Source organism: Pseudomonas sp. GL-R-19, assembly GCF_019956375.1.
Taxonomy (GTDB): Bacteria; Pseudomonadota; Gammaproteobacteria; order Pseudomonadales; family Pseudomonadaceae; genus Aquipseudomonas.
Window position 1 is genome coordinate 1 of the sequence record NZ_JAHBDJ010000008.1, and the last position, 115,343, is coordinate 115,343.

The 115,343-nt window shown below is 60.8% G+C and carries 104 protein-coding genes and 4 pseudogenes (1 of these 108 running past the window's edge); 51 read left to right on the forward strand and 57 right to left on the reverse strand.

All coding sequences use genetic code 11. The features are described 5' to 3' along the window. The 7 genes and pseudogenes from KGA83_RS04565 to KGA83_RS04595 all read right to left on the reverse strand — a co-directional run. Positions 1-133, reverse strand: a pseudogene (locus KGA83_RS04565) (IS4 family transposase); the annotation flags it as partial. Between the two features lie 215 nt (positions 134-348). Next, positions 349-3,006 (reverse strand): aminopeptidase N, encoded by a 2,658-nt coding sequence (gene pepN / locus KGA83_RS04570; protein ID WP_223528743.1) that lies wholly within the window; start codon positions 3,004-3,006, stop codon positions 349-351. A 10-nt stretch (positions 3,007-3,016) separates the two neighbouring features. Then, the gene (locus KGA83_RS04575; RefSeq protein ID WP_223528746.1) at positions 3,017-3,847 is read right to left on the reverse strand and encodes a DUF2797 domain-containing protein; all 831 of its coding nucleotides are present in this window, start codon (positions 3,845-3,847) and stop codon (positions 3,017-3,019) included. Then, positions 3,844-4,104: a YeaC family protein gene (locus KGA83_RS04580; protein ID WP_108215875.1), complete on the reverse strand. Its 261-nt coding sequence runs from the start codon at positions 4,102-4,104 to the stop codon at positions 3,844-3,846. Before KGA83_RS04580 ends, KGA83_RS04575 begins: the two co-directional genes overlap by 4 nt. A 32-nt stretch (positions 4,105-4,136) precedes the next feature. Further along, complete coding sequence (locus KGA83_RS04585) at positions 4,137-5,006, reverse strand: rhomboid family intramembrane serine protease (RefSeq protein WP_108215876.1); 870 nt, start codon at positions 5,004-5,006, stop codon at positions 4,137-4,139. After that, positions 5,003-5,974 carry a metallophosphoesterase gene (locus tag KGA83_RS04590; RefSeq protein ID WP_108215877.1) on the reverse strand — a complete coding sequence of 324 codons (972 nt, stop codon included), beginning with the start codon at positions 5,972-5,974 and terminating at the stop codon, positions 5,003-5,005. The genes KGA83_RS04585 and KGA83_RS04590 overlap by 4 nt, the downstream gene beginning before the upstream one ends. Next, on the reverse strand, positions 5,974-6,864 hold the full coding sequence (locus KGA83_RS04595; protein WP_108215878.1) for an NAD(+) kinase: 891 nt from the start codon (positions 6,862-6,864) through the stop codon (positions 5,974-5,976). Before KGA83_RS04595 ends, KGA83_RS04590 begins: the two co-directional genes overlap by 1 nt. Before the next feature lie 117 nt (positions 6,865-6,981). Here KGA83_RS04595 and KGA83_RS04600 point away from each other — a divergent pair, with 117 nt between their 5' ends. Further along, positions 6,982-7,932: a DUF1853 family protein gene (locus tag KGA83_RS04600; RefSeq protein ID WP_108215879.1), complete on the forward strand. Its 951-nt coding sequence runs from the start codon at positions 6,982-6,984 to the stop codon at positions 7,930-7,932. A 184-nt stretch (positions 7,933-8,116) separates the two neighbouring features. On the opposite strand, the gene KGA83_RS04605 is transcribed toward KGA83_RS04600, so the two are convergent. After that, on the reverse strand, positions 8,117-8,677 hold the full coding sequence (locus KGA83_RS04605; protein ID WP_108215880.1) for an NADPH-dependent FMN reductase: 561 nt from the start codon (positions 8,675-8,677) through the stop codon (positions 8,117-8,119). Positions 8,678-8,852: 175 nt separating this feature from the next. Here KGA83_RS04605 and KGA83_RS04610 point away from each other — a divergent pair, with 175 nt between their 5' ends. Both KGA83_RS04610 and KGA83_RS04615 read left to right on the forward strand, forming a co-directional pair. Further along, positions 8,853-9,080, forward strand: a complete 228-nt coding sequence (locus KGA83_RS04610; protein WP_108215881.1) for a hypothetical protein — start codon at positions 8,853-8,855, stop codon at positions 9,078-9,080. A gap of 88 nt (positions 9,081-9,168) precedes the next feature. Then, a complete protein-coding gene (locus KGA83_RS04615) occupies positions 9,169-10,062 on the forward strand; it encodes a LysR family transcriptional regulator (RefSeq protein WP_108215882.1) in 894 nt (297 codons plus the stop codon). On the opposite strand, the gene KGA83_RS04620 is transcribed toward KGA83_RS04615, so the two are convergent. The 5 genes from KGA83_RS04620 to KGA83_RS04640 form a co-directional block, all read right to left on the reverse strand. Beyond that, positions 10,028-10,642 carry a GNAT family N-acetyltransferase gene (locus KGA83_RS04620; RefSeq protein WP_108215883.1) on the reverse strand — a complete coding sequence of 205 codons (615 nt, stop codon included), beginning with the start codon at positions 10,640-10,642 and terminating at the stop codon, positions 10,028-10,030. The genes KGA83_RS04615 and KGA83_RS04620 overlap by 35 nt on opposite strands. Before the next feature lie 14 nt (positions 10,643-10,656). Next, complete coding sequence (locus KGA83_RS04625) at positions 10,657-12,912, reverse strand: Orn/Lys/Arg decarboxylase N-terminal domain-containing protein (protein WP_223528749.1); 2,256 nt, start codon at positions 12,910-12,912, stop codon at positions 10,657-10,659. Between the two features lie 235 nt (positions 12,913-13,147). Next, complete coding sequence (gene dnaQ, locus KGA83_RS04630; protein ID WP_046037200.1) at positions 13,148-13,906, reverse strand: DNA polymerase III subunit epsilon; 759 nt, start codon at positions 13,904-13,906, stop codon at positions 13,148-13,150. 195 nt (positions 13,907-14,101) lie between these two features. After that, positions 14,102-14,554 carry a ribonuclease HI gene (gene rnhA / locus KGA83_RS04635; RefSeq protein WP_108215886.1) on the reverse strand — a complete coding sequence of 151 codons (453 nt, stop codon included), beginning with the start codon at positions 14,552-14,554 and terminating at the stop codon, positions 14,102-14,104. Positions 14,555-14,646: 92 nt separating this feature from the next. Continuing rightward, positions 14,647-15,405, reverse strand: coding sequence for a class I SAM-dependent methyltransferase (locus KGA83_RS04640; RefSeq protein WP_108215887.1), 759 nt, complete (start codon positions 15,403-15,405; stop codon positions 14,647-14,649). Between the two features lie 65 nt (positions 15,406-15,470). Here KGA83_RS04640 and gloB point away from each other — a divergent pair, with 65 nt between their 5' ends. The 8 genes from gloB to fabI all read left to right on the forward strand — a co-directional run bounded on the left by gloB (position 15,471) and on the right by fabI (position 26,178). Beyond that, positions 15,471-16,238 (forward strand): hydroxyacylglutathione hydrolase, encoded by a 768-nt coding sequence (gloB, locus tag KGA83_RS04645; RefSeq protein WP_223528760.1) that lies wholly within the window; start codon positions 15,471-15,473, stop codon positions 16,236-16,238. 99 nt (positions 16,239-16,337) lie between these two features. Continuing rightward, on the forward strand, positions 16,338-17,768 hold the full coding sequence (locus tag KGA83_RS04650) for a transglycosylase SLT domain-containing protein (RefSeq protein ID WP_108215889.1): 1,431 nt from the start codon (positions 16,338-16,340) through the stop codon (positions 17,766-17,768). Positions 17,769-17,993: 225 nt separating this feature from the next. Beyond that, the gene (locus KGA83_RS04660; RefSeq protein WP_411741901.1) at positions 17,994-19,814 is read left to right on the forward strand and encodes an extracellular solute-binding protein; all 1,821 of its coding nucleotides are present in this window, start codon (positions 17,994-17,996) and stop codon (positions 19,812-19,814) included. Next, the gene (locus KGA83_RS04665) at positions 19,811-21,652 is read left to right on the forward strand and encodes an extracellular solute-binding protein (protein ID WP_223528766.1); all 1,842 of its coding nucleotides are present in this window, start codon (positions 19,811-19,813) and stop codon (positions 21,650-21,652) included. The genes KGA83_RS04660 and KGA83_RS04665 overlap by 4 nt, the downstream gene beginning before the upstream one ends. 4 nt (positions 21,653-21,656) lie before the next feature. Beyond that, positions 21,657-22,730, forward strand: a complete 1,074-nt coding sequence (locus KGA83_RS04670; protein WP_008051869.1) for a microcin C ABC transporter permease YejB — start codon at positions 21,657-21,659, stop codon at positions 22,728-22,730. A gap of 1 nt (position 22,731) precedes the next feature. After that, on the forward strand, positions 22,732-23,751 hold the full coding sequence (locus tag KGA83_RS04675) for an ABC transporter permease (protein WP_108215892.1): 1,020 nt from the start codon (positions 22,732-22,734) through the stop codon (positions 23,749-23,751). Position 23,752: 1 nt separating this feature from the next. Then, positions 23,753-25,363 (forward strand): ABC transporter ATP-binding protein, encoded by a 1,611-nt coding sequence (locus KGA83_RS04680; RefSeq protein ID WP_108215893.1) that lies wholly within the window; start codon positions 23,753-23,755, stop codon positions 25,361-25,363. Between the two features lie 20 nt (positions 25,364-25,383). Then, positions 25,384-26,178 (forward strand): enoyl-ACP reductase FabI, encoded by a 795-nt coding sequence (gene fabI / locus KGA83_RS04685; RefSeq protein WP_108215894.1) that lies wholly within the window; start codon positions 25,384-25,386, stop codon positions 26,176-26,178. 194 nt (positions 26,179-26,372) lie between these two features. On the opposite strand, the gene KGA83_RS04690 is transcribed toward fabI, so the two are convergent. Beyond that, the gene (locus tag KGA83_RS04690; protein ID WP_108215895.1) at positions 26,373-27,233 is read right to left on the reverse strand and encodes a LysR family transcriptional regulator; all 861 of its coding nucleotides are present in this window, start codon (positions 27,231-27,233) and stop codon (positions 26,373-26,375) included. Between the two features lie 113 nt (positions 27,234-27,346). On the opposite strand from KGA83_RS04690, the gene KGA83_RS04695 reads away from it, so the two are divergent. Further along, positions 27,347-27,772 carry a VOC family protein gene (locus KGA83_RS04695; RefSeq protein ID WP_108215896.1) on the forward strand — a complete coding sequence of 142 codons (426 nt, stop codon included), beginning with the start codon at positions 27,347-27,349 and terminating at the stop codon, positions 27,770-27,772. Between the two features lie 138 nt (positions 27,773-27,910). Here the strand turns inward: KGA83_RS04695 and KGA83_RS04700 are convergent, their stop codons facing one another. From KGA83_RS04700 to KGA83_RS04720, 5 genes are all read right to left on the reverse strand, one after another. Next, positions 27,911-28,492: a GGDEF domain-containing protein gene (locus KGA83_RS04700; protein ID WP_108215897.1), complete on the reverse strand. Its 582-nt coding sequence runs from the start codon at positions 28,490-28,492 to the stop codon at positions 27,911-27,913. A 73-nt stretch (positions 28,493-28,565) separates the two neighbouring features. Continuing rightward, the gene (locus KGA83_RS04705) at positions 28,566-29,147 is read right to left on the reverse strand and encodes a hypothetical protein (protein WP_115947482.1); all 582 of its coding nucleotides are present in this window, start codon (positions 29,145-29,147) and stop codon (positions 28,566-28,568) included. A 1-nt stretch (position 29,148) separates the two neighbouring features. Next, positions 29,149-31,317: a xanthine dehydrogenase family protein molybdopterin-binding subunit gene (locus tag KGA83_RS04710; RefSeq protein WP_223528769.1), complete on the reverse strand. Its 2,169-nt coding sequence runs from the start codon at positions 31,315-31,317 to the stop codon at positions 29,149-29,151. Positions 31,318-31,324: 7 nt separating this feature from the next. Beyond that, positions 31,325-31,780, reverse strand: coding sequence for a (2Fe-2S)-binding protein (locus tag KGA83_RS04715; RefSeq protein ID WP_223528772.1), 456 nt, complete (start codon positions 31,778-31,780; stop codon positions 31,325-31,327). Between the two features lie 171 nt (positions 31,781-31,951). Continuing rightward, entirely contained in the window at positions 31,952-33,106 is a 1,155-nt protein-coding gene (locus tag KGA83_RS04720; protein WP_223528775.1) for an NnrS family protein, read from the reverse strand. Positions 33,107-33,446: 340 nt separating this feature from the next. Here KGA83_RS04720 and KGA83_RS04725 point away from each other — a divergent pair, with 340 nt between their 5' ends. Together KGA83_RS04725 and KGA83_RS04730 are read left to right on the forward strand one after the other, a co-directional pair. Further along, the gene (locus KGA83_RS04725; protein ID WP_223528778.1) at positions 33,447-33,950 is read left to right on the forward strand and encodes a VOC family protein; all 504 of its coding nucleotides are present in this window, start codon (positions 33,447-33,449) and stop codon (positions 33,948-33,950) included. A gap of 33 nt (positions 33,951-33,983) precedes the next feature. Next, a complete protein-coding gene (locus tag KGA83_RS04730; protein WP_223528780.1) occupies positions 33,984-34,817 on the forward strand; it encodes an AraC family transcriptional regulator in 834 nt (277 codons plus the stop codon). Between the two features lie 17 nt (positions 34,818-34,834). Here KGA83_RS04730 and KGA83_RS04735 read toward each other — a convergent pair whose 3' ends face one another. Next, positions 34,835-35,422 carry a LysE family translocator gene (locus tag KGA83_RS04735; RefSeq protein WP_223528783.1) on the reverse strand — a complete coding sequence of 196 codons (588 nt, stop codon included), beginning with the start codon at positions 35,420-35,422 and terminating at the stop codon, positions 34,835-34,837. A 102-nt stretch (positions 35,423-35,524) separates the two neighbouring features. Beyond that, positions 35,525-36,856 (reverse strand): PLP-dependent aminotransferase family protein, encoded by a 1,332-nt coding sequence (locus KGA83_RS04740; protein ID WP_223528786.1) that lies wholly within the window; start codon positions 36,854-36,856, stop codon positions 35,525-35,527. An 89-nt stretch (positions 36,857-36,945) separates the two neighbouring features. On the opposite strand from KGA83_RS04740, the gene KGA83_RS04745 reads away from it, so the two are divergent. Further along, positions 36,946-37,842, forward strand: coding sequence for a DMT family transporter (locus KGA83_RS04745; RefSeq protein WP_223528789.1), 897 nt, complete (start codon positions 36,946-36,948; stop codon positions 37,840-37,842). Positions 37,843-37,957: 115 nt separating this feature from the next. Here KGA83_RS04745 and merR read toward each other — a convergent pair whose 3' ends face one another. After that, positions 37,958-38,347 carry an Hg(II)-responsive transcriptional regulator gene (gene merR / locus KGA83_RS04750; protein WP_263292501.1) on the reverse strand — a complete coding sequence of 130 codons (390 nt, stop codon included), beginning with the start codon at positions 38,345-38,347 and terminating at the stop codon, positions 37,958-37,960. A 149-nt stretch (positions 38,348-38,496) separates the two neighbouring features. Between merR and KGA83_RS04755 the strand changes: the two genes are divergently transcribed. The 5 genes from KGA83_RS04755 (at position 38,497) to KGA83_RS04775 (ending at position 42,980) form a co-directional block, all read left to right on the forward strand. Then, a complete protein-coding gene (locus tag KGA83_RS04755; RefSeq protein ID WP_223528792.1) occupies positions 38,497-38,763 on the forward strand; it encodes a GDCCVxC domain-containing (seleno)protein in 267 nt (88 codons plus the stop codon). A gap of 1,032 nt (positions 38,764-39,795) precedes the next feature. Then, positions 39,796-40,878 carry a bifunctional transcriptional activator/DNA repair enzyme AdaA gene (locus KGA83_RS04760; protein ID WP_223528794.1) on the forward strand — a complete coding sequence of 361 codons (1,083 nt, stop codon included), beginning with the start codon at positions 39,796-39,798 and terminating at the stop codon, positions 40,876-40,878. Positions 40,879-40,912: 34 nt separating this feature from the next. Continuing rightward, a complete protein-coding gene (locus KGA83_RS04765; protein WP_115947480.1) occupies positions 40,913-41,725 on the forward strand; it encodes an isocitrate lyase/phosphoenolpyruvate mutase family protein in 813 nt (270 codons plus the stop codon). Positions 41,726-41,729: 4 nt separating this feature from the next. Beyond that, positions 41,730-42,347, forward strand: coding sequence for a DNA-3-methyladenine glycosylase family protein (locus KGA83_RS04770; protein ID WP_223528797.1), 618 nt, complete (start codon positions 41,730-41,732; stop codon positions 42,345-42,347). 144 nt (positions 42,348-42,491) lie between these two features. After that, positions 42,492-42,980, forward strand: a complete 489-nt coding sequence (locus KGA83_RS04775) for a GFA family protein (protein ID WP_223528800.1) — start codon at positions 42,492-42,494, stop codon at positions 42,978-42,980. Positions 42,981-43,029: 49 nt separating this feature from the next. On the opposite strand, the gene KGA83_RS04780 is transcribed toward KGA83_RS04775, so the two are convergent. Continuing rightward, complete coding sequence (locus tag KGA83_RS04780; protein ID WP_007986374.1) at positions 43,030-43,638, reverse strand: tRNA-(ms[2]io[6]A)-hydroxylase; 609 nt, start codon at positions 43,636-43,638, stop codon at positions 43,030-43,032. Positions 43,639-43,800: 162 nt separating this feature from the next. Here KGA83_RS04780 and KGA83_RS04785 point away from each other — a divergent pair, with 162 nt between their 5' ends. Further along, entirely contained in the window at positions 43,801-44,664 is an 864-nt protein-coding gene (locus KGA83_RS04785) for a universal stress protein (protein WP_223528803.1), read from the forward strand. A gap of 83 nt (positions 44,665-44,747) precedes the next feature. On the opposite strand, the gene KGA83_RS04790 is transcribed toward KGA83_RS04785, so the two are convergent. Continuing rightward, entirely contained in the window at positions 44,748-45,218 is a 471-nt protein-coding gene (locus KGA83_RS04790; RefSeq protein ID WP_108215912.1) for a DUF1289 domain-containing protein, read from the reverse strand. 457 nt (positions 45,219-45,675) lie between these two features. Here KGA83_RS04790 and acnB point away from each other — a divergent pair, with 457 nt between their 5' ends. Next, positions 45,676-48,276 (forward strand): bifunctional aconitate hydratase 2/2-methylisocitrate dehydratase, encoded by a 2,601-nt coding sequence (gene acnB / locus KGA83_RS04795; RefSeq protein WP_108215913.1) that lies wholly within the window; start codon positions 45,676-45,678, stop codon positions 48,274-48,276. A 153-nt stretch (positions 48,277-48,429) separates the two neighbouring features. On the opposite strand, the gene KGA83_RS04800 is transcribed toward acnB, so the two are convergent. Next, positions 48,430-49,710 carry a serine/threonine transporter gene (locus KGA83_RS04800; protein ID WP_223528806.1) on the reverse strand — a complete coding sequence of 427 codons (1,281 nt, stop codon included), beginning with the start codon at positions 49,708-49,710 and terminating at the stop codon, positions 48,430-48,432. 359 nt (positions 49,711-50,069) lie between these two features. On the opposite strand from KGA83_RS04800, the gene KGA83_RS04805 reads away from it, so the two are divergent. From KGA83_RS04805 to KGA83_RS04820, 4 genes are all read left to right on the forward strand, one after another. Further along, positions 50,070-50,453, forward strand: a complete 384-nt coding sequence (locus tag KGA83_RS04805; protein ID WP_108215915.1) for a tautomerase family protein — start codon at positions 50,070-50,072, stop codon at positions 50,451-50,453. 175 nt (positions 50,454-50,628) lie between these two features. After that, a complete protein-coding gene (locus KGA83_RS04810) occupies positions 50,629-51,594 on the forward strand; it encodes a 2-hydroxyacid dehydrogenase (protein WP_108215916.1) in 966 nt (321 codons plus the stop codon). 144 nt (positions 51,595-51,738) lie between these two features. Next, positions 51,739-52,806: a phosphotransferase family protein gene (locus tag KGA83_RS04815; RefSeq protein WP_223528809.1), complete on the forward strand. Its 1,068-nt coding sequence runs from the start codon at positions 51,739-51,741 to the stop codon at positions 52,804-52,806. 133 nt (positions 52,807-52,939) lie between these two features. Then, the gene (locus KGA83_RS04820) at positions 52,940-53,707 is read left to right on the forward strand and encodes an SDR family oxidoreductase (RefSeq protein ID WP_223528812.1); all 768 of its coding nucleotides are present in this window, start codon (positions 52,940-52,942) and stop codon (positions 53,705-53,707) included. Between the two features lie 121 nt (positions 53,708-53,828). Here the strand turns inward: KGA83_RS04820 and KGA83_RS04825 are convergent, their stop codons facing one another. Next, positions 53,829-54,854 (reverse strand): hypothetical protein, encoded by a 1,026-nt coding sequence (locus KGA83_RS04825; RefSeq protein WP_223528815.1) that lies wholly within the window; start codon positions 54,852-54,854, stop codon positions 53,829-53,831. A gap of 240 nt (positions 54,855-55,094) precedes the next feature. Between KGA83_RS04825 and KGA83_RS04830 the strand changes: the two are divergent. Next, positions 55,095-55,237: pseudogene (locus KGA83_RS04830) on the forward strand (short-chain dehydrogenase); the annotation flags it as partial. A gap of 183 nt (positions 55,238-55,420) precedes the next feature. On the opposite strand, the gene KGA83_RS04835 reads toward KGA83_RS04830, so the two are convergent. The 4 genes and pseudogenes from KGA83_RS04835 to KGA83_RS04855 all read right to left on the reverse strand — a co-directional run bounded on the left by KGA83_RS04835 (position 55,421) and on the right by KGA83_RS04855 (position 61,394). Continuing rightward, entirely contained in the window at positions 55,421-57,970 is a 2,550-nt protein-coding gene (locus KGA83_RS04835; RefSeq protein WP_223528818.1) for a hypothetical protein, read from the reverse strand. A gap of 635 nt (positions 57,971-58,605) precedes the next feature. After that, a pseudogene (locus KGA83_RS04840) lies at positions 58,606-58,896 on the reverse strand (LuxR C-terminal-related transcriptional regulator); the annotation flags it as partial. Between the two features lie 175 nt (positions 58,897-59,071). After that, positions 59,072-60,121, reverse strand: a complete 1,050-nt coding sequence (locus KGA83_RS04850; RefSeq protein ID WP_223528821.1) for a hypothetical protein — start codon at positions 60,119-60,121, stop codon at positions 59,072-59,074. 172 nt (positions 60,122-60,293) lie between these two features. Next, positions 60,294-61,394 (reverse strand): PAS domain S-box protein, encoded by a 1,101-nt coding sequence (locus KGA83_RS04855; protein WP_223528824.1) that lies wholly within the window; start codon positions 61,392-61,394, stop codon positions 60,294-60,296. A gap of 280 nt (positions 61,395-61,674) precedes the next feature. Here KGA83_RS04855 and KGA83_RS04860 point away from each other — a divergent pair, with 280 nt between their 5' ends. Beyond that, positions 61,675-62,133: an REP-associated tyrosine transposase gene (locus KGA83_RS04860; RefSeq protein ID WP_223528827.1), complete on the forward strand. Its 459-nt coding sequence runs from the start codon at positions 61,675-61,677 to the stop codon at positions 62,131-62,133. A 114-nt stretch (positions 62,134-62,247) separates the two neighbouring features. On the opposite strand, the gene KGA83_RS04865 is transcribed toward KGA83_RS04860, so the two are convergent. Both KGA83_RS04865 and KGA83_RS04870 read right to left on the reverse strand, forming a co-directional pair. Next, positions 62,248-63,528, reverse strand: a complete 1,281-nt coding sequence (locus KGA83_RS04865) for a Zn-dependent hydrolase (protein ID WP_108215923.1) — start codon at positions 63,526-63,528, stop codon at positions 62,248-62,250. A 141-nt stretch (positions 63,529-63,669) separates the two neighbouring features. Next, positions 63,670-65,154, reverse strand: a complete 1,485-nt coding sequence (locus tag KGA83_RS04870) for an NCS1 family nucleobase:cation symporter-1 (protein ID WP_115947467.1) — start codon at positions 65,152-65,154, stop codon at positions 63,670-63,672. A 540-nt stretch (positions 65,155-65,694) separates the two neighbouring features. Here KGA83_RS04870 and hydA point away from each other — a divergent pair. From hydA to preA, 3 genes are all read left to right on the forward strand, one after another. After that, positions 65,695-67,134, forward strand: coding sequence for a dihydropyrimidinase (gene hydA, locus KGA83_RS04875; protein WP_223528830.1), 1,440 nt, complete (start codon positions 65,695-65,697; stop codon positions 67,132-67,134). A 164-nt stretch (positions 67,135-67,298) separates the two neighbouring features. Continuing rightward, positions 67,299-68,666: an NAD(P)-dependent oxidoreductase gene (locus KGA83_RS04880; protein WP_223528832.1), complete on the forward strand. Its 1,368-nt coding sequence runs from the start codon at positions 67,299-67,301 to the stop codon at positions 68,664-68,666. Continuing rightward, positions 68,667-69,941, forward strand: coding sequence for an NAD-dependent dihydropyrimidine dehydrogenase subunit PreA (gene preA / locus KGA83_RS04885; protein ID WP_223528835.1), 1,275 nt, complete (start codon positions 68,667-68,669; stop codon positions 69,939-69,941). 115 nt (positions 69,942-70,056) lie between these two features. On the opposite strand, the gene KGA83_RS04890 is transcribed toward preA, so the two are convergent. Further along, entirely contained in the window at positions 70,057-70,677 is a 621-nt protein-coding gene (locus KGA83_RS04890) for a TetR/AcrR family transcriptional regulator (protein WP_008017494.1), read from the reverse strand. A gap of 210 nt (positions 70,678-70,887) precedes the next feature. Here KGA83_RS04890 and KGA83_RS04895 point away from each other — a divergent pair, with 210 nt between their 5' ends. From KGA83_RS04895 to KGA83_RS04925, 7 genes are all read left to right on the forward strand, one after another. Next, positions 70,888-72,183, forward strand: a complete 1,296-nt coding sequence (locus KGA83_RS04895) for an OprD family porin (protein WP_223528838.1) — start codon at positions 70,888-70,890, stop codon at positions 72,181-72,183. A 269-nt stretch (positions 72,184-72,452) separates the two neighbouring features. Beyond that, positions 72,453-73,277, forward strand: coding sequence for an NAD-dependent epimerase/dehydratase family protein (locus tag KGA83_RS04900; protein ID WP_223528841.1), 825 nt, complete (start codon positions 72,453-72,455; stop codon positions 73,275-73,277). Between the two features lie 52 nt (positions 73,278-73,329). After that, on the forward strand, positions 73,330-74,217 hold the full coding sequence (locus KGA83_RS04905; RefSeq protein ID WP_115947463.1) for an SMP-30/gluconolactonase/LRE family protein: 888 nt from the start codon (positions 73,330-73,332) through the stop codon (positions 74,215-74,217). A gap of 77 nt (positions 74,218-74,294) precedes the next feature. Then, positions 74,295-75,266 (forward strand): TRAP transporter substrate-binding protein, encoded by a 972-nt coding sequence (locus KGA83_RS04910; RefSeq protein ID WP_108215930.1) that lies wholly within the window; start codon positions 74,295-74,297, stop codon positions 75,264-75,266. A gap of 78 nt (positions 75,267-75,344) precedes the next feature. Further along, positions 75,345-75,872 (forward strand): TRAP transporter small permease, encoded by a 528-nt coding sequence (locus KGA83_RS04915; RefSeq protein WP_108215931.1) that lies wholly within the window; start codon positions 75,345-75,347, stop codon positions 75,870-75,872. Next, positions 75,873-77,153: a TRAP transporter large permease gene (locus KGA83_RS04920; RefSeq protein WP_046037280.1), complete on the forward strand. Its 1,281-nt coding sequence runs from the start codon at positions 75,873-75,875 to the stop codon at positions 77,151-77,153. Positions 77,154-77,264: 111 nt separating this feature from the next. Next, positions 77,265-78,149 carry an aldose 1-epimerase gene (locus KGA83_RS04925; protein WP_223528843.1) on the forward strand — a complete coding sequence of 295 codons (885 nt, stop codon included), beginning with the start codon at positions 77,265-77,267 and terminating at the stop codon, positions 78,147-78,149. Here the strand turns inward: KGA83_RS04925 and KGA83_RS04930 are convergent. The 13 genes from KGA83_RS04930 to pedF all read right to left on the reverse strand — a co-directional run bounded on the left by KGA83_RS04930 (position 78,125) and on the right by pedF (position 91,676). Beyond that, on the reverse strand, positions 78,125-79,861 hold the full coding sequence (locus tag KGA83_RS04930; RefSeq protein WP_223528846.1) for a NahK/ErcS family hybrid sensor histidine kinase/response regulator: 1,737 nt from the start codon (positions 79,859-79,861) through the stop codon (positions 78,125-78,127). The genes KGA83_RS04925 and KGA83_RS04930 overlap by 25 nt on opposite strands. Beyond that, entirely contained in the window at positions 79,845-81,008 is a 1,164-nt protein-coding gene (gene ercA / locus KGA83_RS04935; RefSeq protein WP_223528848.1) for an alcohol dehydrogenase-like regulatory protein ErcA, read from the reverse strand. Before ercA ends, KGA83_RS04930 begins: the two co-directional genes overlap by 17 nt. Before the next feature lie 203 nt (positions 81,009-81,211). Next, the gene (gene pqqE, locus KGA83_RS04940; RefSeq protein WP_223528850.1) at positions 81,212-82,354 is read right to left on the reverse strand and encodes a pyrroloquinoline quinone biosynthesis protein PqqE; all 1,143 of its coding nucleotides are present in this window, start codon (positions 82,352-82,354) and stop codon (positions 81,212-81,214) included. After that, entirely contained in the window at positions 82,332-82,604 is a 273-nt protein-coding gene (gene pqqD, locus KGA83_RS04945; protein ID WP_103393708.1) for a pyrroloquinoline quinone biosynthesis peptide chaperone PqqD, read from the reverse strand. The genes pqqE and pqqD overlap by 23 nt, the downstream gene beginning before the upstream one ends. Continuing rightward, positions 82,601-83,353 (reverse strand): pyrroloquinoline-quinone synthase PqqC, encoded by a 753-nt coding sequence (gene pqqC, locus KGA83_RS04950; RefSeq protein WP_223528852.1) that lies wholly within the window; start codon positions 83,351-83,353, stop codon positions 82,601-82,603. Before pqqC ends, pqqD begins: the two co-directional genes overlap by 4 nt. A 118-nt stretch (positions 83,354-83,471) precedes the next feature. Next, positions 83,472-84,386, reverse strand: a complete 915-nt coding sequence (gene pqqB, locus KGA83_RS04955) for a pyrroloquinoline quinone biosynthesis protein PqqB (RefSeq protein WP_108215937.1) — start codon at positions 84,384-84,386, stop codon at positions 83,472-83,474. Between the two features lie 55 nt (positions 84,387-84,441). Continuing rightward, positions 84,442-84,513 carry a pyrroloquinoline quinone precursor peptide PqqA gene (gene pqqA / locus KGA83_RS04960; protein ID WP_003253598.1) on the reverse strand — a complete coding sequence of 24 codons (72 nt, stop codon included), beginning with the start codon at positions 84,511-84,513 and terminating at the stop codon, positions 84,442-84,444. Positions 84,514-84,775: 262 nt separating this feature from the next. After that, complete coding sequence (locus KGA83_RS04965) at positions 84,776-86,296, reverse strand: aldehyde dehydrogenase family protein (protein WP_115947458.1); 1,521 nt, start codon at positions 86,294-86,296, stop codon at positions 84,776-84,778. A 238-nt stretch (positions 86,297-86,534) separates the two neighbouring features. Then, positions 86,535-88,310 (reverse strand): PQQ-dependent methanol/ethanol family dehydrogenase, encoded by a 1,776-nt coding sequence (locus tag KGA83_RS04970; protein ID WP_108215939.1) that lies wholly within the window; start codon positions 88,308-88,310, stop codon positions 86,535-86,537. 286 nt (positions 88,311-88,596) lie between these two features. Further along, positions 88,597-89,532: a quinoprotein relay system zinc metallohydrolase 1 gene (locus tag KGA83_RS04975; RefSeq protein ID WP_115947457.1), complete on the reverse strand. Its 936-nt coding sequence runs from the start codon at positions 89,530-89,532 to the stop codon at positions 88,597-88,599. A gap of 31 nt (positions 89,533-89,563) precedes the next feature. Then, the gene (locus KGA83_RS04980; protein WP_223528855.1) at positions 89,564-90,325 is read right to left on the reverse strand and encodes a quinoprotein dehydrogenase-associated SoxYZ-like carrier; all 762 of its coding nucleotides are present in this window, start codon (positions 90,323-90,325) and stop codon (positions 89,564-89,566) included. 10 nt (positions 90,326-90,335) lie between these two features. Continuing rightward, positions 90,336-91,211 (reverse strand): substrate-binding periplasmic protein, encoded by an 876-nt coding sequence (locus KGA83_RS04985; RefSeq protein ID WP_223528858.1) that lies wholly within the window; start codon positions 91,209-91,211, stop codon positions 90,336-90,338. A gap of 3 nt (positions 91,212-91,214) precedes the next feature. Beyond that, positions 91,215-91,676, reverse strand: coding sequence for a cytochrome c-550 PedF (pedF, locus tag KGA83_RS04990; protein ID WP_108215943.1), 462 nt, complete (start codon positions 91,674-91,676; stop codon positions 91,215-91,217). Positions 91,677-91,886: 210 nt separating this feature from the next. Here pedF and KGA83_RS04995 point away from each other — a divergent pair, with 210 nt between their 5' ends. The 6 genes from KGA83_RS04995 (at position 91,887) to KGA83_RS05020 (ending at position 97,082) form a co-directional block, all read left to right on the forward strand. Then, positions 91,887-93,071, forward strand: coding sequence for an ABC transporter substrate-binding protein (locus KGA83_RS04995; protein WP_223528860.1), 1,185 nt, complete (start codon positions 91,887-91,889; stop codon positions 93,069-93,071). 30 nt (positions 93,072-93,101) lie between these two features. Further along, the gene (locus KGA83_RS05000) at positions 93,102-94,061 is read left to right on the forward strand and encodes a YVTN family beta-propeller repeat protein (RefSeq protein WP_223528863.1); all 960 of its coding nucleotides are present in this window, start codon (positions 93,102-93,104) and stop codon (positions 94,059-94,061) included. Next, positions 94,058-94,789, forward strand: coding sequence for an ABC transporter ATP-binding protein (locus KGA83_RS05005; RefSeq protein WP_223528866.1), 732 nt, complete (start codon positions 94,058-94,060; stop codon positions 94,787-94,789). The genes KGA83_RS05000 and KGA83_RS05005 overlap by 4 nt, the downstream gene beginning before the upstream one ends. Beyond that, positions 94,786-95,577, forward strand: coding sequence for an ABC transporter permease (locus tag KGA83_RS05010; protein WP_108215947.1), 792 nt, complete (start codon positions 94,786-94,788; stop codon positions 95,575-95,577). Before KGA83_RS05005 ends, KGA83_RS05010 begins: the two co-directional genes overlap by 4 nt. 225 nt (positions 95,578-95,802) lie before the next feature. Next, positions 95,803-96,360: a PQQ-dependent catabolism-associated CXXCW motif protein gene (locus KGA83_RS05015; protein ID WP_223528869.1), complete on the forward strand. Its 558-nt coding sequence runs from the start codon at positions 95,803-95,805 to the stop codon at positions 96,358-96,360. Positions 96,361-96,416: 56 nt separating this feature from the next. Further along, a complete protein-coding gene (locus KGA83_RS05020) occupies positions 96,417-97,082 on the forward strand; it encodes a response regulator transcription factor (protein ID WP_108215949.1) in 666 nt (221 codons plus the stop codon). Positions 97,083-97,190: 108 nt separating this feature from the next. Here KGA83_RS05020 and nahK read toward each other — a convergent pair whose 3' ends face one another. The 6 genes and pseudogenes from nahK to KGA83_RS05050 all read right to left on the reverse strand — a co-directional run bounded on the left by nahK (position 97,191) and on the right by KGA83_RS05050 (position 103,982). Next, a complete protein-coding gene (gene nahK, locus KGA83_RS05025) occupies positions 97,191-99,824 on the reverse strand; it encodes a hybrid sensor histidine kinase/response regulator NahK/ErcS' (protein ID WP_223528872.1) in 2,634 nt (877 codons plus the stop codon). After that, on the reverse strand, positions 99,754-100,911 hold the full coding sequence (gene nosP / locus KGA83_RS05030; protein ID WP_115947451.1) for a nitric oxide-sensing protein NosP: 1,158 nt from the start codon (positions 100,909-100,911) through the stop codon (positions 99,754-99,756). Before nosP ends, nahK begins: the two co-directional genes overlap by 71 nt. Before the next feature lie 154 nt (positions 100,912-101,065). Beyond that, positions 101,066-102,250 carry a porin gene (locus KGA83_RS05035; RefSeq protein ID WP_115947450.1) on the reverse strand — a complete coding sequence of 395 codons (1,185 nt, stop codon included), beginning with the start codon at positions 102,248-102,250 and terminating at the stop codon, positions 101,066-101,068. 250 nt (positions 102,251-102,500) lie between these two features. Further along, the gene (locus KGA83_RS05040; RefSeq protein WP_108215953.1) at positions 102,501-103,307 is read right to left on the reverse strand and encodes a sulfite exporter TauE/SafE family protein; all 807 of its coding nucleotides are present in this window, start codon (positions 103,305-103,307) and stop codon (positions 102,501-102,503) included. Positions 103,308-103,319: 12 nt separating this feature from the next. Further along, positions 103,320-103,466, reverse strand: a pseudogene (locus KGA83_RS05045) (FAD/NAD(P)-binding protein); the annotation flags it as partial. A gap of 174 nt (positions 103,467-103,640) precedes the next feature. Further along, positions 103,641-103,982: an ArsR/SmtB family transcription factor gene (locus KGA83_RS05050; RefSeq protein WP_108215954.1), complete on the reverse strand. Its 342-nt coding sequence runs from the start codon at positions 103,980-103,982 to the stop codon at positions 103,641-103,643. Between the two features lie 103 nt (positions 103,983-104,085). Between KGA83_RS05050 and KGA83_RS05055 the strand changes: the two genes are divergently transcribed. Then, entirely contained in the window at positions 104,086-104,949 is an 864-nt protein-coding gene (locus KGA83_RS05055) for an MBL fold metallo-hydrolase (RefSeq protein WP_115947449.1), read from the forward strand. 112 nt (positions 104,950-105,061) lie between these two features. Here the strand turns inward: KGA83_RS05055 and bkdR are convergent, their stop codons facing one another. Further along, positions 105,062-105,550: a Bkd operon transcriptional regulator BkdR gene (bkdR, locus tag KGA83_RS05060; protein WP_007976593.1), complete on the reverse strand. Its 489-nt coding sequence runs from the start codon at positions 105,548-105,550 to the stop codon at positions 105,062-105,064. 185 nt (positions 105,551-105,735) lie between these two features. Between bkdR and KGA83_RS05065 the strand changes: the two genes are divergently transcribed. The 5 genes from KGA83_RS05065 (at position 105,736) to KGA83_RS05085 (ending at position 111,920) form a co-directional block, all read left to right on the forward strand. Next, positions 105,736-106,971 (forward strand): 3-methyl-2-oxobutanoate dehydrogenase (2-methylpropanoyl-transferring) subunit alpha, encoded by a 1,236-nt coding sequence (locus tag KGA83_RS05065; RefSeq protein WP_108215956.1) that lies wholly within the window; start codon positions 105,736-105,738, stop codon positions 106,969-106,971. A 1-nt stretch (position 106,972) separates the two neighbouring features. Continuing rightward, on the forward strand, positions 106,973-108,031 hold the full coding sequence (locus KGA83_RS05070) for an alpha-ketoacid dehydrogenase subunit beta (protein WP_108215957.1): 1,059 nt from the start codon (positions 106,973-106,975) through the stop codon (positions 108,029-108,031). Then, entirely contained in the window at positions 108,032-109,306 is a 1,275-nt protein-coding gene (locus KGA83_RS05075; RefSeq protein ID WP_115947447.1) for a dihydrolipoamide acetyltransferase family protein, read from the forward strand. A 3-nt stretch (positions 109,307-109,309) separates the two neighbouring features. Then, the gene (lpdA, locus tag KGA83_RS05080) at positions 109,310-110,692 is read left to right on the forward strand and encodes a dihydrolipoyl dehydrogenase (RefSeq protein ID WP_115947446.1); all 1,383 of its coding nucleotides are present in this window, start codon (positions 109,310-109,312) and stop codon (positions 110,690-110,692) included. A gap of 208 nt (positions 110,693-110,900) precedes the next feature. Further along, on the forward strand, positions 110,901-111,920 hold the full coding sequence (locus KGA83_RS05085; protein ID WP_108215960.1) for a branched-chain amino acid aminotransferase: 1,020 nt from the start codon (positions 110,901-110,903) through the stop codon (positions 111,918-111,920). 161 nt (positions 111,921-112,081) lie between these two features. Here the strand turns inward: KGA83_RS05085 and KGA83_RS05090 are convergent, their stop codons facing one another. Further along, positions 112,082-112,846, reverse strand: a complete 765-nt coding sequence (locus KGA83_RS05090) for an ArsR/SmtB family transcription factor (RefSeq protein WP_223528875.1) — start codon at positions 112,844-112,846, stop codon at positions 112,082-112,084. Between the two features lie 79 nt (positions 112,847-112,925). Between KGA83_RS05090 and KGA83_RS05095 the strand changes: the two genes are divergently transcribed. Continuing rightward, entirely contained in the window at positions 112,926-114,035 is a 1,110-nt protein-coding gene (locus tag KGA83_RS05095) for a cytochrome P450 (protein WP_223528878.1), read from the forward strand. Positions 114,036-114,046: 11 nt separating this feature from the next. Here KGA83_RS05095 and dmeF read toward each other — a convergent pair whose 3' ends face one another. From dmeF to KGA83_RS05110, 3 genes are all read right to left on the reverse strand, one after another. Continuing rightward, complete coding sequence (gene dmeF / locus KGA83_RS05100; protein WP_223528881.1) at positions 114,047-114,964, reverse strand: CDF family Co(II)/Ni(II) efflux transporter DmeF; 918 nt, start codon at positions 114,962-114,964, stop codon at positions 114,047-114,049. A gap of 13 nt (positions 114,965-114,977) precedes the next feature. Beyond that, on the reverse strand, positions 114,978-115,253 hold the full coding sequence (locus KGA83_RS05105) for a metal/formaldehyde-sensitive transcriptional repressor (RefSeq protein ID WP_108215964.1): 276 nt from the start codon (positions 115,251-115,253) through the stop codon (positions 114,978-114,980). Between the two features lie 68 nt (positions 115,254-115,321). Next, on the reverse strand, positions 115,322-115,343 hold the 3' end of the coding sequence (locus tag KGA83_RS05110; protein WP_150673256.1) for an FKBP-type peptidyl-prolyl cis-trans isomerase. Its footprint extends 317 nt past the window's final position; the window shows 22 of its 339 coding nt (coding positions 318-339); its start codon lies off the right edge, out of view; its stop codon occupies positions 115,322-115,324.

Consider the following 115,343-nt stretch of genomic DNA (forward strand, 5'->3'; position numbering starts at 1 on the left):
ATGAAACAAGGGACATCAGCTCAACGATGGTCGAAAACAAAAGCTCACGCGGGTACTGGCGTTGACGGTGTTCTTCAAACACCTGATCAACCCATTCGGCAGGAACAGCCTGCTCCAGTATCAATTTCGTCATGACACTGGCCGGTGTCTTTTTTTCAAACCGCGCTAGAACTTCTGTCCACATCGTTTTCGTCACCCTGACTGGTTTTTAGGGGATTCTAAACGAAGACCTTGAAAGGGCTGGCCGTAAGGGCGAAACCGCCAGTCGCCGTTACCGCAGGAATGGATATGTACCCAATCAACCCATGACCCTGGTCGGCCCGAAGGCCGCCAAGGTCACCAGCAGACTCAGGCCAAACTCTTGCTGACCACCTCAAACACATCACTGGACAACTGCCCCGAAGCCCGAATCCGCTCCAGCTCCCCCTTCATCAAAGCCTGACGAGCACTGTCGTACTTGCGCCAGCGAGTCAAAGGCGCCAACTGGCGAGAAGCAATCTGCGGGTTAAAGCCATTCAACTCGATCACCAGATCCGCCAGGAAGCGATACCCGGAACCGTCGGCCGCGTGGAAGTTGATCAGGTTCTGCCCGGCAAACGCACCAACCAGTGCCCGCACCTTGTTCGGGTTCTTGATTTTGAACGCCGGGTGCTGCATCAACGCCTTGACTCTCTCCAGGCCACCGGGCAACACGCTGCCGGCCTGGACACTGAACCACTGATCCATGACCAGCGGGTTGTCCTTGAAGTGTTCGGCGAAGCTGGCCAGTGCCTTGGCCTTCTCGGCTTCGAACGGCGAATTGACCAGCACGGCGAGTGCGGTCAGGCGCTCGGTCATGTTGTCGCACGCGTCGAACTGCTCCAGCGTCGCCGCCAGGACTTGCGGCTTGCCGCTGAGCATCAGGTAGGACAACGCGATGTTCTGCAAGGCACGACGGGCGAAATGCTCGGCTTCGGCCACATACGGCGTCTGCTTCGACAATTCGCGATTGGCCTGATAACGCAGCCACAGGCCATCGAACAGCGCGTCAGCCAGTTGCTTGCGGGCAAACTCGCGGGCGACATGGATCGACTCGACGTCCGCTATTTCGCTGATCTCGGTCAGGTACGCCTCGCTTGGCAGCGAGAGCATTTCGGCGACCATGGCCTGATCCAGCGACTCGTCCGAGAGCACCGTGCGCAGTGCCGACACCAGCCGCTGATCGAGTACCAGCGCTTCGCCCTTCTGCTGCTGGCCGATCAACTCCTGCAGCACCTGCACCGACAGCTGCTGGCCGGCATCCCAGCGGTTGAAGCCGTCGCTGTCGTGCTGCATCAGGAACATCAGCTGATCACGGTTGTACGGGAAGCTCAGCTTCACCGGCGCCGAGAAGCCGCGCAGCAACGATGGCAACGGTTGTTCGGCAATGTCGACGAAGGTGAAGGTCTGCTCGGCCTCGGTTACCGAGATCACGCGGGTCGTGCCTTGGGCGGCGGCCTCACCGGCAAGACGCAGGGCAATCTCGCCGCCCTTGCTGTCCAGCAGCCCCAGTTCGACCGGGATCACGAACGGCAGTTTTTCAACCTTGTCCGGGGTTTCCGGGCAGCTCTGGCGGAAGGTCAGGCTGTAGGTTTTTGCCGCCGCATCAAAGGACTCGCTCACCGCCAGGCGCGGTGTACCCGCCTGGCTGTACCAGCGTTTGAACTGGGTCAGGTCGACGCCATTGGCATCTTCCATGGCCTTGATGAAGTCATCGCAGGTCACGGCCTGGCCGTCGTGGCGTTCGAAGTACAGGTCGCTGCCTTTGCGGAAACCTTCGGCGCCGAGCAAGGTGTGAATCATGCCGACCACTTCCGAACCCTTTTCGTACACGGTCAGGGTGTAGAAGTTGGAAATCTCGATGAAGCTGTCCGGGCGCACGGCGTGGGCCATGGGGCCGGCGTCTTCGGCGAACTGGTGGGTGCGCAGGTACGCCACGTCCTGGATGCGCTTGACCGTGGCCGAGTTCATGTCCGAGGAGAAACCGGCATCGCGGAACACGGTGAAGCCTTCCTTGAGCGACAGCTGGAACCAGTCGCGGCAGGTCACGCGGTTGCCCGACCAGTTGTGGAAATATTCGTGGGCGACGATCGCTTCGACCCGTTGGTGCGCGGCGTCGGTGGCGGTTTCGGCCTTGGCCAGCACGGCGCTGGAGTTGAAGATGTTGAGGCCCTTGTTTTCCATGGCGCCCATGTTGAAGTCATTCACGGCGACGATCATGAAGATGTCCAGGTCGTACTCGCGACCGTAGACCTCTTCGTCCCAGCGCATGGATTTCTTCAGGCTGTTCATGGCGTGCTGGCACTTATCGATGTTTTCCGGCTCGACGTAAATGCGCAGCGCCACGTTGCGCTCGCTCATGGTGGTGAAGCTGTCTTCGACGCACCACAGGTCGCCGGCCACCAGCGCGAACAGGTACGCCGGTTTCTTGAACGGGTCTTCCCAGGTCGCCCAGTGCCGGCCTTCTTCACCAGGACCGGAGGCGATCGGGTTGCCGTTGGACAGCAGCACCGGATAGCTGTGTTGTTCGGCGACCACCGTGGTGGTGAAGGTGCTCATCACGTCGGGGCGGTCGAGGTAATAGGTGATCTTGCGAAAACCCTCGGCCTCACACTGGGTGCAGAACATCGTGCCGGACTTGTACAGGCCTTCCAGCGCGGTGTTGGTTTCCGGGTGGATCCGGACGCTGGTATCGACCGTGAAGGTGGTGCTGGTCGGGTGCAGGGTCAGGTGATTCTCGCTCAACTGGTAGTCGGCGGCGCTCAGTTCACGGTCGGCCAAAGTGACCGACAGCAGTTCCAGCTGCTGGCCGTCCAGCACCAGCGGCGGCAGGCCCGGGCCTCGCTCGGGGTTGCGGCGCATCACCAGTTGCGCATGGACCAGGCTGTGGTCCTCGTACAACTCGAAGGTCAGGTGCGTTTCGTCGATCAGGTACTCGGGCGCCTGATAGTCCTTGAGGTAGATCATCTTCGGTTGTTCGGTGCGCATGCTGGAGTCCTTACTGATGCACGGCGAGCTGGTAAGCCGTGTATTTACGAATGTTGATCACGCCGGTGTCGAAGATCAGGTATTGACCCTTGACCCCCATCAGCGTGCCTTCGGCAATCGGGTTCTTGTCCAGGTTGAAGCTGACGATCTTCGCCGGGTACTGCTCGACCGGGTAGCGGATTTCCAGCGGTTCGGCATCGGTCACCGGCTGGATCGCCTGCAAGCCAAATCGCTGCTGCAACCCCAGCAGACCTTCAGCGCAGCTGTCGAACAATTGATCGCGAACCTCGGCCAGGTTCACGGCTACCGCATCGCCCTTGAGTAAAGCACGCCAGTTGGTCTTGTCGGCCACCTGGCTGCGCAGCAGATCCTCGACGAAACCGGATTGTTGCCGGGTCGATACGCGCATGATCGGCAACGCCTGGCTCGCACCCTGGTCGAGCCAGCGGGTCGGCAACTGGGTGGCGCGGGTAATGCCGACTTTCACCCCTGACGAGTTGGCCAGGTACACCACGTGATCGGTCATGCAGAACTTCTCGCCCCATTCCGGCTCGCGGCAGGTGCCGGCGTCGTAGTGGCAACGCTCCGGGCTCATGATGCAGACGTCGCACTGGGCCAGTTTGGTCATGCACGGGTAGCAGTAGCCCTGGCTGAAACTGGTCTTGGTCTTGCGTCCGCAATGGATGCAGTGGATCGCACCCAGGTATTCCAGACGCACCGTGGTGCCGATCAACGGATTGACCGGGACCTCGGTTTCGCCCAGACGCAAAGCGTATTGCACGTTCGGCCCGTCCAGGCGCGCCGACATTTTGCTGATTGCACCGCGGCCAATCTCGATCAATGGATGGCATCCGACTTGAACAGGATGTTCGGTACTTCGATCGACTTCGAAGCGCATTCCTGCGGCCCCATGTAGCCGGTACGCTGGTCCTCGGGCAGGTTCTGCATTTCCCAGGCGATCATCGCCTGCAGCGACAGCTCGCGTTGCTCGGCGGTGAGTTTGCCACCGTCGGACCATTTGCCGATTTCCACGGCCAGTTTCAGGCTCTCGTAGATATCGGAGGTAATGTTGTTGATCATTTCGTTAAAAGAGGACATTGGGTCTCCGTCTCTTTATTGCATGTTCTGAGTTAGGCGGCCAGTTTACGGCGGTTATACAACCCGCCCAACAAACCGGTGAAGCATCCGATGAGTAACCCGCTGACATGGGCCGCGTTGGCGATTTCGCCGAAGCCGATCATCGAGACCAGTCCGGACAGGCACAGCAACAACCACACCAGCATCATCACCAGCACGCCTCGCGGCAGGCGATAAGCCCGGTTCGGCGCCAGTAGCTGGAAAATCCAGCAATGCCCGAGCAGGCCGTACAGTACACCGGACAAACCACCGAACAAGGTCGGACCGCTGAAGTAATATTGGGCATAGTTGGACACCAGGCTGAACAGCAGGGTCAAGCCGATCAGGTTGATACTGCCCTGACGCGACTCGATGCGCCGCCCCAGCTCCCAGTACCACATGCCGTTCATCGCCAGGTGCAGGATGCCGAAGTGAATCAGCATCGGCGTGAACAGGCGCCACCACTGCCCCGCCGCCAGGCTGTCGGCCAGTGGCGTGAAGTGGAGGTACTCGCCGACCACGCGGAATTCGAGGAAGGTCAGCCAGCGCATCGTTTCAAGGTTGTCGCCGAGCAGGGTCACTGCACCGACAATCACGCTCAGCAACAGCACCAGCGCGGTGGCCCTGGCGTATTTCAATTGCTCGACGAACCCCGGACGCTCGATGGTCTGCGCCAGCGGAATGTCCAGCTGCTGATCGGGATCGCCCGCCGGAAAGCGTTCGTAGAGCGCACGCACGTCTTCGCTGATGTTCTGCGGCACCCACAGCACCTGTTCGCCAGCTTCTTCGCTGACCCGATGGGGCACTTGCATGCGCTTGAGCAAGGTGACGAACCCGCTCAAGTCCACCGCCAGGGGCAGACGCAATACCGCTACAGCACTCATTGCAGCACCTCCGGCCGCTCGACATCGACCCAGACGAATTTATGCGGATCCAGGCGGGTTTCCTGATCCAGGCGATAGGCAACCAGCTTGCCGTACAGCACCGCGCTGTAATCCAGACAGGCCAGGTTCGGCCGGATCGGTGCCGGCTTGCCGCTGCGCCAGTAATGACCGACGAACAACAACGGCTCATCGATGCCATAACGCAGCAAACTGTTCTTTTCGGTGGACGTCAGCGGCGTCCGGGCCACGGGTTCCGGCAGTGCATCGGGCTGGAACACGATATCGCCGTAGGTTTTCGGATCGTCTTCCCAGAACTTGGTGCGGAAGAACGAACGCACCAGCCCATCGCCGCTGGTCATGGTCAGGCCATGGGGCAAGCGCATGTCCGTGCCACGCAAAAGGCGATCGAATACGGTGCAGGCAAACGATCCCGACTGCGCCGAAGCCTGGAGAAAAGGCTCGTCGACGCAACCGTTGGGGAACAACGCCCGCAGCGGCTCGATCAGCCCGGCATCCCAGCAGGCGTGGACCACGCGAAAACGCCCGGCATCGACGAACAATGGCAGCTTATAGAACCATTGCTGGAAGTCGTGCCAGTCACCCGGATGGTGTTCGAACTGGGTCAGGGTTTCATGCAACAGGCGGGCATGGCGCGGCGTGTGCTCGCGCACGAATTGCTTGCCGCTGCCGGGTAGCGCCGGCGTGCTCCAGCCCAGCGCATTGAACTCGTGGTTGCCCATGATGCACAGTGCCTGACCGGCCTCGACCATGTCGTGGACGATATGCAGCGCCTCGCGAATCCGCGGGCCGCGATCGATGATATCGCCGACGAACACCGCCATGCGCGAGGCGTGGCGCCAGACGCCGCCCTGTTTGTGATAACCGAGTCGGTCGAGCAAGTGCTCCAGGGTCAGAGCGCAACCGTGCACGTCACCGATCAGGTCGTAGCTACGCGCGGGATCGAGCATCAGTCGCCTCCACCCCCCAACTTGCTGCCCCAGCCGAGCTTGGTCCGGCAGACTTCATAGTAGTTGTGGTCGAGCGGGTGAATCAGCCGCAGTTTCTGGGCTTTCTTGCTCACGGTAATGGTGTCGCCGGGCGCGCAGGTAAAGTGGTTCTGCCCGTCACACGAGACTTGCGGGTAAATCTGCATATCCTTGGACACGACGATTTTCAGCTCACTGTTGCCATCGACCACGATCGGTCTACCTGACAAGGTATGGGGGTACATCGGCACAATCACAATAGCGTCGAGCTTGGGATGCATGATCGGCCCGCCGGCAGACAGTGCATACGCGGTGGAACCTGTCGGCGTCGCAACGATCAGGCCGTCGGCCTTCTGGCTGCAGACGAACTGGCCGTCGATGTACAGCTCGAATTCGATCATTCGCGTGGATTTGCCAGGGTGCAGCACCACATCGTTCAGTGCATCGCCCTGGCCGATGGCCTCGCCGTGGCGGCGGACTTCGGCTTGCAGCAGGAAGCGGTTTTCCACCAGAAAGTGGCCATCCAACACTTCGGCGACCTTGGTTTCCAGCTCGTCGGGACGAATATCGGTTAGGAAACCCAGGCTGCCCCGGTTGATGCCGAGCACCGGAATATTGTGCCTGGCCAGCGCCCGGGCGGCACCGAGCAGGCTGCCGTCACCACCGACCACAATGACCATGTCGCAGACTTCGCCGAGCATCTTGCGCGACGAGGTTTGCAGGCCGTGCCCTGGCAGCACTTCGGCGATGGTGTCTTCGAGGATCACGTGCAGGTGACGATCGAGCAGAAACCGTTTCAGTCGGCGGACGGTATCCAGCACCTGGGAACTGCCCAGGCGACCGATGATGCCGATATTGCGAAATTGCTCCATGGGGCTCCTGCGGGGATCTGTGTGGCGGCGAAAACCACGATTATGGGCGAAAGCCGCCCGTAGACAAAATCCTTTCAGCTTCAAGGGTGTGCCCGGGTTTCGGGCTATGCTCGCAAGATGATGCTATTTCCGGATTTGCTCCACCTGCCCCATCAATTACGCCATCCCGAAGTGCGTGACCTGGCGTGGGTCATCCTCGCGCCGCCCATGCTGGACGATACCCCGTGGCCGCAGCGTCACCCGCTGGCCGGCAGCGACTGGGTGCAGGCACCGGATCGGCTGGAGCATTGGCTGCGGCAATTGGACCGAGACAGTTATGGCTTGCTGCACTGGCTGGCCCAGGCCCGGACCCGGCGTCTGGGCCTGTATTACGAACGCCTCTGGCAATTCGCCGTGCAGCATGCGCCCGGCATTGAACTGATTGCCGCCAACATGCCGATTCGCCGCGAGGGGCACACCCTGGGTGAACTGGACATGCTGCTGCGCGACCGCGACGGCGTGCATCACCTGGAACTGGCGATCAAGCTCTACCTCGGCCCGCAATCCGGCGACGGACACGACACCGCCCAGTGGCTGGGTCCGGGATGCCACGACCGGCTCGACCGCAAACTGGCGCACCTGAGCCAGCATCAATTGCCGATTTCCGCTCGCCCCGAAAGCCGTGAAGTGCTCGCGGCGCTGGATATCCAGGCGTTCAGCGCGCATTTGTGGCTGGGGGGGTATTTGCTGTACCCGTGGCCGGGACAGGCCGCTGCGCCGCTGGGTGCACATCCGCAGCATTTGCGGGGGCGCTGGCTGCATCAAAAGGATTGGCCGGCGTTAGTAGCCCAGAGCGCGCCCGGTCGCTGGCAACCTCTGCCCCGCCATGCCTGGCTGGCGCCGGCGCATTACTCGGCGGAACACACCTGGACCCCTGAGCAGATGCAGGCATGGCTCAATGACCTGGACCCGCTGGCGCCGGCACAACTGCTGGTGCGCCTGACGGAAAATGCCAATGGCGACTGGGAAGAAGCCGAGCGATTGTTTCTGGTGTCGGACCTTTGGCCGAATGTGCCGGGTAATGCCTGAGTTTTGCTGTGTCTGAGCCGGCCCCATCGCGAGCAGGCTCGCTCTCACATTGGGTCCCAGCCGAACACAAATCTTGTGTCCACTGAGGATCCCTGTGGGAGCGAGCCTGCTCGCGAAGGGGCCAACCCGGCCTGAAGAGATAACCTCCCAGCGCCTGGCAGGACAATACGCTGATCAATGAACATCAAACTTTCTTGTGCTGCTCGACCCATTGCCCATAGGCATTGATGAAACTTTGCAGGAACGGCTTGACCGACTCGGACAACTTGCCCGCCTCGTCGAACGCCGAACCGGCGTTCCCCAGATAGGCCTCTGGCTGCTGCATCATCGGCACATTCAGAAACACCATGGATTGACGCAGGTTGTGATTGGCGCCAAACCCGCCGACGGCCCCCGGCGAAGCACTGATAACTGCGCCGGGCTTGCCATTCCACGAACTCTTGCCATAAGGGCGAGAACCGACGTCAATCGCATTTTTCAACGGCGCCGGCACCGAACGGTTGTATTCCGGGGTCACGAACAGCACCGCGTCGGATGAGCTCACCTGTTGTCGGAAAGTGCTGTAGGCTGCCGGCGGTGAAGCGCCATCGATGTCTTCGTTATAGAGCGGCAGGTCGCCAATTTCGACGATGTTGAGCTTGAGATTGGCCGGCGCCAGCTCTATCAGGGCCCGTGCGACCTTGCGGTTGATCGATTCCTTTCTCAAGCTGCCGACCAGGACGGCGATCGTATAGACGTTGCTCATAAGAGTTTCTCGACTGTCCGATAGGAAGAGCTTGTAGTTATAGATGACGATTCAAGCAGCGGGCGACTGAAAACGCCGTCCCTGACTATTTTTTTCCTGTAGGAAAACTTACCTCGCCCAAGCGCGGTCTACAGAGCCGCAAATTGAGTGATTTATCTCCAGAGGTTCCAAGCAGATGGCAGCAGTACTCGTCGGTCAGTTCCATGCAAGAGATGCGCAAGGCCGTATTTATTCGGTGCACGAGTTCCAGGACTCCACCCCGGCGGTAGACGGATCAGGCCCTGTCACCACCTACAAGCTGGCCATTGGCGACCGTGTCAACAAGGTCGACGACAATCAATTCATGCTGGTGCAAACCGGCGTGACCATTACCCGCGAACCGCAAACCGCAAGCGTTTCATAACCCGTCGTTATGAGCAGAAGTCATATGCGCGGACTTGGGGTAGGATTCAGCCACTGACTCCTCCACCTGCTGAACATGGACTTCACGCATGCGCTTACGCCATATCGAAGTGATCCAGGCGCTCTTGCAGACCGGTCACCTGGGCACCGCCGCCGAATGGCTGCAGTTGCCGGTGACCGAAGTCGAGCGCTTGCTGCGCGATGCCGAGGATCAGTTGGGTTTCATGCTATTCGCCAGCGTACGCGGGCGTTTGCAGGCCACCCGCGAGGCTCGGGAACTGCAAGTGGAAATTGCCCGGGTCTACGACGCGCTCGAACCCGTGCAGCGCCTGGCCAACAGCCTCAGGCAATACCTGGCGCCGCCGCTACGCATCATCTGCACCCCGCCCCTGGCCAATCAATTGTTGCCACACAGCATCGCGGCCCTGCGCCGACGCCTGCCCGACGCGCCTTGCACACTGCTGAGCCAGCCCACCCGCGACATCGTCAGAAGCCTGCTGCTGCGTGAAAGCGATCTGGGGCTGAGCCTGCACGACCCTGATCACGCCGATCTCGATTGCCAGGTGATTGCCCAGGGCAAACTTCAGTTGCTCGCACCCCATGGCTGGCTGCAACCGAAACAGAAATACATTTCACTGCAGGATCTGGCCGGTCAATCGATGATCGGCCTGGAGGGGCACGATCCGCTGAGCCCGGCACTGGAAAACAAACTGCACGGCTTGCGCCCTGCCCCGGTGATTCAAACCCGGGTCCAGACGCATCAGATGATGCGCAGCATGGTCGAGGCCGGCGAAGGTCTGGCCATCGTCGATCCCTTCACCGCCCTCGGCGCCAAAGCCTCGGGACTGGACACCTGCCCGTTGGCGCCAGCCGTGCCGATCAGTCTCTACGCCCTGTCCCTGAAAAACGTCGAACCCTCTCCGGCGGTTCAGGCACTGTTGGCCATCGTCACGGAACAAGCCGCGGCGATGCTGACGAACTGAACGGGTTTTCCAGCGGATTTTCGAACAGTCGATACCAGAACAGCGCCACTTCGGCAGTGTTCGGGTCAATGCCGCGATAGCGCAGCTGGTCGATCCCGCCCATCACGTATCCGCAACGCTCATAGAGCCGGCAGGCCCCCAGGTTGTTGTTCTGGGTTTCGAGCATGATGCCCGGGAGCTTTTTCTTGCGGCTCCAGAATTGCGCCACATCCAGCAGGGCCTTGGCCACTCCATGCCGTCGGGCCGGTGCATGCACCGCCAGTTCGTCGATATGGGCAAAGCCGTTCCAGTTGGTACTGACCACCAGATGCCCCACGGGCTGGTCATCCAGATAGGCCATGAAAATCGCGCTGTCGGCACCATCGCGAAAGCTGCTGAATTCCTCGGGGTCGATGCCGTAGCACTTGCGATAAGGCGTGATCGGGGTGACCGGCCACTGTGCCACCGGCTTGCCTATTTCGGCCGCACCATAGGCCGCGACTTCAAAACTGAAATCACTGCCCCAGATATAGGCGGCAAAACCCTCGTCGGCAACCCGTACCGACAACCCTGGATAATTCGGATTTATTACCGGTTGCATACTGGGAAAGGTCCTCATTCCTTGATGCAATCGACGGTGTAGCACCGCCCACCGCTCTGATCTTCGTGTTGCAATCCGTGCACATCAGCGACGAACCCCGGGAAACTGCTATCGAACGTGCGGGCAAACGCCAGGTAATCGATGATCGAGCGGGTCGATTCGGTAAATCGCTCACCCGGCATGATCAACGGAATGCCGGGCGGGTACGGCACCAGCATGACGGCGGCAATCCGCCCGTCCAGCGCATCGATCGACACCGCTTCGACTTCACCCCGCACCAATTGATCATAGGCGTCCGCCGGTTTCATCGCGACTTCCGGCAGTACGGTGTACATGCGCTTGAGGTGCCTGGCGGTAGCATTGCTGCGATAACAGGCATGCAACTGATCGCATAAATCACGCAGGCCCATGCCCTGATAGCGCGCGACATTCTCTTGCGCCACGCAAGGCAGGCAACTGGCCAGACTGACGTTGGCGTCATAGCTGCGCTTGAACTCCAGCAATTCGGTGAGCAGCGTGCTCCACTTGCCCTTGGTGATGCCCATGGAAAACAACACCAGGAACGAATACAGACCGGTCTTCTCAACCACCAGGCCACGCTCCCAAAGGAACTTGCTGACCACCGCCGCCGGAATCCCGCGCTCGCTGAGGGCGCCACCGGCCGTCAGCCCCGGCATCACCAGCGTGACCTTGATCGGGTCGAGCAGCACATAATCGTCGGTCACGCCGCCAAAGCCATGCCAGTCGGCATCGGGCTGCAGCAACCAGTCCTCGGTGACGACCCGCTCGATGCCTTGCGCCGACGGCGGTTGCCAGATCGAAAACCACCAGTCATCCGCGGCAATGTGCTGGCGCAAGTTAGCCAGCGCCCGGCGAAAACTCAGGGCTTCGTCGAACATTTCCTGCAACAGCGAACGCCCGGCCGGCCCTTCCATCATCGCCGAAGCCACATCCAGCGAGGCGATGATGCCGTACTGCGGCGAGGTCGAGATGTGCATCATGAACGCTTCGTTGAAGCGATCCCGGTCCAGTTGCCGCGCGCCGCCATCGCGCACGTGAATCATCGACGCCTGACTGAAAGCCGCCAGCAACTTGTGGGTGGAGTGGGTGGTGAATACCAACGGGCTGTCTTCATCACGGGACGTACCCATGCCGTAGCGCCCGGCAAAAAACTCATGAAACGCCGCATAGGCGTACCAGGCCTCGTCGAAGTGCAGCACCTCAACACTGTTGCCCAGTTGCTGCCTGATCAGCTCTGCGTTGTAGCAGAGGCCGTCATAGGTCGAATTGGTCACTACAGCGAGCTTGACCTTCGGCGAACGCCCCTTGGTCAGCGGACTGGCGTCGATCTTGGCCTGGATCGATTCGCGGCTGAACTCGCTCAGGGGAATCGGGCCAATGATCCCCAGTTCATTACGCTCCGGACACAAGTACAGCGGGATCGCGCCGGTCATGATGATCGAGTGCAGCACCGACTTGTGGCAATTGCGATCCACCAGCACCAGGTCATCGCGGGCGACCACCGAGTGCCAGACAATCTTGTTGGCCGTGGACGTGCCATTGATCACGAAAAAGGTGTGATCGGCGCCAAAATTACGTGCTGCACGGGCCTCGGCTTCAGCCAGGGGACCGGTGTGATCAAGTAAAGAGCCGAGCTCAGGCACCGACACCGAAAGATCCGAGCGCAGGGTGTTTTCCCCGAAAAACTGGTGAAACGCCTGCCCGACCGGACTCTTGTGATACGCCACGCCACCGCCGTGACCGGGGGTGTGCCACGAATAATTGGAGTCCGCCGTGTGTTGCACCAACGCCTTGAAAAACGGCGGCAGCAGGCCATCGAGGTATTTGCGCGCGGCGCGGGCCACCTGCCGGGCGAGAAAGGGCACCGTGTCTTCAAACAGGTAAAGAATGCCGCGTAACTGATTGAGCTCGGCCATGGCGTCGGCAGGCGCATTTTCCAGGGTCACTGTTTCGCCCAGGGCGAAGATCGGCAGATCCGGTGCACGCACTCGCGCCAGACCAATCAGTTCGGCCATGTTTTGCAATAAATGGGAATGGGCGCTGGCGTCCTCAGAGGCAATCAACATGCAGGACAGGCCATGGTAGGTCGACGCCACCAATCGTCCTTCGGTGTAGTCCACCGCCGAAACGACGCTGAACCCTTCCTGCTCCAGTTCCCGGGCAATTCCCCGCACACGGTCGCCGGCAACGCTGTCGGACTTGATGTCGCGATGGACAATCAGGACCGGGAATTTCAAATCTTTATACATGAGGCTCAGTGTCCTGAGGCGGCAGACCAGAGCCTGCCAATTACCTCAGGGTAGAGTGTTGCAGCGGATGTGGCGAGCGTCGCGCCCTGAAATGGGTCATCGGATGCATGCCAGCGGCGCGGCTATTCGAAGATCAAAAGATCGCAGCCTCGTTTCACTCGACAGCTCCTACAAGGGAATGTGTAACCCTGTAGGAGCTGTCGAGTGAAACGAGGCTGCGATCCTTAAGAAACATCTACGCCTGCGCTTCAGCCTCAGCCAACTGCACCCACAACGCCGGAGCACCCGCGGATTTGCCGATGATTTCCAGGCGCGCCGCGTGGCGGGCCAGGTCGTCTTCGCTGGCGCGGATGATGCGCGTCGGCTGGCGATCTGCTGGCAAACGGCGAATCTCGGTGGCCGAATTGTCCGCCCCTTCACCGGAGCCATTGCCATCGGAGGCGTTACCGGCCAGGGACAGACTGGTCTGCCCCCCGGTCATGGTCAGGTAGACGTCGGCGAGAATCTCGGAGTCGAGCAAGGCGCCGTGCAGTTCACGGCCGGAGTTGTCGACGCCATAGCGCTTGCACAAGGCATCGAGGCTGTTGCGCTGCCCCGGGTGACGTTCCCGGGCCATCATCAAGGTATCGAGGATCGAGCAGTGCTGCGTGATGTCCGCGCGGTCCTGCTGCCCCATCAGGGCGAATTCGTTGTTGATGAAGCCAACGTCGAACGCCGCGTTATGGATGATCAGCTGCGCGCCCTTGATGAACTCGAAGAACTCTTCGGCCACTTCGGCAAAACGCGGCTTGCCCACGAGGAATTCGTTGGTGATGCCGTGGACGCCGATGGCGCCCTCGTCACTCTCGCGATCGGGTTGCAGGTACACATGAAAGTGCCGGCCCGTCAGGCGTCGGCCGATCAACTCGACACAACCGATTTCGATAATCCGGTGGCCGTCGGTCACCGGCATGCCGGTGGTTTCGGTGTCGAGTACTACGGATCTGGTGGCCATCAGCGCTCAGCTCTCAATCGGTCAATCGTGCAAAAGCGGCGATGTTAACACGCTCGCAGGGGTCTTTCAGGCGGACCGTGTTGCGCCCTTCGCGAGCAGGCTCGCTCCCACAAGGAATCTTCGGCATATGGAGCTCAACTGTGGGAGCGAGCCTGCTCGCGATTGGCCGCAACCCGGTGTATCGGTTGAACCGAATCAGCCCTGCTTGTACCCGCGCACTTCATCGACGCCACGGTTGGCCAACTGGTCGGCTCGCTCGTTGCCGTGATGGCCAATGTGTCCGCGCACCCATTTCCAGGTGACCTTGTGGCGGTTGACCTGCTCGTCGAGCAACTTCCACAGGTCAGCATTCTTCACCGGCTCCTTCGCCGCGGTTTTCCAGCCGCGCTTCTTCCAGTTGTCCATCCACTCGTTGATGCCTTTCATCACGTACTGGGAGTCGGTCACCAGCAGCACATCGCAGGGACGCTTGAGCTCTTCCAGGCCGCGGATCGCGCCCATCAGCTCCATGCGGTTGTTGGTGGTATTGGCTTCGCCGCCCCAGAGTTCCTTTTCGACGCCCTTGCACACCAGCAGCGCGCCCCAGCCGCCAGGGCCAGGATTGCCCTTGCAGGCGCCGTCGGTGAACAGTTCTACGCTATCGCTCATGCCAATCTATCCAGAAAATGCGCTGGCCCGCCGATCGCTGATCGACAACGGCCGAAGCCGGGACAGGCCCGGCCGCAAATAAAAAGTATGTATTACGGTTCGATGTTGCGCCGGTTGACCTTGGCCATCGGCAAAGGAATCAGCTTGCCCATCGGCTCGCGCCGCTCCTGACGAACTGGTCGCAGGCCCACCACGATCTTGCGCGCCACCAACAGATAGAAGCCGCCGCCCGACAGTTGCCAGTCACCTGCCTTGCGCTCCCAACCGGCCAGGCGGGTCTGCCATGCCGGTGACGCAAGCGGCGGACGATAGCACCCGAAGCGGCGTTTCTCCAGCGCGAAGCCCAGCAGGTTCAGCCAGTCCGCGACCCGCGACGGCGAAATGCAGCGCGCCTTGCGCAGCGCATCCTGGGCAAACACATGCCGCAGCCCCCAAGTGCTCCAGGGATTGATGCCGACGATCAGCAAATGCCCCCCGGGCCGCACGCTGCTTGCCGCCTCGCGAAGCAGACCGTGGGGCGACAGACAGAAATCCAGACCATGCTGCAGCACCACCACGTCGGCAGCATGTTCACTCAACGGCCAGGCCTGTTCCTCACAGACGATCTCGACCCCCGGCAACGGCGCGCCAAGGCGCACATTACGCTGCACCTGCGGGGCTGACGGCGGGGTCTGGGCCGAGGGGCCGTAATGCACCAGATAACCACCAAAGAACCGCCCGAGTTCGTCTTCGAGCATGCGCCGCTCTTCGTCCAGCAGAAATTGCCCGATGGGACCGGCCAGCCACTCGCGGGCGGCGCTGATCAACGCCAGCCAGTCAGGATCGGCTTGTGCGAACGCTTTATCAGTCATTGCATTCTCCAACGCGCCAGGAAGTTCTAAGATGCGCCAATGTTTTCCGCTTGGCGAATCCGACGATGATACAGATCACTGCCCTGCCCGCCTTCACCGACAACTACATCTGGTTGTTACAAGACCACGACAGCAAACGCTGCGCGGTCGTCGATCCGGGTGATGCCGCCCCCGTGCAGGCCTGGCTCGGTGCCAATCCGGGCTGGGTACTGAGTGATATTTTGATCACTCATCACCATCATGACCACGTCGGCGGCGTCGAGTTGCTGAAAAAAGCGACGGACGCGAAAGTCTATGGTCCGGCCAGCGAAACGATCCCGGCGCGGGACGTTGCGCTCAAGGACAACGACAAGGTCAGTGTGCTCGGCCTGGACTTCGATATCTTCACGGTCCCTGGCCACACCCTGGGGCATATCGCCTATTACCATCACGGCTTGCTGTTCTGCGGCGACACCTTGTTTGCCGCCGGCTGCGGGCGGTTGTTCGAAGGCACGCCACAGCAAATGTACAGCTCGCTGACACGCCTCGCCGCGTTGCCGGAAGACACACTGGTCTACTGCACCCACGAATACACCCTCGGCAATCTGAAGTTTGCGGCGGCCGTCGAACCGAACAATCCGCACACCGCCGAGCGCCTGGCCAAAGTTACCCGCCAACGGGAATCCGGGATCATGACGCTGCCGTCGACACTGGCACTGGAAAAGCTCACAAACCCGTTTTTGCGCTCCGGTGAAACATCCGTTAAAGAAAAAGCGGACGAACGGACCGGCACCGATAACTCGGCGCCCGATATGGTTTTTGCTGCTATTCGAGCGTGGAAAGACACGTTCTAAAGGGATCTCGCAAGGTTGCAACAATTCTGAAAGGTTGACCGCGCAGGGTGCCCTTTCTAGAATCGCCCGACATTTTTGCCCGGAACTTACTTCCAGCCAATGTCGTCACCTATTCGCAAAGCCATCAGTTCAGACGCATTGACCCGCTTGGCTCAAGCCATTGCGGTGGCTGTGTCCGCCACCCTGGCGGGCTGTTCCAGCCATGCGCCGCAGACCGATGCGGCGCACGCGCAGAACATCGCCGCGCGCGCCAAGCAGAAGCCGATCTGGCTCAGCGAAAAACCCAGCCCGCAAATTCCGCAGGACGTCTGGGAGCGTATGCGCCAGGGCTTCCAGTTGCAGGACGGGCTGGGCGTCAACCCGCGCATCGAGCAACAGCGCCTGTGGTTCGCCAGCAATCCATCTTTCCTCGAAAACGCCGGCGAACGTGGCAGCTTATACATTCATTACATCGTCGAACGCCTTGAAGAGCGCAACATGCCACTGGAACTGGCACTGCTGCCAGTGATTGAAAGTGCCTACAACCCGATGGCCTATTCCCGGGCCGACGCGGTGGGTCTTTGGCAATTCATCCCCTCCACCGGGCGTTACTTCAACCTGCGTCAAACCCGTTTCTATGATGGCCGTCGCGACATCACCGCCTCGACCACCGCCGCGATGGATTACCTGAGCCGCCTGCACGACATGTTCAATGGCGACTGGTTGCTGGCCCTGGCGGCCTACAACGCCGGCGAAGGCACCGTCAGCCGGGCCATCGAGCGCAACGAGCGTCTCGGCCTGCCGACCGACTACTGGAACCTGCCGCTGCCCGCCGAAACCCAGGCCTATGTGCCAAAGCTGCTGGCACTCTCGCAAGTGGTGATGGCGCCGGAAGCCTACGGCGTGAACCTCAACCCGATCGCCAACGAACCCTACTTCCAGGTCGTCGAAATCAACCAGCGCATGGACCTGTCCAAAGTTGCTGAAGTCGCCAACATCGATGAAGACGAACTGTTCCAGCTCAACCCGGCCTTCAAGCAGCGCACCACCATCGACGGCCCGCAGCACCTGCTGGTGCCGACGTCCAAGGCGCAACTGCTGACCAGCAGCCTGCAGACCATGCGTCCTGAAGAGTTGATCAGCAAAAAATCGCTCAAGCCGGTCTTCGAAGGTGCCGACGACACTCAGGTCGCCAGCGTCAGGCGCTCCTACCGGGTCAAGCGGGGTGACAACCTCGGCGCCATTGCCAAGGCCAACGACGTTGACGTGAAGGACCTGCAACGCTGGAACAAACTGACTGGCAAGAACCTCAAGCCCGGCCAGACCCTGGTCATGCAGGACAACAGCAAACGCAGCTCCGGGCGCGTCAACACCGTGATTGCAGCCAATACCAAAAAACAGCAGACCACGTACAAGGTCCAGCAAGGCGACTCGCTGTACATCGTGGCCAAGCGCTTCAACGTGGAGATGCAGCACCTCAAGCGCTGGAACCCGCGTGTCGGCCAGGCGCTGAAGCCTGGCCAGATGTTGACGGTGGCCAATCCGCACTAAAACTGTAGGAGCAGCCGGTCGACGCTCGATTGCTCGCGAAAGTCGCCAACGATAACGCAGGCATTCTGGATAAATGCCGCGCCCTCAGGTTCTTCGCGAGCAAGCTCGCTCCTACAGGATTGCGACCGCCCAAATCTCCCGTCTTTTTCCTGTCCATACAAGCTGTTACTGTACGGTCCACAAAGCCCAAGCCGCCTGGATCGGATCTCCTATTTGAAGCGTCCCCTGCCCCTGCTCCTGATCAGCCTGGCGTTGAGCTCCACCGCAAGCGCGACGATCAGCGAAAGCCATGGTTATGCGCAATTCGGCACGCTCAAGTACCCGGCCCGATTTACCCACTTCGACTGGGTCAACCCGCAAGCGCCCAAGGGCGGTACGTTGCGGGTCATGGCGTTTGGCACCTTCGATACGCTCAACCCCTACACCTTCAAGGGCACCAGCCCGGTCACCACAGCGAATTTCCTGCAATACGGCATCAACGAGCTCAACGAACCGCTGATGGTCGGCACCGGGCAGTACGCGCCGTCAGGTGACGAGCCCGCGTCCAGCTATGGCCTGATTGCCCAGTCCGTGGAGTACAGCGAGGACCGCAGCTGGGTGGTGTTCAACCTGCGCCCCGAAGCACGCTTCCATGACGGTACGCCGATCACTGCCTACGACGTCGCGTTCTCATATCGTGTGCTGCTCAAGGAAGGCCATCCGCTGTACCGCACCAGCCTTCAGGAAGTGCTGCGGGTCGACATCCTCAACCCGCAGCGAATCCGTTTCGTGTTCAAGCGCGCCGGCAATCCGCTGCTGATCCTGCGCCTGGGTGAAATGCCGGTGCTGGCGCAGCACTACTGGGAGGGTCGCGACTTCAAGGCCACTACGTTCGAGCCGCCGTTGGGCAGCGGGCCATATCGCATCACCTCGGTCACGCCAGGACGGCAGATCGTCTTCGAACGGGTCAAGGATTACTGGGGCAAGGACCTGCCGGTCAATCGCGGCAAGTACAACTTCGACCGCATGGAAGTCGAGTTCTACCGCGACAGCGACGTGGCGTTCGAGGCATTCAAGGCCGGTGAATTCGACATCTACATCGAGCATCAGGCGAAGAACTGGGACACCGGCTACAACTTCCCGGCCATACGCCGCGGTGACGTGATCAAGGCGCAGATCCCCCACCAGATCCCGACCCAGACCCAGGGCCTGTTCATGAACAGCCGTCGCCCGGCATTCTCGGACGCCAGGGTCCGTGAAGCGCTGGGGCTGATGTTCAACTTTGAATGGACCAACCGCACGCTGTTCAGCGGCGCCTACCATCGTGCCATGAGCTACTACCCCAACAGCGAATTCTCGGCCAGCGGTTTGCCGGTCGGGCACGAATGGCTGTTGCTCAAGCCTTATCGTGAACAGCTGCCGGCCAGGCTCTTTACCGAGCCGTTCAGTCTGCCGCAGACCGACGGGCACGGCATCCCCCGAGAGACCTTGCGCAAAGCCCTTGACCTGCTCGCCGAAGCCGGCTGGAAGCTCAATGGCCAGCGTATGCAAAACGCCACCGGGCAACCCTTGCGGCTGGAGTTGCTGCTGGTCAACCCGAATCTGGAACGCATCCTCCAGCCTTACGTCGAGAACCTCGCCAGCATCGGCATCGACGCTCAGCTGCGCACCGTCGATCGCGCGCAATACAAGCAGCGCCTCGATCAATTCGATTTCGACATGATTCTGATGACCCTCAACCAGACACTCAGCCCGGGCCTGGAACAGTGGCAGTATTTTCACTCCAGCCAGGCCGGGGTCAAGGGCAGCAAAAACTACGCCGGCATTGCCGACCCGGTGGTCGACCATCTGCTCGAGCAGTTGCTGGCCGCCCGGACCCGCGATGAACAGGTCGCCGCCGGCAAGGCCCTCGACCGCGTGCTGTTGTGGCAGCACTACATCGTTCCCAACTGGTACCTCAATTATCACCGCCTGGCGTACCGCAACCGGCTCGCCTTCGTCACCACGCCGCCCTATACCCTGGGCCTGAACGCGTGGTGGCTGAAATCTTCGGAGAAAGATCAATGAAACCCATCCGCACCCTGCTCTTGCAGGCCAGCGGCCTGTTGTTCGCCGGGCTGGCCTGCGCCGCCCCGCAACACGCCTTGACCCTGTACAACGAGCCGCCGAAATACCCGGCCGACTTCAAACACTTCGATTACGTCAATCCCGACGCGCCCAAGGGCGGGATTTTCCGTCAGGCCGGTTTCGGCGGTTTCGACAGTCTCAACCCGTTCATCAGCAAAGGCGTGCCGGCGGAAGATATCGGCATGATCTACGACACCCTGGCCAAGCAAGGGCTGGACGAGCCGTTCACCGAGTACGGTTTGATCGCCCGCCTGATCGAGAAAGCCCCGGACAACGCTTGGGTGCGCTTTTACCTGCGCCCCGAAGCACGCTTCCATGACGGCCATCCGGTACGCGCCGAGGACGTGGTATTCAGCTTCCAGATGCTGACCAAGGACGGCGCGCCGATGTACCGCGGCTACTACAACGACGTGGCCGAAGTGGTCGCCGAAGACCCGCTCACCGTGTTGTTCAAGTTCAAGCACACCAACAACCGCGAGCTGCCGCTGATCCTTGGCCAGTTGCCGGTGCTACCCAAGCATTGGTGGGCCGACCGCGACTTCAACAAGGGCAACCTGGAAATCCCGCTGGGCAGCGGCCCGTACAAGGTCAGCGAAGTGAAGGCCGGACGCTTGGTGCGTTACGAGCGCGTCAAGGATTACTGGGGCAAGGACCTGCCGGTCAATCGCGGTTTCTACAACTTCGACGTTATGACCACCGACTATTACCGCGACAACACCGTGGCCCTGGAAGCGCTCAAGGCCGGGCAGTTCGACTATTGGCTGGAAATGAGCGCGAAAAACTGGGCCAACGCCTACAACACTCCGGCGATCACCGAAGGTCGACTGGTCAAGGAACAGATTCCCAACGGCAATCCGACCGGCATGCAAGGTTTCGTCTTCAACCTGCGCCGCCCGGTGTTCCAGGACGTGCGCGTGCGCCAGGCCTTGTCGCTGTTGCTGGACTTCGAATGGACCAACAAGCAACTGTTCAACGGTGCCTATGTGCGTACCCGCAGTTACTTCGAGAACTCGGAAATGGCCGCCACCGGCCTGCCTGATGCCGAACAGGTGGCGATCCTCGAGCCTTTGCGCAGCAAGCTGGCGCCGCAAGTGTTCAGCGAAGCGTTCCAGAACCCGACCACCGACGGTAGCGGCATGATCCGCGCCCAGCAACGGCAAGCCTATCAACTGCTGCAAGAGGCCGGCTGGCGCATCGTCGATGACAAAATGGTCGATGCCACCGGCAAACCGGTGGTCATCGAATTCCTGTTGGCCCAGACCGAGTTCGAACGGGTGCTGCTGCCGTTCAAGCGCAACCTGAGTGACCTGGGCATCGATCTGGTGATCCGCCGGGTCGATGTCTCGCAATACATCAACCGCGTGCGTTCCCGGGACTTCGACATGATCGTCGGCAGCTTCCCGCAATCCAACTCGCCGGGGAACGAACAACGGGAATTCTGGATGTCGGCCGCTGCCGACAAACCCGGCAGCCGCAATTCCATGGGCCTGAAAGATCCGGTGGTCGATCAACTGGTCGAGCAATTGATCAACGCCGATTCGCGCAGCAGCCTGGTGGCCCACGCCCGCGCGCTGGACCGCGTTCTGCAATGGGGCTATTACGTAATACCCAACTGGCACATCAAGACCTGGCGCGTGGCGTACTGGAACCACATCGGCCATCCAAAGGTCTCGCCTAAATACGACATTGGCACGGCCACCTGGTGGATCAAGCCCGACATCAAGCCGGCGATAGAAGTCGAAACCACACTGCAGGCCGATCCTGCAGGCACGGAGTAATCAGATGCTGGCGTATATTTTTCGGCGACTGCTGCTGATCATTCCGACCCTGTTCGGCATCTTGCTGATCAACTTCGTGATCATCCAGGCCGCTCCGGGCGGGCCGGTGGAACAGATGATCGCCAAGCTCGAAGGCTTCGAAGGTGCCACCAGCCGCATCGCCGGCGGCGGTGCCGAAGTTTCGGTGGCCGGCTCGGCCTATCGCGGTGCCCAGGGCCTGGACCCGGCGCTGATCAAGGAAATCGAGCACATGTACGGCTTCGACAAATCGGCGCCGGAACGCTTGTGGATCATGGTCAAGAACTATGCGTCCCTGGATTTCGGCGATAGTTTCTTCCGCGACGCCAAGGTCATCGACCTGATCAAGGAAAAGATGCCGGTCTCGATCTCCCTCGGACTATGGAGCACGCTGATCATGTACCTGGTGTCGATCCCGCTGGGGATCGCCAAGGCCAAGCGGCACGGCAGCCACTTCGACGTCTGGACCAGTTCGGCGATCATCGTCGGCTACGCGATCCCGGCATTCCTGTTCGCCATCCTGTTGATCGTGGTGTTCGCCGGCGGCAGTTACCTGGACTGGTTCCCGTTACGCGGGCTGACCTCGAACAACTTCGATGAACTGAGCATGGGCGGCAAGATCCTCGACTACTTCTGGCACCTGGCGCTGCCGGTGACCGCACTGGTGATCGGCAACTTCGCGACCATGACCCTGCTGACCAAGAACAGCTTCCTCGACGAAATCAACAAGCAGTACGTGATCACCGCCAGAGCCAAGGGCCTGACCAACCACCGCGTGCTTTACGGCCACGTGTTCCGCAACGCCATGCTGTTGGTGATCGCCGGCTTCCCCTCGGCCCTGATCGGCATCTTCTTCACCGGCTCGTTGCTGGTGGAGGTGATCTTCTCCCTCGACGGCCTCGGCCTGATGAGTTTCGAAGCGGCGATCAACCGTGATTACCCGGTGGTGTTCGGCACGCTGTTCATCTTCACTTTGCTGGGGCTGGTGGTGAAACTGATCGGCGACCTCACCTACACCTTTGTCGATCCGCGCATCGATTTCGAAAGCCGGGAGCATTGAGATGAACCTGTCCCCTCTCAATCGCCGACGCTTCGAACTGTTCAAGGCCAACAAGCGTGGCTGGTGGTCGCTGTGGCTGTTCCTGATCCTGTTTGGCGCAAGCCTGGGTGCGGAGCTGATCGCCAACGACAAGCCGCTGGCGGTGCATTACGACAACAACTGGTACTTCCCGGCGCTCAAGCGTTACCCGGAAACCACCTTCGGCGGCGAATTTCCACTGGAAGCCAACTACAAGAGTCCGTACATCCGCGAACTGCTCAAGGCCAAGGACGCCTGGGTGCTGTGGGCGCCTATTCCCTACAGCTACCAGAGCATCAACTACGACCTGAAAGTCCCGGCCCCGGCACCGCCCTCGACGGACAACCTGCTGGGCACCGACGATCAGGGCCGCGATGTGCTGGCCCGGGTGATCTACGGCTTCCGCATTTCGGTGCTGTTCGCCCTGACCCTGACCGTGCTCAGTTCGATCATCGGCGTGTTCGCCGGGGCCTTGCAGGGTTTCTACGGTGGCTGGGTGGATCTGGCCGGGCAACGCTTCCTGGAGATCTGGTCCGGGCTGCCGGTGTTGTACCTGCTGATCATCCTCGCCAGTTTCGTGCAACCCAATTTCTGGTGGTTGCTGGGGATCATGCTGCTGTTCTCGTGGATGAGCCTGGTGGACGTGGTACGCGCCGAATTCCTGCGCGGGCGTAACCTGGAATACGTACGCGCCGCCCGCGCCCTGGGCATGCAGAACGGTGCGATCATGTTCCGCCACATTTTGCCCAACGCGATGGTCTCGACCATGACCTTCATGCCGTTCATCCTCACTGGCGCCATCGGCACATTGACCGCCCTGGACTTCCTCGGTTTCGGCCTGCCGGCGGGCAGCCCGTCCCTGGGTGAACTGGTGGCCCAGGGCAAGTCCAACCTGCAGGCGCCCTGGCTGGGCATCAGCGCGTTTGCGGTGCTGGCCTTGATGTTGAGTTTGCTGGTGTTCATCGGCGAGTCAGCTCGCGATGCCTTCGACCCGAGGAAGTGAAATGAATCAGCACAATCTGATCGAAGTGCGCAACCTGGCCGTCGATTTTGTCGTCGGCAATCGCTGCCAGCGGGCGGTCGAAGGCGTCAGCTTCGACATCAAGCGCGGTGAAACCCTGGCGTTGGTCGGCGAGAGCGGCTCCGGTAAATCGGTCACCGCACATTCGATCCTGCGCCTGCTGCCCTACCCGCTCGCCCGGCACCCGTCCGGCACCATCGAATATTCCGGACAGAACCTGCTGGACCTGAAAGAAAAAACCATCCGCCACATTCGCGGCAACCGCATTGCGATGATCTTCCAGGAGCCGATGACCTCGCTCAATCCCCTGCACTCGATCGAAAAGCAGATCAACGAGGTGCTGGGCATCCACAAGGGCCTGACCGGCAAGGTCGCGACCAAGCGCACCCTGGAGCTGCTGGAGATGGTCGGCATTCCCGAGCCGCACATGCGCCTCAAGGCCCTGCCCCACGAGCTGTCCGGCGGCCAGCGTCAGCGGGTGATGATCGCCATGGCCCTGGCCAACGAGCCGGAACTGCTGATCGCCGATGAGCCGACCACCGCGCTGGACGTGACCGTTCAGCTGAAAATCCTCGAATTGCTCAAGGAACTGCAGGCCCGATTAGGCATGGCGCTGCTGCTGATCAGCCACGATTTGAACCTTGTGCGAAGAATTGCGCATCGCGTATGTGTCATGCAGCAAGGTTGCATCGTCGAACAGGCATCGTGCGAAGAGCTGTTCCGCGCGCCGCAGCATCCGTACACTCGGGAGCTGCTGGCAGCGGAGCCCGGCGGCAAGCCTGCAAGCAACGTGATCGGCCCGCCCTTGCTGGCGGTCGAGGACCTGAAAGTCTGGTTTCCGATCAAGAAAGGCCTGCTCAAACGCACGGTGGATTACGTCAAGGCGGTCGACGGCATCAATTTCAATCTGCTCCAGGGCCAGACCCTGGGGATCGTGGGCGAAAGCGGTTCCGGCAAATCGACCCTGGGCCTGGCGATTTTGCGCTTGATCGCCAGTAAAGGCGCGATTCGTTTTGAAGGCCAGCAGCTGGACTGCCTGACGCAGCAACAGGTCCGGCCGCTACGGCGGGAGATGCAAGTGGTGTTTCAGGATCCGTTCGGCAGCCTGAGCCCACGGATGTGCGTGAATGACATCGTTGGCGAAGGCCTGCGAATCCACAAGATGGGCACCGGGGCGGAACAGGAACAAGCGATCATTGCAGCACTCAAGGAGGTAGGCCTGGATCCGGAAACCCGGCACCGCTACCCCCACGAATTTTCCGGCGGGCAACGGCAGAGAATCGCCATTGCCCGGGCATTGGTGTTAAAACCGGCGTTGATTTTGCTGGACGAGCCGACTTCGGCCCTCGACCGCACGGTACAACGCCAGGTAGTGGAGCTTTTGCGTTCGCTGCAAACCAAGTACAACCTGACGTATCTGTTTATCAGCCATGACCTGGCTGTGGTGAAAGCGCTGAGCCACCAGTTGATGGTGGTCAAGCATGGCCAAGTGGTCGAACAGGGAGACGCGCAAAGCATTTTTGCCGCCCCCCGACATCCGTATACACAGCAGTTGCTGGAAGCCGCTTTTCTGGCTCCGGCCACTGCGCAATAACCTGAAAAGAGGAGCAACACATGGGTTTTCTCGCCGGTAAGCGCGTACTGATCGTCGGTGTCGCCAGCAAGCTGTCCATCGCATCCGGCATCGCTGCCGCCATGCATCGCGAGGGCGCTGAGCTTGCCTTCACTTATCAGAACGACAAACTCAAGGGTCGTGTCGAAGAGTTCGCACAAGGCTGGGGGTCGAGCCCTGAGCTGTGCTTCCCGTGCGACGTGGCCAGCGATGAAGAAATCGCCAAGGTCTTCGAAGCACTGAGCAAGAAGTGGGACGGCCTGGACTGCATCGTGCACTCCGTAGGCTTCGCACCGGGCGACCAACTGGACGGCGACTTCACCGAAGCCACCACCCGTGAAGGTTTCCGCATCGCTCACGACATCAGCGCCTACAGCTTCGTGGCCCTGGCCAAGGCTGGCCGCGAAATGATGAAAGGCCGCAACGGCAGCCTGCTGACCCTGTCGTACCTGGGCGCCGAGCGCACCATGCCGAACTACAACGTCATGGGCATGGCCAAGGCTTCCCTGGAAGCCGGCGTACGTTACCTGGCCGGCTCCCTGGGCCCGGAAGGCACGCGCGTCAACTGTGTATCGGCTGGCCCGATCCGCACCCTCGCCGCTTCCGGCATCAAGAACTTCCGCAAGATGCTGGCCGCCAACGAAGCGCAAACCCCGCTGCGCCGCAACGTCACCATCGACGAAGTCGGCAACGCCGGCGCCTTCCTGTGCTCGGACCTGGCGTCCGGCATCAGCGGTGAAATCATGTACGTGGACGGTGGCTTCAACACCACGGCCATGGGCAGCCTCGAAGAGTAATCTTCGGTCAGCCAAAAAACCCGCCTCTTTTGGCGGGTTTTTTATGCCTGCGATTTCCCCGGGCGATGCAGCCCCCCTGTAGGAGCGAGCTTGCTCCGGGCGGCGTTCCGACGAAAAACCCGGGCACGCCGCGTTCATCCAGACTGCGCGCGTTATCGTTGACGACCTTCGCGAGCAAGCTCGCTCCTACAGGGTTAGTGTTGTGTCAGACATTGCGCAAACAACTGCTGAATCGGCTGCATTCGCTGGCTGTACCGCTGCAACAACACAATCTCCCGATAGAACGTCAACTCGCCCAAGGGGATGACTCGCACCCTGGCCCCGTGCTCAAGCCACAACCCGGCTTCGGGCAATAGCGAAACCCCCAACCCACATTCGACCATTTTCACGATGGCCTCCAGTTCATCCAGCTCCAGCGCCACCTGCACCTCAATCTTCTGTTCGCGCAGAAATCGCGTCACCAGCCGCCCGCCAAACGAATTGCGGTCGTAGCGCACATGCGGGTGCCGGGCGAGCAGTTGCAACGGATCATCACCGTCCAGATCCGCCGGTACGATGAGCACGAATGGCTCCCGGCGAATCACCTGCGCGGACAATTCCTTGGGCAACTCGAACGGCGGTTTGATCAGGATCGCCAGGTCCACTTCTCCGGTGTCCACCTGACTCAGCAGGTTCAGTGACACCCCGGGCACCAGCTTGGGCTCCAGCAAGGGCGCCTGTTGGCGCAAGCGCACCAGCGCCTGGGGCAGCAGCCCGGTCTGGGCGGTCGCCACCGCGCCGATTTTCAGTTCGCCACGGTACTCACTGACATCGTCACTGACGGCCATACGACTGAAGGTCTCGAGCATTTCCCTGGCCATCGGCAACGCACGCTGCCCCGCCGCGTTGAGCAGCGCCTGACGCCCGGTGCGGTCGAACAGACGGATGCCAAGGGCCTGTTCCAGGTTGCGAATCTGCGCGCTGACCGCCGATTGCGTCAAGCCGATGTGCATGCCCGCAGCGGCAAACGTGCCGTAACGCGCCACCGCGATAAAGGTTTTCAGTTCTCGCAGCATGGCGGCCTCGATTGATCGAAATAATTTGAGCTCGACGCAAAAATTATCGTCTTTCAATCAAAAAGCACAGAGCTAAACTCGACACGTCCACACCCACCAACGAGGTTCGCCTGATGCAACTGTCCCCTTTTCACTTGGCCATCCCGGTCCACGACTTGCCGGCCGCCCGACATTTCTATGGTTCAGTGTTTGGCCTGGAAGAAGGTCGCTCCAGCGACCATTGGGTGGATTTCAATTTCTTCGGCCATCAACTGGTGATTCACCTTGCACCGAAAACCCCTGCGCAAGTAGCCGCGCACACCAATGCCGTGGATGGTCACGATGTGCCAGTGCCGCATTTTGGCGTGGTGCTCGGGATGGCGGAATGGGAGGCGCTGGCCGAGCGGCTGAAGTCACTGCAGACACGCTTCGTGATCGAACCGGGAATCCGTTTTCAGGGGTTGGTGGGCGAACAGGCGACGATGTTTCTGTTTGATCCATGCGGGAATGCACTGGAGTTCAAGGCGTTCAAGGACATTGGGCAGTTGTTTGCCAAGTGAGGATATGCGGTGCCTGTCAGGCCGCCTTCGCGGGCAAGCCCGCCCCTACAATGGCCGGCGTTGTTCGCAAATTGCCGGTTCACTATAAAACCCTGTAGGAGCGAGCCTGCTCGCGATGAGGCCCGCCAACACAACTGCCTAACGGCTCATCACCCGCTCGGCCTCACCCAGCAGCTCCTCGACCGAGTCATGAACAACGGGATCATATTCAACCTGGGTAACACTGAACCGAATGTCATAACTGCGATGGGCCGCGGCATTGCGCTCATCGAGAATCTCATTGAGCCGGGCCTTGATCGCCTCAATCTCCACGACGCTGGAACCGGTCAGCAACGCCACGAACCGGTCGCCTTCGAGTCGGCCGACCACATCGCTTTCACGAAAACCAATACGCAGGACATCGGCGAATGTCTTGAGCGCATCGTCTCCTTTGGTCCGGCCATACAGATAGCAGATGTGTTTGAATTCATCGAGGGTGAAGTACAGCAGCGTCGCCGGCGTCTCCAGCTCCCGGCAGGCGTCCAGCCCAAGTTGGGCCAGTGCGGTGAAGCCATGGCGATTGGAGAGCAGCGTCAGCTCGTCCATGCTCGCCATCTGCACCCCCGCCAGCTCTTGCTCGGCCTGACGCGCCAGATCCCGCAGCCGTTCACGTTCCTGCTGTGGCGTGAGCAACGGGTTTGCGGATCGACCCGATTTGCCCGCTTTACCTGAAATCAACATCGTTCACTCCTTGGCGGGTATGCACATTAGAGTCGCCCATACCCGCATTGACTCCCTGTTAGTGTGCCACTGGTCAGCTACCCGCCACAGGGCACGGCCCTCCTGCATCGGCCCAGCGCTTGAACCGGGTGACGAAGATATCGTGTGGTACCGGCACCGGCGCGCGATTGCCGCCCGGATTCCAGCCCCACAGCACCAGTTTGTCGTCGCTGACGTGTTTGATCAGCGCGGCGAAATCCCGATCGCCATTGCTGGAGCGATCCTTGATCATCGCGCACAGCCGGTCGGCCGGCAGGCCAATCCAGGCCATCCGCTGTGCTGCCGGCGGCAGGCTCCAGTGTGGCGCCCCGGGCGGCGCGTGCGGACCGTAACTGGCCGGCGGATTGCTTTGGGCATGGCACGTTGCACAGGGCAACCCGGCCGAGCCCTTGCCGTCCATGCCGCGCACGACATTCATCGCGTGGGGCACGCCGGCATCGAATTGCAGCGGCGAATCACCGGGAATGTGGCAGTTCTGACAACGCGGGCTCTGGAAGACTTTCTGCACGGTGTCGAACGCCTGCAAGGCCTCGCGGTCTTCGGCGAACACGTGCGATGCGTAGGCGATGAGACAGATCAGGATCACCGTCCCAAGCAACCAATGATGTCGTTTCATCTCACACCCCCGACAGCTGCAACGGCAGCTCCCGCAGGCGCTGCCCGGTCAGGGTAAACACCGCGTTGGCCACCGCCGGTGCCGTGGGAGGCACACCGGCTTCGCCGATACCGCCGGGTTTGTCGCTGCTGGGCACGATATGCACTTCAACCACCGGCATTTCGTTGAGCCGCAGCACCTGATAGTCGTGATAGTTGGACTGCACCACCTGCCCGTCCTTGAGCGTCAGTTTGCTGTGCAAGGCGAAGCTCAGGCCAAAGGTGATACACGACTCCATCTGCGCAGCGATGCTCTGCGGGTTGACCGCAATGCCGCAGTCCACCGCACACACCACCCGGTGCACGCGAATGGCGAGGTTGTCCTGGGACACCTCGGCCACCTGGGCCACGTAACTGCCGAACGATTCATGCACCGCCACGCCCAGCGCATGGCCGTCCGGCAGCGGCGCCGTCCAGTTGGCCTTCTCCACCGCGAGGTTCAGCACACCGAGGTGACGCGGATGGTCCCTGAGCAAGGTGCGTCGATATTCCACCGGATCCTTGCCGGCCGCCGTGGCCAGCTCATCGATCAGCGATTCCATGACAAACGCGGTATGGGTGTGCCCCACCGAACGCAGCCACAACACGCTGATCCCGGTTTTCGGTGAGTGCAGTTCGATCTGGTGATTGGCCAGTCCTTCAAAGTAAGGGCTGTCGGCCACGCCTTCGACGGAGGTCTTGTCGATCCCGTCCTTGACCATGCTCGCTTCAAGGGAAGTCCCGGCCATGATCGACTGCCCGACCAGCACATGTTTCCAGGCCAGCGGCAGGCCGTCGGCACCCAACCCGATGCGCGCATGGTGTAGGAACGCCGAGCGGTAATAGCCACCGCGAATGTCATCCTCCCGCGCCCATACGGTTTTCACCGGTGCACCGGCGGCCTTGGCGACGTACACCGCTTCGCTGACGAAGTCCGAGGTCGGATTGGCCCGACGCCCGAAGCCGCCACCGAGAAACTCGGTATGGATTTCGACCTGCTCGGGTTTGAGCCCGGTGATTTTCCCGGCGACCATTTGGTCCAGGGTCTGGAACTGGGTGCCGGTCCAGATTTCGCACTTGTCCTTGGTGACGCTCACCGTGCAGTTCAGTGGCTCCATCGGCGCGTGGGCCAGATAAGGCACGCTGTATTCAGCATCAATCGTCTTGGCCGCTTTCGCCAGCGCAGCCTGGGTATCGCCGGCCTGACCGGCGTTCAGGCCGGGGGTGGCAGCAAGTTTGCGAAAGCTTTCCAGCAGCGCCTGGCTATTGAGCCCGGCATTCGGCCCCGGGCTCCACTCGATTTTCAGCGCATCGCGCCCCAGCTTCGCCGCCCAAAAATGATCGGCGATCACCGCGATGCCCGTCGGTACTTGCACCACTTTGTGCACCCCCGGAATCGCCAGCGCCTCGGCGCCTTCAAAGGATTTCACGCTGCCGCCGAAGGTGGGTGAACGGGCGACCATCGCAGTCATCAGCCCGTCGAACTGCACGTCCATGCCGAATTTCGCCCGGCCAGTGATTTTCTCCGGCGTGTCCAGACGCTTGGTGGGTTTACCGATCAGCCGCCAGTCTTTAGCGTCCTTGAGTTTGATCGAGGCCGGGTCCGGCCGTGGCAATTGCCCGGCGTCATCGGCCAACTCGCCATAAGTTGCACGATGCTCACCGGCAATGACTACGCCCGATTCGGTATGAATCTCGGATGGAGCGACGTTGAAACGCTTGGCCGCCGCGTCGATCAGCATCAAACGTGCCGCCGCGCCGGCCTGGCGATAGCGGTCGAACTCCATCCAGGTCGAGGTCGAACCACCGGTGATCTGCATCCCGCCAAACCCGGGCATGCCGTATTCGGCGGCCGATGCCGGGGAATGCTCGACGCGGATTTTCGACCAGTCGGCGTCGAGTTCTTCGGCGACCAGCATGGTCAGGCCGGTCCAGATGCCCTGGCCCATTTCCGAATGGCCGAGCAACACGGTGACGCTGTTGTCATTGCCAATGCGCAGGAAGGCATTGGGCGCAAACACATTGCCCTGGTTCTCTGCGCCCATGGCGAACCGATGAGCGCCAGGAATGACAAAGGCGACCACCAGTCCACTACCCAGCAACGCACTGCCCTTGAGAAAACCACGGCGCGATAACGCGTTGATGCTGTTCATGGCCACCTCAACCCAGCGCGGCGGCGCGCTTGACCGCCGCGCGAATCCGCGGGTAAGTGCCGCAGCGGCAGATGTTGCCGGACAGTGCCTGATCGATGTCGCTGTCGGTCGGTTGCGCAATTTTCGCCAGCAACGCCGCCGCCGACATGATCTGCCCGGACTGGCAGTAACCACACTGGACCACGTCAAGTTCCGCCCAGGCCTTTTGCACCGGGTGCGAACCGTCCGCGGACAGGCCTTCGATGGTGAGAATTTTCTGTCCATGGGCCACGGCGGTGGCCGGTGTGATGCAGGAGCGTAGCGGAGCGCCATCGACGTGCACGGTGCAGGCTCCGCATTGGGCTATGCCACAGCCGAATTTGGTGCCGGTGAGGTGGGCGACATCGCGCAAGACCCAGAGCAGCGGCATGTCGGCGGGGACATCCAGCTCCTGATCCTGGCCATTGATGTTCAGGGTCAGCATGGCGCAATTCCTCAGACTCAGGGTGATCTGAAGGGGCGTCGCCGCGGCCTTGTACTGCCTGTGCGCGCCTCGGGTTCTCCCTTCAGCTAAGCGCAGATTTGCAGGCAGACCGTTGTGCATCGACCACCGGTCATCAAAAGGCCGCCTCGATGGGCGGCCAGGAAACATTCGCTAGAGCCTTGGCCCCATTAAAATGCCGGTGTAGCGCCAGACAAAAACTGCAAAGGCGCTACACCACAACAGTGCCGACAGCGCCAATCCGAAACCGGAAAAAGGCACTAGCCATACCCGACACGCACTCGCCAGCAACAACAGGACAAACCCCGCAACGATCGCCCTGGACGGCTGCAACATTCGCCCGGTATGCCCCAGGCTAACCCGCGCGATCATCGCCAGAATCAACCCGCCGATACCGCCGACGGCCAGCGAATGGGTGGCCAGGCTTTGCTGCGGCATCCAGCCCAGGTGCCACAGCGCCATCGCCAGCGTCGCCACCGCGAGCCAGGCGTAAGCCAGGTACAGCGACCACAGCAGCGGCACGCGCCACAGGCCACGATCATGCCAGCGCCACAATCGCAGCAGATGCAAACCGCTGATCAACGCAAACAACAGCGCCAGCCACACACGGGCGACGTCGTTCAATCCGGCGGCAAAGGACACCGCCGCCAACATGGCGCTGACCAACAACACCTTGCCCGGCAACGAATGGGCCGCAGGCGTTGCGGGCCGGTTCAGGCCGCGCTGAATGAAGAACGGGATCACCCGCCCGCCGATCACGCTCATCAGCGCGCCCACCAGCCACAAGGCAGCCAGCACGCCATGGCGTTGCAGATTGGCGTCATCGACGGCGAACCCCAACAACGTGAGCGCCTGGCACCCGGCCAGCAGCGTCACCATCAACAGAATCGGATAATTCTCGCGCTTGCCCGCAGCCAGCAGATCGCGCCCCAACACCCACCCCAACAGCGGCAGAAACGGGACTTGCAAGGCCAGCAGCAAGGGCGCCGGCACGGGCAACCACCAGGCCAGCCGCGCCAGCAGCCACACCAGCACCAGGCCGATCAGCGGCCAGCCCTTGAGCCCCGGCCGGCCGGTCCAGTTGGGCACCGCGGTCAGGAGGAACCCGGCAATGATGGCCGAGGCAAATCCGAAAGGCATTTCATGTCGATGCCAGGCGAGCATACCGCCCAGCGGTTGCGCACCGGGCAAGTGGCCGTACAACCACAAGGCCCAGATCGCTACGGCGATGGCGGCGAAACCGGCCCCAACCAGAAAGAACGGTCGAAAGCCCAGACTGAAAACCGGTGCAACGGCAAACCGGCGCATCAAGCCACCACTCGGGCCGGGACTTGGCTCGACAGATGAAGAACGTTCTGAGGGTTGCTGAAGAAATTGAACATTTTGCGTACTCCTGAAGGCGTTCAGTTGTGCGTTTATCTGTTCAAGTCCCGTGCCAGCTCTTTACCCCTTCAGATCCAGGCGTTCGCGCTCATACGAGTCATAAAGACTCGACACGCAAATAGTCTGTTTGACTCAACACAAAGTCATTTCGACTACACCTTCGCGACCCTGCGGCAATTTTATCGATCTACGGTACGGCCGAGCGACCAGAGGCTGACTACGCTGAAAGTCCGGGACATGCGCAATCTGCAGAGGAGTTGGCACCATGCAACGCGTACAAAAACTCACACCCTGCCTGTGGTTCGACGATCAGGCCGAAGAGGCAGCGAAATTCTATTGTTCGATCTTCGACCATTCGAAAATCACTGCCGTCACCTACTACGGCCATGCCGGTTTCGAGCTCCATGGCCGGCCGGAAGGTTCGGTCATGACCGTCAGCTTCGAACTCGACGGGCAGAGTTTCACCGGTCTCAACGGCGGGCCGTTATTCAAGTTCAGTGAGGCGGTGTCGTTTCAGGTCAATTGCCTGACCCAGGAAGAAGTCGACCATTACTGGGGCAACCTGTCGGCCGGTGGCGCGCCTGAGGCCCAGCAATGCGGTTGGCTCAGGGACAGGTTCGGGCTGTCATGGCAGATCGTGCCCGTGGCGATGATGGACATGATCAAAGACCCCGACACGAAAAAATCCCAACGGGCCATGCAGGCGATGATGCAGATGAAAAAACTCGATATTGCGGCATTGCAGCGCGCCTTTGACGGCGAGAGCTAATACACTCGAGCGCTGACCTGCCGAGGAGTGAGCATGAAGCACGCAGTTGCCAAGAACGCCGACCAGGCCCCGCGCTTCTGGCGCGATGACGCCCTGCCCTTCATCGAAGCCCGCTCCATCGCCGACGGGCGCGAAGTCTGCTACACCAGGCACGCCCATGAGCACTTTTCCATCGGGGCGATCACCGCCGGGCGCAGCACCTATCTCCATGAGCAGTCGGCCTTCGAGATCAGCGTCGGCACGGTCGTGCTGATGAACCCCGGCGACGTCCACGCCTGCAACCCGATCGAAGACCAACCCTGGTCGTACCTGATGCTGTACGTCGACACGCCGTGGCTGGCCGATTTGCAGCATCAGCTCGGGTTCAGCGATGACACTGCGTTTCGCCGTTTCTCGGTCACCCATACGCGGGACACCGACCTGTTTGCCGGCCTCGCGGGCCTGTATGAAGTGTTGGTCGATCCGCAGCACGATGTCTTATGCAAGCACGGCGCGGCCGTGGAGTTTTTCACTGATGTGCAGCAGCGATTGAACCCGATCGACCCACCGCTGCGTGAACCCAATTTCAAGCTGGAGCGTGCTGCCGATTACATCCGCGAGCACTGCACGCAAACCCTCAAGCTCGAAGACATCTGCGAGGCGGCGCAACTGTCACCGTCCTACCTGATCCGCGCCTTCAAACAGCATTACGGCATGACGCCCCACGCGTTCCTGGTAAACCGGCGCATCCAGTTCGCCCAGGACCAATTGCGCAACGGCAAGCTGATTGCAAACGTGGCACTGGAAGCGGGGTTCGCCGATCAGGCGCACTTTCAACGGGCGTTTAAACAGCATCTGGCGGCGACACCGGGGCAGTATCGGGGCTGATGCTGTAGTGAGCACAGCTACGGCAGCAACAGATACACCGCACTCACCACCAGCAACAACGCCATCAGCCGATTGAACAGACGCATCCCCGCCGGGTTATTCAGAAAACCGCGCAAAAACGTCCCGGCGTACGCCCAGCAACCGACCGACACATAGCAGATCACCAGATAAATCGCCGCGAACTGCCACACCAGCCGCGCCTCGCCATCGGCGACAAACGCGCCCATGCCGGCCACGCAGGCGAGCCAGGCCTTCGGGTTGAGCCATTGCATGATGGCGCCATACAACATCGACGGGGCCTGCGCCGCTTCCCTGGCTTGCACCTGCCCGTTGTCAGCCGCCAGCCTGAAGGCCATGTACAGCAGAAAGGCCACGCCCGCCCATTGCACCCCCTGTGTCAGCGCCGGCCAGCGTTGCAACAACTCATGCAAGCCCAACCCCATCAGCACCAACAGCAAGACAAACCCCAGCGTGGCCCCGGCCACATGACGCTGGCTGGCCCGAAAGCCAAAGCGCGCGCCGGAGCTCAACGCCACAATATTGACCGGCCCCGGCGTGATCGAGGCGACCAGCGCAAACGCCGCCATGGACATCATCAGACTCATTGCACACCTTCTTCCATCGAGTTGAACAAGGTCCTCAAGGTAAAGAGCCGAGCGGCTCGCGTATTGAAGAAAACTGCCCTGTATCGCTATGACCCTATATCGCTATGAGTAATAACCCACGACGCTTTTCACTTTGCTCAATGCAATACGCAGCGAGTCCATGTCCACGGAGCCCAATGCCAGGCGTATCGCGTGGGGCACATGGGTTGATATCGCAAAGGGTTCGGCCGGCGACACCGACACCTGCTCGCGCATCAGCGCCATGGCGATCTGGTCGGCCCGGGCGTCATCCGCCAACGGCAGCCAGATGAAGTAGGAATTCGGGTGACCGATGGTCCTGAGCCCCGCCAACACCTCGCGGGCCAGGGTTTGCCTGGCCTGGGCATCCGCTCGTTTTTGCGCCTCGAGCTGGCTGACGGTGCCATCGTCGAGCCAGGCCGTGGCGATGGCGGTCATCACGCCGGGAGTGTTCCAGGTGGTCGCCATGACGGTGCGCTCGAAGGTGACGATCCATTGCGCGGGTGCGGCAATGAACCCGACGCGCAGCCCGGTGGCGACATTTTTCGACAGTCCCGACACGTACACCGTCCGCTCCGGCGCCAGCTCGGCCAGCGGTGGCGGTACGTTTTCGGCCAGGAACGCGTAGGCGGCGTCCTCGATGATCGTCAGGTCATGCCGGCGCGCAATCGCCACCAACTGCTCGCGCTGATCGAGGTCCATCACCCAGCCCAGCGGGTTATGCAAGGTCGGCATCGAGTAGACGGCTCGCACCGATCGGCTGCGGCAGAGTTTTTCCAGGGCGGGCAGATCAGGCCCGGTATCGGTGACCGGAATCGGCAAGATTTCCAGATGCAGGGTTTCGGCCAGCGTCTTGAAACCGGGATAGGTCAGCGCATCGGCGGCGATCACATCGCCGGGTTTGAGCAGCGTCATCATCGCTACCGCCAGGCCATGCTGGGCGCCGCTGACGATCAACACCTGCTCGGCCGGCACACTCAGCCCGCGTTCAAGCAGATGACGCGCGACCGAAGCCCGCTCATGCAGGCGCCCCGCGTGGGGCTGATAGCGCAGGAGGGATTCCAGGTCACCGGACAACGCCAACTGACGCAAGGCAGTGCGCAACAGGTCGGCCTGACCGGGCAATGACGGATAGTTGAAATTCAAGTCGATCATCCCCGCCGCCACCACGTGCTGCGAGATGCCTTGCCCCGGCGGCAGCGAGGTTTCCCTGACAAAGGTCCCGCGACCGGTTTCGCCGCTGACCAGCCCCATGCCTTCCAGCTCGGCATACACCCGGCTGGCGGTGACCAGCGCCAAACCGTGCTCGGTGGCCAGTTGCCGGTGAGTCGGCAGGCGCGTGCCGGGCGGCAGACGCCCGGAACGGATGTCGGCGGCAAAGGCATCCACCAGGGTTTTGTAGCGGGATCGAGGCATGTCGAGATGTATCCATGACAATTTTTTGATTGTATCGATAGTCGCTCATAGGATGAGTTTCGTGCAATCAGACAATGAGCGTGAGCCAAATGGAACGGACCTCGAACCTGCAACACCAGACGCTGGAAAACAGCACCGGCGGCTGGATCAACGGCCTGATCGGCGTGGTGATTTTCAGCGGTTCGCTGCCGGCGACACGGGTGGCGGTGCTGGAGTTCGATCCGCTGTTCCTGACGGTCGCGCGCGCGACGATCGCGGCGATCCTGGCGCTGTGCCTGCTGGGGTTATTCAAGGAAAAACGTCCGGCGCGCCAGCAACTGATACCGCTGCTCATCGTTGCCATGGGCGTGGTCATCGGTTTCCCACTGCTGACAGCGCTGGCACTGCAATACGTGACGTCCGCGCACTCCATCGTCTTCGTCGGCCTGCTGCCCCTGGCGACGGCGGTGTTCGGCGTCCTGCGCGGCGGCGAGCGGCCACGGGCGGCGTTCTGGATTTTCTCGGTGCTGGGCAGTTTGCTGGTGGTCGGGTTTGCCCTGTCCCAAGGCCTGACCGCCTCCCCGCAAGGCGATATTCTGATGCTGCTGGCCATCCTCGCCTGCGGCCTGGGTTATGCCGAAGGCGCGAAGCTGTCGCGCACGCTGGGTGGCTGGCAGGTGATTTGCTGGGCGCTGGTGCTGTCGCTGCCGGTCGTGGCGGCGCTGAGCTGGATGCGCATGCCGGCTTCGTTCACCGGCATCAGCGCGCCGGCCTGGTTCAGCCTGGCTTACGTCTCGCTGTTCAGCATGCTGATCGGTTTCGTGTTCTGGTATCGCGGACTGGCCCAAGGGGGCATCGCCGCCGTTGGGCAATTGCAGCTGCTTCAGCCGTTTTTTGGGCTTTCCCTGGCCGCCACCCTGCTGCATGAGCATGTCAGCCTCGGCATGCTGGGCGTCACCATTGCCGTGATCCTCTGCGTCGCCGGGGCGAAAAAATTCGCCAGATAGCCCGGTATACGGTGGTTTGCGCCCATGACTGGACGGGGCTGACCACCGCTGAAGCGCGATAACAACGGCACGAATTGCTGGCCTGACGCCTATGCAGCGGCCCCGCAACCAGACATCACTCCCTGTTCAGCGCATCGATGATAGGGCAAATGGCTCCGCCACCTGCATCGCATTGGCGCACCAGTTCGCCCAGCACCTGCTGCATGGCTGCAAGGTTGGCCATCTTTTTCTCGATCATGGCCAGCTTTCGCACGGCCAGTGCCCGAGTCTCGCTACAAGCGCTGGCCGCATCCAGTGTCAGCAGTGTACCCACCTCATCCAGTGTGAATCCCAGCGCCTGTGCCCGCTTGATAAAGCGCAGCCGTTTGACCTGCTCCGGTAGATAGTACCGATAACCAGCGAGCGGCTTTGGCGGCTCATCCAGCAAGCCGCGTCGCTGGTAATAGCGAATAGTCTCGATGTTCACTCCGGCAGCTTCCGCCAATTTGCCGATACTCATTCCCATCGCTATCACACGCTCCTTGATTCTGTACCTAGGTACGGAGTGTAGAGTGACTCTAGGTTAGACCGATTCAATGGAGATGACGATGGTTCAACAAATCGGCAAGGGGACGAATGCGGGCGATCCCTCCACCGTGCACAAATGAGGCCGCCATGAGAGCCATCATCCTCGAATCCGTGTTGACCTGCCCGCATTGCAATTTCGCCAAACAGGAAGCCATGCCCACAGATGCCTGTCAGTTTTTCTATGAATGTGGCAATTGCAGGACTCTGCTACGCCCAAATCCCGGTGACTGCTGCGTGCTCTGCTCGTTTGGTTCGATGAAGTGCCCGCCGATCCAGGAGCGGCGCGGATGCTGTGGCATCGGGATGGATGCTCCCCCACATCTGGGAAAGCCCATTTTTGGGGGGGAGATTTAGGGTCAGCTTTCGTCTGGAGGAAGTAGCGTGGAACGCAGCGCTAAAGGCCCAGGGCTTGCGGCCAGCGTCTTTCATTCAAATGGCGTGATTATTGCTCTATCGCTCATACGAGCTCCCAATTTACCAGGCACCCATGTAAACACAGCGGTTACGGGAGGTGTGTCATGTGGAATCAACCCCTGATGCTTATGGCGATCTACCTTACGATCACCCTCAGCATCGGCTGGTTGTGGTCCATTGCTATCCTGTATTGGCTTTGATCCAGGGGAAAATTGAATCACTACCTGATTTTATAAACACAAATGACTGGCAGCTTCACGCTGTGAAGAAGTCAGTCAACCAGAATCGAGGTTCGAGGTTCTCGAGGAGCGACTGTTTTACTCGTTCAACCTTGAAGATCACATCCCCGCCAATCACCTTCTGCGCAGCATTGTGTAGTGGACATCTGACACCTCGGTCTGGCGAGCATTCTCGCCTATATGAGTTTCCGGTTTCATCAGACCACTTCACCCATCGAAGGGATGACAGGTGTAGACATAAAAAGCAAGATTTTTACTGTATTAATAAACAGATTGCAGAAAACTCATGCTTCATGTATGAAAAAAGTGCCTTGGCGGGACTTGCAGGGAGCATCTGCAGGGACCGCGACCGGGCTGGATGATGATGCATCAGCCCGGTCGCTCTTTTCACTTCGGTGCCGAGACTGCTTTGGCGCAGGCTCCACAGGCCGCCAGAGCATTCAGTCCTTGGTCGGCGCCATTGGCGACGATGCGAAACCTGGGGGTCATGGAATTTTCCCCCAAAAAAAACCCGCACAAGGCGGGTATGAAAGTAAGGAGCTTGAGTTATCAAGCGGCACGAGTGTAGACCATCAATCCCATAGCGTGACCTGTTTCTGTGCAGCAGCGGCTTCGGTGCTGCTGAGGGCTCGTCGTGCCTGAGGGATTTTTTTGTGGTCGATTGCTTTGCGGTCCGAAATTCGCTGTCGATTTTCCGGTGGAGGCCGCCCGTGACGCGATCTATGCTGCGCCCATGAACCTACAAAAAACGCTGCTTCCACCCCGTGCCGAGATGGTTCGCGCCATGCTCGAGCGAGACACCTCCTACGAGGGCGTGTTCTTCACGGCGGTCAAGACCACAGGCATCTTCTGCCGCCCCGGTTGCACCGCCCGCAGCCCGAAGCCTGCAAACGTCGAGTTCTTTGCCAGCGCCGAACAGTGCCTGGCGGCGGGTTACCGCGCCTGCCTGCGCTGCAAGCCGATGGACACCGCCGCCAGCGCGCCGGACTGGGTGCAGAAACTGTTCAAATCGGTAGACGCCGACCCGGAACAGCGCTGGACCGACGCCCATCTGCTGGCCGAAGGCATCGAACCGCTGAAACTGCGCCGCTGGTTCAAGCAGCATTTCGGCATGACCTTCCACGCGTGGCTGCGCGCCCGGCGCCTGGGCATGGCGCTGGGCGGGATCAAACAGGGCGACTCCATCGACGACGTAGCTTTCGATTCCGGCTACGAGTCCCTGAGCGGTTTTCGCGACGCCTTCCAGAAGTCGTTTCACATCACCCCGGGCCGCGCTGCCAACAGCGAGCCGCTGCTGTACACGCGCCTGACCACGCCGCTGGGGCCGATGATCGCCATGGCCGAACGGCGTGGACTGGTGCTGCTGGAGTTTCTCGATCAGGCATCGCTGAACCCAGCGGTCGAAGCGCTGCAAAACCGTTTCGGCTATGCCGTGGCGCCGGGGCACAACGTGCATTTGCAGCAGATCGAAGCGCAATTGTCCGCGTATTTCGCCGGCACACTCACTGAGTTCAGCATTGCCCTGCACATGCCCGGCAGCGAATTCTCCCGCCGGGTCTGGGCCGAGCTGGCGAAGATCCCTTACGGCCGGACCACCACCTACGGCGCCATCGCGGCGAGGCTGGGCAAGCCCGGTGCCAGCCGCGCAGTGGGCCTGGCCAACGGGCATAACCGCTTATCGATTGTCGTGCCGTGCCACCGTGTGATCGGCGCCGATGGCTCGTTGACCGGCTACGCTGGAGGCCAGCCGCGCAAGGCGTTTTTGCTCAGGCTGGAGAACGCGGCGGTGCAGCTCACGGAGCAACTGGCGTTCTGATCCCCCACGTCTTTTTCAAAAGGAAGGAAGCTCGATGGACAGGCTCGACAATCAACTGCACCAACTGCATCACGAGGGTTTGCTGATCCTCACCAACGTCGCCGATGCCGCCGGGGCGCGGCTGGTGGAGCAACTGGGCAACAAGGCCGTGGCCACCAGCAGCGCGGCGGTGGCCTGGGTGCACGGCTATCCGGACGGCAACACCCTGCCCCTTGAGCGCCTGGTCTCGACCGTCGAGTCGATTGCCCGGGTCATTTCGGTGCCACTGACCGTGGACATCGAAGCCGGCTATTCCGATGACCTGGAACGGGTGGCACAGGTGGTTGACGCAGTCATCGCCGCCGGTGCGGTCGGGATCAACATCGAGGACGGTTCCTCGCCGCCGGAGTTGCTGGTACGCAAGATTGAAATCGCCCGCCAGGTGGCCGATCGACGCAATGTAAACCTGTTCATCAATGCGCGCACCGATGTCTACCTCCGGGGCCTGGTACCTGCCGAAGATCGCGTCGCCGAAACCCTCAGGCGCGCTACGCTGTATCAGGCGGCCGGTGCCAATGGTCTGTTTGCCGCCGGCGTTACCTCGGAGTACGAGATCAAGGCGCTGTGCCAGGGCACCTCGTTGCCACTGAATGTGCTGGGGTTCCCGGGCCTGCCGTCCCCCGAAGTGCTCGAGGCACTGGGCGTACGCCGTCTGACCGCCGGTTCGGGCATCGCCGAATTCCTCTACGGTGCCATGGCCGGCATAGCCAAGAGCTTTATGCAAACCGGCAAGTTCGATAGCCACGACCTGAAGGCTCTGACCTATGGCGAAGTGAACGCCCTGTTGAAACCGTCCGGGAAAGCCTGAGCCCATGGCCGACGGCTATCAGGCGGCCAGTGCGTTCCTGGCGGCCATCGATGACGACTGGCGCCGCCACATCGACGCCATCGGTCCGTGCCTGCACCAGCCGCATGCGGCGCATGATCCGTATGAGTCGCTGGTGCGGGCGATTGCCTATCAGCAACTGCATGCCAAGGCCGGCGATGCGATTGTCGGCCGACTGCTGGCTTTGTTCGGTGCGGATTCGTTTCCCAGGCCTGAACAGATCGTCGCGACAGATTTCGAGCAACTGCGCAGTTGCGGCTTTTCCGCGAGCAAGATCGCGACCATTCAGGGTATCGCCCAGGCGTCGCTGGACGGCGTGGTACCGGATTACGCCACGGCGCTGGCCATGGACGATGAAGCGCTGATCGAACGCCTGATCACTCTGCGCGGTGTGGGCCGATGGACCGTGGAGATGCTGCTGATCTACAGCCTGGAGCGGCCGGATATCCTGCCGGCCGATGACTTTGGCGTGCGTGAGGGTTATCGACGGCTCAAAGGCCTGGAGGTGCAGCCGACGCGCAAGCAGATGATCGAGATCGGCTCGGCGTGGAGCCCTTATCGGACAGTGGCGTCGTGGTATTTGTGGCGGGTGCCCGGGCGGTAGACCGCGTTATCGTTCTTCGCTGGCAAGCCAGCTCAGGTCTTATGTCGAACACAAAAACTGTGGGAGCCTGCTCGCGAAGGCGTCGGCACTGTTGGCACAAATATTCCAGACTGCACGAGATCACTTCAGCCCAAGGAGAACAGCATGCAACTCGAAGGTTCCTGCCATTGCGGCGCGGTGTCGTTCAGTCTGACCAGCGCCCACCCCTACCCTTACCAGCGCTGCTACTGCTCGATCTGCCGCAAGACCCAGGGCGGTGGCGGTTATGCAATCAACCTCGGGGGCGATGCCGCCAACCTCAAGGTTCGTGGGCGCAAGCACATCGCGATCTACCATGCACGGCTCAAGGAAGAAGGCGACAAACGCACCCACAGCAGCACCGCCGAGCGGCACTTCTGCTCAGTCTGCGGCTCGGGTCTGTGGTTGTTCAGCCCGGAGTGGCCGGAGTTGATTCACCCGTTCGCTTCGGCCATCGATACACCGCTGCCGGTGCCGCCGGAGCACACGCACCTGATGCTCGGCTCAAAAGCGCCGTGGGTGGAGGTTCAAGCGCAGCCAAGGGATAAACAGTTCGATGTGTACCCCGAAGAGTCCATCGCTCAATGGCATGAACGGCTGGGTTTGAGCCGTTAGCTTTTGTGTTGCTGATGGCCTCTTCGCGAGCAAAAACAACACCGAATAATCAGGCCGCTGCCGGTACGCCGCTATGAAAACGGAACTCCACGTCCGGCGATTCGATCAGTTCCTGCTCGGCGGCACGGACCTTGTCGATCACCTGGGCGATGTCCTTGGCGTCCCCATATTGATAAGCCAGTTTCAGGTAACCCTGGAAATGCCGGGCCTCGCTCTTGAGCAGGCCGAAATAGAACTTGCCCAGTTCTTCGTCCAGATGCGGCACCAGCGCTTCGAAACGTTCGCAACTGCGGGCCTCGATGAACGCCCCCACCACCAATGTGTCCACCAGTTTCACCGGCTCGTGACTGCGTACCACCTTGCGCAGCCCCGACGCATAGCGCCCGGCGGACAGCTGGCGCAGTTCGATCTTGCGGCGTTTCATCAGGCGCATGACCTGTTCGTGGTGCACCAGCTCTTCCCGGGCCAGACGCGACATCATGTTGATCAGATCGACGTGGGAGTGATACTTGGCGATCAGGCTCAACGCGGTGCTGGCGGCCTTGAATTCGCAGTTCTTGTGGTCGATCAGCAGGGTTTCCTGATCGGCCAGCGCGGCCTGGATCCAGCCGTCGGGGGTGCGGCAGCCAAGGAACTCGTGAATTTCGGGAAGGATCATGGGGCTCACGGACAAATAGGTTCAAACGAAGGGCGCCGATTATACCGGCCTGCCCGCAGACCACCAGTCTGCCAACCGTTGATATGCATCAAGTCCCCGAATTGCAGACAGCAACTATAGTTGTGCAACGCCGTGCTTTTTTATTTTCAGGAGATCGCGCTCATGCAAGCCGTACGCAGCATTCTGGTGGTCATCGACCCCGAACACTCCGAAAGCCTGGCGCTCAAACGGGCGAAGTTGATCGCCGGTGTCACCCAGGCGCAGTTGCATCTGCTGGTGTGCGACCCCAAGCATGATCACAGCGGCATGCTTGGGGTGCTCAAGGCGGCTTTAGTGGAGGACGGTTACAACGTCACCACCGAGCAGGCCTGGAACAAGAGCCTGCACGAAACCATCATCGATGTGCAGCAGGCGGAAGGTTGCGGCCTGGTGATCAAGCAACACTTTCCCGACAGCGCGCTGAAAAAGGCCCTGCTGACACCCGAGGACTGGAAATTGCTGCGCCAATGCCCTTCCCCGGTACTGCTGGTAAAAACCGCTGGCTCATGGAAAGACAAAGTGATCCTGGCAGCCGTCGACGTCGGCAACACCGACCTCGAACACCGCCACCTGCACGACACCATCATCGATCATGGCTATGACATCGCCACCCTGGCCAAGGCCCACTTGCACGTAATCAGCGCCCACCCGTCGCCGATGCTGTCGTCGGCCGACCCGACGTTTCAACTCAGCGAAACCATCCAGGCGCGCTACCGCGAGCAATGCAAGTCGTTCCAGGCTGAATTCGACATTGACGATGATCACCTGCACATCGAGGAAGGCCCGGCGGACGTGCTGATTCCGTTCATGGCGCACAAGCTGCAAGCGGCAGTGACGGTGATCGGTACCGTGGCACGTAGCGGGTTGTCAGGGGTGTTGATCGGTAATACGGCGGAAGTGGTGCTCGATTCGGTCGAGAGCGATGTGCTGGTGCTCAAGCCGCAGGAGATCGAGGATCATCTGGAGGAAATTGCCGGCAACCATTGAGGACCGGTCAAAAGATCGCAGCCTGCGGCAGCTCCTACAATGATCGTGTTTCCCTGTAGGAGCTGCCGCAGGCTGCGATCTTTTCAACCACCAAAGGCGTCTTTCAGGAACCCCGGCGCAATGTAGCGCTGGTAATGGGCCTCGGAGAGCAGGAAAAATTCCCGATCGATGGCATCGCGCAATTCCGGCAGGTTCCAGCCGCGAAACTCCGGCAGCAACACCATCCCGTAGGCTTCCAGGTTGTTGATCACCCGTGCGCCCCGGGCGATCAACTGGTAGGCCCAGCAATATTCCGACTGATGGGGCACGAAGCGGATCTTGCGTTGCTCCAGCTGCATTCGGAGCAGTGCCGGGTCGAAAATTTCCACCTTGGCGGCCATCACCTGGGACAGCAACTGCTCAAGTCGCAGCCATACCGCGCGCTTTTCCTCCTCGTTGTAACCGTTCCAGTGGATCACTTCGTGGTGGAAACGCTTGCAGCCACGGCACACCAGGTCACCGTAAACAGTGGAGCAGAGGCCGACGCAGGGTGTCTTGATGGTCTGATTGGGCATAGATAGGCAAAACGCGAAAAAGCAGAACAGGCCGGCATGTTAGCCCTTTGTCGCCCATTGATCACCCCTCAAAGTTCTAGGCCTTGGGTGAATAGGGGTTTGCCGGCGGCCTCCACCAAAGTCCAATAAAACCTGACTTACCTTTAATTTTTTTTTGCCGTAGAATCAGCCTGCCTTTTTAGGCGCCAATGTCCGTTAGAAGCTGTTTTCAAAGCGTCACGAGCACAGTCGTTCCTTCAGAGCGGTGTTGGCGAGGGGTTTTTCCAGCGGGGAAAAGCCCAACGCCAACCCTCATCAGCTCCCGTTCTGCAGGCGTAAAACTTTGAAAGCAGCTTCTGTAAGGAATTGCCGGTAATTCTGGCCAAGTGGCTCACAACGCCATGCAGCGCATGAGTACGGCAATTTCGGGATGAGCGTCCCGGACACCCATTTGGGACCACTGATGAGGGTAATAACTGTGCTTGAAGCCTACCGCAAACATATCGAAGAGCGCGCAGCACTGGGAATCGTTCCCCAGCCGCTAAACGCCGAACAAACTGCAGGCCTGGTCGAGCTGCTGAAAAATCCCCCGGCTGGCGAAGAAGCATTCCTCGTTGACCTGATCACCAATCGCGTTCCACCAGGCGTGGACGAAGCTGCCTATGTCAAGGCCGGCTTCCTGTCCGCCATCGCCAAAGGCGAAGCCAAATCCCCCCTGATCGACAAGAAGCGTGCTGTTGAACTGCTCGGCACCATGCAGGGTGGCTACAACATCGTGACCCTGGTAAACCTGCTGGACGACGCCGAACTGGCGCCAGTGGCTGCCAAAGAACTCAAGCACACCCTGCTGATGTTCGACGCCTTCCACGACGTCGCTGAAAAAGCCAAGAACGGTAACGTTCACGCCCAAGGCGTGCTGCAATCCTGGGCTGACGGCGAGTGGTTCGTGAAGCGCCCGACCCTGGCCGACAAGATCAGCCTGCGCGTGTTCAAGGTGACTGGCGAGACCAACACCGACGACCTGTCCCCTGCCCCTGATGCCTGGTCCCGTCCAGACATCCCGCTGCACGCCCTGGCCATGCTGAAAATGGCTCGCGACGGCATCGTGCCTGACGCACAAGGCGTCACCGGTCCGATGAAGCAGATCGAAGAAATGCGCGGTCAAGGCTTCCCTATCGCCTACGTCGGCGACGTGGTCGGTACCGGTTCGTCGCGTAAATCGGCGACCAACTCCGTACTGTGGTTCTTCGGCGACGACGTTCCTTACGTGCCGAACAAGCGTGCCGGCGGTTTCTGCTTCGGCAGCAAGATCGCTCCGATCTTCTACAACACCATGGAAGATGCCGGCGCACTGCCAATCGAATTCGACGTATCCAACATGCACATGGGCGACGTGATCGACCTGTACCCGCATGCTGGCAAAGTCTGCAAGCACGGCACCGACGAAGTCCTGACCACCTTCGAAATGAAGACCCCGGTCCTGTTGGACGAAGTGCGTGCCGGCGGCCGTATTCCGCTGATCATCGGCCGCGGCCTGACCGAGAAGGCTCGCACCGAGCTGGGTCTGCCACCTTCGACCCTGTTCAAGAAGCCTGAAGCACCGGCTGAAAGCACCAAGGGTTTCACCCTGGCGCAGAAAATGGTCGGCAAGGCTTGCGGCGTGACCGGCGTTCGTCCGGGCACCTACTGCGAACCGAAGATGACCACCGTGGGTTCCCAGGACACCACCGGTCCAATGACCCGCGACGAACTGAAAGACCTGGCGTGCCTGGGCTTCTCGACCGACCTGGTGATGCAGTCCTTCTGCCACACCGCGGCCTATCCAAAGCCGATCGACGTGACCACCCACCACACCCTGCCTGACTTCATCATGACCCGCGGCGGCGTTTCCCTGCGTCCGGGCGACGGCATCATCCACTCGTGGCTGAACCGCATGCTGCTGCCAGACACCGTCGGTACCGGTGGTGACTCCCACACCCGTTTCCCGATCGGCATCTCGTTCCCGGCCGGTTCCGGTCTGGTTGCGTTCGCCGCAGCCACTGGCGTCATGCCGCTGGACATGCCTGAGTCGATCCTGGTTCGCTTCAAAGGCGAACTGCAGCCAGGCGTCACCCTGCGAGACCTGGTTCACGCCATTCCTTACTACGCGATCCAGGCTGGCCTGCTGACCGTAGAGAAGAAAGGCAAGAAGAACGCCTTCTCCGGTCGCATCCTGGAGATCGAAGGTCTGCCTAAACTGACCGTCGAGCAAGCGTTCGAACTGTCTGACGCCTCGGCTGAACGTTCGGCTGCCGGTTGCACCATCCAGCTGTCCAAAGAGTCGATTGCCGAATACCTGCAGTCCAACATCACCCTGCTGCGCTGGATGATCGGCGAAGGCTACGGCGATGCACGTACTCTGGAACGTCGCGCTCAAGCGATGGAAGCCTGGCTGGCCAACCCTGAGCTGCTGCAAGCGGACAAAGACGCCGAATACGCTGAAATCATCGAGATCGACCTGGCCGACATCAAGGAGCCTGTGCTCTGCGCGCCGAACGACCCGGACGACGCCCGCCTGCTCTCCAGCGTTGCTGGCGAGAAGATCGACGAAGTGTTCATCGGTTCGTGCATGACCAACATCGGTCACTTCCGCGCTGCCGGTAAACTGCTGGAACAGGTCAAGGGTCAGCTGCCAACCCGTCTGTGGCTGTCGCCGCCGACCAAGATGGACGCTCACCAGCTGACCGAAGAAGGCTACTACGGCATCTACGGCAAGGCCGGCGCGCGCATGGAAATGCCGGGCTGCTCGCTGTGCATGGGTAACCAGGCACGTGTAGAGCCGAACTCGACTGTCGTGTCGACTTCGACCCGTAACTTCCCGAACCGTCTGGGTGACGGCGCGAACGTCTACCTGGCTTCGGCTGAGCTTGCGTCCGTGGCTTCCATCCTGGGTCGCCTGCCGACCGTCGAGGAGTACATGGAATACGCTGGCAAGATCGACAGCATGGCGGCCGATGTCTACCGCTACCTGTCCTTCGACCAGATCGCCGAGTTCCGTGAAGCTGCTGCGAACGCCAACATTCCGGTCGTTCAAGCCTAACGTTGCAACGCAATGAAAAACGCCGCCCATCGTGAGATGGGCGGCGTTTTTTTATGCCTTTGAATCAAAAGATCGCAGCCTGCGGCAGCTCCTACAAGGAAACGCATTCCAATGTAGGAGCTGCCGCAGGCTGCGATCTTTTGATCTTTGCTATCAGGCCGTCAACGAATAGATCAACGCCGTAATCGCCACCAGACCCACCGCCGTCACGAAGACGTTGGATGCCTGACCGCGATAGCGCGCCATGGCCGGCACCTTGCGGATGGCGTACATCGGCATCAGGAACAGGATCGCCGCAATCACCGGGCCACCCAGGGTTTCGATCATGCCGAGAATGCTCGGGTTGAGCGTGGCGACTATCCAGCACACCACCAGCATGAACGCGGCGGTCATGCGGTCCAGGGCCTTGGCCGACGGGCGCTTGCCGCTCTTGACGATCAGGCCCTTGAGGCCTTCGCTGGCGCCGATGTAGTGACCCAGGAACGACTTGGAAATGGCCACGAAGGCAATCAACGGCGCCGCAAAGGCGATAGTCGGGTTGCTGAAGTGGTTGGCCAGGTACGACAGGATCGACAGGTTCTGCGCCTTGGCTTCAGCCAGCTGCGCTGGCGACAGGGTCAGCACGCAACTGAAGACGAAGAACAGCACCATCACCACCATCAGCAGGTGGGCGCGGGACAGGATCTGCGAGCTGCGCTCCTCGGCGTGCTCACCATAGCGACGCTTCTGGTCCACGGCGAACGCCGAGATGATCGGCGAGTGGTTGAACGAGAACACCATCACCGGAATCGCCAGCCACATCGTGTGCAGCAACGCCGAAGGCGCCGGTACGCTGCTGGCGGTGGCCAGGATCCCGCCGTTCCAGTGCGGAACCAGGTACACCGCCAGGAACAGCAGGGCGACGATGAACGGGTAGACCATCAGGCTCATGGCCTTGACGATCAATTGCTCACCGCAACGTACCACTGCCAGCAGGCCCAGGATCAGCACCAGCGACAGCACGGCGCGCGGTGGCGGCATGATGTGCAGTTGATGCTCGAGGAAACTGCCCACAGTGTTGGTCAGGGCCACACTGTAGATCAGCAGGATCGGGAAAATCGCGAAGAAATAAAGCAAGGTGATCAGCGCGCCGGCCTTGATGCCGAAATGCTCTTCCACCACTTCGGTGATGTCGGCGCCTTCGCGACCGGACAGCACGAAACGGGTCAGCCCGCGGTGTGCGTAGAACGTCATCGGGAACGCCAGCAACGCCAGGATCAGCAGCGGCCAGAAACCGCCCAGGCCTGCGTTGATCGGCAAAAACAGGGTTCCCGCACCAATCGCCGTGCCAAACAGGCCCAGCATCCAGGTGGTGTCTTGGCGATTCCAGCTCGACAGTGTTGCTGGTGTCGCGTCTACATAGCGTTCGTTAACGCTATTGGCCTGATCATTCATCCGGTGGGATCTCCACATTCCGGTCACTTGCCACCCGACCAGGACGCGTCGGAATACCCGACAGGCGGCGCCCTGGCCGGAACAGGGGCGCGATTCTGGAGGATTCGTGAGCAGAAGCAAAGACTTAGGTGAGGAACGGTGGTGCCAGATAGACGAAAATCCCCTGTGGGAGCGAGCCCGCTCGCGATAGCGGTGTATCAGTCGGAGAATATGTTGGATGTGCCGCAGCCATCGCGAGCAGGCTCGCTCCCACAAGGATCTGCAGTGCACCTGCGCGTCATCGCCAAAGCGAAGTCCGCACTTGATAAAGGTCCAACGCAATGTATTTTTAACTGACCTGTATCCTCCGGAGTCTTCCCATGCCACTGGTTCGCGTCGACATCAAAAAACATCAGGACCCCACCCACGCCAAGCGCATCGGCCAACTGATCTACGCGGCCATGCACAGCACCATTGGTGTGCCGGAGAACGATAATTTTCAGATTCTCGCCGAACACGATGCGCAGCATTTCATCTTCGATCCCGGTTATCTGGGTATCAACCGCACGGACCAGTTGGTGGTGATCCAGATCACCATGAGCGAAGGCCGGACCGTCGAGCAAAAAAAACTCCTCTACAAAACCATTGCCGAGAGCCTTCATGCAGAGCTGGCTGTGCGTCTGGAGGACGTTTTCATTAATCTGGTGGAAGTGAAAAAAGAGAACTGGTCGTTCGGCAACGGGATTGCCCAATACGCCCTCTGAAGTTCAACCTGCAGACCCGAGAGTGACCTATGCCCCGAGTTTCCCGCAAACAAGCCAGCGAAAGCCGGGGCCACCCGCTCTCGGACGAGATTCTCGAAGCCGCCCGCGCCACTCTCGTGCCGTCGAAACAAAGCGGCGCTCGATCTGACTTTACGATGCCCACAGGGAGCCAAGCATGCCCGTAACCGTTCTGGTACTGGTTGAAACCATCAATGATTACCTGCCCATCCTCGAACATCAGGGCTTCCATCTGATTCTGGCCCCGACGCCCGCCGAGCGCGCCGAAGCCATCGCTCGTCACGCCGGGCAGATCGACGCCGTCCTCACCCGCGGCCCATTGGGGCTGTATGCCGATGAAATCGCCGCGCTGCCCCACCTCAAGATCATCTGCGTGATCGGCGCCGGCTATGAACACGTCGACCTGCAGGCCGCCGCCGACCGGGGCATCACCGTCACCAATGGCGCCGGGGTCAACGCCTCGTCCGTCGCCGACCATGCCATGGCGCTGCTGCTGTCGCTGGTGCGCGACATACCCCGCTGTGATGCTGCCGTACGACGCGGCGAGTGGCCGAAGATCATGCGCCCTTCCCTGGCCGGCAAACGCCTGGGCATCCTTGGCCTCGGCGCGGTCGGCATGGCCATCGCCAAACGCGCCGGCGCCGGTTTCGACATGAGCATTTGCTACCACAATCGCCAGCTTCGCAGCGATGTGCCCTACACCTTCTGCTCGACCCCGACCGAACTTGCGCGTACCTCGGACTTCCTGATCGTCGCCACGCCTGGCGGCCCGGCCACCAGGCATCTGGTCAATCGCCAGGTGCTCGACGCGCTGGGCCCCAAGGGGTTTATCGTCAATATCGCCCGGGCCAGCGTGATTGCCACCGCTGACCTGATCAGCGCCCTGGAGCAACGCCGGATCGCCGGTGCCGCGCTGGATGTATTCGACGCCGAACCGAAGGTGCCGGATGTGCTCAAGACCCTGAGCAATGTGATCCTCACGCCCCATGTCGCCGGCCTGTCCCCGGAAGCCACCCAAGGCACCGTCGAACTGGTGGGCAAGAACCTCGTGGCGTTTTTCTCCAGCCAACCGGTGCTGACGCCGATCGACTTGCCACCCGCCACGAGCCATGTCGCCCAGTGACGGCGATTCAAACAGCTGTATCAAAAACAATGATTGGCCGGCAACACGCTCGCCTATAAGAGCCATTCGCGGTTGTGGGTGCGCCGTGTGGGCATTAGATTAGCCAATAGTTTAAGGCCTCCAGAATAAGCAGAAGGGATAAGCATGGCGCTTAATGACCAGTCCACCCGTATCCGCACCGGCGAAGAACTCGATGCCAGCCTGATCGATCCGTACCTCAAGGCCCATATTCCGGGGATCAGCGGCTTGCCACGGATCAGCCAGTTTCCGGGCGGCGCTTCCAACCTCACCTACCTGCTGGAATACCCCGAACAGGAATTCGTCCTGCGTCGCCCCCCCTTTGGCCACAAGGCCAAGTCGGCCCACGACATGGGCCGTGAATTCCGCATCCTCAATCAACTGCGCGACGGCTTTCCGTACTGCCCGAAAGCCTATGTGCACTGCACTGACGAATCGGTGATCGGTGCCGAGTTCTATGTCATGGAACGGGTCAACGGCATCATCCTGCGCTCGGACCTGCCGCCGGAACTGGGCCTGGATCCGGCGAAAACCGAAGCCTTGTGCAAGAATTTCATCGACAAGTTCGTGGAATTGCATCGAGTCGACTACAAGGCCTACGGCCTGGGCGACCTGGGCAAACCCGAAGGTTACGTGGCGCGGCAAATCAAAGGCTGGAGCGATCGCTACGAAAAAGCCCTGACCCCCGATGCGCCACAATGGGCAACGGTCAAAGCCTGGCTCAACGACAAGATGCCGGCCGACCATCCGACCTCCAGCATCGTGCACAACGACTACCGCTTCGACAACGTGATCCTCGACCCGAACAACCCGATGCAGATCATCGGCGTGCTCGACTGGGAACTGACCACCCTGGGCGATCCGCTGATGGACCTGGGCAACACCCTCGCCTACTGGATCGAAGCCGATGATCCGGCGCCGGTGCAGATGATGCGCCGCCAACCAAGCCACGCGCCGGGCATGTTGACCCGCCGCGAATTCGTCGACTACTACGCCGAACGCTCAGGCATCCGCATCGACAATTTCGACTTCTACTACACCTACGGCCTGTTCCGCCTGGCCGGCATCGTGCAGCAGATCTACTACCGCTTCTACCACGGCCAGACCCAGGACAAACGCTTCGCGCAGTTCATCCACATGAACAAGCTGCTGGAGCAGATGAGCTTGCAGGTCATCAACAAATCCAGCCTGTAGGAGCGAGCTTGCTCGCGAAGGTCGTAAACGATAACGCTCGCTCACTGACCAACGCAGCAAGCCCGCCCACAAGATGTCACTCGCCACCCCCCGGCATTTGACTCAACAACAAGACTTTTCATAAGGGAATCCCATGTCCAAGACTCAGTTGTTCGACCTCGACGGCAAGATCGCTTTCGTCTCCGGCGCCAGCCGTGGCATCGGTGAAGCCATCGCCAAACTGCTGGCCCAGCAAGGCGCCCACGTGATCGTCTCCAGCCGCAAACTCGAAGGCTGCCAACACGTCGCCGACGCGATCGTCGCCGCCGGCGGCAAAGCCACCGCCATCGCCTGCCACATCGGCGAAATGGAACAGATCAGCCAGGTCTTCTCCGGGATCAAGCAACAGTTCGGCCGCCTCGACATCCTCGTCAACAACGCCGCGACCAACCCACAGTTCTGCAACGTGCTGGACACCGACCTCAGCGCCTTCCAGAAAACCGTCGACGTGAACATCCGCGGCTACTTCTTCATGTCGGTCGAAGCCGGCAAGCTGATGCGCGAAAACGGTGGCGGCAGCATCATCAACGTCGCCTCGATCAACGGTGTTTCGCCGGGCATCTTCCAGGGCATCTACTCGGTGACCAAGGCCGCCGTGATCAACATGACCAAGGTGTTTGCCAAGGAATGTGCGCAGTTCGGGATTCGGTGCAATGCGTTGTTGCCGGGGCTGACCGATACCAAGTTCGCTTCGGCACTGGTGAAGAACGAAGCCATTCTGAACACTGCTTTACAGCAGATTCCACTGAAGCGGGTGGCGGATCCGAGTGAGATGGCGGGGGCGGTGTTGTATCTGGCGAGTGATGCTTCGAGTTATACGACTGGGGTTTCGTTGAATGTGGATGGGGGTTTCCTGTCCTGATTGGGTAGTTTAATGAAAAGCAGGGCAGCGATTGCTGCCTTGCTTTTCATTCTCAACCAATGCTATCCGCATACATATCTAAGTAAGGGTTCCAAGAGGAAGTAATTAACTAATTTTTTTGTCATTGCACCAAAATGGTCAATATTGAGGATGCGGAATATGCCCCCCCTCGAATAAAGAACCGCATGGAAAACTCGCCGGACTGAAGAAACTTCATATTCCAATCCCATTTCCCTCCAGGTGGCCGATGCCTTTCGACCCCGAGGGCCGGCTCAATTTCTACAACATTACCCGTGGGCGGACTGACCCATTCCAGTTTGGCAAACAGGTCAGTAGAAGGTACCGAAGAATGACTCGCGAACCTAACGAGATACGTAACGTTTCGAGTGACAACCATGCGCTGGACATTCCCCAAAAACTCATCACCTCTATAAAGAATATAGATATTCGGACTGTCGTTTATCATCAGTACCTTGCAAACAGGCGCGAGCAAAGCTTGGGTCATGCCTCTGCCTGCCAGACTTAGCTGAAACTTACCAACGCCTCCCAAACCGGTAACAGCCCACCGGTGCTCAGTCTGTTCCTGATCGAAAGGCGGTTCACACTTTAAATCTTCAGGCTTGAGGCCCTCAATTATTGATCGTTTCAACGCCACAGGAAGCCCTGCTACAGGGCTGTTGTTTTTGGGTCGGAGTGAAACGATATGAGGTTCCCCATGGTAGAAATCGATACCAGTGGGCGGAACAGCCTTTTCATCTATCAAGAGGTCTGCCTCATCCGCCAAATTGCTCGAAATTACCAGGCTTCGATGCTCCCACGCCTCATCCACTTCCCTGCTGAAAAACACCAGGGTGATACGACCGCTCTTGCCAGCGGCCGGCGTAATCTTCCAATTGAACTGGCCATTGACGGGCTCCACCCAATCGCCAAAATCCGGCGATGCTTCGATGGTCAAACCGCCATTCTCTACCTGCCCCAGGTTGAGCTCCCGGGCAATTTCCGGTGGAGCCTCCACCGTCACATCGTTTGCCTGCCCACGGAGCAAAACGAGCTCCGCCCCCCGCTTCACCTCCTTGCCGTTGATCGACAATGTGGCTTGTTCCCAAGGGCTTGCCGCAACAGTTGCAACGTTTAGTTCGGCGGTCATGACGACGATTCCTTTTCAGTGATGGACATAAAAACAGTCCGTTAACTATCAGGAAAAATCGGCACGCTGGAAACTGTCATAACTGACAGGCCAGCTAGAACATGGTGCGATAAAAACCCCAATTTTCGTATCAAAAGTCATATAGAGAATGCAATCAGCGCTCCACTCGACAGCGGACTCACTCTCGTATTCAGTGCCTGCCACATCGGCGAACCGGAACCGATCAGCCAGGTCTTCGCCGGCATCAAGCAACAGGCGTTGTTGCCGGGGCTCACCGACACTGAATTCGCCTCGGCGCTGGTGAAAAACGAAGCCATTCTGAACACGGCGTTGCAGATGCTTCGAGTTACACGACAGGGGTTTCGTTGAATGTGGATGGGGGTTCTTGTCTTGAACGGCTACACTGGATGAACAAAAGGCAGTCTCTGACTGCCTTTTGTTATTTGCCGTCGATCAATGACATAGGTGAATCCGGCGGATCGATACTTTCCAGTGTCTGATACACCTCCAGCCCTAATAATCCTGCGAAATTTGGTGTTAATCCTTTTTCCGAAAATGCATCTAAATTACCAATTCCGCACATCCAAACGTAACGATGCCGTGTACGGTTTTCCATCCAGTGTCGATGCTGCTGATAGGTCATATTCACCAATGTCTAAAAATAAGTTGCCGTTCATGATCCCGTCGACATTAGTTATGCCCGTTACTGGCGAGGAGATGGGGCCATCAACCGTCACTGAAACACCCGCTACGGGGGAGTTGTCCGGTCTTGTAACCCGAACATGCGTGAAATAAACACCCCACGGGAGTTTCACCACGGCTGGGGGAACAGGTAGTTCCACGAATTCACCGTCAAGCGCCCTCATGAACCTCAGCTTATAAACCCCTTCCAATAATCTGTTAGTCGGCGTAACAAGCCCCGCTGCTTCCCCCTCGCTAGACAACTTCAACTTGAACGTTCCATTCTTCACTGCGCCTGTGAGCGCCCACTCGTGCGTTGTGGATAGCTGGCGAAGAGGCGGCTGACTGGCAAGATCGCCATGTACAAGAGGGCTATCAGGAGCCCAGTCAAGAGTCAAGGGAACGCCCCTCAACAACCCTGCGTTCTTGTAATCCAAAGTGAGTGTTTTGGCTTTCCCCCCAATGAAGTCTTCCCCGTTCGCCGGTATCGGAACGCCGTCCAACAAAACTGTCGCCTCATCAGCCAGGTTGCTCGACAGCAATTTACTCACCGCCACCGTAATCGCCGTGGTCATGCCCTCGCCCGCCACGCTTAACTGGAAGGTGCCGCTGTTGGTCGAGCCGGTGACGCTCCAGCTGTGCACGACTTGCTTAGTACCGAACGCAGGCGCACTCACCACGTTGGCAGCAACAAGACCACTTTTGACCTCGCACGTCAGCGTTACCGGATGCCCGGCGATCGGACTGCCAGCTTTGGGCGTCAGCGTAACGACCTGAGCCTGTCCGCGGAAAAACACATTGCCCCCGGCCGGTACCGGAGCGTTGCCAATCTTAACCTCCCCCTCGTCTGCGAGGTTAGTCGACAGCAATTTGCTCACCGCCACAGTGATCGGGCGAGTCATGCCCTTCCCCGCGAGGCTCAGCTGGAAGGTCCCACTTTTGGTCGAGCCGGTGACGCGCCAGCTATGAGTTGTTTGCTCACTGCCAAATACAGGCGCACTCACCACATTGGCCGCAACAAGACCACTTTTGACCTCGCACGTCAGCTTCACCGGATACCCGGCGATCGGACTGTTCGGTTTGGGCGTCAGCGTGACGGTCTTCGCCTGTCCCCTGAAAAACACATTGCCATCGGGAGGAACCGGTACGCCATCGATCTTGACGTCCGCCTCTTCCGTCAGGTACCGCGACATTACCTTGCACACGGGCAGCGTAATGCCAGTGGGCATGTCCGCACCGCTCAACTCCAGTTTGAACGTGCCGCTGTTGGTATGGGAGTTGACTGCCCAGGTATTCTTGCCTGACGCGGTGACCGTCAGATTGCCAGGTTGCACGCCCGTGAGCGGCGTGCCTGTCAACGCCAGCGGGTAGTCTGGCAGGGGGCTGCCTGGTTTGTAGGTCAAGGTGACGGTCTGCGGCTCATTCCTGAAAAACACGGCACCACCGGCCGGGGAAGGAACACCGCTCACCAGGACCTGATCCACTTCATCCGAAAGATTGCTCGAAATCACCAAGCTTCGGTGCTCCCACGGCTCAACCACTTCCCTGCTGAAAAACACCAGGGTGATACGACCGCTCTTGCCAGCGTCCGGCGTAATCTTCCACTTGAACTGGCCATCGACGGGAGCCACCCAATCGCCAAAATTCGGGGACGCTACGATGGTCAAACCGCCATTCTCTACCAGCTCCAGGTTGAGCTCCCTGGCAATTTCCGGTGGAGCCTCCACCGTCACATCGCTCTCCTGTCCACGGAGTAAAAAGAGCTCCGCCCCCCATTCCACTTTCTTGCCGTTGATCGACAATGTGGCCCGCTCCCAAGGACTCTCCACATACACATTGATCGTAAAACTCTGCTCTGCCGTTGTGTCGTCATAAGGGCTATGAACCTTTGCAGTCATCGTATGCTCACCCGCGGTGGTAACGACATGTTCGAACTTGCTCCACCCCAGACCGGTAGTCGGCACCTTCTGCACAATCTCCCCGTCGTAGTACCACTCGACCTCAACGCCCTCCAGTTCCTTGCCTGTATAAAATGAACCGATTTGAACCTCCGCTGCCACTTTGTCCCCCACCACCGGAGCGCTGATCGGGTCACGTTTACTGAGAATGGCTCGCCGATAGTCCCCCAATTTCAATGCGACTTTGCAAGGCGCGGCGGTAAATTCACTTTGCAGTTGAAGATTGAAATCGATGTCCGTTCCATTCGCCGGGCAATTCAACTTCCACTCACTGCCCGCCGCCAGAAGCTTCTGATACTTGCCCAATTCAGGATCGATAGTGATCGGAGAGGATTCCCCCGGAACCTGATTGAAACTCACCCCCTGATTCACCCACGGGCTATCCGCCCCGGCCGCAATCTTGAAGTCATGTTCAGCTCCGTGACAGATGTACACGGGCTCGATTCCTGTAGCTCCGGCTTTAAATTCGATGGTCATGGCGTGCTCTCGATGCTGGCAAGTGAATGATCAGGGATGGTCATTCAACTATCGGGAAAAATGGGCACGCAAGAAACTGTCAGAGTTGACAGTTTTTCTAGAACAATTGGCGATAAAGAAGTGCTTCAAAAGACCGATAGCTTTCGGCAACTGCCAGCCGAACGGCACCGACAGCACTCGCAATGACCAACACGACGGCACGCACGACCGGCGGCAGCATCCGCGCATCGCGCGGTTCGCGCCTTCGGTTTCCTCAACACGGGCCGACTGAAGGCCGCTTTGGGGTTTACTGTGTGACGCAGCGAGTCGTGGTGGTGACTCGGGTCACCTCCCCGTCTTCGCCCCGTACATCGCCCAGGACATCGGTTTTATCCATGGCCTGGCAGGTGCGCTCTGGAGGAGGTGAAGTGACCGCTGGAGGAGATGCCGGACTGGCACAGCCGCCGAGAATCGCTACGCACAACGCCAGCGACAAAGATGAGATAACGCGTTTCCCAAGAGTTTTCATCGATTGACCCGCGATAAGTGATCGACACATTTTTTGTGACAACAGAACCGGCGTGCAAAATCCATACACCTGTCACAAAAATAAAAACCTGCGAATCACTTATGGCCCGGCCGGTGGAATTTGCGCCTTACCGCCGCTCCTTTGGCCGCCACTCTTTCGAGAACAGTCCCCGCTCCCGCGCCCAGATAACCGCTTCACTGCGGCTGTGCACATTGAGCTTGGAATACGGCGCCAACACATGGATACGCACTATATTCGGCGCGAGTTTCAGGCGCAGGGCGATTTCGGCTTTGTCCCGTAACTCAATGTCGACAAAGGAAAACAGCATGCAGGCTTCGTCGTTGAGCACCAGCGGCTGGCCGGTGACGATGACCTGCTTGCTGTCGCCATCGGCCAGGCGCAACTGGGCCTGCATCCTCGATCAACGGCGTCTCGTCGGGCATCTTCCAGGGCATCTACTCGGTAGATCATGGCTGCGTTGCAACATAACCAAGGTGTTTATCAAGGAATGTGTGCCGTTCGGGACCCGTTGCAATGCCCTCTACCCGGGTTGACCTATACCAGGCTTGCCTCGGCGCTGGTGAAGAACGAGACTATTTTGAATACGGCGTTGCAGCAGATTCCGCTCCATCGGCGTTTTTCGCCAGAAAAAAACGAGTATATTCATCCAAACCCGTCTGTTCATTTCCTCCACCAAAAATAAACATAGCCGGGCGAGGGCCCGACTCGGAGTGGATAAATTTAACCTGCCATGTTGCACCATGAACTGGATCGATCACCTGTTGAACCCAGGCGTCTGGAGATACTGTTGACGGCCCAAAATATAAGACCGTGGCTTCACGGGGCTTCAATTTGCCATGTTTAATTGTGACAGTATGCTGACTGTTATCGGGAACCAAGAATATATCATTGTAACGAACCTGCTTACCATCGAACAGGATGATCAACGGTTCATCTTCATCATCAGAAGTCATCCTGCAATCCGGCATATACAGCACTGAACTCATACCGTCAGCTTCAACTCCCAGTTTAAACGTGCCGTTCCCGGTTAGCCCCATGACGTCCCACTTGTAATCTGTTAGCGGCACACCAAAATCAGGTTCACTGACAAGTTGGAGATCGTCTCCTTCAACAACCCGATAGGTCAGCTTCAACGGAACAGCCGCCAATGGACTGCCGTCCTTGACTCTCAGTGAAACCGGTTTTTTTTCACCCAATCTGAAAACAAAACCTTCAGGAAAGACTTCACCGTCAATCAGGGCATCAGCCTCGTCGACCAGGTTGTTCGAAATCACCAGGCTTTGGTGCTCCCACGGTGCCAGCACTTCCCGGCTGAAAAACACCAGGGTGATACGACCGCTCTTGCCAGCGTCCGGCGTAATCTTCCAATGGAACTGGCCATTGACGGGTACCACCCAATCGCCAAAATTCGGCGATGCTACGATGTTCAAACCGCCACCCTCAACCAGCCCCAGGTTGATCGCCCCGGCAATTTCGGGTGGGGCTGCCACTGTCACTTCGTTCTCCTCCCCACGGATAAAAACAGGTCCCACACCCCATTCAACTTTTTTGCCGTTGATGAACAACGTGGCTTGTTCCCAAGGGTTTGATGCAGCGGTTGCAGCGTTTTGTTCGGTGGTCATGACGGCGCTTCCTTATTCAGCAGCAGACAAAAAACAGTCCGTTGACTATCAGGAAAAACCGACACGCCGGAAACTGTCATAACTGACAGTTCAACTAGAACAAATTGCGATAAAAGCCGCTTATGATCCGCCAATCACTCAGTTTTTTAAGTTACCGCTGCCCCTTTGGCCGCTACTTTTTCGAGAACAGTCCCCACTCCCGCGCCCAGACAATCGCCTCACTGCGGCTATGCACATTGAGTTTCAAATACACCGCCGCCACATGGTTGCGCACTGTATTCGGCGCGAGTTTCAGGCGCGCGGCGATTTCCTTGTCGGCCCGGCCTTCACATATCAGGCCCAGCACATCACGCTCACGGGCAGTCAGGTCGGTGAAGGACACGCTGGGCAACTTCGGTGAATTGACGTTCTTCACCCTGGACAGTTTTTCGATCAGCGTGCGGCTGAACCATGAGGCGTCCTTCATCGCTTCCTCGATGGCCGACACCAGTTCCAGCTCGGTGCGCCTGCGCTCGGTGATGTCCACCAGCACCAGCAGATAGCACGGGTTGTCTTGAATGTTCACCGTGTCCGCCGACACGGTGCAATCGATCAGCCCGGCGTCTTTTCTGCGCACGCGCACATCGATGCGGTCCAGGCTGCCGGATTTCTCCAGCGCGGCGAACAGCCAGATGCGCGCGTTTTTGTCATCGATGAAATCGATTTGCGCAATGCTGATCCCAAGCACTTCCTCACTGGGATAACCGAGGGTATCGAGGAACGCTTCGTTGACGTCCAGCACCCGTTGATCAGCCGCGCCACACAGCAGAATCGGCACCGGGGACAGGCGAAACGCTGTGGCAAAGCGTTGCTCGGCGCTGACCCGGTCGGTGACATCGTCCATGATCAACACCAGCAATTGCGGTTTGCCATGGCTGTCGGTCAATACCAGGCTGCGCACGCGGTGGACCCAGGTACGCTCTTCGTCCGCCGCCGAGGAAACCTCCACCAGCACATCACTGAACGTCTCGCCACGGGCCACACGGTTGATCGGATAGCTGTTGGCTGGCACCCCATGGTTGTTGTTATGGCGCAAGGCGAAGCGTTTGGCATAGGCCTCGGCGTTGGCACCCAGATCGCTGACTTGCGAGACACCGTGCATGGCCAGCGCTGCCTCGTTGGCCCACAGGATGCTCTGGTCGGGATCCAACAGAATCACCCCGTCGGACAGGCCGGCGATGATTTGCTGCAGCTGACGGCGATTGGTTTCGGTGGTCAGGACGTCCTGGCTCATGGGATCTCCACGCGTGCGGCGGCGCAGTCATGCGCCGGCCTGTGAAGAATACGACCACAGGCGTTCATGATCGTGCAGATGTGCACGTGTAGGAGCTGCCGAAGGCTGCGATCTTTTGATCTTCAGCCACTCAACTGACGTCGAAAATCAAAAGATCGCAGCCTTCGGCAGCTCCTACGGGGATTGTGTACTCCCGAAATATTCTGAAAATGCCTTCATCCATGGCGTCCACGCTAACGGCTAACGTTCATTTGCCAATACATTTCAAGGAGGGCAAGGAATGCCTGTCGCTGCAAATGGATGTCGCCTGCGCAATGCTCGATTTTCGGAACCTGGTCGTATTTATCTGCTGACCGCCGTCGCCCATCGACGAGAGCCTGTGTTCGCAGATAGGCGGATGGGCAGGCTCGTGGTTGAGCAGTTGCGTTGTGCCGATGAAGCCTCGCTGGTGACCTCCATGGCCTGGGTTTTGATGCCGGATCATCTGCATTGGTTGATGGAATTGAAGCACGGCACGTTGGCCGAGCTGATGTGCCGAATCAAATCCAGAAGCAGCCGTTCGATCAATCTCATGCGCGGCGATCAAGGTCGTCTGTGGCAGCGGGGGTATTACGACCGGGCATTACATCGTGATGAAGACATCAAGGATGCGGCCCGGTACATCGTCATGAATCCTTTGCGGGCCGGATTGGTGAAACGGGTGGGTGATTATCCTTTGTGGGATGCCATTTGGATTTGATGGGGCAAGATCAAAAGATCGCAGGCTGCGCCAGCTCCTACGGGGAACGCGCACATCCACAAGGGTTGTACTCGGTCAATGTAGGAGCTGGCGCAGCCTGCGATCTTTTGACTTTCAGGCTGCCGATTGACTGGCAATCGTCGCCGACGCCGCCAGCATCGCCCGCAACAGCACCGCACACCCGGCCGCCAGGTCATCCGGCGCGGCGTTTTCGATTTCGTTGTGGCTGATGCCGCCTTCGCACGGCACGAAGATCATTCCGGCCGGGCCGAGTTCGGCGAGGAAGATCGCATCGTGCCCTGCTCCGCTGACGATGTCCATGTGCGACAGGCCCAGGCTTTGGGCGGCGCCGCGCACCGCTTCGACGCAGCCCTTGTCGAAGTACAGCGGTGGGAAGTCGGCCGTTGGCGTGAGCTCGAAGGTCAGGCCGTGCTCATCGCAGGTGGTTTCGATCACTTCACGCACTTCGGCGATCATCGAGTCCAGACGCGCCGGTTCCAGGTGCCGGAAGTCCAGGGTCATGCGCACTTCGCCGGGGATGACGTTGCGCGAGCCGGGATAGGCTTGCAGGCAACCGACGGTGCCGCAGGCATGGGGTTGGTGGCTGAGGGCAGCGCGGTTGAGCGCTCCGACGATCACCGCGGCGCCGACCAGGGCGTCCTTGCGCAGGTGCATCGGGGTCGGGCCGGCGTGGGCTTCGACGCCGCGCAGCTTGAGGTCAAACCATTTCTGCCCGAGGGCGCCCATGACCACGCCTATGGTCTTGCGTTCGTCTTCAAGGATCGGGCCTTGCTCGATGTGGGCTTCGAAATAAGCGCCCACGGCATGGCCGGTGACCTGACGCGGACCGGCGTAGCCAATGGCATTCAACGCTTGCCCTACGGTGACACCGTCGGCATCAACCTTGGCCAGGGTTTCTTCGAGGGTGAATTTTTCCGCGAACACGCCGGAACCCATCATGCACGGCGCGAAGCGCGAGCCCTCTTCGTTGGTCCAGACCACCACTTCCAGCGGCGCTTCGGTTTCGATGTTCAAGTCATTGAGGGTGCGCAGCACTTCGACACCGGCCAATACACCGAAGCAGCCATCGAACTTGCCGCCGGTGGGCTGGGTGTCGATGTGGCTGCCGGTCATCACCGGTGGCAGGTCGGGATTGCGCCCGGCTCGACGGGCGAAGATGTTGCCGACGGCGTCAATGCTGACAGTGCAACCCGCCTCCTCGCACCATTTGACGAAGATGTCCCGGGCCTGGCGGTCGAGGTCAGTCAGGGCCAGGCGACACACGCCGCCCTTGACCGTGGCGCCGAGCCTGGCCAATTCCATGAGCGATTGCCACAGGCGGTCGCGGTTGATGTGCTGATGGCTGGACTGCAGAACGTCGACGGCCGCGTTCATGATGATCTCCTCAGGCTGTTCTTATGGATTTCTTCAGGTGTTTCGTCGGTGGACTCAAAGGCCTCATCGCGAGCAGGCTCGCTCCTACAGGGGAATGCATTCCAAATGTAGGAGCGAGCCTGCTCGCGATGGGGCCAGTGTTCACACCGCAGATTTCGCGACAGACGGGCTGGGCCGCATCACACTCAACCCGTAATAAATAACCCCACCCAGCGCCGAACCGGTGAACCAGCCATAGCTGTAGAACCAGCTGAAGGCATCGCTGCCCAGGGACAGCAGCGTCAACACCACCGGCACACCGAAGGCCAGGAAACCGCTCCAGTTCCACGCCGGATAAACGTCATCGCGGTACAGGCCGGCAAGGTCCAGTTGCTGTTTCCTGATCAGGAAATAGTCCACCACCATGATCCCGGCGATCGGCCCCAGCAGGCTCGAATAGCCAAGCAACCAGTTGGAATATACGGATTCCAGACTGACGTCCGAGACGATCAAACCGAGTTTTTTCAGCAGCTCATGGGCCATCAATGCCAGGCCGACAAACCCGGTGAGCAATACTGCCTTGGTACGGTTGATGGCCTTGGGCGCGATGTTCTGGAAGTCATTGGTCGGCGACACGATGTTGGCTGCGGTGTTGGTCGACAGCGTGGCGATGATGATCAGCGCCATCGCCAGTGCGACCCAGACCGGGCTCTGGATATGACCGATCAGGGTCACCGGATCGGACACCGTCACCCCCACCAGTTTCACCGAGGCGGCGGTCATCACCACGCCCAGGGACGCGAACAGGAACATGGTCAGCGGCAAACCGATGATCTGCCCGACGATCTGGTCCTTCTGGCTTTTTGCGTAGCGACTGAAGTCCGGAATGTTCAGTGACAACGTAGCCCAGAAGCCGACCATCGCCGTCAGCCCGGCGGCGAAGTAGCTGGCCACGCCGGCACCTTCGGGGCGCTTGGCCGGGATCGCCAGCAATTCGCTCATCGACACGTTGGGCATGGCCCAGACCAGCAGGCCTACGCCCACCAGCACCAGCAGCGGTGCCGACAGGGTTTCCAGCCATTTGATCGACTCGGCGCCGCGGATCACCACCCACAGGTTCAGCGCCCAGAACACCATGAAGCCGATGACTTCGCCGGTGCCGCCCAGGGATTTCCAGCCCTCGAACACAGAGCCGAGGAACAGGTGAATCGCCAGCCCGCCGAACATGGTCTGGATGCCGAACCAGCCACACGCCACCACGGCGCGGATCAGGCACGGAATGTTGGAACCGAGCACGCCGAAGGACGAGCGCAGCAACACCGGAAAGGGAATGCCGTACTTGGTGCCGGGAAAGGCGTTAAGCGTCAGGGGAATCAATACGATGATGTTGGCGAACAGGATCGCCAGCAGCGCTTCGCCGACGGTCAGGCCAAAGTACGCGGTCAGCACGCCACCGAGGGTGTAGGTCGGCACGCAGATCGCCATGCCCACCCACAGCGCGGTGATGTGCCATTTGTTCCAGGTGCGTTCGTGCACCCTGGTCGGTGCAATGTCGTGGTTGTAACGGGGACTGTCGAGGACATCGCTGCCGGCTTCGAGCTCGAACAAGCCGTCGCGCTCGGTCACTTGCGATCTGATCTGTTGCATGGCCGCTCCACTGTTCTTTTGATTATTGTTGCTCATCAGGGGCTGGCGGCATCAATAAACGTGCCGAGTGCCCCGATTACGCATCGGGCAGTTCCATAAACACATTGCAACCAACTGATGTTTATCGCTTTTATTCACTGATTCGACTATTTGTCAGGTCACTCAGGCCGAATGCCAGGCAAGTTGTCGAAACAGTCAGGGCTCAATCTGGTGCGTTGATCTTTTTTTCAATGGCTGCGCATCAACCATAGACCATACTCAAACAGCTGATTTCACATAGGAAATCTTGACCATTTTTAGATCCTGTCAAGTGCGTCAAAATGGTGAGCGGCCTCACCATTTTGGTGATCGTTGTATTTATTCGTTGAATATCAAATAGTTAACAACTGAATAAGCTTATAAAAAATATTCTTGCCGATTCTGATAAGTGCAGCTAGCGTTTAATCCTGACAGCGTTGACAGGATTGGTTCTGTGCGGGCTGTTTTGAATAAAACATCTAGAACCGGCATAAGCCGGTCATTGCCTGCGAGGAACTCGGAATGTCTCTGTTGATCCGTGGCGCCACCGTAATTACCCATGATGAAAGTTATCGCGCCGATGTGTATTGCGCAGACGGCGTGATCAAGGCCATCGGCGAAAAGCTCGATGTTCCTGCCGAGGCCGAAGTGCTCGACGGCAGCGGCCAATACCTGATGCCCGGCGGCATCGATCCGCACACCCACATGCAACTGCCGTTCATGGGCACCGTGGCCAGCGAAGACTTCTACAGCGGCACGGCGGCGGGACTGGCCGGCGGCACCACCTCAATCATCGACTTCGTGATTCCCAATCCACAGCAATCCTTGCTCGAAGCCTTCCATCAGTGGCGCGGCTGGGCCGAGAAGTCCGCGTCGGACTACGGCTTTCACGTCGCCATCACCTGGTGGAGCGAGCAGGTCCGCGAGGAAATGGCCGAGCTGGTCAGCCAGCACGGCGTCAACAGCTTCAAGCACTTCATGGCCTACAAGAACGCGATCATGGCCGCCGACGACACCCTGGTGGCGAGTTTCGAACGTTGCCTGGAACTGGGCGCGGTGCCGACCGTGCACGCGGAAAACGGTGAACTGGTGTATCACCTGCAACGCAAGCTGATGGCCCAAGGCATCACCGGGCCGGAAGCCCACCCACTGTCGCGGCCGTCGCAGGTTGAAGGCGAGGCCGCGAGCCGGGCGATCCGCATCGCCGAAACCCTGGGCACGCCGCTGTACCTGGTCCACGTCTCGACCAAGGAAGCGCTCGACGAAATCACCTACGCACGGGGCAAGGGCCAGCCGGTGTACGGCGAAGTGCTGGCCGGGCACCTGCTGCTGGACGACAGTGTCTACCGCGATCCGGACTGGCAGACCGCCGCCGGTTATGTGATGAGCCCGCCGTTCCGTCCTCGCGGCCATCAAGAGGCGCTTTGGCATGGCCTGCAATCAGGCAATCTGCACACCACCGCCACCGATCACTGTTGCTTCTGCGCCGAGCAGAAAGCCGCGGGCCGCGACGACTTCAGCAAAATCCCCAACGGCACCGCCGGCATCGAAGACCGCATGGCGGTGTTGTGGGATGAAGGCGTGAACAGCGGACGCTTTTCGATGCAGCAATTCGTCGCGCTGACGTCCACCAACACGGCGAAGATCTTCAACCTCTACCCACGCAAAGGCGCGATTCGTGTGGGCGCCGATGCCGACCTGGTGCTGTGGGACCCGCAGGGCACGCGGACCATTTCCGCCAAGACCCACCATCAGCAGGTGGACTTCAACATCTTCGAAGGCAAGACCGTGCGCGGCGTACCCAGCCACACCATCAGCCAGGGCCGCGTGGTCTGGGCCGACGGCGACCTGCGGGCCGAGCGCGGGGCCGGGCGGTATATCGAACGGCCGGCGTACCCGGCGGTGTTTGATTTGCTGAGCAAGCGGGCTGAGCTGCACAAGCCTGTTGCTGTGAAACGCTGAGAGCGGCCTTCGGCCTATCGCGAGCAAGCTCGCTCCCACAAGGACTTTTGAACACTGAAGATCCCCTGTGGGAGCGAGCCTGCTCGCGAAGAGGCCCGCACAGACAACACAAAAAACAATGCCCATTCAGAGGCAGCACCTCAAATAACCGTGAGGCCAAAACCGTGATCAAGACCCTGGACCACCTCCCGCATCCCATTGAGAATGCGGCCGCCCTCGCCGGCCATTTCACCGATCTGGCGCCGCCGCTCAACGAGCGTCAGGCGCACCTGGAAGCCTCGCGCTGCCTGTATTGCTACGACGCGCCCTGCGTGAATGCCTGTCCGAGCGAGATCGACATTCCCTCGTTCATCCGCAACATTGCACAGGACAACGTGCAAGGCGCCGCGCAGAAGATCCTCTCGGCCAACATCCTCGGCGGCAGTTGCGCCCGGGTGTGCCCGACGGAAATTCTTTGCCAGCAAGCCTGCGTGCGCAACAACGCTCACGAATGCGCGCCGGTCTTGATCGGCCTGTTGCAACGCTACGCCGTGGACAACGCCCACTTCAGTACGCACCCCTTCCAGCGCGCTGCCGCCACCGGCAAACGCATCGCCGTGGTGGGTGCCGGTCCGGCCGGTTTGTCCTGCGCCCACCGCAGCGCCATGCACGGGCATGACGTGGTGATCTTCGAGGCACGGGAAAAGGCTGGCGGCCTCAACGAATACGGGATCGCCAAATACAAACTGGTGGATGACTACGCGCAAAAGGAGCTTGAGTTCCTGTTGCAGATTGGCGGGATCGAAATCCGCCACGGGCAGAAACTCGGAGAGAACCTGACCCTCAGTGAACTGCATCAACAGTTCGATGCGGTGTTCCTCGGCCTCGGGCTCAACGCCAGCAAACAACTGGGCCTGGCCCACGAAGACGCGCCCGGCCTGCTCGCCGCCACCGACTACATCCGCGAACTGCGCCAGGCCGATGACCTGAGCCAACTGCCCCTGGCCGACCATTGCATCGTCCTCGGCGCGGGCAACACCGCCATCGACATGGCCGTGCAAATGGCCCGCCTCGGCGCCCACGACGTGAATCTGGTGTACCGCCGCGGCACCGAAGACATGGGCGCCACCCATCACGAACAGGAGATCGCCAAGGCCAATCAGGTGCGGCTGATGACCTGGGCACAACCCGAAGAAGTGCTGCTCGATGACCACGGCCGCGTGCGCGGCATGCGTTTCGCTCGCACCCATCTGGTGGAAGGACGCCTGCAAACCACCGGTGAAACCTTCGAACTGGCCGCCGACGCAATCTTCAAGGCCATCGGCCAGGCCTTCGACGGCAGCGCCCTCGCCGATCCGCTGGCCCGTGAACTCAAGCGCCAGGGCGAGCGTATCGAAGTCGATGAAAACCTGCGCACCAGCATCCCCGGCGTGTATGCCGGCGGCGACTGCACCAGCCTCGACCAGGACCTTACCGTGCAAGCGGTGCAACACGGCAAACGCGCCGCCGAGGCGATCAACGCTCAACTGATGCTCAATGTGGAGGCTGCGTAAATGGCCGATCTGTCGATTGTCTTCGCCGGCATCAAATCCCCCAACCCGTTCTGGCTGGCCTCCGCGCCGCCGACCGACAAAGCCTACAACGTGGTCCGCGCCTTCGAGGCCGGCTGGGGTGGCGTGGTCTGGAAAACCCTGGGGGAAGACCCGGCGGCGGTGAACGTGTCATCGCGCTACTCGGCGCACTTCGGGGCGAACCGGGAGGTACTGGGTTTTAACAACATCGAGCTGATAACCGACCGCTCTCTGGAGATCAACCTGCGGGAAATCACCCAAGTCAAAAAGGACTGGCCGGACCGTGCGCTGATCGTGTCGTTGATGGTGCCCTGCGTCGAAGAGTCCTGGAAAAACATCCTGCCGCTGGTGGAGGCCACCGGCGCCGACGGCATCGAGCTGAACTTCGGTTGCCCCCACGGCATGCCGGAACGTGGCATGGGCGCAGCGGTCGGCCAGGTGCCGGAATACGTGGAACAGGTCACCCGCTGGTGCAAGACGTATTGCTCGCTGCCGGTGATCGTCAAGCTCACGCCGAACATCACCGACATCCGCGTCGCCGCCCGCGCCGCCCACCGTGGCGGTGCCGATGCGGTGTCGTTGATCAACACCATCAACTCGATCACCAGCGTCAACCTCGAACGCATGGTTGCCAACCCCATGGTCGGCAGCCAAAGCACCCATGGCGGTTATTGTGGTTCGGCCGTCAAGCCGATTGCCTTGAACATGGTGGCTGAAATCGCCCGCGACCCGCAGACCCAGGGCCTGCCGATCAGTGGCATCGGCGGCATTGGCAACTGGCGCGATGCTGCGGAATTCATCGCGCTCGGCAGTGGCTCGGTGCAGGTATGCACGGCGGCGATGCTGCATGGTTTCCGGATTGTCGAAGACATGAAGGACGGTTTGTCACGCTGGATGGACAGTCAGGGCTACGCCAGCATTTCGGAGTTTTCCGGGCGCGCGGTGGGCAACACCACGGACTGGAAGTACCTGGACATCAACTATCAGGTGATCGCGAAAATCGATCAGGACGCGTGCATCGGTTGCGGTCGTTGCCATATCGCGTGTGAGGACACCTCGCACCAGGCCGTGGCCAGCCTCAAGCAAGCGGACGGCACGCACAAATACCAGGTGATCGATGAGGAGTGTGTGGGCTGCAACCTGTGCCAGATCACCTGCCCGGTGCAGGATTGCATCGAGATGGTGCCGGTGGAGAACAGCAAGCCGTTCCTGGACTGGAATCATGATCCGAGGAATCCGTATCACGTCGGCCCTTGAGATCACAGGCGTTTGAGCTGGCCCCATCGCGAGCAGGCTCGCTCCTACATTGGAATGCATTTCAACTGTAGGAGCGAGCCTGCTCGCGATGGGGCCAGCCGCAACAACACAAATCTCAGGGCTCCAACCCAATCCCCCGCAAAATCACACTGGTCACCGTCTGCACCGCTTTTTCAAATTGCATGTCCGACAACGGCTGGTGATCATTGAGAATATTCACCTGGTGATCGAAGTCGGCATAGTGCTGGGTCGAGGCCCAGATCATGTACAGCAGGCTCGACGGCTCCACCGGCAGGATGCGTTTGTCGTCCACCCACTGGCGGATTTTCGCTTCCTTCATCTTGGCCCAGTCATACAGGCTCGCGTCCAGCGCTGCGCCGAGGGTCGGCGCGCCATGGATGATTTCGTTGGCCCAGACTTTCGAACCGTAGGGCCGGCTGCGGGAATGGTTCATCTTGGCGCGAATGTAGCTGCTGAGCACCACACGCGGGTCATCGAACATCTCGAAGCACAGCGCGTCCTGCTTCCAGACTTCCAGCAAGTCGAACAGCACGGCACTGTACAGTTCGGTCTTGGTGCTGAAGTAGTAGTGCAGGTTGGAACGCGGCAGTTGCACCTCGGCGGCGATGTCGGCCATGGCGGTGCTGCCGAAGCCCTTTTCAGCGAAGACCTTTTCCGCCCCCAGCAGAATTTTTTCGACGTTACTGCGACGAATCTCGATCTTGTGATTGCCCATAAGGGCTCCCTGACAACAGCGTTGAACAAGACTAGCACCCGCTCTAGCTCGCGGCGACAGGGTCAAACCAAACATTTCACTCCCCCGCCTCCCGGACAGGTCATCGTATAACTTCCGATTGACAACCTCGGAAAATCCCGCAAATATCGCCGCCAATGTTGTACGACGACGTATGACAACTATAAAAACAAGAAACAAGGGAGCGTCACAGTGAGCAAGCTCGTCCGCAATTCGTCCATCCGTGGTTCACGCCCTACCCTCACCCGTTGCCACACTCTCAGCCTGATCGGCTGCAGCGGCCTGGCTCTCGTCCTGCCCATCACCTGCCAGGCCGCAGGTTTCACTGACGACGCCAAGGCCACGCTGAACCTGCGCAACGCCTACATCAATCGCAACTACACCAACCCGGCCTATCCCCAGGGCAAGGCTGAAGAGTGGACGCAAAACTTCATTCTCGACGCCCGGTCCGGGTTCACCCAGGGCACCGTGGGTTTCGGTGTCGATGTACTGGGCCTGTACTCGCAGAAGCTCGATGGCGGCAAAGGCACCGGCGGCACGCAGCTGTTGCCGATCCACGACGACGGCCGCCCCGCCGACAATTTCGGCCGGCTCGGCGTGGCGCTCAAAGGCAAGATTTCGAAAACCGAATTGAAGGTCGGCGAATGGATGCCAGTGCTGCCGATCCTGCGTTCCGACGATGGCCGCTCACTGCCGCAGACCTTCCAGGGCGCGCAAGTGACCTCCACCGAAATCAGTGGCCTGACGCTGTATGGCGGTCAATTCCAGCAAAACAGCCCGCGTAACGACGCGAGCATGGAAGACATGTTCATGAACGGCAAAGCGGCGTTTACCTCGGACCGTTTCAATTTCGGCGGCGGTGAATATGCGTTCAATGACAAGCACACGCAGGTCGGCGTCTGGTACTCGGAACTCAGTGACATCTACCAGCAGCAATACTTCAACCTGACCCACAGCCAACCCCTCGGCGACTGGACCCTGGGCGCCAACCTCGGCTACTTCATCGGCAAGGAAGACGGCAGTGCCAAGGCCGGTGACCTCGACAACAAGACCGCGTTCGCCCTGCTCTCTGCCAAGTACGGCGGCAACACCTTCTACGTCGGCCTGCAAAAACTCACCGGTGACGACGTCTGGATGCGGGTCAATGGCACCAGCGGCGGCACCCTGGCCAACGACAGCTACAACTCCAGCTATGACAACGCCCAAGAGAAATCCTGGCAGGTGCGCCACGACTACAACTTCGCCGCCTTGGGCGTTCCGGGCCTGACGCTGATGAACCGCTACATCAGCGGTGACAACGTGCACACCGGCGCCATCACCGACGGCAAGGAATGGGGCCGCGAATCGGAACTGGCCTACACGGTGCAGAGCGGCCCGCTGAAAAACCTCAACGTGAAATGGCGTAATGCGAGCATTCGCAAAAGCTTCAGCACCAACGAATTCGATGAGAACCGGGTGTTCATCAGCTATCCGATCAGCCTGCTGTAAACACAAAGCCACTGTAGGAGCGAGCCTGCTCGCGATGACGGAATGTCAGTCAACTTCGATGTTGAAAGTTAGACCGCTATCGCGAGCAGGCTCACTCCCACAAGGTGCGCGGGAGTTTTAAGAACTGCATCAGACCTCCAGGAAACGACCCTCCGTCAATTTCCACCAATGTCGCGTTGACAAGCAGCGGAAACCCTAACGATACTCCAGCACAGTCGTACGACAACCTACAACAAATCAATAACAACGACCACGCGTCCAGGATTCCCATGACGACCACCACAACCGCCCGCCCCCCTTTCAATCGCCTGCTGCTGACCGGCGCCGCCGGTGGCCTCGGGAAAGTCCTGCGCGAAAGCCTGCGCCCCTACGCCAATGTGATTCGCCTGTCGGACATCGCCGACATCGCGCCGGCCATCGATGATCGCGAAGAAGTGATGCCGTGCGACCTCGCCGACAAGCAGGCGGTGCATCAACTGGTCGAAGGCGTGGACGCGATCCTGCACTTTGGCGGCGTGTCGACCGAGCGCTCGTTCGAAGAGATCCTCGGCGCCAACATCTGCGGCGTGTTCCACATCTACGAAGCTGCGCGCCGTCACGGCGTGAAGCGGGTGATCTTCGCCAGCTCCAACCATGTGATCGGCTTCTACAAGCAGGACGAAGTGATCGACGCCCACTCCCCTCGCCGCCCGGACAGCTACTACGGGCTGTCCAAGTCCTACGGCGAAGACATGGCCACGCTCTACTTCGACCGCTATGGCATCGAGACCGTCAGTGTGCGCATCGGCTCGTCGTTCCCGGAACCGCATAACCGCCGGATGATGAGCACCTGGCTGAGCTTCGGCGACCTGACCCGACTGCTCGAACGCGCCTTGTACACGCCGAATGTCGGCCACACCGTGGTCTACGGCATGTCCGACAACAAGGACATCTGGTGGGACAACCGCTACGCCACGGCCCTGGGTTTTGTCCCGCAGGACAGTTCCGAAGTGTTCCGCGAAAAAATCGAAACCCAGCCGATGCCAGCCGCCGACGACCCGGCGCGGCTCTATCAGGGCGGCGCCTTCTGCGCAGCCGGCCCGTTCGGTGACTGAGCCCTCGCGCCCCGCTTGATCCCCACAACAAGAACCAAGGGAATGAGTTGCCATGCAAGCCGAATTGATTGTCGACGCCCGCAACGCCGTCGGTGAAAGCCCGGTCTGGGTGCCTGAGGAAAACGCGCTGTACTGGGTCGATATTCCCGCCGGCGGTTTACAGCGCTGGAGTGCCGATTCCGGCCTGGTGGATGCCTGGAAAACCCCGGAGATGCTCGCTTGCATTGCACGTCATCGCGATGGCGGCTGGGTCGCCGGCATGCAGAGCGGGTTCTTCCGCCTGCATCCGCACAACGACGGCAGCCTCGACAGTGAACAGTTGGCCCATGTCGACCATGCCCGCACCGACATGCGCTTGAACGACGGCCGTTGCGATCGTCAGGGACGCTTCTGGGCCGGCAGCATGGTGCTGGATATGGGCGCCAACGCCGCCGAGGGTACCTTGTATCGCTACAGCGCCGGACAACGCGGGCCACTCGAAGCGCAACTGAGCGGTTTTATCGTGCCCAATGGCCTGGGTTTCAGCCCGGACGGCAAGACCATGTACCTGTCGGACTCACACCCCAGCGTGCAACTGATCTGGGCCTTCGACTACGACATCGAAACCGGTACGCCGTCGAACCGCCGTGTGTTCGTGGACATGAATCAGTACGCCGGTCGCCCCGACGGCGCGGCAGTCGACGCCGATGGCTGCTACTGGATCTGTGCCAACGACGCAGGCTTGATCCACCGCTTCACCCCCGACGGCCGACTCGACCGCTCCCTCGCCATACCGGTGAAAAAACCCACCATGTGCGCCTTCGGTGGCCCTCGACTGGACACGCTGTTCGTGACCTCGATCCGCCCCGGCGACGACCATGACCCGCAATCACTGGCCGGTGGCGTGTTCGCCCTTGACCCCGGCGTCAAAGGTCTACCCGAACCCTGTTTCAACGACTGAGCAACCTCGACAGAAAAGCGCTCCTGCTGCATCGCTGTGCCTTGAATATAAAAACAACAAAACTGGAGACACCCCCCATGGACTTCAAACGCACCTTGCTCGCCGCTGCACTTCCATTAGCCTTCTCCCTTAGCAGTGCCGCCCAGGCACTGGAAATCAAATTCGCCGACATCCACCCCGCCGGTTACCCGACCGTGGTGGCTGAAGAGCAACTGGGCAAAACCCTGGTGGCCGACAGCAACGGCGCGCTGACCTTCAAGATGTTCGCCGGCGGTGTGCTCGGCTCGGAAAAAGAAGTGGTCGAACAGGCCCAGGTCGGTGCCGTACAGATGGCCCGGGTCAGCCTCGGCATCGTCGGTCCGGTGGTACCGGATGTGAACGTGTTCAACATGCCATTCGTGTTCCGCGACCAGGCGCACATGCGCAAAGTCATCGACGGGGCGGTCGGCGACGAAATCCTCGACAAGATCACCCATTCCGAATTCAACCTGGTCGCCCTGGCCTGGATGGACGGCGGCACGCGCAACCTCTACACCAAGAAACCGGTACGCAGCATCGAAGACCTCAAGGGCATGAAGATCCGCGTGCAAGGCAACCCGATGTTCATCGAAACCATCAACGCCATGGGCGGTAACGGCATTGCGATGGACACTGGCGAAATCTTCAGTGCCCTGCAGACCGGCGTGATCGACGGCGCGGAAAACAACCCGCCGACCCTGCTCGAACACAACCACTACCAGAACGCCAAGTACTACAGCCTGACCGGTCACCTGATCCTGCCCGAGCCGATCGTGATGTCGAAAATCACCTGGAACAAACTCACCCCGGAGCAGCAAGCCCTGGTGAAGAAAACCGCCAAGGCGGCCCAGGCCCAGGAACGCACCCTGTGGGATGCGAAATCGGCCAGCAGTGAAGAAAAACTCAAGGCTGCCGGCGTCGAGTTCATCACCGTCGACAAGAAACCTTTCTACGAGGCAACCGCCTCGATCCGCGAGAAATACGGCGCGCCCTACGCCGACCTGATCAAGCGTATCGAAGCCGTTCAGTAACCCTCCCTGCATTCAAGAAAGGCCCGGCGCCACTGACGTTGCTGTACATCAGTGCGCGCCCGGTTACGGTGGAACCCGATGAAGAATCTGCTGCTAGGCATCAATGACAAGCTCTACATGACCTGTATCTGGGTCGCCGGGCTCTCCGTTCTGGCCATTGCGTTAATCATTCCCTGGGGCGTGTTCGCCCGCTACGTCCTCGGCACCGGCTCAAGCTGGCCGGAGCCCACCGCCATTCTGCTGATGATGGTGTTCACCTTCATCGGCGCAGCCGCCAGCTACCGCTCCGGCTCGCACATGGCGGTGGCGATGCTCACCGACCGCATGCCGCTACATCTGCGCAAGGCCGCGGCCATTGTCGCGCAACTGCTGATGGCGACCATCTGCCTGTTCATGGCCATCTGGGGCAGCAAGCTGTGCCTGTCGACCTGGAACCAGTTCATGAGCGCCCTGCCGACCTTGCGCGTAGGTATCACCTACATGCCGATTCCGATTGGCGGCGCGCTGACACTGGTGTTTGTCCTGGAAAAACTCTTGCTCGGTGACCAGAGCAACCGTCGGGTCGTGCGTTTCGACCTCGTTGAAGAAAACGAAGGGGCTGCCTGAATGGACGCTTTTATTCTGTTGGGCAGTTTTATCGCGTTGATCCTGATCGGCATGCCGGTCGCCTACGCCCTGGGGTTTGCCGCACTGATCGGTGCCTGGTGGATCGACATCCCGTTCCAGGCGCTGATGATTCAGGTGGCCGGGGGCGTGAACAAGTTCTCGCTGCTGGCGATTCCGTTCTTCGTCCTGGCCGGCGCGATAATGGCCGAGGGTGGCATGTCCCGGCGCCTGGTGGCGTTCGCCGGGGTGCTGGTGGGCTTCGTGCGTGGCGGCTTGTCGCTGGTCAACATCATGGCCTCGACCTTCTTTGGCGCGATCTCCGGTTCCTCGGTGGCGGACACCGCCTCGGTCGGTTCGGTGCTGATTCCGGAAATGGAACGCCGTGGTTATCCCCGGGAATTCGCCACGGCGGTGACCGTCAGCGGCTCGGTACAAGCGCTGCTGACACCGCCCAGCCACAACTCGGTGCTCTACTCCCTGGCCGCCGGCGGCACGGTGTCGATCGCCTCGCTGTTCATGGCCGGCGTAGTGCCGGGCCTGTTGATGAGCGCGTGCCTGATGGTGCTGTGCCTGATCTTCGCGAAAAAGCGTGACTACCCGAAAGGCGAAGTCATCCCGATGCGCGAAGCGCTGAAGATCTGCGGCGAAGCGCTGTGGGGCCTGATGGCCATGGTGATCATCCTCGGCGGCATTCTGTCCGGCATTTTCACCGCGACCGAGTCGGCGGCGATTGCCGTGCTGTGGTCGTTCTTCGTGACCATGTTCATCTACCGCGACTACAAGTGGAGCGAGCTGCCGAAACTGATGCACCGCACGGTGCGCACGATCTCGATCGTGATGATCCTGATCGGCTTCGCCGCCAGCTTCGGCTACATCATGACCCTGATGCAGATCCCGGCGAAGATCACCACGCTGTTCCTGACCCTGTCCGACAACCGCTACGTGATCCTGATGTGCATCAACGTCATGCTGCTGTTGCTCGGTACGGTCATGGACATGGCGCCGCTGATCCTGATCCTCACGCCGATCCTGATGCCGGTGATCCTCGGCATAGGCGTGGACCCGGTGCAGTTCGGCATGATCATGCTGGTGAACCTGGGCATCGGCCTGATCACGCCACCGGTGGGTGCGGTACTCTTTGTGGGGTCGGCCGTAGGTAAAGTCAGCATTGAATCCACCGTGAAAGCCCTGCTGCCGTTCTATGGCGTGTTGTTCCTGGTGCTGCTGGCCGTGACCTACATTCCTGCACTGTCGCTGTGGTTGCCGCATCTGGTGTTGTAAGCCTTTAAAAAAGATCGCAGCCTTCGGCAGCTCCTACGCCGGGTACGGGATCCTGTAGGAGCTGCCGCAGGCTGCGATCTTTTCCACCATTGAGCGCGAATCGATAAAACCATGAACCTTCTGCAACTCGAAGACGAATTCACCCTCCTCACCCTCGCCCCGGAACTCGGCGCCAGCATCGCCAACTGGACCGTGCGCAGCACTGGCCAACCCTTGCTGCGTCATGCCGATGCCCATGCACTCGACACCGGCCTGCCCGGCAAACTCGGTTGCTTCCCTTTGGTGCCCTGGTCCAACCGGATAGCCGAAGGCGGCTTCGACTGCCCGGACGGCTGGCTGGCACTGACGCCCAACAGCCTCACCGATCCCCTGCCGATTCACGGCAGCGCCTGGCAGCAGCCGTGGCGCGTGGTTTCCCAGACTCAGGGTGAAGTGATCCTGCAACTCGACAGCACAACGCCCTTCGCTTATCGCGCCCGGCAACGGTTCCATTTGCGCGCGGGCAGGCTGAGCATCGAACTGCACGTCACGCACCTGGCTGAACACGCTGCGTGGCATGGTCTGGGACTGCATCCGTATCTGCCGCGCACCGCAAACACCCGACTGCAGGCACCCGCCCGGCACGTGTGGTTGTGCGACGGGGCAAAACTGCCGACAGAACTCAGCGCATTGCCGGTCGAGTGGGATTTTCAGCAACTCAAGTCATTGCCCGAAGCGCTGGTGGACAACGGTTTCTGCGAATGGGACGGCCACTGCCTGATCCGCCAGCCCGACCTCGGCTATGAACTCGACTGCCAGGCCACCGGCAGCGATTACTACCTGCTCTACTGCCCTGTGGGCCTGGGGTTTTTCTGCATCGAACCGGTGAGCCACCCGGTCAACGCGCATCACCTGCCCGGTCGGCCAGGCTTGCGTTTGCTGGAACAGGGTCAAGCCACCGAACTGGGCTTCACCCTGCAGTACCGGTCGCTTCAGGCAGAGGCCCCCAACAGTTGACTCAACACCGCGCGCAATTTGCCGGGCTTCACCGGTTTGTTCAGCAAGGGTGCGTTGAGCCGCTGCAACGCACGCCGACAATGGTCGGTGCGGTCGGCAGTAATGATCACCGCGGGAATGTTCTGGTGGAAATGCTCACGCAAATGTCGCACCACATCACAGCCGACCACCCCGTGGTCGAGATGATAGTCCGCAAGAATCAGTTCCGGCGCCTGCCCGTGCAGCGCCGCCAGCGCAGCCGCTTCATCGGTGGCGGTTACAACGTCGCAGCCCCACTGCCCGAGCAACGCGCCCATGCTTTCAAGAATGCTCACTTCGTTGTCGAGCACCAGTAAACGGCGGCCCGGCAGCGGGTTGCCGGTGCCCGGTTGTGGCACCGCCTGGCTCACGGGTAACGGAACCTCGTCGGAGATCGGCACCTCGATGCTGAACATCGAACCGCGCCCCGGCAACGAGTACACGCCGATTTTATAGCCAAGGATCTTGGCGATGCGCTCGACGATCGCCAGCCCCAGGCCCACGCCCTTGCGGTCGGCGGCGCGGCCGACATCCAGCTGGTTGAACTCGAGGAAAATCGAATCGAGCCGGTCGGCGGCAATGCCACGCCCGGTGTCCCAGACCTCCAGGCGCAACATCTCGCCCCGACGCCTTGCCCCCAGCAGGATGCTGCCTTCGTCGGTGTAGCGGCAGGCATTGCTGAGGAAATTGCGCAGGATCCGCGTCATCAGGCGCAAGTCGGTGCTGATGGCGTAATCGGCCATGCGCACCCGCAGGTTCAAGCCGGCCGCCTGGGCGACGGACTGAAACTCCGACACCAGCGGCCCGAGCAATTCGTCGAGGCGGTACGAGGCGATGTCCGGCTTGACCGCGGCCTGATCGAGCCGGGAAATATCGAGCAGATCCGTCAACAGGTCTTCGGCCCCTTCCAGGGCCTGGTGAGTACGTTCCACCAGCACCTGTTCGGCTTCCGGCAATTGGCGTTCGCGCAAGGTCGAGATCAGCAACCGCGCGGCGTTCAGCGGTTGCAGCAGGTCGTGGCTGGCGGCGGCGAGGTATTTGTCCTTGCTGTGATTGGCCGCCTCGGCGGCATCGCGGGCGACGCGCAAGGCCTGGGCGATCTGTTTACGCTGGGTGATCTGCTGCTGAAGATTACGGTTGGCTTCGAGCAATTCATTGGTGCGCGCGACGACGCGCAGCTCCAGTTCGTCATTGAGTTGCTGCAGGCGTTGCTGGGCCAGTTTGCGCTCGGTGATATCGGAAACGAACCCTTCCACCAGCCCTTCCTGGCCGGGCTTGAGCAGCAGGTTCATCAACACATCGAGGTAACTGCCGTCCTTGCGCCGCAAGCGGGTTTCATAGCCGTGCAGGCTGCGCTGGTGCCTGAGGATTTCGCCGATGTTTTCCAGCTCCTGCGCGCCGTCGACGAACAGGGTGCTGGCAAGGTCAGTCAGGGAGAACAGCACCTCCTGCGGGTCCTGGTAGCCGAGCATGCGTGCCAGCGCCGGGTTGGCGGCGCGCATGCCATCGTGCAGGCTGACCTGGAAGATCCCGTGTACCGCGTTTTCGAACAGCCACTTGTAGCGGTTACGCTCGGCTTCCAGATCATCCAGGCGCGCGGCCAGTTCCGGGTAATGACTCTTGCGCGCCGAATGGCTGCCGAGCCCCAGCAGCCCGGCCAGGGCCCGTTGTTGTTCGTCAGAGGGCTTCGCCATAGACGACCTCGACATCACGCTGGCTGGACTCGCGCGGGTTGGTCAGGATGCACGGATCGTGCATCGCATGCTGCGACAGGAACGGAATGTCCGAGGTCCGAACGCCATGCAAACCGAGGGTTTCGTGAAAGCCGATGGCGTGCTTGAGGGCGATCAGGTGTTCGACCAGACGCCCGCAGATCTGCCGGTGATTCAGGCCCCGGCAGTCGATGCCAAAGGTCTCGGCGATCACCTTGAAGCGCTCCGGTGCCGAGTTGTAATTGAAGGCCACCACGTGCTCGACCAGCACCGCGTTGCACAGCCCGTGGGGCAGATCGAGAAAGCCGCCGAGGCTGTGGGACATGGCATGCACGGCGCCCAGGATGGCGTTGGAAAACGCCAGCCCGGCCTGCATGCTGCCGAGCATGATCTTCTCGCGCAGGGCGATGTCGCTCGGATTGGCGATCATTTGCACCAGGTTGCCATTGATCAGGCGCATCGCCTCCAGCGCGTGGGGGTCGGTCAGCGGCCCGTGGCCGGTGGACACGAAGGCTTCGATGGCATGCACCAACGCGTCGATACCGGTACAGGCCGACAGGAACGGGTCCATGCTCAGGGTGGTTTCCGGGTCGATCAGCGAAACGTCCGGCACCACGGCCTTGCTGACGATGGAGAACTTCATGCGTTCCTGCTGGTTGGAAATGATCACGAATTGCGAGACGTCGGCCGAGGTGCCGGCGGTGGTCGGAATCAGGATCAGCGGCGGGCTGGGCACGCGGATGGTGTCCACGCCCTCGAAATCGAGAATGCTGCGGCCATGGGCGACGACGATGCCAATGCCTTTGCCGCAGTCCATCGGGCTGCCGCCACCGACGGCGACGATCACGTCGCAGTGGTTTTCCCGGTACATCTCGGCGCCGAGCATCACCTCTTCGACCCGCGGGTTGGGCGAGACATCACTGTAAAGGCAGTATTCGATGCCCAGGGCCTGCAGGCTGGCTTCGACATCGGCGACCCAGCCGGCGGCGATCACGCCGGGATCGCTGACCACCAGGATCTTGCGTGCGCCAAAGGTCTTGGCGTAATTGCCGACACTGTGCCGGCTACCGGCACCGAAGATGATTTCAGGTGAAACGAATTTGCGCAGCTGGTTGAGACTCTGGCTCATTTGAAAGCCTGTTTTTATTGTTTTGGAAGGTAGAAACCACACTAAACCATCCAGCTGCGAATGCAATCAGACCAAAGATCAAAGCGCCGCCCTTGTAGGAGTGAGCCTGCTCGCGATAGCGGTTCAACATTCAACATGTTTGTTGGCTGACACTCCGCCATCGCGAGCAGGCTCGCTCCTACAGGGGATTTGTGTCGCCAGGCTTATCCGCGGTAGATCAGCTGTGAGGCCTTTTCATTACGCAGTGTCAGATGTTCCATCCCCAACCCCGGCGCCTCCGCTTCCTCGCGAGCCTTGAGGATCACCCCGTGGTGCGGCGACTTGCTGCACACCGGGTCGGCATTGGCGGCATCACCCGTCAGCATGAAAGCCTGGCAGCGGCATCCTCCCAGGTCCTTGTGCTTTTCGTCGCAGGAGCGGCACGGCTCCTTCATCCAGTCATCGCCGCGAAAACGATTGAAGCCGAACGAGTCGTTCCAGATGTGCGAGAGGCTGTGCTCGCGCACGTTGGGAAACGCTACCGGCAATTGCCGGGCGCTGTGGCAAGGCAAGGCTGTGCCGTCGGGAGTGATGTCGAGAAACAGGTTGGCCCAGCCGTTCATGCAGGTCTTGGGACGTTCCTCGTAGTAGTCCGGGGTGACGAAGATCAGCTTGCACGGGTGGCCCTGAGCTTCAAGGCGTTCACGGTACTCATTAGTAATGCGTTCGGCACGCTGCAATTGCTCGCGTGTAGGCAACAGCCCGACGCGATTCAGTTCGGCCCAGCCGTAGAACTGGCAGGTGGCCAATTCGACGAAGTCCGCTTCCAGCTCCAGGCACAGCTCGATGATCTGCGCGATCCGGTCGATGTTGTGCCGATGGGTGACGAAGTTCAACACCATCGGATAGCCCTGGGCTTTCACGGCCCTGGCCATGGCCAGTTTCTGGGCAAAGGCCTTGCGCGACCCCGCGAGCATGTTGTTCACCGCCTCGTCGGCGGCCTGGAAGCTGATCTGGATATGATCCAGCCCGGCCACCTTGAAATCGCGCACCTTCTGCTCGGTCAGGCCGATGCCGGAGGTAATCAGGTTGGTGTAGTAGCCCATGTCCCGGGCGGCCTTGATCAACTCGGCGAGGTCCTGACGAACCAGTGGCTCGCCACCGGAAAAGCCCAATTGCGCGGCGCCCATGTCCCGCGCTTCGCGGAATACGCGAATCCATTCTTGCGTGCTCAGTTCCTCGCCGTGCCGGGCAAAGTCCAGCGGGTTGGAGCAATAGGGACATTGCAGCGGACAGCGGTAGGTCAGCTCGGCGAGCAGCCACAACGGCGGTCCGGGCTGCGTCTCACTCGATCCAGAACTGCGCATGGGCCACCTCCAGAAACGCCAGCACGTCTTCGTCGATCCCCGGTACGCCGGGGAAATTCGCACTCAATCGATCAATGATCGCCGCCACGCTGCGCTGGCCATCGACCAGATCGAGAATCTGTCCGGCACTGGCGTTGAGCTTGATCATGCCTTCGGGGTACAGCAGCACGTGGCAGTCCTGACGGGGCTCCCATTGCAGGCGAAAGCCGCGGCGCAAGGCCGGTGACTGCTGGCGATCGATCAGGCTCACAGGGCGATCCCCCGGTGCCAGACGTTATCGCCGGTGACCGTGTGATACGGCGGGCGCGCAAGCTCGTAGGCCATGCTCATGGCATCGAGCATGCTCCACAGCACGTCGAGCTTGAATTGCAAAATGTCCAGCATGCGTTGTTGCCCCTCGGCCGTCACGTAGTGCGCCAGGGTGATGCGCAAGCCATGCTCGACATCGCGCCGCGCCTGGCTCAGGCGCGTGCGGAAGTAGTCGTAGCCGACGACGTCGATCCACGGGTAATGAGTGGGCCAGGCGTCGAGTCGCGATTGATGGATCTGCGGTGCGAACAACTCGGTCAGCGAACTGCTGGCCGCTTCCTGCCAGCAGGCGCGACGGGCGAAATTGACGTAGGCGTCCACCGCAAAACGCACCCCGGGCAGCACCAGTTCCTGGGACAGGATCTGCTCGCGATCCAGGCCCACTGCTTCACCCAGGCGCAGCCAGGCTTCGATACCGCCCTCGCTGCCGGGGACGCCGTCGTGGTCGAGAATCCGTTGCAGCCATTCCCGGCGCACGTCGCGGTCCGGGCAGTTGGTGAGAATCGCGGCGTCCTTGAGCGGAATGTTGATCTGATAGTAGAAGCGATTGGCGACCCAGCCCTGGATCTGCTCGCGGCTGGCGCGGCCGGCGTACATGGCTTGGTGGAAGGGATGGTGGATGTGGTAGTAGGCGCCCTTGGCGCGCAGGGCGGTTTCGAATTCTGTGGGGGACATGGGGGTGTCAGTCATTTTGTTCTCCGGGAATTTTTGCGGTGCCTGCGCTGGCCCTATCGCGAGCAGGCTCGCTCCTACATTGAATCGGCGGTGTCCCCTGTGGGAGCGAGCCTGCTCGCGATAGGGCCATCAGCTACAGCTCAATACTCATGCCGTCATGGGCGACCTCGATCCCCCGCCGTTCCAGCAAAGCCCGCTCGGCCGAGTCTTCATCCAGGATCGGATTGGTGTTGTTGATGTGGATCAGCACCTTGCGCTGGCGGTTGAACCCTTCCAGCACTTCCAGCATCCCGCCGGGGCCGCTTTGCGGGAGGTGCCCCATTTCGCTGCCCAGGCTCTGGCCGACTTCGCAGATACGCATTTCGTCGTCGCGCCACAGGGTGCCGTCCAGCAGCAGGCAATCGGCACGCTGCATCCAGCCCAGCACTTCATCATCGATTCGGCCAAGCCCCGGGGCATAGAACAGCGAGGCGCCGTTGCGCAGGTCTTCGATGAACAGGCCTATGGTGTCGCCCGGTTGCGGGTTGCCGCGATTGGGTGAATACGGCGGCGCGTTGCTCACCAGGGGAATCGCGCGAAATTGCAAATGCTCGCAGGCCGGGATGCTGAACGGCTGGCGCTCGAGGCCGACCGGTTGCCAGTGCAATCCGCCGTTCCAGTGCTCCAGCATGTTGAACAACGGGAAACCACTGCTCAGGTCCTGATGCACGCGCTCGGTGCACCACACTGCATGCGGACAGCCTTCGCGCAGGCTGAGCAAACCGGTGCAATGGTCGATCTGGCTGTCAAGCAGCACGATGCCGGCGATGGCGCTGTCACGCAGGCGCCGCGCCGGCTGCATGGGCGCAAAACTCTCGAGTTGCGCACGGATGTCCGGTGACGCGTTGCACAGCACCCACTCCACACCGTCGTCGCTCAGGGCAATCGACGACTGCGTACGGCGCTGTGCCCGCAGGCTGCCATTGCGCACACCGGCGCACTGGCGGCAGTTGCAGTTCCACTGCGGGAAACCACCGCCGGCGGCGGAACCGAGAACGCGAATGTGCATGGCGGATGCTCCAGAAGGCAGGCCCGGCCAACGCAGCGGCTGGCCGGGTGATCAATCAACGGTTGGCGAAATACATCGTAACTTCGAAGCCAATACGCAGATCGGTAAACGCGGGTTTAGTCCACATGGGTCATTCCTCTTCTTGTGCCGGGTGATTCCGGTAGAGCCATTAATGCACGGGGCATCGAGTGCCCGAATGCTACTTTCGAAGGAGCTTTGGGGGTGATTTGGTAGGGGGGTGCGCGATCGTCATGCACACACAAATACTGTAGGAGCGAGCTTGCTCGCGATGATCCCGAGAACGCCACGGGCACCAGGCTTCCCGCGTTATCGTTGACGACCATCGCGAGCAGGCTCGCTCCTACAGAGTGCTTGCCATCAGTGCGAAATCAGAAGAACCCCAGCGGATTGATGTCGTAGCTCACCAGCAGGTTTTTGGTCTGCTGGTAATGATCGAGCATCATCTTGTGGTTTTCCCGGCCGACGCCGGACTTCTTGTAGCCACCGAACGCGGCGTGTGCCGGGTACAGGTGGTAACAGTTGGTCCACACACGCCCGGCCTTGATCGCCCGCCCCATGCGGTAGGCGCGGTTGATGTCGCGGGTCCAGAGGCCGGCGCCGAGGCCGAACTCGCTGTCGTTGGCGATGGCCAGGGCTTCGGCTTCGTCCTTGAAGGTGGTGACGCCCACCACCGGGCCGAAGATTTCTTCCTGGAACACACGCATCTTGTTGTGACCCTTGAGCAACGTCGGCTGGATGTAGTAACCGCTGGACAGGTCGCCCTCCAGTCGTTCGGCCGCGCCGCCGGTGAGCAGCTCGGCGCCCTCCTCCTGGGCAATCGTCAGGTACGAGAGGATCTTGTCATATTGCTGCTCGGACGCCTGGGCGCCGACCATGGTCTCGGTGTCCAGCGGGTTGCCGCGCTTGATCTTGACGATCTTCTTCATCACCTCGGCCATGAACGGCTCGTAGATCGACTCCTGCACCAGCGCCCGGGACGGACAGGTGCAGACTTCGCCCTGGTTGAAGAACGCCAGCACCAGGCCTTCGGCGGCTTTTTCGATGAACGCAGGCTCAGCGTTCATGATGTCTTCGAAGAAGATGTTCGGCGACTTGCCGCCCAGCTCGACGGTGCTCGGGATGATGTTCTCGGCGGCACAATGCATGATGTGCGCACCCACCGGGGTCGAGCCGGTGAAGGCGATCTTGGCGATGCGTTTGCTGGTGGCCAGGGCCTCGCCGGCTTCGCGACCGAAGCCCTGGACGATGTTCAGCACGCCCGCCGGCAGCAGGTCGGCGATGAGCTCGGCGAAGACCATGATCGACAGCGGCGTTTGCTCGGCAGGCTTGAGCACGATGCAGTTGCCGGCGGCCATGGCCGGGGCGAGTTTCCAGGCGGCCATCAGCAGCGGGAAGTTCCACGGAATGATCTGCCCGACCACGCCCAGGGGCTCATGGAAGTGATAGGCCGTGGTCAGCTCGTTGATCTCGGCAGCCCCGCCTTCCTGGGCGCGGATGCAACCAGCGAAGTAACGGAAGTGGTCGGCCGCCAGCGGCACGTCGGCGTTCAGGGTTTCGCGCACGGCCTTGCCGTTGTCCCAGGTTTCAGTGACAGCGAGCACTTCCAGATTTTGCTCGATGCGATCGGCGATTTTCAGCAGTACCAGGGAGCGGTCCTGGGCCGAGGTCTTGCCCCAGGCGTCGGCAGCGGCGTGGGCGGCGTCGAGGGCCCTGTCGATGTCGGCGGCGCTGGAGCGCGGGAACTCGGCGATCACTTCGCCGTTGACCGGCGAGGTGTTGGTGAAGTACTCGCCATTGATCGGAGCGACGAACTCGCCGCCGATGAAGTTGCCGTAGCGCGGCTTGAAGGTAATGACGGCGCCTGGGGTTCCGGGTTGTGCGTAGATCATGGTGGGCCTCTGTCTGGGTCGATGCCTGTCGTACTGACAGGCGATGAGCCGATACTAGAGAGCCCCGCGTGCCAGACGAATGCATCGTTGGCAGGAGGGGCTCTCGTTATTTAGTCGTAGGAGCGAGCTTGCTCGCGATGAACCCGAGAACGCCACGGGGTGTCAGGTTTCCAGCGTTACCGTTTACGACCATCGCGAGCGAGCTCGCTCCTACAGGGGTTATGCGGTGGAATCGGGATCAATGCTTGGCCACCAGGTCCTTGGGCAGCTTGAAGGTCCAGAGCATGCCGCCCTGGTTGAAGTCCTTGATGCGCTTGGCCACTTCGCCGCCCCACAGCGGTACCGCGCCGCCCCAGCCGGAGAGCACCGAGACGTACTGTTCGCCGTCCATTTCCCAGGTCACGGGCGAGCCAAGCACGCCGGAGCCGGTCTGGAACTCCCAGACCTTTTCGCCGGTCTTGGCGTTGAACGCCTGCAGGAAACCTTCCGGCGTGCCGGTGAACACCAGGTTGCCCTTGGTGGTCAGCACCCCGCCCCACAGCGGCGCGTAGTTCTTGTGGCGCCAGACTTCCTTGCCGGTTTTCGGATCGATGGCCCGCAGTACGCCGATGTAGTCTTCGTTCAACGGCTTGATGGTGAAGCCGGCACCGAGGAACGCCGCGCCTTTCTTGTAGGCGATGCCTTCGTTCCAGATGTCCATGCCCCATTCGTTGGACGGCACATAGAACAGCCCGGTGTCCTGGTTGTAAGCCATCGGCATCCAGTTTTTCGCGCCGAGGAACGCCGGCGCCACGAACACCGAACTGCCCTTGACTTCCGAGCCCGGGGCGCCGGGACGGCTGGCCTCGTTGTAGATCGGCCGGCCGTTCTTATCCAGGCCGGTGGCCCAGGTGATCTTGTCCACGAACGGGAAGCCACGGATGAATTTGCCGTTGGTGCGGTCCAGCACGTAGAAGAAACCGTTACGGTCGGCCGTGGCCGCCGCCTTGATCTCCTTGCCGCCTTCGCTGTAGTTGAACGACACCAGCTCGTTCACGCCGTCGTAGTCCCAACCATCGTGGGGGGTGCTCTGGAAGTGCCACTTGATGGTGCCGTCGTCCGGGTTGAGCGCCAGGCGCGATGACGAGTAGAGGTTGTCGCCAGGGCGCAGGTGCGAGTTCCACGGCGCCGGGTTGCCGGTGCCGAACAGCAGCAGGTTGGTTTCCGGGTCGTAATAGCCGCCAAGCCAGGGAGCTGCGCCGCCGGTCTTCCACAGATCGCCCGGCCAGGTCTTGCCCGCCTCGCCGCCGGAGATGCCGTTTTCCACGGCTTTGCCGTCCTTGTAGACGTAGCCCATATGGCCTTCGACCGTCGGCCGGGTCCACAACAGGTCACCGTTTTTCGGATCGTAGGCCTCGATCTTGCCCACCACGCCGAACTCGCCACCGGCCACGCCGGTAATCAGCTTGCCGTTGATCACCAGCGGCGCGGCGCTGATCGAGTAGCCTTCCTTGTGGTCGGCGACTTTCTTGCTCCACACCACCTTGCCGGTGTCCTTGTTCAGCGCCACGAGCTTGGCGTCGAGGGTGCCGAAAATCACCAGGTCGCCATACAGCGCGACGCCACGGTTGATCACGTCGCAGCAAGGGCGGATGTCATCGGGCAGGCGTGCGTCGTATTGCCAGAGTTTCTTGCCGGTGCGCGCATCCACGGCGAACACCCGGGAGTAGGAACCGGTCATGTACATCACGCCGTCCTTGACCATCGGCTGCGCTTGCTGGCCACGCTGTTTTTCACCGCCGAAGGAAAACGCCCACGCCGGTCGCAACTCCTTGACGTTGTCGACGTTGAGAATATCCAGCGGGCTGTAGCGCTGACCCTGAACGCCGAGGCCGTTGGTCACGACCTGTTCCGGGTTTTTCGGGTCCTGGAGAATGTCCTGGTCGGAAACCCCGGCCAATGCCTGGCCGGACAACAGCATGGCACTGAGCAGCAGGCTCAAGACGAAGGGCTGGCGACGTGCGGGTTGGGTCATGACGGCTTCCTCTGCGGGTTTTTTGTTATGTCCGGGAAATTTTCCCGGTCTGGTGCAGATTCTTGAGCGCCGCCGCCCTGGCAACAATTGCCCGCAATGAGGAGATTGCTAGTTCCTTGGTAGCAGGTCGGATGAGATGGACACGAGATTTTGTGAACGGCGCCGCCCCCCTGTAGGAGCGAGCCTGCTCGCGAAAAACGTCAGACCACCGCGTTCATCCAGGCAGCTTGCGTTATCGTTAACGTCCATCGCGAGCAGGCTCGCTCCTACAGGGGAAATGAGTCGCTTATTGGCGGTTGGAATCCACCCGCGTCATCCGCTCGCGCTCGTAACGCGGGTACAGGTGGCTGACGCTGCGGATCAGTTCGTAGCGGCTCAAATTGATGCTGGCGAAGCGTTCAGGGATCGGGCTGCGGATCATCTCGGCCATGTCGCTGCCATTGGCGGCGCCGTCGCGCATGAGCTGATCGAGCCAGGTCAGGTAATCGCGCATCTGCTCGAAGGGTTGTGGATCGCTGGCCACCGGCCCATGACCCGGCACGACCTGAGTCCAGGGCAAGCCTTGCAGGGTCGCGATGTCCGCCAGCCATACCGACAGCCCTGGACTGTTGGGCGTGGTCAGGGCCCGTTGATAAAACACCAGGTCCCCGGCAAACAGCACGCCGGTTCGCTGGTCGAGAATAGCCAGATCCGCGCCCGTATGCCCACCCAGGCTCAGCAAGCGCAGATCGTGATTCCCAAAACTTTTCACGCCGGGTGTCAGCGTCTGCGTCGGCAGCACCACTTCGGTGCCACGCATCCAGTCACCCACCATGCGGTACATATTTTCGGCCATGGCATCGCCTTGCCGGTGCAACAGCTCGGTGGTGCCGGCCAGGGCACCGATCGGCACGTCGGCGAAGGCTTGATTGCCCAGCACATGGTCCGGGTGGTGGTGGGTCAGCAAGACCTCGATCACCGGCTTGTCAGTAGTGGCGGCAATGGCCTTGCGCATCGCGTCGCCGTAACGCCTGGACGGCCCGGTGTCGATCACCACCACACCGCGTTCAGTGACGATGAACGCGGTGTTGACGATATTGCCGCCATTGGCCTTGGCGAAATTATCCGTGCTGCCTTCCAGCAACCAAGTGTCCTGGGCGATCTGCCGGGGCTTGAGTGAGTACTCGAGATCGGCCAGGGCCGGCAGGCTGACGCTTAACACCATCAACAGGATCCAGCGCATGCCACGCTCCTTGGGGTCACGCTTCTTTGGGTCAGAGTATCGACGCATCGAACTCATTGCCGCTGTTGTCCCGTAGCAGCAGGCGCGTTTGCCCTGCCCCTTCGATGTCGAAGGCCAGGTTGGGGTTTTCGCTGACCGCAGGAAACAGCTCCAGCCGGGCCAGCACTTGCTCGTTGTGGTCGCGCAACTCGGCATGGTTGATGAAGAATTCCGGGATGCCGCTGACCATGCCGTTGTCCATGGGATGAGCCACCTGCATACGCAAACGGCTGAATTCGCCCCGGGGATAGCGCCCGCCGAGCACTTCGCCGATGTGATCTTCCCAGCCTGGCTGGCTGCGTACCACGCTTGGTGCGGTGCAGCCGCCACCTGCGGCGTCGATCAGGGTCGAACCGACATGCCACACGCCGTCGCGGGTCAACACCGCCGCGCGCAAGGGTGTGGCCTGTTCGATGCGAATGCGCAATGACAACCAGGGCAAAACCGCATTCAGCGGCTGGAAGTCGACGATTTTCGGCAACGGGTTCAGCTCGGCCCAGGCGAGGATTTTCACCACTTCGCCGTTGAACGCCCGGGCGTCGATTTCCAGCGGCACCTGCCGGGCATCTTCGGCAAACGGCGGCGCCAGCAGCTTGACCCGCTCATCGAAAACGAACGGCGCATTGCCCAGAAACTGCTGCTGATAGAAGGCCCACATCACCGATGGCACCGGGTCTTTGCCGGGATCGATTTCGGCGGCCTGTGCCGCCAGGCTTAACCAGCAGGCCAACAGACAACTCCCTTGCCATTTCATCGCCTGCTCCTTATTGATACATCTCGGGCACGTCGTAGCGCAGGCCGTAATGGCCGTAGATGGTCTTCACCGCACCCTCGCGGATCAGGCCTTCGAGCGCCTCTTCCACGGCATAGGCCAGTTGGCGATTGCTTTCGTGCACCGCCATGCCGATTTCCCAAAGCTGCTTGCCCATGTTCGGGTAGGCGTTTTCTGCCAGCGCCACTTGCGGGTCGGCGGCCTGGTGTACCTGCCAGTCGATCTCGCCGCGCATGGCCATCACCGCGTCGACCTCACCGGCCTTCATCGCGGCAAACGCCTGGGGCACGCCGGGATAGTGATGAGTCTTGCCGGCGAGCATGCCGTTGAACACCGAGGTCAGGTAGAACGACGGCACGCTGTCGACTTCGACACCAATCGGGTGATGCTCGAACATCGCAACGCTGGCGACCTTGTCCAGTCGCCGGCGGTCATAGGCCACCTGCCATTGCTCGTTCTGGTACGGACCGAACATCACCACTTGGCCGTTGACCAGTTCGCCGAACTCGTTGCGCTTCTGCGCGTAGTCACGGTCGTAGGGCACGCGCATCATCAGGTCGGCCAGTTGCTGGTTGTGCAAGGCACTGGCACGCCAGATGTAATCGCGCAGGTCGTCATCGAGCTTTTCCCCGGCCGGCGCCCAGATCAGCGTCAGGCGTACGCCGAGCGCCTTGGCCAAGGCTTCGGCGAGTTCGACATCGACACCCTGGGGCTTTCCGGCGCGCTCAAAACTGTACGGGGCGAAGTCCTTGTAGACCGCCACCTTCAGCTCTCCGGCGGCGATCATTTCGTCGTAGTTTCGAACCTGTGCCTGCGCCGCCTGGCAGCACAGCCACAGAGCGCTGATCAACACAGCGAGCAGGCGCATGGGTCACTCCTCGACGTGCACGGTGTCCAGATAAGTGCGCACCGCCCACAGGGCTTCCTGGCTCAGGTAGTCGGCCATCTTCGGCATGTACACCCGACCGTCGCGCACCGCGCCATGGCGCACCCGTTCGGCGAACCATTCATCGCCCGCCTCACCGACATCGAGCATGCGCAAGTCGGGGGCGATACCGCCGGATTTGGCTTCCAGACCATGACAGGCCGCGCAGTTCTGGGTGTAGGCCGAAGAGCCGATCTCCACTGCCTTGTCGTGTTCCGGGGCAGTGCGATACGGGTTCACCGCGGCCCAGCCATCGGCATCGAGTTGCACTCCGGCGTCCTTGATCGGGGTCAGCCCCGGGGTGGCCACGGCTTGTGGGACCACGTTGCCGTGGGCCCAGACGGAACCTGCGCTGATCAAACTGGCCAATAGCCCGGTCACGAGCAAGGCGTTGCGTTTTGTTGTCATTGTTATGCCCTCTGGGTTGCACGCAAAACCTCTTGGCAGAGGCTATGGCAGCCATCTTAGAAACGGTATCGCACTCACCCCATGCTGCTTTGGTGGTCGCCACCTAGTCCCTTGGTAGTAAGGCGCTGGATGGACACCACCGGTACTTTCTGCATATTTCCTCAGCCTCACGGGCTTTCTATGCTGGCGCTAACGGTCATGGAGAGCCTTATGCGCCAGCTTGCCCCTTACGCCCTGATCTACCTGCTGGCGATTGCCTGCGCCGCCGGCCTGGCCACCCAGAGCCAGGCCGCCGATGCGCCCTTGCAGGTGCGCATCGGCTACCTGGGTTATCACCCCGACCCCGGTCCGTTGTTATCGAACGTCATCCCCGAGCCTACCGATGCCGGGCTGCGCGGCGCCGAACTGGCGATCACCGACAGCAACAGCACCGGGCGTTTTCTCAACCACGGCTACAGCCTGGTCAGCGCCAGCGTCGACAGCCCCGAGAACTTGCTCGAAGCGGCGAAGGCTCAGCACGAACAAGGCCTGCGCCTGTTTGTGGTGAATGTCCCCGCCACCAGCCTGCGCCAATTGAGTGCCGCCCTGCCCGACAGCCTGCTGTTCAACGCCGGTAGCCCCGATGACAACCTGCGCAGCTCCGATTGCCTGCCGAACGTGCTGCACACCTTGCCGAGCCGGGCGATGCTCGCCGATGCACTGGCGCAGTTTCTGGTAGCGCGCAAATGGCAGCGGGCGCTGCTGATTGTCGGCCCGACCCAGGACGATCAAGCCTATGCCGCCGCCCTGCGCCGCGCCGCCAAGCGCTTCGGCTTGCAACTGGTGGCGGAAAAAACCTGGAGTTTTGATAACGACCAACGCCGCAGCGCCCAGGCCGACATGCCGCTGTTCACCCAGACCGCCGAGTACGACGTGGTACTGGTGGCCGATGAACGCGGCGACTTCGGTGAATACGTGCCCTACCAGACCTGGTACCCGCGCCCGGTCGCCGGCACCCAGGGCCTGACCCCGGTGGGCTGGCACAAGACCGTCGAAACCTACGGCGCCGCGCAGCTGCAAAAACGCTTCGAAGCCCTGACCGGGCGCTGGATGAATGACCGCGATTTCGCGGCATGGATGGCCGTGCGCAGTATCGCCAGCGCCGTGAGCAAACTGCGCCAGGCCGAGCCGATGGCGATCCGTACGCTGGAAATCAGCGACCAGTTGCCGCTCGACGGTTTCAAGGGCCGCAAGCTCAGTTATCGGCCGTGGAACGGGCAGTTGCGCCAGCCGATCCCTATCGTGCAACCCCGGGCGCTGGTCAGTACGTCACCCCAGGACGGCTTTCTGCACCCGTTCAACGAGATGGACAGCCTGGGCTATGACAAACCCGAGGTCAGCTGCCGTTTTCCCTGATCCGATCATCACAACAACAAGGAATCCGCCATGCGCCGCACCCTGCTCTCTTGCATCATGTTGCTCGCCGCTGGCCATGCCGTTGCCAGCACTGCCTGGGTCTCCAACGAAAAGGACAACAGCCTGAGCCTGATCGACCTGCAGACCCTGCAAGTCACCGACACCCTGCCCGTCGGCCAGCGCCCCCGCGGCCTGCTGCTGTCCCATGACAACAAGCTGTTGTACATCTGCGCCAGTGACTCGGACCGGGTTCAGGTGATGGACGTGGCCACGCGCAAGATCATCAAGGAACTGCCCTCGGGCAAGGACCCCGAGCAATTCGCCCTGCACCCGAACAATCGCTGGTTGTATGTCTCCAACGAAGACGATGCACTGGTCACGGTGATCGACACTGACACCTCCAAGGTCCTCGGCCAGATCAACGTCGGCGTCGAACCCGAAGGCATGGCGGTGAGCCCCGACGGCAAGTGGGCGGTCAATACCAGCGAAACCACCAACATGCTGCACTGGATCGACACCAGCACCCAGACCCTGGCCGACAGCACCCTGGTGGACCAGCGCCCGCGCTTCGTCGAGTTCTCCCCGGATGGCGCCCAACTCTGGGCCTCGGCGGAAATCGGCGGCACAGTGACCATTCTCGACGTGGCCAGCCGCAACGTGCTCAAGACCCTGAACTTCCAGATCAAGGGCGTGCACCCGGACAAGGTGCAGCCGGTGGGCATCAAGCTCGGCGCCGATGGAAAATACGCTTTCGTCGCCCTCGGCCCGGCCAATCACGTCGCAGTGGTCGACGCCAAGACCTTCGAGATTGTCGATTACCTGCTGGTCGGTCGACGGGTCTGGCAGATGGCATTCACCCCGGATCAGAAGCAATTGCTGGCCACCAACGGTGTCAGCGGTGACGTGTCGGTGATCGATGTCGACAGCCTCAAGGTCAGCAAATCGGTGAAAGTCGGACGCTACCCTTGGGGCGTAGTGGTGACGCCATGAACGCCCTTGAAGTCAGCGACCTGAGTTTCGCCTACGGTACTCGAGAGGCCTTGCGCAAAGTGAGTTTCAACCTGGAGCCCGGGCGTTTCGCCGCGCTGCTGGGGCCCAACGGCGCCGGCAAGTCGACCCTGATTGCCCTGCTGACCCGGCTCTATAATCTGCAGCACGGCGAGATCCGCGTCGGTGGCAATTCATTGCGCAGCGCACCACGCCCGGCACTCAAGCAGTTGGGTGTGGTGTTCCAGCAAAGCACCCTGGACCTGGACCTCAGCGTCGAGCAGAACCTGCGTTATCACGCTGCATTGCATGGCTTGTCCCGGCGCCAGACTGACCTTCGGGTCGATGCCGAACTGGCCCGCCAGGCCCTGACCGAACGCCGCCGCGAACGGGTGCGCGAACTCAATGGCGGCCATCGTCGCCGGGTGGAAATTGCCCGCGCCCTGTTGCACGAACCGCGCCTGTTACTGCTCGATGAAGCCAGTGTCGGCCTCGACCCGGCGAGTCGCCTGGCGCTCAACCAGCACATCCGCAGCCTGTGTCGCGATGAGCGCATCAGCGTGCTCTGGACCACTCACCTGCTCGACGAAGTGCAGCCCAGCGATGACTTGCTGATCCTGCATCGAGGCCGGCTGGTGGCCAGTGGGCAGGCCGATGCCCTGAGCCAGGAACACGGCGGTGACCTCGGTTCGGCCTTCTCCCGTCTGACGACCACAGGAGCCACGCAATGACTGCTTACTGGCAATGCTTGCGCGGTATCGTGCTGCGCGAATGGCTGCGCTTTGTGCTGCAACGCACGCGTTTTCTCAGCGCCCTGGTGCGGCCGCTGCTGTGGCTACTGGTGTTCGCGGCGGGTTTTCGCGCAGCGCTGGGGATCGCGATCATCGAGCCCTACGACACCTACATCCCGTACGAGGTCTACATCATTCCCGGCCTGGCCTGCATGATCCTGCTGTTCAACGGCATGCAGGGCTCACTGTCGATGGTCTACGACCGCGAGATGGGCAGCATGCGCGTGCTGCTGACCAGCCCCCTGCCGCGCACCTTCGTGCTGTGCAGCAAGCTGCTGGCCACGTCGCTGATTTCGCTGTTGCAGGTGTATGCGTTCCTGGCGATTGCCTGGGTCTACGGCGTGCGGCCACCGGCCATGGGCCTGTTGCTGGCGTTGCCGGCCCTGCTGCTGGTGGCGTTGCTGCTCAGCGCCCTGGGTCTGCTGTTGTCGAACGCGATCCGCCAGCTGGAGAACTTCGCCGGGGTGATGAATTTCGTGATCTTCCCGCTGTTTTTCCTGTCATCGGCGCTGTATCCGCTGTGGAAGATGCGCGAGGCCAGCGAATGGCTGTATTGGCTGTGCGCGGTGAATCCGTTCACCCATGCGGTGGAGCTGGTGCGTTTTGCCCTGTATGAACGCTTCAATCCGCTGGCACTGGCGGTGTGCACGGGGCTGACGCTGCTGTTCGCATTGCTCGCCGTACTGACCTTCAACCCGCAGCATGCGGCCTTGCGCAAAGCCAACTGACAACACAATCCCAATGTGGGAGCGAGCTTGCTCGCGAAAGCGGCGGCACATTCAAGAAATGAGCTGACTGACACGACGCCTTCGCGAGCAGGCTCGCTCCTACAGGGGGATCTTCTTTGAACAGGGTGAAATTACTACTTTAGTACTGGTTTCCCTGTCTATCGTCGCATTCCCAACGCCCCCCGACTGGCATGTAATAGGTTCATAACTATAAGGACTGAACCCATGCCACGTGCCCGACGTTGCCTGTTGCGCCCTGCTCTCGCCGCCCTGTCGCTGGGCCTGCTGCTGAGCACTGCGCAGGCCGACACAGCGCTGTTCTCTGCTGACGGCTATCGCATCGGCCTGTACCGCAGCCCGACGCCCGACCAGCTGCAAGGCGCAACCATCGTCGACACCCGCGCCCTGCAAACGCTGCTCGGCCAAACTCCGCGCCCGGTGCTGATCGACGTCTACCGCCGCCAGTGGCTGCAAGGGCAATTCATCGAAGACCAGCCCCATGAAAACCTGCCCGGCAGCCACTGGCTGGCCAATACCGGTGACGGCGACCTCACGCCGCAATGGCAGGACTATTTCGCCGCCAACCTTAAAAAGCTGACCGCCGGCGACCCGACGCAACCGCTGGTCTTCTATTGCCGCTCCGACTGCTGGTTGAGCTGGAATGCGGTCAAACGCGCAGCCACCATGGGCTATAAGACTCTGTATTGGTATCGCGATGGCCTGGATGCCTGGCTAGCGGCCAACCTGCCGGTTTCGCCAGCCCGGCCCGAACCCTTTCCCTGAGCTTTACGCGTGCGTGTTGTTGCCACACCATAATCAAAATAATGAGGTGAAAGGCCATGTACAAAATCCTGATTGCCGACGATCACCCGCTGTTTCGCGAAGCCATTCACAACGTCATCAGCGACGGTTTTGCCGGCAGCGAAGTGATGGAAACCGCTGACCTGGACAGCGCCCTGGCCCTGACCCAGGAACACGACGATCTGGACCTGATCCTGCTCGACCTGAACATGCCCGGCATGCACGGGCTCAATGGCCTGATCAACCTGCGCAACGAAGCGCCGACCATTCCGGTGGTGATTGTCTCCGCCGAGCAGGACAAGCAGATCGTGCTGCAAGCCATCACCTACGGCGCGGTGGGTTTCATCACCAAGTCGTCACCCCGCACCCAGATGACCGATGCCATCCAGCAGATTCTCAACGGTAATGTCTACCTGCCCCCGGACATCATCCGCACCGCCAAAAGCAGCACCCACCGACGGATGAACGACACCCCGAGCTTCCCGCCCGAACTGCTCCAGGCCCTGACCCGCAAGCAGCTGCAGGTGCTGGAACGCATGACCAAGGGCGAATCGAACAAGCAGATCGCCTACACCCTGGAAATCGCCGAGACCACGGTCAAGGCCCACGTCTCGGCGATCCTGCGCAAGCTCAACGTGCACAACCGGGTGCAGGCGATCCTGAGTGCCGGGGATATTGATTTCGGGTCATATCTGCGGCGTTGATTCAAGACCGCGGCGCCTCCATCGCGAGCAGGCTCACTCCTACAGGGACAGCGATGTACCTGTAGGAGTGAGCCTGCTCGCGATAGCGGTAGTGAAAACGCCGAGATCTCAAGGCCGGCCAAGCAAATGACTCATCGCCGTCTTCAGCTTCATCGGCCGCACCGGCTTGTGCATCAGGGTGTGGCCCAGTTCGCGGATTTGCTGCTTGAGTTCATTGCTGTAATTGGCCGTGATCATCATCGCCGGAATCGGTGAGGCACGACGGGCATTGATTCTTGCCACCGCATCGACACCGTTCTGATCGTTGTCCAGGTGATAGTCGGCGATCAGCAGGTCGGCCTCGGCGTGATAGTTGTCCACTTGCCGCGCCAGATCCTCCTCCGACAGCGCCGTCACCACCTGACACCCCCACCCCTCCAGCAAGGTGCGCATGCCGGCACAGATGGTCGAGTCGTTGTCCAGCACCCAGATCCGTGCACCGCGCAGGCGCTCGAGCATCGGCTCGCTCATCTGCAACGTCGGCGGCGGTTTCGGCGCGGTGGCGCTCAACGGTACTTCGACCGAGAACATCGAGCCCCGGCCCGGCCACGAGCGCACATGAATGCGATGCCCGAGGATGCCGGCAATTTTCTCGACAATCGCCAGGCCCAGGCCCAGGCCGCGATCCTGATCGGGTCGCTGCACATCACCGCGCTTGAACTCCTGGAAAATCTCCTCCAGGCGATGCTCGGCAATGCCCATGCCGCTGTCCCAGACTTCGATCGTCAGGCACTGACGATGCCGCCGGCAACCGAGCACCACGCGACCACTGCAGGTATAGCGAATTGCATTGCTCAGTAGGTTGCGCAGAATCCGCGCGAGCAACTGGATGTCGCTGCGCACCAGCGCCGAACAACCGATGAAGTGCAGTTGCAGGCCTTCACTGCGCGCCACCTGGGTGTATTCGGCGGCCAGGTTGTCCAGCAGTTCACTGAGGGCGAACGGCGCGATGTCGGCCTTGATCACCCCCGCATCGAGCTTGGAAATGTCCACCAGGGTGCCGAGCAGGTTCTCCACATCTTCCAGGGAATTGCTCACGTTGCGCACCAGAATCTCGCTGGACATCGGCTCGCGCCGTTCAAGCAAGGCGCTGGTAAACAGTCGCGCGGCATTCAACGGTTGCAGCAGGTCGTGACTGACAGCGGCGAGGAACTTGGTCTTCGACAGGTTGGCCTGCTCGGCTTCCTGCTTGGCCTCGCGCAAGCGTGACTCGACCAGGCGCCGCTCATCGATCTCGCGCAGCAGCTGGTCGTTGAGGGTGGTCAGTTCCGCCGTTCGCTCGCGCACCCGCAGCTCCAGGTTCTGATACGCCTGATGCAGCGCCTCGGCGGTGCGGCGGCGTTCGGTGATGTCGCGGATCAGCACGAAAATCCCCACCACCTCGCCACTGGCCAGACGGTTGGGCACATAGGAACGCAGCATGTAGCGCTCCTGGTTGTTGACGTTGGTTTCGGCGAACTCGAAGGTCACGCTCTCGCCGGCCAGTGCCCTGGCCACGTAGGGCTCCAGCCGCTGGTAATGCTGTTCGCTGTGCACTTCACGCAAGCTCTGGCCGAGCATCACGCCGCGGGGCCAGCAGTACCATTCTTCGTAGACCTTGTTAGTGAACTCGTAGACCAGGTCGGCATTGAGGTAGGCAATCAATGCCGGTACGTGATCGGTGATCAGCCGAATCCAGTGTTCGCTTTCACTCAACGCCTCGGCGTGCTGGTAGCGTTCGGTAATGTCGGTGAAGGTGTTGACGAAACCACCGGTGGGCAACGGATGGGTGCGAATTTCCAGGACCCGGCCATCGAACAGGCGCTGCTCGCATTCGCGCACCGGTCGTCCGTTGCCATCGCGACTGGCCGGGGTCAGCAGGTTCAACTCGCTGTCGGCGATCACTTCGGCAAACGGGCGATGGGCCGCCACCGGCGCCAGGCCGCTCAACTCCAGGAAACGCCGGTTCCATAATTCAAGAATGCCCTCGGCGCTGACCATCGCCACCCCTTGGGACAGGTTGTCGACCGCCCGCTGCAACAGATGGGACTTCTGCGCCACCGCCTGTTCACGGCGTACGGTTTCGCTGAGTTTGACGTCGGTAATGTCGGTGAACAGAATCACCCGCCCGCCTTCCTGGGTCGGCCGCTCGCTGACTTGCAGCCAGCGCCCGTTCTGCAGGCGGTACAGCAGGTTTTCGTCGGCATGCCCGCGCGACTCTTCGGTGAACAGGCCGTTGTTCATCATCAACCGCTTGACCTCGGTCAGGCGCATGCCGGCATTGATCCGCACTCGGCTGTTGCTCCAGAAAGCCTTGAAGCGACTGTTGAACAGCACGATGCGCTGCTCGGCGTCGAACAGCACGAAGGCGTCGGAAATGCTTTCGATGGCATCGACCAGGTGTTGATGCGCCGTTTCCGCGCGCAGGCGGGCTTCGCTGAGCAAATGATTACCGGCCTTGAGTTCGGCCATGGCCTGATTCAAGGCATCGGTACGCTCGCGCACCTGCTCGGCCAGCACCACCGAATGCTGGAATGCCGCGTACGGATCGTTGCCGCGGGTCACCCCAGACTCGACCCGTTCGATCAGCGCGCCATTGATGCGCTGCAGTTTATGGTTTTCCAGGCGCAGCCCGGCCAGTTCGGCCTGCAGCTCAGCGATGTCCTGGGGCACGGCCGCGGGCAATGGCAACGCCGGTGAAGGTCTGGTTGATGTGCATGCCATTGAACTGTTCTCCATAGGTGTTGAAACCCATCACCCGTTGCTCACGCAAAAACGAGCCGATCTGATCGAGGCTGCCGTCGTCTTCGAGTTCCAGACGCCGCAGGAAACAGTCGCAACCGATGGTCAGCAGCAAATCCCCCAGGCGCTCCTGCAACCCTTCGAACAGGCTCTGCAGGTTCGGCAGCATCGGCCCCGGGGTCATGGCGGTGAGGACGATGCCGTTTTCCACGGCGCAGTAGAAACTCAGGCTCAGGTCCGAATGCACCTGCTGGATGGCCCGCACGTAGTACTGCTGGTTGATCCGCACCGCCAACGGATGCGCGGCGAAGACCCGGTGATCGAGCTGCGCCACCGGCACGCCGATGTGCCGGGCGTACTCGGCGGCGGCCGGCTCGGCATTGAGCTCGAAGACCCGCCGTGAGGCGCTGTCGGCCCCGGTGACCACCAACTTCTCGGCGCGGGGCAGCACGTGGTGGGTGGTGAACACTTCGAAATCCAGCCAGGTATTGACCAGCACCACCACGGCCGCGCCGCTGTGAAACTCGCCATCGAAGTACACATGGGTATGGGTCAGGTAGTTATCGTCGCCGGCCGAGCCGCCGAAATGCGGAATGTCGCCCAGTGCCGCGCTCAAGGCCGCCAGGACCATTTCTTCGCGGCTGGACAGGCCATCGAGCAGGGTCAGGGCAAAGCTGTTGCCCTTGATCGGGGCCAGGGTGTTGCTGCGACAGCCGCTGACCAGGCGCTCGACCATCTGCTGGGCGTCGATCAGGCTGAAGTGCTCCATCTGGTCGATCAGCTCGATGGCGATGGAAAAGTGCCGGTGATCGAAGCCCACCGCCGTCACGCAATTGCGTCCGTAGCCCAGCGGGGTGATTTCCCCGGCGCTGGTGCAGCCCGCCAGGCGAATGCCGCCGAAGCTTTGCTGCAAGGCCTGGCCCAGCGCCTGCAAGTCGTACTCGGCGGAACAGAAGAACAGCACGAACCCCAGGTGCGGATGCAACAACTGTCGGGCCAGTTCCTGCGCGACCTGCCGGGCATCGGTGGCCTGGGACATTGCACTGACGACGCCTTCGCTCTGCTGCATCCTTACCTCCCGCAGGTGCGTGTGTATGAGGCACGAGTGTACGAAGTCTGTGGGGGGCGACGAATGCTACTTGGGTAGCGGGTAGCCGCTTCGATGGGATGAGACGGTTGGCGACCCCTGCCGCGATGCGCACGGCCAGGGCCACCTCCCGGGGTTACCAGGTCAGCACTGCGCCCACGGCAAAGGTGTCGGTGTCTTCGTTCTGTTCGTCAGTGTCGTGGCCGTTGATTTCGAACTGGTTGTACTCGGCCACCAGCTTGAGGTTGTCGTTCACGTCATGGAACAACGCGATGCCGCGGGTCTCGTAATCCGCGCCGCTGCCGACCACGCCGTTGCCATCGTCGTTGGTCTTGCCGTAGGACAAGGCCAGGCGGTTCTTGCCCAGTTTGTAGGAGCCCTGCATCAGGTAGCCGTCGCTGTCGACGTTGCGCAGGGTCGGCTCGCCGGCATTGTTGGTGAAAAACGGGTTGATGCCCTTGGCCTGGAAACCCGACCCGGTGAGGGACAAGCCGCCCATCTTCGCCTGCACGCCATAACCGACTCCCTTGGAGGTGACAGTCTCGACCGTGGCATCGGTGTTGTCCGAGGTCTGGTAGCTGCCGTTGACCCAGCTGTAGATCTTTGCCCCGGCCAGGTCGAACTGATAGGTGACTTCGCTCTCGGTACGCGGGTTTTCCTGATAGGCCTTGCCCGTCGGGCTGCTGTCGTTGGTATCCACCGGGTCCATGATGCCGACCGCCACACGCAGACCGTCCATCACCGGGGTGCGATAGGTGATCTGCGAGGTCGGGAACGGATACGGGTAACCGGTGCCAATGTTGCCGAACGACACCCCGCCGCCATCCACCAGCCCCAGCGTATCGCTGACCTGACCGTAACCGGCGAGCATTTCGTCGAGCAGGATGTTGGAACGGGCGAACAGCCCGAAGTCTTTGCCGATCAGCACTTCGCCCCACTCCGGATTGGCCACGGTGCCGAAGAACTGCCGCACATCGATGGCGGTGTCGGTGCCGTTGGTCTGGCTGTCGTTGATGGTGACCCAGAACGAGGCGCGGGCACCGAGCTTGAGATCGTCTACCTGCTTGCCCATGTTGAATCCCAGGTAGTTGGGCAGGAACCCCATTTTGACCCGCGACTGTCGACGGTCGAACTGATCGCCGGCGCGGTCGACATCGCTGTTCACGTAGAAGGCGTTGATGTAGCCGTCGGTGGAGAACGTGGTCTGGTCCTTGTCGTACAGCATGATATCCGCCTCGGCCACCTGACTCAGGCCAAGGGCCGACAGGCTGGCGATAAAGGCCGGCAGAAAACGATGCGTGACGTTCTTATTGTTGTGCATGGCGCGCTCCGAAACGGGGGACTGAGTGTCGGAGGCGATTATCGAAACCTGACCGGCGGCGCCATACGCTGCCTTGGGGCTGGTTTTCAGGTGCTTTGGAGTGGCCGGCGGTGCGTGACCACTATGGCGTACGACCGCTTGTCGGCAGGGCAAGCCACTAAAGTTGTAAAGAACCGCTTTTCGCAGGAGCCGGCTTGCCGGAGAAGGCGCACTTGAAGCCCCCTTCGCCGGCAAGCCGGGCTCCTACAAGTCAAGCGCCCGCTTTTATCAGCATGTACGCAGCGACCACGACGCAGATGCTGGCGAACCCGACCTGCAACGCCCGCGCCGGCACCCGGGCGCAGAGCTTGCGGCCGATGATCATGCCGACGATGCTGGAGACGATGAAGGCAATGCCCGAACCGTCGATGCGCACCCCGGCCTGGAAGGCGCCGATCACGCCGATGGCGGAAATCAGGCTGATCACCATCAGCGAGGTGGCGATGATCCCGCGCATCTGCACATCGGTCAGTTGCTTGAACGCCGGGACGATCAGAAAGCCGCCGCCCACCCCCAGCAATCCCGAGACCACGCCGGTCACTGCCCCGAGCGCGGCGAGGGTCGCGGTGCATTTGGCGGTCCAGGAAAAGCGCCCGGTCTGTTGATCGAGCATGCAGTTCTTCTGGCCCCAGTTGGCGTGACCGTGATCGCTGGGGCCCTCGTCCTTGCGCTCGCGACGCAACATCCGCCCGGCCACCACGACCATCAGCAGGCTGAACAGGATCATCAGGATTTTTTCCGGCAACTGATGGGCAAAATAAATACCCACCGGCGAAAACACCGCGCCCAACGCCGCGATCAGCAGCGCCGCGCGATAACGCACCAGGCCATGGCGCAAACCATCGATGGCGCCGACCGCTGCCGCACTGCCCACCGCAAACAACGCCACCGGAGCGGCCTGGGTCATGCTCCAGCCCAACCCCAACACCAGGGCCGGGACCGCAAGGATACCGCCACCAGCGCCGGTCAAGCCAAGCACCAACCCCATCACTACGCCAAACAGACTTGCCAGCAACATAGGGAGTTCTCAGTAGTGCCGGGAGTCGGGTTCGATCACGGTGATGTTCAGATGCGGGCTACGCTTGAGCAGGCTGGCGACAAGGCCAATGCCCGCCGTGCCGCCGCCGATCACCACGATATCTGCACTGATGGATGGGCCCCAGTGTTGATCGTTCATTGCTTGTTCCTTTTGCTGCAGGCAAATTTCTTCCAGCCGCAATACAAAACTACTGTAGGAGCGAGCCTGCTCGCGATGGTCGCCAACGATTACGCGTGTTATCTGTATAAACGCGGTGCCATTACGTCCATCGCGAGCAGGCTCGCTCCTACAGGTTCGGTGTGTTAGCTGGCATTAAGATTGAACCCAGCTTTTAAGCACGGCCCCGCAATAAAGCCCGGAGAGGGTTTTCATCACCTGGATCACTTCGTGACTGGCGAGACCGTAAAAAATGTACTTGCCTTCACGACGGGTGGCGACCAGTCCTTCATCGCGCAGGATGCCCAATTGCTGGGACAGGGTCGGTTGGCGCACGCCGGTCATTTTTTCCAGATCGCCTACGTTGCGCTCACCCTGGGTCAACTGGCACAGGATCAACAGGCGATCTTCATTGGCCAGGGCCTTGAGCAGCGCACACGCCTTGGAGGCCGAGGCGCGCAGTTGGGCGACTTCACATTCGGTCAGACTGGATTGCATTTGCAGGATGCCTTCAACGTCACTTAAGCTGCGAACATTATGTTTTTACATAAAGTGTTGCAACCCATGACTGAGTTTTCTACCCCTGTACAGGTCCGTGTCCATGCCCGCGCTGATTGAAGCTTTCCTCGACCCTGCCTCCTCGACCTACAGCTACGTGGTCTACGAGGCGGATGGCGGGCAGTGTGCGATTGTCGATCCGGTGCTCGATTACGACGGGGCCTCCGGGCGTACCGCGACCACCCAGGCCGACAAAATCATCGCCTTCGTCCGCGCCCGTCACTTGCAGGTGCAATGGCTGCTGGAAACCCACGCCCACGCCGATCACCTGTCCGCCGCTCCCTACCTGCGCGGGCAACTGGGCGGCAAGATCGCCATTGGCGAGTCGATCAGCAAGGTGCAGGACGTGTTCAAGGCGCTGTTCAATCTGGAGCCTGCCTTTTGCGTCGACGGATCGCAGTTCGATCACCTGTTCGCCCCCGACGAATCGTTCATGATCGGCAACCTCAGGGCCACCGCCCTGCACGTGCCCGGTCATACCCCGGCGGACATGGCCTACCTGATCGGCAACGATGTGATCCTGGTCGGCGACACGCTGTTCATGCCGGACGTGGGCACCGCGCGCTGCGACTTTCCCGGCGGCAATGCCAACCAGATGTACGCCTCGATCCACAAGCTCTTGGCCTTCCCCGCCAGCGTGCGCCTGTACGTGTGCCACGACTACCCGCCCGAGGGCCGTTCCTCCCAGTACATGACGACTGTGGGTGAACAACGCAAAAGCAACATCCACGTGCGCGACGGCATCGACGAAGCCGCCTTCGTCGACATGCGCATCCGGCGTGATGCCGGGCTGGGCATGCCGACGCTGTTGCTGCCGGCGATCCAGGTGAATGTGCGGGCGGGGGACCTGCCGCCGGCCGAAGACAATGGCGTGACCTACCTGAAAATCCCGATCAACAAGCTCTAACCCTGTAGGAGCTGCCGAAGGCTGCGATCTTTTGATCTTCAGCGATCCATCTGTCGCCAGAATCAAAAGATCGCAGCCTTCGGCAGCTCCTACAAGGCGCGATCCTTGATTTTCAGTTACCCAGCGTCAGCCCATTCGCCGGCAACGGCAGCGCGGTCTTATAGCGCACCTGCTTGAGCGCAAAGCTCGAACGGATATTCGCCACCCCCGGCACCTTGGTCAGAAAGTCCATCATGAAGCGCTCCAGCGACTGGATGGTCGGCACCAGCACCCGGATCAGATAGTCCGGGTCGCCGGCCATCAGGTAGCACTCCATCACCTCGGGGCGATCGGAAATCGCTTCTTCGAAATGCTGCAACGCCTCCTCTACCTGCTTTTCCAGGCTGACGTGAATGAACACGTTCACGTGCAATCCCAGCAGGTCGGCATCCAGCAGCGTCACTTGCTCGCGGATCACTCCCAGTTCTTCCATGGCCTTGACCCGGTTGAAACACGGCGTCGGCGACAGGTTCACCGAGCGTGCGAGGTCGGCATTGGTGATGCGGGCGTTCTCCTGAAGGCTGTTGAGAATGCCGATGTCAGTACGGTCCAGTTTACGCATGAGACAAAACCACCTGTTTTTTATGCTTATGCAGGTTTTTTATCTGCAAATGACCTTCAACGCAACGAAACAGAGAGAAATATTCTTCTTGGCCGGGCCTATGATTGTTGTAGGACAAGATTTCTTCTACCGAACGAAATCTGTCAGCTCACTACAAGAAATTCACAAGATCGAGCGTAGAAGCCATGACCCAAGCGTACGAACCGCTGCGCCTGCACGTCCCCGAACCCTCGGGCCGTCCAGGATGCAAAACCGACTTCTCCTACCTGCATCTGACCGATGCAGGCACGGTGCGCAAACCCCAAATCGACGTTGAACCGGCTGACACGGCTGATCTGGCCCGCGGCCTGATCCGCGTGCTCGACGACCAGGGCAATGCCCACGGCCCCTGGGCTGAAAACGTGCCAGTGGCGATCCTGCGCAAGGGCATGCGCGCCATGCTCAAGACGCGGATCTACGACAACCGCATGGTGGTCGCCCAGCGTCAGAAAAAGATGTCGTTCTATATGCAAAGCCTTGGCGAAGAAGCCATCGGCAGCGCCCAGGCCCTGGCCTTGAACATCGACGACATGTGCTTCCCGACCTACCGCCAGCAAAGCATCCTGATGGCCCGCGACGTACCGCTGGTCGACCTGATCTGCCAGTTGCTGTCCAACGAGCGCGATCCGCTCAAGGGCCGGCAACTGCCGATCATGTACTCGGTCAAGGACGCCGGTTTCTTCACCATTTCCGGCAACCTCGCCACCCAGTTCATTCAGGCCGTGGGCTGGGGCATGGCCTCGGCGATCAAGGGCGACACCAAAATCGCCTCGGCGTGGATCGGCGACGGCGCCACCGCCGAGTCGGATTTCCACACCGCCCTGACGTTCGCCCACGTGTACCGCGCTCCCGTGATCCTCAACGTGGTCAACAACCAGTGGGCGATTTCCACGTTCCAGGCGATTGCCGGTGGTGAAGCCACCACGTTCGCCGGTCGTGGCGTCGGTTGCGGCATTGCCTCCCTGAGGGTCGATGGCAACGACTTCGTCGCGGTCTACTCCGCTTCTGCCTGGGCCGCCGAACGTGCGCGCCGCGGTCTCGGCCCGACCATGATCGAATGGGTCACCTACCGTGCCGGCCCGCACTCGACCTCCGATGATCCGTCCAAATACCGTCCCGCCGACGACTGGAGCCACTTCCCGCTGGGTGATCCGATTGCACGCCTCAAGCAGCACCTGATCAAGATCGGCCAGTGGTCCGAAGAGGAACACGCCGCCGTCAGCGCCGAACTGGAAGCCGAAGTGATCGCCGCACAAAAAGAAGCCGAACAGTACGGCACCCTCGCCGGCGGCCAGATTCCGAGCGCCGCGACCATGTTCGAAGACGTCTACAAAGAGATGCCGGAGCACTTGAAGCGCCAGCGTCAGGAGTTGGGGATCTGACATGAACGATCACAACAACAAAATCGAGCTGGAAACCGCCATGACCACGACCACCATGACCATGATCCAGGCCCTGCGCTCGGCCATGGATGTGATGCTTGAACGTGACGACAACGTCGTGGTCTTCGGCCAGGACGTGGGCTACTTCGGCGGCGTGTTCCGCTGCACCGAAGGCCTGCAGAGCAAATACGGCACCTCCCGGGTGTTCGACGCGCCGATTTCCGAAAGCGGCATCGTCGGTACCGCCGTGGGCATGGGTGCCTACGGTCTGCGCCCGGTGGTGGAGATCCAGTTCGCCGACTACGTGTACCCGGCCTACGATCAGATCATTTCCGAAGCCGCCCGCCTGCGTTATCGCTCGGCTGGCGAGTTCACCGCACCGATGACCCTGCGCATGCCCTGCGGCGGCGGCATCTACGGCGGCCAGACCCACAGCCAGAGCATCGAGGCACTCTTCACTCAGGTGTGCGGTCTGCGCACCGTCATGCCGTCCAACCCCTACGACGCCAAAGGCCTGTTGATCGCCTCCATCGAAAACGATGACCCGGTGATCTTCCTTGAGCCCAAACGCCTGTACAACGGTCCCTTCGACGGCCACCACGAACGCCCGGTAACCCCGTGGTCGAAACACCCCGCGGCACAGGTGCCGGACGGTTACTACACCGTACCACTGGACGTTGCTGCGATCGCCCGTCCGGGCAAGGACGTCACCGTGCTGACCTATGGCACCACCGTCTACGTGTCGCAAGTAGCCGCTGAAGAAAGCGGCGTCGATGCCGAAGTCATCGACCTGCGCAGCCTGTGGCCGCTGGACCTGGAAACCATCGTCAAATCCGTGAAGAAAACCGGCCGCTGCGTCGTGGTTCATGAAGCCACCCGCACCTGCGGTTTCGGCGCCGAACTGGTGTCGCTGGTGCAAGAGCATTGCTTCCATCACCTGGAAGCGCCGATCGAACGCGTCACCGGTTGGGACACCCCTTACCCGCACGCGCAAGAGTGGGCGTATTTCCCAGGCCCGTCCCGAGTGGGCGCGGCGTTGAAACGGGTCATGGAGGTCTGAATGGGCACGCACGTCATTAAAATGCCGGACATTGGTGAAGGCATTGCAGAAGTTGAATTGTCACAGTGGCACGTCAAGGTCGGCGACATCGTCGTCGAAGATCAGGTACTGGCCGATGTCATGACCGATAAAGCGATGGTGGATATTCCGTCGCCGGTGCATGGCAAGGTGATTGCCCTTGGCGGCCAGCCGGGCGAAGTCATGGCGGTCGGCAGCGTGCTGATCAGCATTGAAGTCGAAGGCGCGGGCAACGTTAAGGAATCGGCGCAACCGGCACCTGTTAAAGAAGCCCCGATGGCCGCAGTCAAAGTTGAAGCCGTGGCTGAAAGCAAACCGGCCGCTGCCCCGGCGCCGAAAGCTGCCGTTTGCCAGGGCCCGATGGTCGCTCGCGAAGCCGATGAGCGTCCGCTGGCCTCCCCGGCCGTGCGCAAGCATGCGCTGGACCTCGGTATTCAGTTGCGCCTGGTGCGTGGCACCGGCCCGGCCGGCCGCATACTGCACGAAGATCTCGAAGCCTACCTGGCTCAGGGTCAGTCGAACGCTTCGGCACCGGTGGCGGCAGCTTACGCCCAACGTACCGATGAGCAGCAGATCCCGGTGATCGGCATGCGCCGCAAGATCGCCCAGCGCATGCAAGACGCCACCCAGCGTGCCGCCCACTTCAGTTATGTCGAAGAAATCGACGTGACGGCTGTGGAAGAGCTGCGCGCGCACCTCAACGAAAAACATGGCGCCACCCGTGGCAAGCTGACTTTGCTGCCATTCCTGGTCCGCGCCCTGGTCGTCGCCCTGCGTGACTTCCCGCAGATGAACGCCCGTTACGACGACGAAGCCCAGGTCATTACCCGCCTCGGTGCGGTACACGTCGGCGTCGCGACCCAGAGCGATGTCGGCCTGATGGTGCCGGTGGTGCGTCACGCCGAAGCCCGCAGCCTGTGGGACAGCGCGACGGAAATCGCTCGTCTGGCCAGCGCTGCACGCAATGGCAAGGCCAGCCGCGATGAGTTGTCCGGCTCGACCATCACCCTGACCAGCCTCGGCGCCTTGGGCGGCATCGTCAGCACGCCGGTGCTGAACCTGCCGGAAGTGGCGATCGTCGGTGTGAACAAGATCGTCGAACGGCCAATGGTGATCAAAGGCCAGATCGTGATCCGCAAGATGATGAACCTCTCCAGCTCCTTCGATCACCGCGTGGTCGACGGCATGGACGCGGCGCTCTTCATCCAGGCCATTCGTGGCTTGCTCGAACAACCTGCGACCCTGTTTGTGGAGTAAGTCATGCAGACCCTCAATACCACACTGTTGATCATCGGCGGCGGCCCCGGCGGTTATGTGACCGCGATCCGTGCCGGCCAGTTGGGCATCCCGACCATTCTGGTGGAAGGCCAATCCCTGGGCGGCACCTGCCTGAACATCGGCTGCATTCCGTCCAAGGCGCTGATTCATGTCGCCGAGCAGTTCCACCAGACCCGGCATCACAATCAGCATTCGGCCCTGGGCATCAGCGTTTCGGCACCGACCCTCGATATCACCAAGAGCGTCGAGTGGAAGGACGGCATCGTCGATCGCCTGACCACCGGCGTCGCGGCGCTGCTGAAAAAGAACAAGGTTCAGGTCGTACAAGGCTGGGCCAAGGTCATCGACGGCAAGACCGTGGACGTCGGCGACACGCGCATCCAGTGCGAACACCTGGTGCTGGCTACCGGCTCCAGGAGCGTCGACCTGCCGATGCTGCCAATTGGCGGGCCGATCATCTCGTCCACCGAAGCCCTGGCGCCGACCTCCGTGCCCAAGCGCTTGATCGTGGTCGGCGGCGGTTACATCGGCCTGGAGCTGGGCATTGCCTATCGCAAGCTCGGCGCCGAAGTCAGCGTGGTGGAAGCGCAGGAGCGCATCCTGCCGGCCTACGACGCCGAACTGACCCAGCCTGTGCACGACGAACTGAAAAAACTCGGCGTGAAGCTTTACTTGAAACACAGCGTGCAAGGCTTTGATTCTTCTAACAATACCTTGCAGGTACTGGAACCGGACGGCGAGACCCTGAACCTGGAAACCGATCAGGTGCTGGTGGCCGTCGGTCGCAAGCCGAACACCCAGGGCTGGAATCTCGAAGCGCTGAACCTGGACATGAACGGTTCGTCGATCAAGATCGACAGCCGCTGCCAGACCAGCATGCGCAACGTCTATGCCATCGGCGACCTGAGCGGCGAACCGATGCTCGCGCACCGGGCCATGGCCCAGGGCGAGATGGTCGCCGAGCTGATCAGCGGTAAATCCCGCGAGTTCAACCCCACCGCCATCGCCGCCGTATGCTTCACCGACCCGGAACTGGTGGTGGTCGGCAAGACCCCGGACGAAGCCAAGGCCGCAGGCTGGGACTGCATCGTGTCCAGCTTCCCGTTCGCCGCCAATGGCCGGGCGATGACGCTGGAATCGAAAAGCGGCTTCGTGCGCGTGGTCGCCCGTCGCGACAATCATGTGATTGTCGGTTGGCAGGCGGTGGGCGTCGGCGTGTCGGAGCTGTCCACGGCGTTTGCCCAGAGCCTGGAGATGGGCGCACGCCTGGAAGACATCGGCGGCACCATCCATGCGCATCCGACGCTGGGTGAGGCGGTGCAGGAAGCGGCGTTGCGGGCCCTTGGCCACGCATTGCACCTGTAGGAGCGAGCTCGCTCGCGAAAAACGTCAGGACAACGCGGTCATTCAGACGAGACGCGTTATCGTTGACGTCCATCGCGAGCAAGCTCGCTCCTACAAGGAACGCAATCTGGGCTGCGAAATGGGCCCGGAATGAAGTATTGTTGTCCCCATCCAAAAAACGTCAGAAGCCTTGAACCGTTTCGGCGGTTGTTAAGTGATAGAGGGTGTCATGGGTAACGAAAGCATTAATTGGGACAAGCTGGGTTTTGACTACATCAAGACCGACAAGCGCTATCTGTCGCACTGGCGTAATGGCGAGTGGGACAAAGGCACCCTGACCGAAGACAACGTGCTGCACATCAGCGAAGGCTCCACTGCCCTTCACTATGGCCAGCAGTGCTTCGAAGGCCTGAAGGCCTACCGCTGCAAGGACGGTTCGATCAACCTGTTCCGGCCGGACCGGAACGCCGCACGCATGCAGCGCAGCTGCGGTCGCCTGCTGATGCCGCAGGTGTCCACCGAACAATTCGTCGAAGCCTGCAAGGACGTGGTCCGCGCCAACGAGCGTTTCATCCCGCCGTACGGCACCGGCGGCGCGCTGTACCTGCGCCCGTTCGTGATCGGCGTGGGTGACAACATCGGCGTGCGTACCGCGCCGGAGTTCATCTTCTCGATCTTCTGCATCCCGGTCGGCGCCTACTTCAAGGGCGGCCTGACCCCGCACAACTTCCTGATCTCCAGCTACGACCGCGCCGCGCCACAAGGCACCGGCGCCGCCAAGGTCGGTGGCAACTACGCCGCCAGCCTGATGCCGGGCTCCCAGGCCAAGAAGGCGCATTTCGCCGACTGCATCTACCTGGATCCGCTGACCCATACCAAGATCGAGGAAGTCGGTTCGGCCAACTTCTTCGGGATCACCCACGACAACAAGTTCGTGACCCCGAACTCGCCATCGGTACTGCCGGGCATCACCCGTCTGTCGCTGATCGAACTGGCCAAATCGCGCCTGGGCCTGGAAGTGATCGAGGGCGACGTGTTCATCGACAAGCTCTCCGACTTCAAGGAAGCCGGTGCTTGCGGTACCGCTGCGGTGATCACGCCGATTGGCGGCATCAACTACAACGACCACCTGCACGTGTTCCACAGCGAAACCGAAGTCGGCCCGATCACCCAGAAGCTCTACAAAGAGCTGACCGGCGTGCAAACCGGCGACATCGAAGCGCCAGCGGGCTGGATCGTCAAGGTTTGATCTGACGCCAGACGCACAAAAGCCCCCCATCGGGTGACCGATGGGGGGCTTTTTGTTTGCATTGTACTGACAAACCCACCACGCCCCCTGTGGGAGCGAGCCTGCTCGCGATGACGGCATTTCATTCAACACAAAGACAACTGGAATACACGTATCGTCAGTCAGCGAATATTCCCGAACTCCACCGAACCTGCCGTAATTTGCGAAACTTTGACATTACCCTCAACCACCAACGGCAATTCGATTCCAAACCGCCTTCCAAACTCCTTGCACCCCAACGCCGTCAACGCCAACGCGCGACTGTCCAGATCCTGGGTCACCCACTTGCGCTTGAGCGCCGTTTGCAGCAATGCCGCGCCCAGCGATCCGCCCAGATGCGGCCGACGCATGCTCCAGTCCAGGCACGGGCAGGCAAAGCGGCGGCGTAAGGTGCTCAAGTCCTGTACCTCGATCCCGAGCCCCTGAAACATTGCCGAGCCACTGTCACTCAAGCGATAGGCCTGTTCGTCGGTTTCCTCAAGCCAGCCCGCTTCGAGCATCCGGTCATGCAACAGCACCGCCAGGGTGCCCGCCATGTGGTCGTAGCAGGTGCGGGCAAACTGCAGGCGATCCGGGGTACGCGACTGGAAGCCCGGCGCGGTGTTCTGGCCGATCACCATCAGCGCCTCCAGGGCCTGGGCCACGCGCTTGTCCGCCAGGCTGTAATAGCGATGACGTCCCTGAACGTGCAACCGTACCAGCGCCAGCTCCTTGAGTTTGGCCAGGTGGGCACTGGCCGTCGACGCGCTGACTTCGGCCACCGCCGCCAGTTCGGTGCTGGTGCGGGCGTGGCCGTCCATCAGCGAACAGAGGATTTTCGTCCGTGCAGGCTCGGCGATGGCTGCCGCCACCTGCGAGACGCCAATGTCGTGTTGTTCTGCGCTCATATTTCGCTCCCGGACGAATCAATGCCCTTTCGGACTGGAGATAGTAGCAACACTTTCCGACAACAAAAGGCTCTCACCCATGGACCCGATCATCGCTACGACCCATGCCGATCCCTATCCCTACTACGCACAACTGCGTGCCGAAGGCGGGCTGGTTTTTCATCCGGGGCTGAACCTGTGGGTGGCCAGCAGCGCCCGGGCGGTGGCCGCCGTGCTGGCGCATTCCGATTGCCACGTTCGCCCCGCGCAGGAGCCAGTCCCCAAGGCGATTGCCGATGGCATTGCCGGCCAGGTGTACGGTCAATTGATGCGCATGAATGAGGGCGAGCGCCAGCGTTGCCCACGGTCGGCGATTGCGCCGGGTCTGGAGTTGATCGATGCGCGGGAAGTCGAGGCTCTGGTCAGCGCCCGATTGAACACCGCCGATGCCGCCGGCCTGTACAACGCCATGTTCCGTGGGCCGGTGTGCGTGGTGGCGGCGTTGTTGGGATTCACCCCGGCTCAGGGCCGTGTCATCAGCGAACTGACGGCGGATTTCGTGGCTTGCCTGTCGCCCCTGAGTACTGCGGCGCAGCTGACCGCCGCCCACGCTGCCGCCGAACAGTTGAGCGGTTATTTCGTCGAATTGCTCGACGATCCGCACAACCACAGCCAATTGCTTGCAGGTATCCGACAGCGCTTCGCGTCCGGTGCGCCGCAAACGTTGATTGCCAATCTGATCGGCCTGTTCTCCCAGACCTTCGAGGCCACTGCAGGGCTAATCGGCAACGCCGTGCTGGCATTGATTCAACAGCCGTCGTTGCGCAGTGAGCCAACCCCTGTCGAATACCTGCTGGCCGAAGTGCAGCGCTTCGACCCGCCGGTACAGAACACCCGCCGCTTCGTCGCCGCCCCCTGCGAGATTGACGGGGTGAGGCTGAATGCCGCAGACGTGATCCTGGTGTTGCTGGCCTCGGCCAATCGCGACCCGCAGCTCAACGACAACCCCGATACCTTCCTGCTCGATCGCCCGAACCGGCGCAGCTTCACCTTTGGTGCGGGGCGCCATCAATGCCCGGGGCAACGCCTGGCGTTATGCATTGCCGGCGCTACCGTCCGGCAAGTTCTGGCGATGAAGCCGGCACTGGATCGCCTGAGCTGGCATTACCGCCCGTCCGTGAATGGACGGATTGCGCTGTTCGGTGACTGAGCGAAAACCGCTCAAGCAGTGCGGTATTCGACGGTCAGGTGAGACAACTCATGGACCGGCGCCAGGCGTTCGCGAATGGTGTCGGCACTGACATTGGCTGCCGCCACGACGCTGACAATCGCGGCCCGCGCCTGCGGGCCGACCTGCCACACATGCAGATCGCTGATACGCACATCGTCCGACTTGAGCAATTCGCGAATCTCATCGGCAACATGGGCATCGGTGACGTCGAGCAACACCGCAGCGCTGGCACGCAACAATCCAACGGCCCATTTCGCGATCACGATGGCGCCGACAATACCCATCACCGGGTCCAGCCACACCCACCCCAGATAACGCCCCGCCAGCAACGCGGCAATCGCCAGCACCGACGTCAAGGCGTCGGCCAACACATGGACGTAGGCCGAGCGCAGGTTGTTGTCGTGATGGTGATGATGGCCGTGGCTGTGATCGTGGCCATGATGACCGTGGTCGCCCGCCAGCAAAAAGGCACTGACGATGTTTACCGCCAGCCCCACTACCGCAATCACCGTCGCTTCAGTGAATGCCACGGTGGTTGGCTGAAACAGGCGAAAAACGGACTCACCGGCAATGCCGATCGCCACCAGCCCCAGCACCATGGCCGAGGCAAAACCGGCCAGGTCCCCGACCTTGCCGGTGCCGAAGCTATAGCGCGCGTTATTGGCATTGCGCCGTGCGAACCCATAGGCCGCCGCCGCGATACCCAAGGCCCCGGCATGGGTGGCCATGTGAAAACCATCGGCCAGCAACGCCATGGAACCGGTGATGTAACCGGCAGCGATTTCGCCAATCATCATCACAAACGTCAGCGCCACCACCCATAAGGTGCGACGGGCGTTTTCATCATGGGAAGCGCCGAGAAATACATGGTCGTGAGAAAAGCGCGAAGCCTGGGGTGTCTGTGTCATGGGGTTCGGGCCTCTATTTGGCATAACGACGGATGGCCAGCAACAGGTCTTCCACGCCCTGGGCGCGTTCTTCATCGCTCAGGCCCGGATGGGCCACGTGCTCGCGGGCGTGGGCGTCGATGAACTGCTCCAGCAGACCATTGACCGCGCCCCGGATCGCGGCCACCAGATGCAGGGTCTTGGCGCAATCGGCATCGGACTCGAGCGCCCGCTCCACGGCTTCCACCTGACCGGCAATCCGCCTCACCCGCTTGATCAAGTCATCTTTGTGTTCGTGAATGTGCGACATACCTATACCCCCTACCCCTATATGGCGCATATGGTCGCCGATAGAGCGGAGCTCTGGCAAGCTACAAGTCAATCATCCCGCGTCAGCACT

Coding starts and splice junctions, on each gene's coding strand:
- KGA83_RS04975 (WP_115947457.1), bottom strand. CDS start 89,532: ATGCGCTGGATCCTGTTGATGGTGTTAAGCGTCAGCCTGCCGGCCCTG.
- KGA83_RS04890 (WP_008017494.1), bottom strand. CDS start 70,677: ATGGGCAATCACAAGATCGAGATTCGTCGCAGTAACGTCGAAAAAATT.
- KGA83_RS04625 (WP_223528749.1), bottom strand. CDS start 12,912: ATGTATAAAGATTTGAAATTCCCGGTCCTGATTGTCCATCGCGACATC.
- KGA83_RS04970 (WP_108215939.1), bottom strand. CDS start 88,310: ATGACCCAACCCGCACGTCGCCAGCCCTTCGTCTTGAGCCTGCTGCTC.
- KGA83_RS04695 (WP_108215896.1), top strand. CDS start 27,347: ATGCAACTGTCCCCTTTTCACTTGGCCATCCCGGTCCACGACTTGCCG.
- KGA83_RS04640 (WP_108215887.1), bottom strand. CDS start 15,405: ATGACTGATAAAGCGTTCGCACAAGCCGATCCTGACTGGCTGGCGTTG.
- dmeF (WP_223528881.1), bottom strand. CDS start 114,964: ATGACACAGACACCCCAGGCTTCGCGCTTTTCTCACGACCATGTATTT.
- KGA83_RS04825 (WP_223528815.1), bottom strand. CDS start 54,854: ATGACCGCCGAACTAAACGTTGCAACTGTTGCGGCAAGCCCTTGGGAA.
- KGA83_RS04770 (WP_223528797.1), top strand. CDS start 41,730: ATGGCCGACGGCTATCAGGCGGCCAGTGCGTTCCTGGCGGCCATCGAT.
- fabI (WP_108215894.1), top strand. CDS start 25,384: ATGGGTTTTCTCGCCGGTAAGCGCGTACTGATCGTCGGTGTCGCCAGC.
- KGA83_RS05050 (WP_108215954.1), bottom strand. CDS start 103,982: ATGCAATCCAGTCTGACCGAATGTGAAGTCGCCCAACTGCGCGCCTCG.
- gloB (WP_223528760.1), top strand. CDS start 15,471: ATGATACAGATCACTGCCCTGCCCGCCTTCACCGACAACTACATCTGG.
- KGA83_RS04780 (WP_007986374.1), bottom strand. CDS start 43,638: ATGATCCTTCCCGAAATTCACGAGTTCCTTGGCTGCCGCACCCCCGAC.
- KGA83_RS04760 (WP_223528794.1), top strand. CDS start 39,796: ATGAACCTACAAAAAACGCTGCTTCCACCCCGTGCCGAGATGGTTCGC.
- KGA83_RS04735 (WP_223528783.1), bottom strand. CDS start 35,422: ATGAGTCTGATGATGTCCATGGCGGCGTTTGCGCTGGTCGCCTCGATC.
- KGA83_RS04715 (WP_223528772.1), bottom strand. CDS start 31,780: ATGCTGACCCTGAACATCAATGGCCAGGATCAGGAGCTGGATGTCCCC.
- lpdA (WP_115947446.1), top strand. CDS start 109,310: ATGCAGACCCTCAATACCACACTGTTGATCATCGGCGGCGGCCCCGGC.
- KGA83_RS04690 (WP_108215895.1), bottom strand. CDS start 27,233: ATGCTGCGAGAACTGAAAACCTTTATCGCGGTGGCGCGTTACGGCACG.
- KGA83_RS04820 (WP_223528812.1), top strand. CDS start 52,940: ATGTCCAAGACTCAGTTGTTCGACCTCGACGGCAAGATCGCTTTCGTC.
- bkdR (WP_007976593.1), bottom strand. CDS start 105,550: ATGCGTAAACTGGACCGTACTGACATCGGCATTCTCAACAGCCTTCAG.
- KGA83_RS04720 (WP_223528775.1), bottom strand. CDS start 33,106: ATGCGCCGGTTTGCCGTTGCACCGGTTTTCAGTCTGGGCTTTCGACCG.
- KGA83_RS04700 (WP_108215897.1), bottom strand. CDS start 28,492: ATGTTGATTTCAGGTAAAGCGGGCAAATCGGGTCGATCCGCAAACCCG.
- KGA83_RS04905 (WP_115947463.1), top strand. CDS start 73,330: ATGCAAGCCGAATTGATTGTCGACGCCCGCAACGCCGTCGGTGAAAGC.
- KGA83_RS04665 (WP_223528766.1), top strand. CDS start 19,811: ATGAAACCCATCCGCACCCTGCTCTTGCAGGCCAGCGGCCTGTTGTTC.
- KGA83_RS04860 (WP_223528827.1), top strand. CDS start 61,675: ATGCCTGTCGCTGCAAATGGATGTCGCCTGCGCAATGCTCGATTTTCG.
- KGA83_RS05020 (WP_108215949.1), top strand. CDS start 96,417: ATGTACAAAATCCTGATTGCCGACGATCACCCGCTGTTTCGCGAAGCC.
- KGA83_RS04790 (WP_108215912.1), bottom strand. CDS start 45,218: ATGCCCAATCAGACCATCAAGACACCCTGCGTCGGCCTCTGCTCCACT.
- KGA83_RS05075 (WP_115947447.1), top strand. CDS start 108,032: ATGGGCACGCACGTCATTAAAATGCCGGACATTGGTGAAGGCATTGCA.
- nosP (WP_115947451.1), bottom strand. CDS start 100,911: ATGCAGCAGAGCGAAGGCGTCGTCAGTGCAATGTCCCAGGCCACCGAT.
- KGA83_RS04650 (WP_108215889.1), top strand. CDS start 16,338: ATGTCGTCACCTATTCGCAAAGCCATCAGTTCAGACGCATTGACCCGC.
- KGA83_RS05065 (WP_108215956.1), top strand. CDS start 105,736: ATGACCCAAGCGTACGAACCGCTGCGCCTGCACGTCCCCGAACCCTCG.
- KGA83_RS04850 (WP_223528821.1), bottom strand. CDS start 60,121: ATGACCACCGAACAAAACGCTGCAACCGCTGCATCAAACCCTTGGGAA.
- KGA83_RS04995 (WP_223528860.1), top strand. CDS start 91,887: ATGCGCCAGCTTGCCCCTTACGCCCTGATCTACCTGCTGGCGATTGCC.
- KGA83_RS04740 (WP_223528786.1), bottom strand. CDS start 36,856: ATGCCTCGATCCCGCTACAAAACCCTGGTGGATGCCTTTGCCGCCGAC.
- rnhA (WP_108215886.1), bottom strand. CDS start 14,554: ATGAGCGATAGCGTAGAACTGTTCACCGACGGCGCCTGCAAGGGCAAT.
- KGA83_RS04680 (WP_108215893.1), top strand. CDS start 23,753: ATGAATCAGCACAATCTGATCGAAGTGCGCAACCTGGCCGTCGATTTT.
- merR (WP_263292501.1), bottom strand. CDS start 38,347: ATGGGAATGAGTATCGGCAAATTGGCGGAAGCTGCCGGAGTGAACATC.
- KGA83_RS05095 (WP_223528878.1), top strand. CDS start 112,926: ATGGACCCGATCATCGCTACGACCCATGCCGATCCCTATCCCTACTAC.
- KGA83_RS05105 (WP_108215964.1), bottom strand. CDS start 115,253: ATGTCGCACATTCACGAACACAAAGATGACTTGATCAAGCGGGTGAGG.
- KGA83_RS04580 (WP_108215875.1), bottom strand. CDS start 4,104: ATGTCCTCTTTTAACGAAATGATCAACAACATTACCTCCGATATCTAC.
- KGA83_RS05040 (WP_108215953.1), bottom strand. CDS start 103,307: ATGTTGCTGGCAAGTCTGTTTGGCGTAGTGATGGGGTTGGTGCTTGGC.
- KGA83_RS04620 (WP_108215883.1), bottom strand. CDS start 10,642: ATGCAACCGGTAATAAATCCGAATTATCCAGGGTTGTCGGTACGGGTT.
- KGA83_RS05070 (WP_108215957.1), top strand. CDS start 106,973: ATGAACGATCACAACAACAAAATCGAGCTGGAAACCGCCATGACCACG.
- KGA83_RS04855 (WP_223528824.1), bottom strand. CDS start 61,394: ATGAGCCAGGACGTCCTGACCACCGAAACCAATCGCCGTCAGCTGCAG.
- KGA83_RS04765 (WP_115947480.1), top strand. CDS start 40,913: ATGGACAGGCTCGACAATCAACTGCACCAACTGCATCACGAGGGTTTG.
- KGA83_RS04615 (WP_108215882.1), top strand. CDS start 9,169: ATGCGCTTACGCCATATCGAAGTGATCCAGGCGCTCTTGCAGACCGGT.
- KGA83_RS05035 (WP_115947450.1), bottom strand. CDS start 102,250: ATGCACAACAATAAGAACGTCACGCATCGTTTTCTGCCGGCCTTTATC.
- KGA83_RS04980 (WP_223528855.1), bottom strand. CDS start 90,325: ATGAAATGGCAAGGGAGTTGTCTGTTGGCCTGCTGGTTAAGCCTGGCG.
- KGA83_RS04920 (WP_046037280.1), top strand. CDS start 75,873: ATGGACGCTTTTATTCTGTTGGGCAGTTTTATCGCGTTGATCCTGATC.
- KGA83_RS04730 (WP_223528780.1), top strand. CDS start 33,984: ATGAAGCACGCAGTTGCCAAGAACGCCGACCAGGCCCCGCGCTTCTGG.
- KGA83_RS05085 (WP_108215960.1), top strand. CDS start 110,901: ATGGGTAACGAAAGCATTAATTGGGACAAGCTGGGTTTTGACTACATC.
- KGA83_RS04985 (WP_223528858.1), bottom strand. CDS start 91,211: ATGCGCCTGCTCGCTGTGTTGATCAGCGCTCTGTGGCTGTGCTGCCAG.
- KGA83_RS05005 (WP_223528866.1), top strand. CDS start 94,058: ATGAACGCCCTTGAAGTCAGCGACCTGAGTTTCGCCTACGGTACTCGA.
- KGA83_RS04805 (WP_108215915.1), top strand. CDS start 50,070: ATGCCACTGGTTCGCGTCGACATCAAAAAACATCAGGACCCCACCCAC.
- hydA (WP_223528830.1), top strand. CDS start 65,695: ATGTCTCTGTTGATCCGTGGCGCCACCGTAATTACCCATGATGAAAGT.
- KGA83_RS04865 (WP_108215923.1), bottom strand. CDS start 63,528: ATGAACGCGGCCGTCGACGTTCTGCAGTCCAGCCATCAGCACATCAAC.
- KGA83_RS04800 (WP_223528806.1), bottom strand. CDS start 49,710: ATGAATGATCAGGCCAATAGCGTTAACGAACGCTATGTAGACGCGACA.
- KGA83_RS04815 (WP_223528809.1), top strand. CDS start 51,739: ATGGCGCTTAATGACCAGTCCACCCGTATCCGCACCGGCGAAGAACTC.
- KGA83_RS04835 (WP_223528818.1), bottom strand. CDS start 57,970: ATGACCATCGAATTTAAAGCCGGAGCTACAGGAATCGAGCCCGTGTAC.
- KGA83_RS04810 (WP_108215916.1), top strand. CDS start 50,629: ATGCCCGTAACCGTTCTGGTACTGGTTGAAACCATCAATGATTACCTG.
- KGA83_RS04745 (WP_223528789.1), top strand. CDS start 36,946: ATGGAACGGACCTCGAACCTGCAACACCAGACGCTGGAAAACAGCACC.
- KGA83_RS04910 (WP_108215930.1), top strand. CDS start 74,295: ATGGACTTCAAACGCACCTTGCTCGCCGCTGCACTTCCATTAGCCTTC.
- pqqE (WP_223528850.1), bottom strand. CDS start 82,354: ATGCGCAGTTCTGGATCGAGTGAGACGCAGCCCGGACCGCCGTTGTGG.
- KGA83_RS04670 (WP_008051869.1), top strand. CDS start 21,657: ATGCTGGCGTATATTTTTCGGCGACTGCTGCTGATCATTCCGACCCTG.
- KGA83_RS04590 (WP_108215877.1), bottom strand. CDS start 5,974: ATGCTCGATCCCGCGCGTAGCTACGACCTGATCGGTGACGTGCACGGT.
- KGA83_RS04785 (WP_223528803.1), top strand. CDS start 43,801: ATGCAAGCCGTACGCAGCATTCTGGTGGTCATCGACCCCGAACACTCC.
- KGA83_RS04965 (WP_115947458.1), bottom strand. CDS start 86,296: ATGATCTACGCACAACCCGGAACCCCAGGCGCCGTCATTACCTTCAAG.
- KGA83_RS05000 (WP_223528863.1), top strand. CDS start 93,102: ATGCGCCGCACCCTGCTCTCTTGCATCATGTTGCTCGCCGCTGGCCAT.
- preA (WP_223528835.1), top strand. CDS start 68,667: ATGGCCGATCTGTCGATTGTCTTCGCCGGCATCAAATCCCCCAACCCG.
- KGA83_RS04755 (WP_223528792.1), top strand. CDS start 38,497: ATGAGAGCCATCATCCTCGAATCCGTGTTGACCTGCCCGCATTGCAAT.
- KGA83_RS04600 (WP_108215879.1), top strand. CDS start 6,982: ATGATGCTATTTCCGGATTTGCTCCACCTGCCCCATCAATTACGCCAT.
- KGA83_RS04900 (WP_223528841.1), top strand. CDS start 72,453: ATGACGACCACCACAACCGCCCGCCCCCCTTTCAATCGCCTGCTGCTG.
- KGA83_RS04705 (WP_115947482.1), bottom strand. CDS start 29,147: ATGAAACGACATCATTGGTTGCTTGGGACGGTGATCCTGATCTGTCTC.
- KGA83_RS04675 (WP_108215892.1), top strand. CDS start 22,732: ATGAACCTGTCCCCTCTCAATCGCCGACGCTTCGAACTGTTCAAGGCC.
- KGA83_RS05015 (WP_223528869.1), top strand. CDS start 95,803: ATGCCACGTGCCCGACGTTGCCTGTTGCGCCCTGCTCTCGCCGCCCTG.
- pqqC (WP_223528852.1), bottom strand. CDS start 83,353: ATGACTGACACCCCCATGTCCCCCACAGAATTCGAAACCGCCCTGCGC.
- KGA83_RS05055 (WP_115947449.1), top strand. CDS start 104,086: ATGCCCGCGCTGATTGAAGCTTTCCTCGACCCTGCCTCCTCGACCTAC.
- KGA83_RS04710 (WP_223528769.1), bottom strand. CDS start 31,317: ATGAACAGCATCAACGCGTTATCGCGCCGTGGTTTTCTCAAGGGCAGT.
- nahK (WP_223528872.1), bottom strand. CDS start 99,824: ATGGCATGCACATCAACCAGACCTTCACCGGCGTTGCCATTGCCCGCG.
- dnaQ (WP_046037200.1), bottom strand. CDS start 13,906: ATGGCCACCAGATCCGTAGTACTCGACACCGAAACCACCGGCATGCCG.
- KGA83_RS04775 (WP_223528800.1), top strand. CDS start 42,492: ATGCAACTCGAAGGTTCCTGCCATTGCGGCGCGGTGTCGTTCAGTCTG.
- KGA83_RS04610 (WP_108215881.1), top strand. CDS start 8,853: ATGGCAGCAGTACTCGTCGGTCAGTTCCATGCAAGAGATGCGCAAGGC.
- KGA83_RS04595 (WP_108215878.1), bottom strand. CDS start 6,864: ATGGAGCAATTTCGCAATATCGGCATCATCGGTCGCCTGGGCAGTTCC.
- KGA83_RS05090 (WP_223528875.1), bottom strand. CDS start 112,846: ATGAGCGCAGAACAACACGACATTGGCGTCTCGCAGGTGGCGGCAGCC.
- pedF (WP_108215943.1), bottom strand. CDS start 91,676: ATGACAACAAAACGCAACGCCTTGCTCGTGACCGGGCTATTGGCCAGT.
- pepN (WP_223528743.1), bottom strand. CDS start 3,006: ATGCGCACCGAACAACCGAAGATGATCTACCTCAAGGACTATCAGGCG.
- KGA83_RS04915 (WP_108215931.1), top strand. CDS start 75,345: ATGAAGAATCTGCTGCTAGGCATCAATGACAAGCTCTACATGACCTGT.
- KGA83_RS04725 (WP_223528778.1), top strand. CDS start 33,447: ATGCAACGCGTACAAAAACTCACACCCTGCCTGTGGTTCGACGATCAG.
- KGA83_RS04930 (WP_223528846.1), bottom strand. CDS start 79,861: ATGGCGAAGCCCTCTGACGAACAACAACGGGCCCTGGCCGGGCTGCTG.
- ercA (WP_223528848.1), bottom strand. CDS start 81,008: ATGAGCCAGAGTCTCAACCAGCTGCGCAAATTCGTTTCACCTGAAATC.
- KGA83_RS04585 (WP_108215876.1), bottom strand. CDS start 5,006: ATGAGTGCTGTAGCGGTATTGCGTCTGCCCCTGGCGGTGGACTTGAGC.
- KGA83_RS05010 (WP_108215947.1), top strand. CDS start 94,786: ATGACTGCTTACTGGCAATGCTTGCGCGGTATCGTGCTGCGCGAATGG.
- KGA83_RS04870 (WP_115947467.1), bottom strand. CDS start 65,154: ATGCAACAGATCAGATCGCAAGTGACCGAGCGCGACGGCTTGTTCGAG.
- KGA83_RS04605 (WP_108215880.1), bottom strand. CDS start 8,677: ATGAGCAACGTCTATACGATCGCCGTCCTGGTCGGCAGCTTGAGAAAG.
- pqqB (WP_108215937.1), bottom strand. CDS start 84,386: ATGCACATTCGCGTTCTCGGTTCCGCCGCCGGCGGTGGTTTCCCGCAG.
- KGA83_RS04925 (WP_223528843.1), top strand. CDS start 77,265: ATGAACCTTCTGCAACTCGAAGACGAATTCACCCTCCTCACCCTCGCC.